100 protein-coding genes and 1 pseudogene (1 of these 101 running past the window's edge) are annotated in these 115,343 nt (G+C 64.5%); 28 read left to right on the top strand and 73 right to left on the bottom strand.

Annotated elements, in window-relative coordinates; genetic code table 11:
- The 4 genes from G7A98_RS10165 to G7A98_RS10150 all read left to right on the top strand — a co-directional run.
- Positions 1-630: the 3' portion of a lysine exporter LysO family protein gene (locus G7A98_RS10165; protein WP_163649550.1), read on the top strand. 297 nt of this gene lie to the left of the window's left edge; only the last 630 of its 927 coding nucleotides appear in the window; its start codon lies beyond the left edge, outside the window; the stop codon is at positions 628-630.
- 125 nt (positions 631-755) lie between these two features.
- Complete coding sequence (locus G7A98_RS10160) at positions 756-2,018, top strand: efflux RND transporter periplasmic adaptor subunit (RefSeq protein WP_163649549.1); 1,263 nt, start codon at positions 756-758, stop codon at positions 2,016-2,018.
- On the top strand, positions 2,015-5,122 hold the full coding sequence (locus G7A98_RS10155; protein ID WP_163649548.1) for an efflux RND transporter permease subunit: 3,108 nt from the start codon (positions 2,015-2,017) through the stop codon (positions 5,120-5,122). Before G7A98_RS10160 ends, G7A98_RS10155 begins: the two co-directional genes overlap by 4 nt.
- Positions 5,123-5,618: 496 nt before the next feature.
- On the top strand, positions 5,619-7,673 hold the full coding sequence (locus G7A98_RS10150) for a choline transporter (protein ID WP_163649547.1): 2,055 nt from the start codon (positions 5,619-5,621) through the stop codon (positions 7,671-7,673).
- Between the two features lie 84 nt (positions 7,674-7,757).
- Here G7A98_RS10150 and G7A98_RS10145 read toward each other — a convergent pair whose 3' ends face one another.
- Positions 7,758-9,092 (bottom strand): D-alanyl-D-alanine carboxypeptidase family protein, encoded by a 1,335-nt coding sequence (locus G7A98_RS10145; protein WP_163649546.1) that lies wholly within the window; start codon positions 9,090-9,092, stop codon positions 7,758-7,760.
- A 338-nt stretch (positions 9,093-9,430) separates the two neighbouring features.
- Here G7A98_RS10145 and G7A98_RS10140 point away from each other — a divergent pair, with 338 nt between their 5' ends.
- Positions 9,431-9,640 carry a DUF2061 domain-containing protein gene (locus G7A98_RS10140; RefSeq protein ID WP_163649545.1) on the top strand — a complete coding sequence of 70 codons (210 nt, stop codon included), beginning with the start codon at positions 9,431-9,433 and terminating at the stop codon, positions 9,638-9,640.
- Between the two features lie 17 nt (positions 9,641-9,657).
- Here G7A98_RS10140 and G7A98_RS10135 read toward each other — a convergent pair whose 3' ends face one another.
- The 4 genes from G7A98_RS10135 to G7A98_RS10120 are packed head-to-tail and all read right to left on the bottom strand — an operon-like array spanning position 9,658 to position 12,890.
- Positions 9,658-10,500, bottom strand: coding sequence for an alpha/beta hydrolase fold domain-containing protein (locus tag G7A98_RS10135; RefSeq protein WP_163649544.1), 843 nt, complete (start codon positions 10,498-10,500; stop codon positions 9,658-9,660).
- Positions 10,501-10,543: 43 nt separating this feature from the next.
- The gene (locus G7A98_RS10130) at positions 10,544-11,035 is read right to left on the bottom strand and encodes a thioesterase family protein (protein ID WP_224421525.1); all 492 of its coding nucleotides are present in this window, start codon (positions 11,033-11,035) and stop codon (positions 10,544-10,546) included.
- A complete protein-coding gene (locus G7A98_RS10125; RefSeq protein WP_163649543.1) occupies positions 11,032-11,985 on the bottom strand; it encodes an L-carnitine dehydrogenase in 954 nt (317 codons plus the stop codon). The genes G7A98_RS10130 and G7A98_RS10125 overlap by 4 nt, the downstream gene beginning before the upstream one ends.
- Positions 11,982-12,890, bottom strand: a complete 909-nt coding sequence (locus G7A98_RS10120; RefSeq protein ID WP_163649542.1) for a 3-keto-5-aminohexanoate cleavage protein — start codon at positions 12,888-12,890, stop codon at positions 11,982-11,984. The genes G7A98_RS10125 and G7A98_RS10120 overlap by 4 nt, the downstream gene beginning before the upstream one ends.
- A 179-nt stretch (positions 12,891-13,069) precedes the next feature.
- Between G7A98_RS10120 and dsbD the strand changes: the two genes are divergently transcribed.
- Both dsbD and dsbG read left to right on the top strand, forming a co-directional pair.
- On the top strand, positions 13,070-15,079 hold the full coding sequence (gene dsbD, locus G7A98_RS10115) for a protein-disulfide reductase DsbD (RefSeq protein WP_163649541.1): 2,010 nt from the start codon (positions 13,070-13,072) through the stop codon (positions 15,077-15,079).
- 15 nt (positions 15,080-15,094) lie between these two features.
- Complete coding sequence (gene dsbG / locus G7A98_RS10110; protein WP_205596253.1) at positions 15,095-15,877, top strand: thiol:disulfide interchange protein DsbG; 783 nt, start codon at positions 15,095-15,097, stop codon at positions 15,875-15,877.
- Positions 15,878-15,910: 33 nt separating this feature from the next.
- Here dsbG and G7A98_RS10105 read toward each other — a convergent pair whose 3' ends face one another.
- From G7A98_RS10105 to G7A98_RS10075, 7 genes are all read right to left on the bottom strand, one after another.
- Positions 15,911-17,218, bottom strand: a complete 1,308-nt coding sequence (locus G7A98_RS10105) for an ATP-binding protein (protein ID WP_163649540.1) — start codon at positions 17,216-17,218, stop codon at positions 15,911-15,913.
- Positions 17,215-17,892, bottom strand: a complete 678-nt coding sequence (locus G7A98_RS10100) for a response regulator (RefSeq protein ID WP_163649539.1) — start codon at positions 17,890-17,892, stop codon at positions 17,215-17,217. The genes G7A98_RS10105 and G7A98_RS10100 overlap by 4 nt, the downstream gene beginning before the upstream one ends.
- Positions 17,893-18,103: 211 nt before the next feature.
- The gene (locus tag G7A98_RS10095; RefSeq protein WP_163649538.1) at positions 18,104-18,517 is read right to left on the bottom strand and encodes a DUF6691 family protein; all 414 of its coding nucleotides are present in this window, start codon (positions 18,515-18,517) and stop codon (positions 18,104-18,106) included.
- Positions 18,514-18,975 (bottom strand): YeeE/YedE family protein, encoded by a 462-nt coding sequence (locus G7A98_RS10090; RefSeq protein WP_163649537.1) that lies wholly within the window; start codon positions 18,973-18,975, stop codon positions 18,514-18,516. Before G7A98_RS10090 ends, G7A98_RS10095 begins: the two co-directional genes overlap by 4 nt.
- Before the next feature lie 63 nt (positions 18,976-19,038).
- A complete protein-coding gene (locus G7A98_RS10085) occupies positions 19,039-20,292 on the bottom strand; it encodes an FAD/NAD(P)-binding oxidoreductase (RefSeq protein WP_163649536.1) in 1,254 nt (417 codons plus the stop codon).
- An 87-nt stretch (positions 20,293-20,379) separates the two neighbouring features.
- Entirely contained in the window at positions 20,380-21,246 is an 867-nt protein-coding gene (locus G7A98_RS10080; protein ID WP_163649535.1) for an MBL fold metallo-hydrolase, read from the bottom strand.
- Positions 21,247-21,482: 236 nt separating this feature from the next.
- Positions 21,483-22,361: an HAD-IIB family hydrolase gene (locus G7A98_RS10075; protein ID WP_163649534.1), complete on the bottom strand. Its 879-nt coding sequence runs from the start codon at positions 22,359-22,361 to the stop codon at positions 21,483-21,485.
- Between the two features lie 336 nt (positions 22,362-22,697).
- Between G7A98_RS10075 and G7A98_RS10070 the strand changes: the two genes are divergently transcribed.
- Positions 22,698-23,210: a gluconokinase gene (locus G7A98_RS10070; RefSeq protein WP_163649533.1), complete on the top strand. Its 513-nt coding sequence runs from the start codon at positions 22,698-22,700 to the stop codon at positions 23,208-23,210.
- Between the two features lie 320 nt (positions 23,211-23,530).
- Here G7A98_RS10070 and G7A98_RS10065 read toward each other — a convergent pair whose 3' ends face one another.
- The 15 genes from G7A98_RS10065 to G7A98_RS09995 form a co-directional block, all read right to left on the bottom strand.
- Positions 23,531-24,442 (bottom strand): 2-dehydro-3-deoxygalactonokinase, encoded by a 912-nt coding sequence (locus tag G7A98_RS10065; RefSeq protein WP_163649532.1) that lies wholly within the window; start codon positions 24,440-24,442, stop codon positions 23,531-23,533.
- The gene (locus G7A98_RS10060; RefSeq protein WP_163649531.1) at positions 24,439-25,125 is read right to left on the bottom strand and encodes a 2-dehydro-3-deoxy-6-phosphogalactonate aldolase; all 687 of its coding nucleotides are present in this window, start codon (positions 25,123-25,125) and stop codon (positions 24,439-24,441) included. The genes G7A98_RS10065 and G7A98_RS10060 overlap by 4 nt, the downstream gene beginning before the upstream one ends.
- A gap of 178 nt (positions 25,126-25,303) precedes the next feature.
- Positions 25,304-26,452, bottom strand: coding sequence for a galactonate dehydratase (gene dgoD / locus G7A98_RS10055; protein WP_163649530.1), 1,149 nt, complete (start codon positions 26,450-26,452; stop codon positions 25,304-25,306).
- Between the two features lie 11 nt (positions 26,453-26,463).
- Entirely contained in the window at positions 26,464-27,765 is a 1,302-nt protein-coding gene (locus G7A98_RS10050) for a TRAP transporter large permease subunit (protein WP_163649529.1), read from the bottom strand.
- Positions 27,765-28,370, bottom strand: coding sequence for a TRAP transporter small permease subunit (locus G7A98_RS10045; protein WP_163649528.1), 606 nt, complete (start codon positions 28,368-28,370; stop codon positions 27,765-27,767). The genes G7A98_RS10050 and G7A98_RS10045 overlap by 1 nt, the downstream gene beginning before the upstream one ends.
- A 97-nt stretch (positions 28,371-28,467) precedes the next feature.
- Positions 28,468-29,535: a TRAP transporter substrate-binding protein gene (locus G7A98_RS10040; protein WP_163649527.1), complete on the bottom strand. Its 1,068-nt coding sequence runs from the start codon at positions 29,533-29,535 to the stop codon at positions 28,468-28,470.
- Positions 29,532-30,323, bottom strand: coding sequence for an FCD domain-containing protein (locus G7A98_RS10035; protein ID WP_163649526.1), 792 nt, complete (start codon positions 30,321-30,323; stop codon positions 29,532-29,534). Before G7A98_RS10035 ends, G7A98_RS10040 begins: the two co-directional genes overlap by 4 nt.
- A 219-nt stretch (positions 30,324-30,542) precedes the next feature.
- Complete coding sequence (locus G7A98_RS10030) at positions 30,543-30,815, bottom strand: DUF6506 family protein (RefSeq protein ID WP_163649525.1); 273 nt, start codon at positions 30,813-30,815, stop codon at positions 30,543-30,545.
- A gap of 91 nt (positions 30,816-30,906) precedes the next feature.
- Positions 30,907-32,316, bottom strand: a complete 1,410-nt coding sequence (locus tag G7A98_RS10025) for a mannose-1-phosphate guanylyltransferase/mannose-6-phosphate isomerase (RefSeq protein ID WP_163649524.1) — start codon at positions 32,314-32,316, stop codon at positions 30,907-30,909.
- A gap of 112 nt (positions 32,317-32,428) precedes the next feature.
- Positions 32,429-32,815, bottom strand: a complete 387-nt coding sequence (locus G7A98_RS10020; protein ID WP_163649523.1) for a RidA family protein — start codon at positions 32,813-32,815, stop codon at positions 32,429-32,431.
- Between the two features lie 17 nt (positions 32,816-32,832).
- Complete coding sequence (locus tag G7A98_RS10015) at positions 32,833-33,600, bottom strand: DUF3726 domain-containing protein (protein ID WP_163649522.1); 768 nt, start codon at positions 33,598-33,600, stop codon at positions 32,833-32,835.
- Positions 33,597-35,351, bottom strand: coding sequence for a hypothetical protein (locus G7A98_RS10010; RefSeq protein WP_163649521.1), 1,755 nt, complete (start codon positions 35,349-35,351; stop codon positions 33,597-33,599). The genes G7A98_RS10015 and G7A98_RS10010 overlap by 4 nt, the downstream gene beginning before the upstream one ends.
- Positions 35,344-36,927, bottom strand: coding sequence for a BCCT family transporter (locus G7A98_RS10005; protein ID WP_163649520.1), 1,584 nt, complete (start codon positions 36,925-36,927; stop codon positions 35,344-35,346). The genes G7A98_RS10010 and G7A98_RS10005 overlap by 8 nt, the downstream gene beginning before the upstream one ends.
- Before the next feature lie 63 nt (positions 36,928-36,990).
- On the bottom strand, positions 36,991-37,977 hold the full coding sequence (locus G7A98_RS10000; protein ID WP_205596252.1) for a dipeptidase: 987 nt from the start codon (positions 37,975-37,977) through the stop codon (positions 36,991-36,993).
- Between the two features lie 24 nt (positions 37,978-38,001).
- The gene (locus G7A98_RS09995; RefSeq protein ID WP_163649519.1) at positions 38,002-39,444 is read right to left on the bottom strand and encodes an aldehyde dehydrogenase family protein; all 1,443 of its coding nucleotides are present in this window, start codon (positions 39,442-39,444) and stop codon (positions 38,002-38,004) included.
- A gap of 123 nt (positions 39,445-39,567) precedes the next feature.
- On the opposite strand from G7A98_RS09995, the gene G7A98_RS09990 reads away from it, so the two are divergent.
- Positions 39,568-40,446, top strand: coding sequence for a LysR family transcriptional regulator (locus G7A98_RS09990; protein ID WP_163649518.1), 879 nt, complete (start codon positions 39,568-39,570; stop codon positions 40,444-40,446).
- Between the two features lie 47 nt (positions 40,447-40,493).
- On the opposite strand, the gene G7A98_RS09985 is transcribed toward G7A98_RS09990, so the two are convergent.
- The 3 genes from G7A98_RS09985 to G7A98_RS09975 all read right to left on the bottom strand — a co-directional run bounded on the left by G7A98_RS09985 (position 40,494) and on the right by G7A98_RS09975 (position 42,961).
- Positions 40,494-40,793, bottom strand: a complete 300-nt coding sequence (locus tag G7A98_RS09985) for an addiction module antidote protein (protein WP_163649517.1) — start codon at positions 40,791-40,793, stop codon at positions 40,494-40,496.
- On the bottom strand, positions 40,790-41,089 hold the full coding sequence (locus G7A98_RS09980) for a type II toxin-antitoxin system RelE/ParE family toxin (RefSeq protein ID WP_163649516.1): 300 nt from the start codon (positions 41,087-41,089) through the stop codon (positions 40,790-40,792). The genes G7A98_RS09985 and G7A98_RS09980 overlap by 4 nt, the downstream gene beginning before the upstream one ends.
- Positions 41,090-41,233: 144 nt before the next feature.
- Positions 41,234-42,961 (bottom strand): SLC13 family permease, encoded by a 1,728-nt coding sequence (locus G7A98_RS09975; RefSeq protein WP_163649515.1) that lies wholly within the window; start codon positions 42,959-42,961, stop codon positions 41,234-41,236.
- A 133-nt stretch (positions 42,962-43,094) separates the two neighbouring features.
- Here G7A98_RS09975 and G7A98_RS09970 point away from each other — a divergent pair, with 133 nt between their 5' ends.
- The 7 genes from G7A98_RS09970 to G7A98_RS09940 all read left to right on the top strand — a co-directional run bounded on the left by G7A98_RS09970 (position 43,095) and on the right by G7A98_RS09940 (position 50,775).
- The gene (locus G7A98_RS09970; protein ID WP_163649514.1) at positions 43,095-43,949 is read left to right on the top strand and encodes a helix-turn-helix domain-containing protein; all 855 of its coding nucleotides are present in this window, start codon (positions 43,095-43,097) and stop codon (positions 43,947-43,949) included.
- Positions 43,946-44,848 (top strand): sulfate adenylyltransferase subunit CysD, encoded by a 903-nt coding sequence (gene cysD / locus G7A98_RS09965; protein ID WP_163649513.1) that lies wholly within the window; start codon positions 43,946-43,948, stop codon positions 44,846-44,848. Before G7A98_RS09970 ends, cysD begins: the two co-directional genes overlap by 4 nt.
- Before the next feature lie 92 nt (positions 44,849-44,940).
- A complete protein-coding gene (locus tag G7A98_RS09960) occupies positions 44,941-45,294 on the top strand; it encodes a four helix bundle protein (RefSeq protein ID WP_163649512.1) in 354 nt (117 codons plus the stop codon).
- Between the two features lie 82 nt (positions 45,295-45,376).
- Positions 45,377-47,281: a sulfate adenylyltransferase subunit CysN gene (gene cysN, locus G7A98_RS09955; RefSeq protein ID WP_276207493.1), complete on the top strand. Its 1,905-nt coding sequence runs from the start codon at positions 45,377-45,379 to the stop codon at positions 47,279-47,281.
- 130 nt (positions 47,282-47,411) lie between these two features.
- On the top strand, positions 47,412-48,185 hold the full coding sequence (gene cysQ, locus G7A98_RS09950) for a 3'(2'),5'-bisphosphate nucleotidase CysQ (protein WP_163649510.1): 774 nt from the start codon (positions 47,412-47,414) through the stop codon (positions 48,183-48,185).
- Positions 48,186-48,293: 108 nt separating this feature from the next.
- Positions 48,294-49,505 (top strand): glycosyltransferase, encoded by a 1,212-nt coding sequence (locus G7A98_RS09945; RefSeq protein WP_163649509.1) that lies wholly within the window; start codon positions 48,294-48,296, stop codon positions 49,503-49,505.
- A complete protein-coding gene (locus G7A98_RS09940) occupies positions 49,492-50,775 on the top strand; it encodes a PIG-L family deacetylase (RefSeq protein ID WP_163649508.1) in 1,284 nt (427 codons plus the stop codon). The genes G7A98_RS09945 and G7A98_RS09940 overlap by 14 nt, the downstream gene beginning before the upstream one ends.
- Here G7A98_RS09940 and G7A98_RS09935 read toward each other — a convergent pair.
- From G7A98_RS09935 to G7A98_RS09920, 4 genes are all read right to left on the bottom strand, one after another.
- Positions 50,754-52,079, bottom strand: coding sequence for an O-antigen ligase family protein (locus G7A98_RS09935; RefSeq protein WP_163649507.1), 1,326 nt, complete (start codon positions 52,077-52,079; stop codon positions 50,754-50,756). The genes G7A98_RS09940 and G7A98_RS09935 overlap by 22 nt on opposite strands.
- 90 nt (positions 52,080-52,169) lie before the next feature.
- Positions 52,170-52,376 carry a DUF6447 family protein gene (locus tag G7A98_RS09930; RefSeq protein WP_163649506.1) on the bottom strand — a complete coding sequence of 69 codons (207 nt, stop codon included), beginning with the start codon at positions 52,374-52,376 and terminating at the stop codon, positions 52,170-52,172.
- A 106-nt stretch (positions 52,377-52,482) separates the two neighbouring features.
- The gene (locus G7A98_RS09925) at positions 52,483-53,682 is read right to left on the bottom strand and encodes a Calx-beta domain-containing protein (RefSeq protein WP_205596251.1); all 1,200 of its coding nucleotides are present in this window, start codon (positions 53,680-53,682) and stop codon (positions 52,483-52,485) included.
- An 81-nt stretch (positions 53,683-53,763) separates the two neighbouring features.
- Positions 53,764-54,552 (bottom strand): SapC family protein, encoded by a 789-nt coding sequence (locus G7A98_RS09920; RefSeq protein WP_163649505.1) that lies wholly within the window; start codon positions 54,550-54,552, stop codon positions 53,764-53,766.
- A 218-nt stretch (positions 54,553-54,770) separates the two neighbouring features.
- On the opposite strand from G7A98_RS09920, the gene flgK reads away from it, so the two are divergent.
- Positions 54,771-57,461, top strand: coding sequence for a flagellar hook-associated protein FlgK (gene flgK / locus G7A98_RS16720; RefSeq protein WP_240464727.1), 2,691 nt, complete (start codon positions 54,771-54,773; stop codon positions 57,459-57,461).
- Positions 57,462-57,546: 85 nt separating this feature from the next.
- Here the strand turns inward: flgK and G7A98_RS09905 are convergent, their stop codons facing one another.
- Positions 57,547-64,092: a DUF4347 domain-containing protein gene (locus tag G7A98_RS09905; RefSeq protein WP_163649504.1), complete on the bottom strand. Its 6,546-nt coding sequence runs from the start codon at positions 64,090-64,092 to the stop codon at positions 57,547-57,549.
- A gap of 598 nt (positions 64,093-64,690) precedes the next feature.
- Here G7A98_RS09905 and G7A98_RS09900 point away from each other — a divergent pair.
- Positions 64,691-65,329 (top strand): hypothetical protein, encoded by a 639-nt coding sequence (locus G7A98_RS09900; RefSeq protein WP_163649503.1) that lies wholly within the window; start codon positions 64,691-64,693, stop codon positions 65,327-65,329.
- A 17-nt stretch (positions 65,330-65,346) separates the two neighbouring features.
- On the opposite strand, the gene G7A98_RS09895 is transcribed toward G7A98_RS09900, so the two are convergent.
- The 4 genes from G7A98_RS09895 to G7A98_RS16815 all read right to left on the bottom strand — a co-directional run bounded on the left by G7A98_RS09895 (position 65,347) and on the right by G7A98_RS16815 (position 69,178).
- Complete coding sequence (locus G7A98_RS09895) at positions 65,347-65,859, bottom strand: opioid growth factor receptor-related protein (RefSeq protein WP_240464726.1); 513 nt, start codon at positions 65,857-65,859, stop codon at positions 65,347-65,349.
- Between the two features lie 13 nt (positions 65,860-65,872).
- Entirely contained in the window at positions 65,873-66,154 is a 282-nt protein-coding gene (locus tag G7A98_RS09890; RefSeq protein ID WP_163649501.1) for a hypothetical protein, read from the bottom strand.
- A 171-nt stretch (positions 66,155-66,325) separates the two neighbouring features.
- On the bottom strand, positions 66,326-67,111 hold the full coding sequence (locus G7A98_RS09885) for a SapC family protein (RefSeq protein WP_163649500.1): 786 nt from the start codon (positions 67,109-67,111) through the stop codon (positions 66,326-66,328).
- 153 nt (positions 67,112-67,264) lie between these two features.
- On the bottom strand, positions 67,265-69,178 hold the full coding sequence (locus G7A98_RS16815; RefSeq protein WP_163649499.1) for a calcium-binding protein: 1,914 nt from the start codon (positions 69,176-69,178) through the stop codon (positions 67,265-67,267).
- Between G7A98_RS16815 and G7A98_RS09875 the strand changes: the two genes are divergently transcribed.
- The 3 genes from G7A98_RS09875 (at position 69,177) to G7A98_RS09865 (ending at position 71,495) form a co-directional block, all read left to right on the top strand.
- Positions 69,177-69,545, top strand: coding sequence for a transposase (locus G7A98_RS09875; protein WP_163649498.1), 369 nt, complete (start codon positions 69,177-69,179; stop codon positions 69,543-69,545). The genes G7A98_RS16815 and G7A98_RS09875 overlap by 2 nt on opposite strands.
- Complete coding sequence (tnpB, locus tag G7A98_RS09870; RefSeq protein ID WP_163649497.1) at positions 69,542-69,877, top strand: IS66 family insertion sequence element accessory protein TnpB; 336 nt, start codon at positions 69,542-69,544, stop codon at positions 69,875-69,877. The genes G7A98_RS09875 and tnpB overlap by 4 nt, the downstream gene beginning before the upstream one ends.
- Before the next feature lie 91 nt (positions 69,878-69,968).
- Positions 69,969-71,495 (top strand): IS66 family transposase, encoded by a 1,527-nt coding sequence (locus tag G7A98_RS09865; protein WP_163649496.1) that lies wholly within the window; start codon positions 69,969-69,971, stop codon positions 71,493-71,495.
- Between the two features lie 127 nt (positions 71,496-71,622).
- Here G7A98_RS09865 and G7A98_RS09860 read toward each other — a convergent pair whose 3' ends face one another.
- The 11 genes and pseudogenes from G7A98_RS09860 to G7A98_RS09810 form a co-directional block, all read right to left on the bottom strand.
- Positions 71,623-71,892 carry a hypothetical protein gene (locus G7A98_RS09860; RefSeq protein WP_205596250.1) on the bottom strand — a complete coding sequence of 90 codons (270 nt, stop codon included), beginning with the start codon at positions 71,890-71,892 and terminating at the stop codon, positions 71,623-71,625.
- Positions 71,873-72,532 carry a PD-(D/E)XK nuclease family transposase gene (locus tag G7A98_RS09855; protein ID WP_205596249.1) on the bottom strand — a complete coding sequence of 220 codons (660 nt, stop codon included), beginning with the start codon at positions 72,530-72,532 and terminating at the stop codon, positions 71,873-71,875. Before G7A98_RS09855 ends, G7A98_RS09860 begins: the two co-directional genes overlap by 20 nt.
- Before the next feature lie 49 nt (positions 72,533-72,581).
- Positions 72,582-73,717, bottom strand: a protein-coding gene (locus G7A98_RS09850) for an IS3 family transposase (RefSeq protein WP_163649495.1) whose coding sequence is annotated in 2 segments (ribosomal slippage) — positions 72,582-73,444 and positions 73,444-73,717 — 1,137 coding nt in all. Because the reading frame shifts where the segments join, the coding sequence is not laid out codon by codon here.
- 24 nt (positions 73,718-73,741) lie between these two features.
- Positions 73,742-74,026: an Rpn family recombination-promoting nuclease/putative transposase gene (locus G7A98_RS09845; protein ID WP_240464725.1), complete on the bottom strand. Its 285-nt coding sequence runs from the start codon at positions 74,024-74,026 to the stop codon at positions 73,742-73,744.
- A 222-nt stretch (positions 74,027-74,248) separates the two neighbouring features.
- A pseudogene (locus G7A98_RS09840) lies at positions 74,249-74,502 on the bottom strand (JAB domain-containing protein); the annotation flags it as partial.
- Positions 74,503-74,538: 36 nt separating this feature from the next.
- On the bottom strand, positions 74,539-74,733 hold the full coding sequence (locus G7A98_RS09835) for a hypothetical protein (RefSeq protein WP_163649494.1): 195 nt from the start codon (positions 74,731-74,733) through the stop codon (positions 74,539-74,541).
- A gap of 265 nt (positions 74,734-74,998) precedes the next feature.
- Entirely contained in the window at positions 74,999-75,946 is a 948-nt protein-coding gene (locus tag G7A98_RS09830) for an Rpn family recombination-promoting nuclease/putative transposase (protein ID WP_163649493.1), read from the bottom strand.
- A gap of 180 nt (positions 75,947-76,126) precedes the next feature.
- A complete protein-coding gene (gene radC, locus G7A98_RS09825; RefSeq protein WP_163649492.1) occupies positions 76,127-76,651 on the bottom strand; it encodes a DNA repair protein RadC in 525 nt (174 codons plus the stop codon).
- Between the two features lie 41 nt (positions 76,652-76,692).
- Positions 76,693-77,502: a DUF932 domain-containing protein gene (locus G7A98_RS09820; protein WP_163649491.1), complete on the bottom strand. Its 810-nt coding sequence runs from the start codon at positions 77,500-77,502 to the stop codon at positions 76,693-76,695.
- Between the two features lie 154 nt (positions 77,503-77,656).
- Entirely contained in the window at positions 77,657-78,646 is a 990-nt protein-coding gene (locus G7A98_RS09815; protein ID WP_240464724.1) for a hydrolase or metal-binding protein, read from the bottom strand.
- A gap of 125 nt (positions 78,647-78,771) precedes the next feature.
- Positions 78,772-80,034 (bottom strand): lambda-exonuclease family protein, encoded by a 1,263-nt coding sequence (locus tag G7A98_RS09810; protein WP_240464723.1) that lies wholly within the window; start codon positions 80,032-80,034, stop codon positions 78,772-78,774.
- A gap of 209 nt (positions 80,035-80,243) precedes the next feature.
- Between G7A98_RS09810 and G7A98_RS09805 the strand changes: the two genes are divergently transcribed.
- Positions 80,244-80,570, top strand: a complete 327-nt coding sequence (locus tag G7A98_RS09805) for a type II toxin-antitoxin system RelE/ParE family toxin (protein WP_205596255.1) — start codon at positions 80,244-80,246, stop codon at positions 80,568-80,570.
- On the top strand, positions 80,567-80,851 hold the full coding sequence (nadS, locus tag G7A98_RS09800; protein ID WP_163649489.1) for a NadS family protein: 285 nt from the start codon (positions 80,567-80,569) through the stop codon (positions 80,849-80,851). Before G7A98_RS09805 ends, nadS begins: the two co-directional genes overlap by 4 nt.
- Here nadS and G7A98_RS09795 read toward each other — a convergent pair.
- On the bottom strand, positions 80,848-81,210 hold the full coding sequence (locus G7A98_RS09795) for a hypothetical protein (RefSeq protein ID WP_163649488.1): 363 nt from the start codon (positions 81,208-81,210) through the stop codon (positions 80,848-80,850). The two genes, nadS and G7A98_RS09795, sit on opposite strands and share 4 nt — an antisense overlap.
- A 596-nt stretch (positions 81,211-81,806) precedes the next feature.
- On the opposite strand from G7A98_RS09795, the gene G7A98_RS09790 reads away from it, so the two are divergent.
- The 3 genes from G7A98_RS09790 to G7A98_RS09780 all read left to right on the top strand — a co-directional run bounded on the left by G7A98_RS09790 (position 81,807) and on the right by G7A98_RS09780 (position 84,709).
- On the top strand, positions 81,807-82,493 hold the full coding sequence (locus G7A98_RS09790; protein WP_163649487.1) for an inovirus-type Gp2 protein: 687 nt from the start codon (positions 81,807-81,809) through the stop codon (positions 82,491-82,493).
- A gap of 252 nt (positions 82,494-82,745) precedes the next feature.
- Entirely contained in the window at positions 82,746-82,940 is a 195-nt protein-coding gene (locus G7A98_RS09785) for a helix-turn-helix domain-containing protein (protein WP_163649587.1), read from the top strand.
- 149 nt (positions 82,941-83,089) lie between these two features.
- On the top strand, positions 83,090-84,709 hold the full coding sequence (locus G7A98_RS09780; protein ID WP_163649486.1) for a YfjI family protein: 1,620 nt from the start codon (positions 83,090-83,092) through the stop codon (positions 84,707-84,709).
- 41 nt (positions 84,710-84,750) lie between these two features.
- On the opposite strand, the gene G7A98_RS09775 is transcribed toward G7A98_RS09780, so the two are convergent.
- From G7A98_RS09775 to G7A98_RS09750, 6 genes are all read right to left on the bottom strand, one after another.
- Complete coding sequence (locus tag G7A98_RS09775) at positions 84,751-85,050, bottom strand: hypothetical protein (protein ID WP_163649485.1); 300 nt, start codon at positions 85,048-85,050, stop codon at positions 84,751-84,753.
- A gap of 169 nt (positions 85,051-85,219) precedes the next feature.
- Positions 85,220-85,582, bottom strand: coding sequence for a SapC family protein (locus tag G7A98_RS09770; protein WP_163649484.1), 363 nt, complete (start codon positions 85,580-85,582; stop codon positions 85,220-85,222).
- Positions 85,583-85,621: 39 nt separating this feature from the next.
- Positions 85,622-85,927: a hypothetical protein gene (locus G7A98_RS09765; protein WP_163649483.1), complete on the bottom strand. Its 306-nt coding sequence runs from the start codon at positions 85,925-85,927 to the stop codon at positions 85,622-85,624.
- 39 nt (positions 85,928-85,966) lie between these two features.
- On the bottom strand, positions 85,967-86,170 hold the full coding sequence (locus G7A98_RS09760; protein WP_163649482.1) for a DUF6447 family protein: 204 nt from the start codon (positions 86,168-86,170) through the stop codon (positions 85,967-85,969).
- Between the two features lie 575 nt (positions 86,171-86,745).
- The gene (locus tag G7A98_RS09755; RefSeq protein ID WP_163649481.1) at positions 86,746-89,235 is read right to left on the bottom strand and encodes a DUF4214 domain-containing protein; all 2,490 of its coding nucleotides are present in this window, start codon (positions 89,233-89,235) and stop codon (positions 86,746-86,748) included.
- Positions 89,236-89,472: 237 nt separating this feature from the next.
- Positions 89,473-90,801 carry a tetratricopeptide repeat protein gene (locus G7A98_RS09750; protein WP_163649480.1) on the bottom strand — a complete coding sequence of 443 codons (1,329 nt, stop codon included), beginning with the start codon at positions 90,799-90,801 and terminating at the stop codon, positions 89,473-89,475.
- Between the two features lie 138 nt (positions 90,802-90,939).
- On the opposite strand from G7A98_RS09750, the gene G7A98_RS09745 reads away from it, so the two are divergent.
- Together G7A98_RS09745 and G7A98_RS09740 are read left to right on the top strand one after the other, a co-directional pair.
- A complete protein-coding gene (locus G7A98_RS09745; protein WP_163649479.1) occupies positions 90,940-92,364 on the top strand; it encodes a FecR family protein in 1,425 nt (474 codons plus the stop codon).
- An 8-nt stretch (positions 92,365-92,372) separates the two neighbouring features.
- Positions 92,373-93,017: a cyclic nucleotide-binding domain-containing protein gene (locus tag G7A98_RS09740; protein ID WP_163649478.1), complete on the top strand. Its 645-nt coding sequence runs from the start codon at positions 92,373-92,375 to the stop codon at positions 93,015-93,017.
- 44 nt (positions 93,018-93,061) lie between these two features.
- On the opposite strand, the gene G7A98_RS09735 is transcribed toward G7A98_RS09740, so the two are convergent.
- The 16 genes from G7A98_RS09735 to G7A98_RS09660 form a co-directional block, all read right to left on the bottom strand.
- The gene (locus G7A98_RS09735; RefSeq protein WP_163649477.1) at positions 93,062-94,888 is read right to left on the bottom strand and encodes a CHASE2 domain-containing protein; all 1,827 of its coding nucleotides are present in this window, start codon (positions 94,886-94,888) and stop codon (positions 93,062-93,064) included.
- Positions 94,885-98,304, bottom strand: coding sequence for a glycosyltransferase (locus G7A98_RS09730; protein ID WP_163649476.1), 3,420 nt, complete (start codon positions 98,302-98,304; stop codon positions 94,885-94,887). Before G7A98_RS09730 ends, G7A98_RS09735 begins: the two co-directional genes overlap by 4 nt.
- Positions 98,305-98,324: 20 nt before the next feature.
- Complete coding sequence (locus tag G7A98_RS09725; RefSeq protein WP_163649475.1) at positions 98,325-99,470, bottom strand: glycosyltransferase family 4 protein; 1,146 nt, start codon at positions 99,468-99,470, stop codon at positions 98,325-98,327.
- Positions 99,467-100,855, bottom strand: a complete 1,389-nt coding sequence (locus G7A98_RS09720) for a methyltransferase domain-containing protein (protein WP_163649474.1) — start codon at positions 100,853-100,855, stop codon at positions 99,467-99,469. Before G7A98_RS09720 ends, G7A98_RS09725 begins: the two co-directional genes overlap by 4 nt.
- The gene (locus tag G7A98_RS09715; RefSeq protein WP_163649473.1) at positions 100,842-102,068 is read right to left on the bottom strand and encodes an ABC transporter ATP-binding protein; all 1,227 of its coding nucleotides are present in this window, start codon (positions 102,066-102,068) and stop codon (positions 100,842-100,844) included. Before G7A98_RS09715 ends, G7A98_RS09720 begins: the two co-directional genes overlap by 14 nt.
- 8 nt (positions 102,069-102,076) lie before the next feature.
- Positions 102,077-102,853 carry an ABC transporter permease gene (locus G7A98_RS09710; RefSeq protein ID WP_163649472.1) on the bottom strand — a complete coding sequence of 259 codons (777 nt, stop codon included), beginning with the start codon at positions 102,851-102,853 and terminating at the stop codon, positions 102,077-102,079.
- Positions 102,854-102,857: 4 nt separating this feature from the next.
- On the bottom strand, positions 102,858-103,856 hold the full coding sequence (locus tag G7A98_RS09705) for a GDP-mannose 4,6-dehydratase (RefSeq protein WP_163649471.1): 999 nt from the start codon (positions 103,854-103,856) through the stop codon (positions 102,858-102,860).
- On the bottom strand, positions 103,853-104,833 hold the full coding sequence (gene gmd / locus G7A98_RS09700) for a GDP-mannose 4,6-dehydratase (protein WP_163649470.1): 981 nt from the start codon (positions 104,831-104,833) through the stop codon (positions 103,853-103,855). The genes G7A98_RS09705 and gmd overlap by 4 nt, the downstream gene beginning before the upstream one ends.
- A gap of 109 nt (positions 104,834-104,942) precedes the next feature.
- Complete coding sequence (locus tag G7A98_RS09695) at positions 104,943-105,230, bottom strand: hypothetical protein (RefSeq protein ID WP_163649469.1); 288 nt, start codon at positions 105,228-105,230, stop codon at positions 104,943-104,945.
- Positions 105,231-105,299: 69 nt separating this feature from the next.
- Positions 105,300-106,151, bottom strand: coding sequence for a WecB/TagA/CpsF family glycosyltransferase (locus G7A98_RS09690; protein WP_163649468.1), 852 nt, complete (start codon positions 106,149-106,151; stop codon positions 105,300-105,302).
- Positions 106,152-106,167: 16 nt separating this feature from the next.
- A complete protein-coding gene (locus G7A98_RS09685; protein ID WP_163649467.1) occupies positions 106,168-107,337 on the bottom strand; it encodes a glycosyltransferase family 1 protein in 1,170 nt (389 codons plus the stop codon).
- Complete coding sequence (locus G7A98_RS09680; protein WP_163649466.1) at positions 107,334-108,773, bottom strand: mannose-1-phosphate guanylyltransferase/mannose-6-phosphate isomerase; 1,440 nt, start codon at positions 108,771-108,773, stop codon at positions 107,334-107,336. Before G7A98_RS09680 ends, G7A98_RS09685 begins: the two co-directional genes overlap by 4 nt.
- 14 nt (positions 108,774-108,787) lie before the next feature.
- Positions 108,788-110,128, bottom strand: coding sequence for an undecaprenyl-phosphate glucose phosphotransferase (locus tag G7A98_RS09675; RefSeq protein WP_240464722.1), 1,341 nt, complete (start codon positions 110,126-110,128; stop codon positions 108,788-108,790).
- Between the two features lie 40 nt (positions 110,129-110,168).
- Positions 110,169-111,713 carry a TolC family outer membrane protein gene (locus G7A98_RS09670; RefSeq protein WP_240464721.1) on the bottom strand — a complete coding sequence of 515 codons (1,545 nt, stop codon included), beginning with the start codon at positions 111,711-111,713 and terminating at the stop codon, positions 110,169-110,171.
- 2 nt (positions 111,714-111,715) lie between these two features.
- Complete coding sequence (locus G7A98_RS09665) at positions 111,716-113,092, bottom strand: HlyD family type I secretion periplasmic adaptor subunit (protein ID WP_163649465.1); 1,377 nt, start codon at positions 113,090-113,092, stop codon at positions 111,716-111,718.
- 2 nt (positions 113,093-113,094) lie between these two features.
- A complete protein-coding gene (locus tag G7A98_RS09660; protein ID WP_163649464.1) occupies positions 113,095-114,873 on the bottom strand; it encodes a type I secretion system permease/ATPase in 1,779 nt (592 codons plus the stop codon).
- Positions 114,874-115,343: the final 470 nt, after the last annotated feature.

Below are 115,343 nucleotides of genomic sequence, written 5' to 3'. Positions count from 1 at the left end.
GCCCCGACCAGCAAGCTGGCGGCCATGGCCGGCTCGCTGGCGCTGGCCGGCGTGGTGATCGCGGGCATCCTCGCCGGGCTGGTACTCGCCCGGCTGGGCGTCGAGGGCACGGCGCAGCACGCCGAGATGCTGGCCGAATGGGTTCTCTACGCGCTGCTGGCGCTGATCGGCTGCCAGCTGCGCAACTCCGGCATGCCGCTGCGCCAGATCCTGCTCAACCGCCACGGCCTGGCCATCGCCCTGACCGTCGCCGCCAGTTCGCTGGCCGCCGGGCTGCTGGCCGCGCCGCTGCTCGACCTGCACTGGAACGAAGGACTGGCGATGGCGGCCGGCTTCGGCTGGTATTCGCTCTCCGGCATCCTCATCGGCGACCAGCTGGGCCCGGTGCTGGGCGGCGCGGCCTTCTTCAACGACCTGGCCCGCGAACTGACGGCCTTCCTGCTGATTCCGCTGGTGATTCACCGCGCCACCCCGCTGGCCATCGGCTACGGCGGCGCCACCTCCATGGACTTCACCCTGCCGGTCATCCAGCAGCACGGCGGCGTGGCCTGCGTGCCCATCGCCGTGGTCAGCGGCTTCCTGCTCTCGCTGCTCTCACCGCCGCTGATCCTGTTCCTGCTGTCGTTGTAGGGCGCGCCGGCAGGCTCTGGAGACGAATACCTGCCCCTCGCCTGCGCATTTCCACGCAACACCCTGCGCGACGATGCGCAAAGATGGCAGGATAGCCGAGTCACCATCGCCATCCTGAGCCCTTCATGAAGCCCGAGTTCCCTTCGCCCGGATGCGCCCCGGCGCGTCAGGACGGCCGCCTTGCGCCCGGCGCCCTGCTGTCCCTGGGTGTCCTGCTGCTGGCGGGCGCCGTCGCCTACTGGCTGCTGAGCCATCCGCCGCGCACCGGCCAGCGTGCCGCCCCGCCCGAGCCCGCACCGCCCACGGTCAGTGTCGCAAGCATCCAGCGCCGAAACGTGGCGCCGACCCTCGTCGCCTACGGCCGGGTCATCGCCGCCCGCGAGACTCGGGTGGCCAGCCGTGTCGCGGGGCAGCTCGAGCGTTTCGCCCCCGGGGTCGAGCCGGGGCGTGTGGTCGAGACCGGCGCGACGCTGGCCATCCTCGATGATGCCGACTATCGGCTGGCGGTCCAGCGCGCCGAGGCGGCACTGACCCGGGCCCGGGCCGACCTGGCGATCGAACGCGGCCAGCAGCTCCAGGCCCAGGCCGACTACCGCACCTACGGCCGCGAGCTGCCCGCCGAGCGCCGCGCCCTGGTCCTGCGCGAGCCGCAGCTCAAGGCCGCCCGGGCCGCCGTCTCGAGCGCCGAGGCCGACCTCGAGCAGGCGCGTCTCGAGCTGGCGCGGACCACCATCGCCGCGCCCTTCCGCGGCATGGTGCAGGAGCGCCTGGTGGGCGCCGGCAGCGCCGTGGCGGCCAACACCGCCCTGCTCGGTCTGGTGGATGTCTCGCACTTCTGGGTGCGGGTCTCGCTGGAGAGCGACGCCCTGGACTGGCTGGAAACCGGCGACGGCATCGACAGCGGCTCGCTCGCCACCCTGGTGAGCGATGCCTGGCCAGCGGACCGGCAGCGCCGGGGGCGTGCCTTCTCGATCCTGCCCGGCCTGGCCGAGAACGGCCTGATGAGCCAGCTGCTGGTGCGGGTCGAGGACCCGCTGGCGCTCGACACGAAGGCGCCGGCCCTGCGTCTGGGCGACGTCGTCGAGGCTCGCTTCACCCCGCCCGGGCGTGACGACCTGATCGGCCTGCCGGTCGCCGCGTTGCACGAGGACGACCGGGTGTGGACGCTGGACGCCGGCAACCGGCTGCACATCGTCTCCGTCACGCCGTTCTATCGTGACCAGCGCCAGGTGCTGATCCGTGCCGACGGCGCCCCGCTCGGTGGTGCCGAGCGCGTGGTGGTCAGCCCGCTCGTCCGGCCCCGCGAGGGCATGGCGCTGCGCGTGGCCCCGACACCGGACGACACGTCGCCCGGCGGCGATGCCGACGACGGGGAGACGCCGCCATGACCCGGCACGGCCCCATCGCCTGGATGACCCGCCACGGCGTGGCTCCCAACCTGCTGATGCTGATCCTGCTGCTCGGCGGCCTGATGGCCAGCCTGACGATCAAGAAGGAAGTCTTTCCCGACTTCACCCTGGAAGCGGTCGACATCGAGGTGGCCTACCCGGGCGCCACGCCCGAGGAGGTCGAGCAGAGCCTGCTGCTGGCCATCGAGTCGGCGCTGGCGGATATCGACGGCATCGACGAGGTCACCGCCACCGCCAGCGAAGGCAGCGCCAGCGTGACCGCCGAGCTGCGCCCCGGGGCCGAGACCATGCGGGTCTATCAGGAGATCCAGCAGGCGGTGGACCGCATCCGCACCTTCCCCGAGGCCGCCGAGGCGCCCACCTTCAGCCTCGCCGGGCGCTCGCGGCAGGTGCTCGAGCTCAACCTGCACGGCCCCACCGATGCCCTGACCCTCCAGCGGCTGGCCGAACGCCTGCGCGAGCAACTGCTCGGCGAGACCGCGCTGGGCAAGATCGAGCTCGAGGGCAGTCGCGACCGCGAGATCCAGGTGCTGCTCGACCCGGCGGCGATGCGCCGCTACGGGCTCAGCCATGCCCAGCTGGCCGAGCGCATCGGCGCGGAGGCCCTCGACCTCGCCGGCGGCCGCCTGGACACCCGCGACGGCGAGTGGCTGGTCCGCTACCAGGGACGGCGCCGGAGTGCCGCGGACTTCGCCGAGCTGCCGGTGCTGTCGACGGCCGACGGCGGCGTGGTTCGCCTGGGCGACATCGCCCGCGTGCAGCCCGGGCTCGCCGAGGGCGATCGCGAGGTGCTGTTCAACGGCGAGCCGGGCATCTCGCTGCAGGTCTACCAGGTCGGCGACCAGACGCCGCTGGGCGTCTCGGCGATCGTGCGCGGCGAGCTCGACCGCCTGCGTGACGACCTGCCCGAGGGCCTCTCGCTGACCCCGGGCTGGGACAGCTCCACGATCTACCGCCAGCGCCTCGACCTGCTGCTCGGCAACGCCTGGCTGGGCCTCGCCATGGTGCTGGTGCTGATGGGGCTGTTCCTCGAGGCCCGCCTGGCGATGTGGGTGACGCTCGGCATCCCCACCGCCTTCCTCGGCGCCATGCTGTTCCTGCCCGGGCTCGGCGTGTCGATCAACATGATCTCGATGTTCGCCTTCATCATCGCCCTGGGCATCGTCGTCGACGACGCCATCATGGTCGGCGAGAACATCTACGCCCATCGCGAGAAGGGCCATTCGGTCTTCGAGGCGGCCATCCACGGCGCCCGCGAGATCGCCGTGCCGATCAGTTTCGCCGTCCTCTCCAACATGGTCGCCTTCCTGCCGCTGCTGTTCCTGCCCGGCTTCCTGGGCATGATCATGGGCGTGATTCCGCTGGTGGTGATCACGGTCTTCGCCGTGTCGTGGATCGAGGCGCTGTTCATCCTGCCCACCCACCTGGCCCACAGCCAGCCGCGCCAGCGCCTGCCCGCCTGGCAGCGGCCCATCGAGCGGGTCCGTCAGGCGATGCAGCAGGGGCTCGACCGTTTCACCCAGTACCGCTTCGCCCCCTTCCTCGAGCGCGCCCTCGACCGGCGCCTGCTCGCCGTGGCGATCGGCGTCGCGGTGCTGATCCTCGCCCTGGCCTACGCCGCCAGTGGGCGGCTGGGCTTCTCGCTGATGCCGCGCGTCGAGGCCGACCGGGTGCAGGCCACCGTCAGCCTGCCGCCGGGCAGCCCGCTCGCCGCGGATCACGCCGTCCGCGATGCCCTGCTGGCCGGCGCCCGGCGTCTCGCCGACGCCCATGCCGACCTGGTCTACGACAGCACCCGCGCCCGCCAGCGCGGCGACACCCTCGAGGTACGCCTGTCGATCGCCGCCGATAGCCTGCGCGCCTGGCCGCCTTCGCGGCTGGCCCGGGCCTGGCGCGAGGCCACCGGCGATCTGCCCGGCGTCGAGGCGATCCGCTTCGCCAGCGATGCCGGCGGTCCCGGCGGTGGCGCCGACCTGACCCTGCGCCTGTCGCATCCCGACGGCGCCACGCTCGATGCTGCCGCCGAGGCGCTGGCCGCACGGCTCGTCGACTACCAGGGGGTGGAAAGCGTCGACAGCGGCGTCGGCAACGGCAAGCCGCAGCTGTCGATTCGCCTGTCGCCGGAAGGGCGCGCCCTGGGGCTGACCGGCCAGTCGCTGGCGCGGCAGCTGCGCGGGCCGCTGCAGGGCGCCACCGCCCTCAAGCAGCAGCAGGGCCGCACCGAGATCAGCGTCGAGGTGCGCCTGCCCCCGGCCTCGCGCGACAGCCTCGCCGAACTGGGCCGCCTGCCGATCCTCACGCCGGACGGCGGCGAGGTGGCACTGGCCCGCGTGGCCCGCATCGAACGCAGCCGGGCCAGCGCCAGCCTGACCCGCATCAACGGCCGCCGGGTCGTCGAGGTCACCGCCGATCTCGCCGCCACGGACTCGACCCAGGCGCTGCTCACCACTCTGGAGGACTCGCTGTTCCCCCAGCTGCGCCAGCGCTTCCCGGGGCTCGAGATCGGCCCGGGCGGGCGTCAGGAGGAAACCGCGGACAACCTGGCCGTGCTGCGGACGGCGCTGTGGGCGACGCTGGCCGCCCTCTATGGCCTGCTGGCGATCCCCTTTCGCAGCTACACGCAGCCGCTGCTGGTGATGACGGCCATCCCCTTCGGGGTGATCGGCGCGGTGCTCGGCCATCTGATCATGGGCTTCGGGCTGTCGATCATCAGCCTGCTGGGCATGCTGGCGCTGTCCGGGGTGGTGATCAACGACGCCCTGGTGCTGATCGACTACGCCAATCATCGCCGCCGCGAGGGCTTCAACGCCCGCGAGGCGATCATGGCCGCCGCCACGCGCCGTCTGCGGCCGATCATGATGACCACCCTGACCACCTTCCTGGGGCTGGCACCGATGATCTTCGAGACCTCGCGGCAGGCGCGCTTCATCATCCCCATGGCCGTCTCGCTGGGCTTCGGCATCCTGTTCGCCACGCTGATCCTGCTGGTGCTGATCCCCTGCCTGTACCTGATCCTCGAGGACCTGCGCGAGCGCCTGGGCGCCTCGTCACCCGAACCGGCCCGCTCGCCGCACGGCGACTGAGCGGCTGGCTGCACCGCCAACAGACCGCCGCTGTCGGGGATGAACCCCCTCCCACAAGACCACGGCGGCGGCCCCGGACATGAAGCCTCCTGTGGGAGCGACTTCAGTCGCGAGGAATCCGCCATCGGGCCACCGCTGTCGGGGATGAACCCCCTCCCACAAGACCACGGCGGCGGCCCCGGGAATGCAGCTCCTTGCGGGTGCGACTTCAGTCGCGATGAGCCTGCCCCCGGCCCAGCCTCGAGCGCATCGACCACCGCCAGAGACATTCCCGGGACTTGCAAGGCCGCCAGGAGATGCGTATTTTAATTGAACGATCAATCAATAAAAACTCGCCGGGAGGGCGACTTGCAACGCCATCGGGCATCGCTTGCTCGTCAGCCACGCTTGGCAGCGGGATCCGCGTCCTGCTACCAAGCGTGCCTGCATCCGGCAGCCCGCCCGGGTGCCTCGAGCGATGTCGCGATCACCGTTCCACACGACAACAGGACCCGACATGCACCCACGACACACTGACGCCGAGCCGCGGGATCGCCTCAATCCCGTGGTGTTCTACGGCTCCGCGATCGGCATCGTCATCTTCGCCGTATGGACGATGTTCTTCACCGACTCCTCCAGCCGCATCATCAATACCGCCCTGGGCTGGATTTCCGACACCTTCGGCTGGTACTACGTGCTCGCCGTGGTGGTCTACCTGGCCTTCGTGATCGGCATCGGCCTGTCGCGCTTCGGCAAGATCCGCCTGGGGCCGGAGCACTCCCGCCCCGACTTCAACATGGCCTCCTGGGCGGCCATGCTGTTCTCGGCGGGGATCGGCATCGACCTGCTGTTCTTCTGCATCGCCGAACCGGTCACCCAGTACCTGGCGCCCCCGGACGGCAACGCCGAGACCATCGCCGCGGCACGCCGCGCCATGGAGCTGACCTTCCTGCACTGGGGGCTCTCCGGCTGGGGGATCTACACCCTGGTCGGCATGTCGCTGGCCTTCTTCAGCTACCGCCACAACCTGCCGCTGACCATCCGCAGCGCCCTGTACCCGATCTTCGGCCAGCGCATCCACGGCCCGATCGGCCACACCGTGGACATCGCCGCCGTGCTCGGCACGGTGTTCGGCATCGCCACCAGCCTCGGCATCGGCGTCATCCAGCTCAACTTCGGCCTCAACTACATGTTCGCCGTGCCGGAGAACACCCTGATCCAGGCCGCGCTGGTGATCATGATCGTGTTCTTCGCCACGGTGTCGGCGGTCACCGGCGTCGAGAAGGGCATCCGCCGGCTCTCCGAGTTCAACATGCTGCTGGCGCTGGCGCTGCTGCTGTTCGTGCTGTTCACCGGCAAGACGCTGTTCCTGCTCAACGCCCTGGTGATGAACGTCGGCGACTACCTCACCCACTTCGTCGACCTGTCGATGAACACCTACGCCTTCGAGCCGCCCACCGACTGGCTCAACGGCTGGACGCTGTTCTTCTGGGCCTGGTGGATCGCCTGGGGCCCGTTCGTCGGCCTGTTCCTGGCGCGCATCTCGCGCGGGCGCACCATCCGCGAGTTCGTCGCCGGCACGTTGCTCCTGCCGCTGGCCTTCATGATGGCGTGGATGTCGATCATGGGTAACAGCGCCATCGACATGCTGATGAACGGCGCCGCGGCCTTCGGCCAGGAAGCCATGAACAACCCGGCCTCCTCCATCTACCTGTTTCTGGAGTCGTTCCCCTGGACCGGCGCGACCACCATCGTGGTCACCATCCTGGCGATCGTGTTCTTCGTTACCTCCGGCGACTCCGGCGCCCTGGTGCTGTCGAACTTCACCTCGATTCTGCATGACGTGAACAGCGACGCGCCGATCTGGATGCGCATCCTGTGGGCGGCGGTGATCGGCGTGCTGACCCTGGCCCTGTTGATGGCCGGCGGCCTCTCCGCCCTGCAGAGCGCCGTGGTGGTCACCGGGCTGCCGTTCTCGATCGTGCTGTTCTTCATGATGGCCGGCCTGCTCAAGGCGCTGAAGGTCGAGGGCCGCAAGGAGGACAGCCATCGCGCCAGCCTGGCCGGCAGCCTGTCGAGCCGCACCGGCGGGGAACGCGGCCACAAGAGCTGGCGTCAGCGCCTGGCGCGTGCCGTGAGCTTTCCCGGTCGTCGCAGTGCCCAGCGCTTCCTGAGCGAAATCGCTCACCCGGCCATGGAAGAGGTCGCCGGGGAACTCAAGGCCCAGGGCGTGGAAGCCCGCATCGTCGAGGGTGACGGCGACGAGGCCTGCCTGGCGCTCAACGTCACCCACGGCAGCGAGCAGGACTTCAGCTACCAGATCCGGCCGCGGCGCTTCGCCACGCCCTCGTTCGCGATGCGCGCCCAGCACGCCAACGCCGACTACTACCGCCTGGAGGTGTACCTGCTGGAGGGCAGCCAGGGCTACGACCTGATGGGCTACAGCAAGGAGCAGGTCATCGAGGACATCCTCGATCAGTACGAACGCCACCTGCACTTCCTGCACCTCAACCGCGAGGCGCCCGGCAACACGGCCTCGCTGCCCGACGATGCCACGCAGTCGCCCGCCTGAGGCAGTGTCGGCAGGCGCTACCGTCAATGAAAACGCCCCCGGACGGGGGCGTTTTCATGTCGTGCCAAGAGCGGCGAGACCGCCTCACCGCGTGCTGGCGACCACCACGCACTCCATGCCCTGCTGCTGCAGTTGCTGACAGGAACGACGCGCCTGCGACTCGCGCAGATCCACCACCCGGGCGCGGAAGACACTGGCGTCGCCCTCGGCGGCCATCACCGCCGGGCGAGCGCTGCGCAGGTCCGCGGCCAGCGCGGCGGCGGCCCGCGAGGCCAGCGACTGCGCCTGGTGCCGGGTACTGAAGGCGCCGACCTGAATCGCCCAGGCCGCACTCACCGCCGAGCCCCCCGGCGTGTCCCCCGCCTTGGCCTGCGCGATCAGCGCGCGGATCGGATCGCCCGCATCACCCTGGCCGACGACGGCCGAGTCAGCCCGGGCGGACGGCGCTTCGGCCATCGCCACCGTGGTGGCGGTCGCGGCACGGCGGGCCGCCTGTCCCGGCCCATCGAACAGCGCCGTCTTGGCGACCCAGTCGTTGCCGTCCATCAGGCTGGCCCGGACGAAACCGCGATCGAGCAGCCGGGCCATGTGGGCGTCGCGGGAGCGGGCGGTGAAGCCGCCCATCACCACCGAGACGATGCGCCGGCCGTCATGGACCGCCGAGGTCGCGACGTTGAAGCCGGAGGCATTGATGTAGCCGGTCTTCAGGCCATCGGTGCCCGGGTAGCTGTCGAGCAGGTTGTTGTGCCCGGGGATGGTCTTGCCGCGAAAGCGGAATTCCGTGCGGGCGAAATAGCCGTAGTACTGGGGAAAGTCGCGCATCAGGTGCATCGACAGCGTGGCCATGTCGCGGGCCGTGGTGACCTGGGCGTCGTCGGGCAGCCCCGAGGCGTTGCGGAACACCGTGTGATTCATGCCGAGCGCGCGCGCCCTGGCGGTCATGCGCCGGGCGAAGGCCGGTTCGCTGCGCGCCAGGTTCTCGGCCACCACCACCGCCACGTCGTTGGCCGAGCGCACGATCATCGCCAGGATGGCATCCTTGACCGCGATGCGCCCGCCGGTCTTGAGCCACAGCTTGGTGGGCGGCTGATCGGCGGCATGGGCCGATACCGCCAGCCGGTCGTTCAGCGACAGCCGGCCGGAATCCAGCGCCTCGAACAGCAGGTACAGCGTCATCATCTTGGTCAGCGAGGCCGGGTAGCGGGGTGCATCGGCATTGGCCGCGGACAGCACCTCGCCACTGGCGGCATCGATGACGATGGAGGCATAGCGCGGGTTGGGCTTGGCCTGGGCGGTCGTGGCGAGCAGCGTCAGCAGCAGTACGGCGAGCGACAGCGACACGAACCGGGCAGGCGGCAGGGGCGCGCGCGCGACGGGCCGGCAGGCACGCCGGGGCGAGCGAGGGGCGAGGATGGCCATGTGAATGTCCTTGCGTAATATCCTTGCGATTTCTTGTGACTACCGTCGGGCGCTACAGGGTGCGCACAGACTCTTCTCGAGTCTATGCCACTCCGGCGGTTCCTGCCGCCCGGCCTCCCGACGCAGGCAACCCCCTTCATGCAGTCAGTGACCCTTCACTCCGCAGCCGCCCCATTGTCCACGGCCAATACGCCACTGAACAGTCCCGAAGGCGCGAAACCATCCCGGGAATATCCTCGATAGCAGCGGGCTATTCACCCGATTGCGGAAATCGTCTTCAAGAATGATTCTCGTCTGCCTATAGTGATGACAGTCATTCCTCCCCGAGGCAGACCGCCATGCTCAAGACACTGACCTTTGCCTGCGTGCATTTCTCGGTGGCCTTCACGGTCACCTGGCTGCTGACCGGCAGCTGGGTGGTCGGCGGATTGATCGCGCTGGTCGAACCCGCCATCAACTCCGTGGCCTACTTCCTGCACGAGAAGGCCTGGGAACGACTGCGCCGCCGTCGTGACGCACGCGACCGGCGGCTGCCGCTGGCCGCCTGAGACGCTCCCCGACCCGTTCAGTCGCTGGATACCGGCGTGCGGGCCAAGCGCTCCTGCAACCCGGCGCAGAAGGCCTGCCAGGCCTCGCCCATGGGCGCCAGCCGGGCGTGCGCATGCAGGGCGCCATGCACCATCGCCGGTGCCCGGTGGTAGCGGATATCGGCACCGTTCGCGCGCCAGTGTTCGATCGCCGCCTCGAAGGGCTGCGTCAGGGGGTCGTGATCCACGGCCAGCGCCTCGATGTGCGGTGCCGGCGGATGGGCCTCGCACAGCGCCGGCACGGTGTCGGCGATATCCCGCCACATCTGCAGAATCTCCGCGCGGGCCAGCAGCGGCGCATCCGGCCCCAGGGAGTCGGCATCGGGGATGCCCACCGGCGGATAGATCAGGCCCAGCGGGCCCTGCCAGCCGACCCGGCGCGCCAGATCCAGCGCCAGCCGGGCGCCCGCGCTGTCGCCGGCCAGGGCCACCGGCCGGCAGTCCTCGAGCACGGCCTGGCAGTCGTCCAGCGCCTGACCGTAGTCGGCCTCGGGCGCGAGCCGATAGCCGACACTGGTCACCGGATGCCCCAGGCGCAGGGCCAAATCGGCGACGATGCCGTGGTGGCTGCGCACGGAACCCAGTGTCCAGCCGCCACCGTGCAGGTAGAGCACCTCGCCCGAGGCGGCATCCGGCGGCATGTAGCGGCGAATGCGCACGCCGTCCGCCTCGTCGTCGGTCCAGTTCAGCCCCGGCGGATCGGCCGGGGCGAAGGCCTCGCACAGGGCCTCGTAGCGACGCCGCGCGGTCAGCCAGTCGTCGGCGGCGCCCACGTCGCGCATGCCCTGCTCGAACTCGCGGATGAAATCCTCGACGGTCATGACAGCCTCCTCGCCGGCACCGCGCTCGTCGGTGCCGTCATGCTCACGATGTCGCGTCGTCCCGCCGCACGATGCCGATACGTCGACCGGCAAGCTCCGGCCAGTCGTCCCCCGCGCATCCCGGCAGCGCGGCCAGGCGTTCGGCCACCTCGGGCGGAAATGGCGCCGGGCGACCCCGGTCGATGGCCATGCCCATCAGCATCTGCTCGCTGGTCGCCAGACAGTGGCCTTGGTCGTCCTCCAGGGTGAAGAAGGCGTGCAGGCGCTTGGCATCGGCATCGAGCCGCACCACGCCCACCTGCAGCGGCTGTCCCTCATGGGCCTCCCGGCGATAGCACAGGTGCGTCTCCAGAGTATAGAGGGTGTAGGCGTGGCGCCGGCGGCCCTCCTCTCCCAGGCCGAGCCACTCCATCAGCGCATCGACCGCCAGCGAAAACACGCGGGCATAGGCAGCATCGTTCATGTGGCCGTTGTAGTCGACCCACTCGGACGCCACCCGGGTCTCCAGCACGCGCCGCGGTATCGTCTCGCTCACAGTCGCCCCTCCAGCCCCTCGGACTCGGGCCAGTACTCCTCGACCAGCGCCAGCAGGCGCACCAGGAACTCGTCGCGGCGCGACTCCAGGGCGTCGATGCTGCGCCCCGCCGCCTGATGTTCGCAGCCCTCGACCACACGATCGATCAACGTGTCGGTGAGCTCCGGTGCCTCGAGCTTGGTCCAGGGCAGCTTCAGTGCCGGGCCGAACTGCTCGAGCATGTGACGCATGCCCTGCTCGCCGCCGGCCAGATGGAAGGTCAGGAAGGTACCCATCAGCGACCAGCGCAGCCCGCAGCCGTAGACCACCGCGGCGTCGATCTCCTCGGTGGTCGCCACGCCGTCGTTGACCAGATGCAGTGCCTCGCGCCACAGCGCCTCCATCAGTCGGTCGGCGATGTGGCCCTCGATCTCGCGCCGTACCACCAGCGGACGCATCGCCAGCTCGCGATAGCGCGCCTCGGCGCGGGCGAGGTGATCCGCGGTGGTCGCCTCGCCGCCGACCAGTTCCACCAGCGGCAGCAGGTAGACGGGGTTGAAGGGGTGGGCGACGACGATCCGCCCCGGCTCCCGCGTGCAGTCGCGCTGCAGGTCGCTGGGCTTGAAGCCGGAGGTCGACGAGCCGATGATCACGCCGGCCGGCGCGGCGGCATCCAGTGCGGCGAGGATCTCGCGCTTGAGGTCGAGCCGCTCGGGCACATTCTCCTGGACCAGGTCGGCGTTCGCCACCGCGGCCTCGAGGCTGTCGGCGAAGGCGAGCCGCTCCGGGTCCGCGCCCTCGGCCAGCCCCAACCGTTCCAGCGACGGCCAGGCCCGGGCCACCGCCTCGCGGGTACGCGCCTCGGCGCCCGCCGCCGGATCGAAGGCGACCACGTCCCAGCCCTGCGCCAGGGCACGGGCGATCCAGCCGTTGCCGATCACCCCGGTGCCGATCACTGCCAGCCGACTCATGCCTCGCCCTCCACGATCTTGCCGGTACGCGGATCACGCAGCTTGAGGTGCGCGCGGGTCTCGGCCGGAGTCATCACCCGGGCGCCGAGGCTGTCGATCAGCCCGGCGGCCTTCTCGACCAGCTGGCCATTGCTGGCCTTCACGCCCTTGCGCAGGTACAGGTTGTCCTCCAGGCCGACCCGGGCGTGACCGCCGAGCAGCACGGCCTGGGCGACCATCGGCATCTGCGCGCGACCGATGCCGAACGCCGCCCAGTTGGCGTTCGCCGGCAGCTTGTTGCGCATGGCCAGCATGGTCTCGGTATCGGCCTCCGCCCCCCAGGGGATGCCCAGGCACAGCTGGAACAGCGGATCGCCCTCGAGCAGGCCTTCGGCCTGCAGCTGGCGGGCGAACCAGACATGCCCCAGGTCGAAGCACTCCAGCTCCGGCTTGACGCCGGCGGCCTGCACGAGTCGGGCGTGCTCGCGCAGCCAGTCGGCGGTGTTGATGTAGACGGCGTCGCCGAAGTTGAGGCTGCCGCAGTCCAGGGTGCACAGCTCGGGCAGCAGCGCGCCCACCGGGGCGTGGCGCTCGGCGGGCGTCTGCATGTCGCTGCCCGGGCCGCCGCGATACGGGTCGTCCGGATGCGGCACCCAGTCACCGCCGCCGCCGCCGGTCAGGTTGAGCACGATGTCGGTATCCGCCTCGCGAACCCGTTCGACCACCTCGCGGAAGTGCTCTGTGGAGTGACTGATGCCGCCGGTCTCGGGATCCCGCACGTGGATGTGCGCGACGCTTGCACCGGCACGGGCGGCCTCGACCGCCGCCTCGGCGATCTCGACCGGCGTGACCGGCACATGCGGATTCTTCGCGGTGGTATCGCCGGCGCCGGTCACGGCGCAGGTGAGAATGACTCGGGAATTCATGGTGTTCCTCCGATGACAGAATGTCCCCAGTCTGACGCCGGCATGGCACCACGACTTGACGATTCACGACACAGGATCGCCACGATACGCCACCCGGCGACCTGCCACATGGCGCGACTTCATCCTCGGCTCATCTCGATACGCGACCCTGCCTGCAAAGCGACTCGGGAGTGACGGGAATGCAGGCCGGGAAAGGTCATTGGTTCAACAGTCTGCGCGCCGTGCTGATGCTGGGGTGTCTGACACTGGCCTCGCTGGCCTCGGCACAGGGGCTCTTCGATCGGGAGGGCACCTTCCTGCCTCCCGAAGAGGCATTCCAGCCGACGCTATCGCGCGACGGCGACAGCCTGACGGTCGACTGGCAGATCACGCCGGGTTATTACCTCTACCGGCACCGCTTCGCCGCCGAGGCGGATGGGCGCCGGCTCTCGCTGACGCTCCCCGCCGGCGAGACGATCGAGGATGAGTACTTCGGTCGCTCCGAAGTGTATCGCGACACGCTGCACATGACGCTCGAGCCCGGCGATGCCGAGACCCTCACCCTGCACTGGCAGGGCTGTGCCGACGCCGGGCTCTGCTATCCGCCGCAGCAACGCACCTTCGCGCTGAACGACCTCGATACCGCCAGCGGCACCGCTGCCTCGTCGGTACCGGCCTCGACCACGTCCACCGCGTCGACGACCGCTTCCTCGGAAACCGGCTCTCCGGAGGCCGGCTATCCGGAGGCCGGCTCTCCGGAGGCCGGCTCGCCCTCTCCCGCCGCGACCAGCGGCGTCCCCGAGGCTCAGGACCAGCAGCTGGCGGCCCGGCTCGCCGGCGGTAGCACAATCTGGACGCTGCTGGCCTTCTTCGGCATGGGGCTGCTGCTGGCCTTCACCCCCTGCATGCTGCCGATGATCCCGATCATCTCCAGCCTGATCGTGGGGCAACAGCCGCAAGGCCGGCACCGTCGCACCACGGGATTCCTGCTGTCCAGCGTCTTCGTGCTGCCCATGGCCGCCACCTATGCGCTGCTCGGGGTGAGCGCCGCGATGGCCGGCGCCAACCTGCAGATACTGCTCCAGAATGCCTGGTTCATCGGCCTGTTCTCGGCCCTGTTCGGGGTGCTGGCACTGGCCATGTTCGGCCTTTTCGAGCTGGAACTGCCCCGTATCCTCCGGCAACGTCTGGACAGCGTCCTGTCGCGACAGCGTGGCGGCCGCTTCAAGGGGACCGCGCTCATGGGGGTGCTCTCGGCGCTGCTCGTCGGCCCCTGCTCGACCGCGCCGCTGGCCGGGGCCCTGCTGTTCATCGCCGAAAGCGGCAACCCCTGGCTGGGCGGCGCGGCCCTGCTGGCCCTCGGTCTGGGCATGGGCGCGCCGCTGGTGCTGATCGGCACCCTGGGCAGCCGCCTGCTGCCCCGGCCGGGCCCCTGGATGAACCGGGTACGCGGCATCTTCGGCTTCGTGCTGCTCGGCACGGCGATCGGGTTCCTGGACCGCCTGCTGCCCGAGGCCATCGTGCTGGGGCTGTGGGGCGCCCTGGGGCTGGGCTTCGCGGTGTCGCTGTACCACCTGGCGAGAGGCGAGTCGAGCGGTCGCACCCTGGGCCAGCTGGCGCAGGCCGGCGCCGGGGTGATCGGGCTGTGGAGTACCCTGGTGCTGGTCGGCGCCGCCGGCGGGGCCGAGGACCCCTGGCGCCCCCTGACGGTCTATGTCCCCACCGGCACGACCGCGCCCGCATCGAGCCAGCCGTTGACCTTCGACAGCATCGAGACATTCGACGCCCTGAAATCCCGTCTCGCGAGCCCGGCCGACCAGGCGAGGCTGACACTGGTCGAGTTCACCGCCGAGTGGTGTGTCTCCTGCGACGTGATCGAGGAAGAGGTCTTCGGCGACCCCGAGGTCAAGACTGCCCTGAAGGACGTACAGCGACTGCGCATCGACGTGACCGACAACGACGCGACCGACAAGGCGCTCATGCAACGCTTCGGGGTCTTCGGCCCGCCGGCCCTGATGTGGTTCGGCCCGGACGGCCACGAGCTGCGCGGCGCCCGCATCATCGGCGAGGTGGATGCCTCGGCCTTCCTCGACCGCTACGCCCGGGCCCGGAAGATCGCCCGCAACGGCGGGGACACACACTTAGTGGAATCTTCCCGAGCCACGCTCTCGCGCAGCCTCGAGCACCTGCCTCGAGCCGCCTCCCCCTGAACGGAGTTGACTGCCATGCAAGATCATCAACCCATCGCCAGTCCCGCTCGCCGGATGCTGGGCCTCGCCACCGGCCTGCTGCTGGCCACCAGCCTCACGGCCCAGGCCCGGGAGTGGCCGGCCCCCATCGAACAGCTCAAGCAGCAGGGGCTGACGATCCACGGCACGTTCGACGCCCCCGGTGGGCTCCAGGGCTACGCAGCCAGCCTGCGTGGCCGCGCCATCGCCGCCTACCTCACGCCCGATGGCGACCATGCCGTGATCGGCACGCTGATCGACGCCCAGGGACGCGATGTATCCGCGAAGCCCCTGGAGCGGCTGGTCAACGGCCCCAGGAATGCCAGGCTATGGCAGCAGATGGCCGACCATCACTGGGTGCGCGACGGCTCCGCCGATGCCGAGCGCGTGGTCTATACCCTCAGTGACCCCAACTGCCCCTACTGCCGAAAATTCTGGCAGGAGGCCCGCCCCTGGGTCGAAAACGGCGACGTCCAGCTGCGCCACCTGATGGTCGGCGTCCTCAAGGCCGACAGCGCCGCCAAGGCCGCGACCCTGCTGAGCGCCGACGATCCGAGCGCCGCCATCGGCAGGCACTACCGCGACGGCAGCATGCCGGACAATCGCATCAGCGACGCGAGCCGGCGCTGGGTGTCGGAGAATACCCGGTTGATGCGCAACGCCCGGCTCAACGCGACGCCGGTCATCTTCTACCGCGACGAGGACGGCGTGCATCGCGTGATGGGGGCGCCCAGCCCGGAAAAGCTGCGCGAGATCATGGGCGGGCCCGTCGACGACTAACCCGGCCTGATCATCCTGCCGGCATGGCTCGCTTCACCCTTGCCCTTCCGGCAGCCACAGGCGCACCCGAAAGGGCGTTTCCCGGCTGGAAGCGAGCGTCAGGGCGCCCCCGAAGCGCTCGACCAGCGCCTTGACGATGGACAGCCCCAGGCCGCTGCCTCGGGGATGGTTGCCGCGATAGAAGCGATCGGTCAGGTTGGCCAGCCGCTCCGGGGGGATGATGGCCCCCTGGTTGACGATCTCGATCACGATACCGGCGTCGCGCCGCCTCGCCGCGACCTCGATCGGTTGGTGGGGATCCCCATGATGCCGGGCATTCCCGATCAGGTTGCGCAGGACCGTTACCAGCAACGTGACGGGCATGGCGATGCACAGCGAGGCATCCACCCCGTCCAGCCGACAGCGGCCGTGGCTGCCGGTCTCGGTCAGGGCGGTCTCCAGGGCCTCGTCGAGCCGGGCCGGCTCGAGGTCGTCATGCCCGGCGTCATTGTCCATCCGCGCCAGCAGCAACAACTGCTCGAGAGTGCGGGTCAAGCGCACCACCCCCGCCTCGGCCTGCCGCATGGCTTCCCGACGGCGGTCGCCGTCGACCCGCCGCGCCACCTGCAGATGGGTGCGCACCGCCGTCAGCGGCGTGCGCAGCTCGTGGGCCGCGTCATCGGTGAAACGCTGCTCGCGTTCCAGGGTGCGCCGGGTACGCGCCAGCAGGGTGTTGAAACCGTCGATCAGCGGGCGGATCTCGCCGGGCAGGCCTCGCATGGGCAGCGCCGAAAGGTCGTCGTGATCACGCTGTGCCAGCCGCCGCTGGAGCCGAGCCAGTGGCGTCAGGCCCCGCGTCACCCCCCACCACAGGGCGACGAGACTGCCGCTCAGGGCGAGCAGGAAGGGGTAGGAGGCGGCACGCCGCACCTGGCCGAGCAGCGACTCCCGTTCGCGCATGCGATCCGCCACGGTGATGCGCCGGTTCTCGTCGGTCAGGGTGTAGACGCGCCAGCGCTGGCCGTCGTGCCGGCGGTACCCGTAGCCCGCGGCACGCGTCGACAGCACATCATTCAATTCAGGATGGGTGCCCGCCACCACCTGTCCTCGCAGCGACGAGACGCGACAGGCCACGCCTTCCAGAGCGGGAATGACCGGTATCTCGCCGGTGTCGCCGCGCCAGGCATCGGCCGGCACGCGCTCCATCAGGCCGGCGACCATGCGCGCCGACTGGGCCAGGCGCCGGTCCAGCGACTGCTCGAATTGCGTCGACAGGTCGCGAATCAGCCAGGCGGCGGTGATCCCCCACAGCGCCAGCAGCGTGACTCCCAGGGTCACCACGAGGCGCAGTCGCAGACTCACGCGTGTACCGCCCCATCGGCGTTCCCCAGCCGGTAGCCGACGCCGCGTACCGTCTCGATCACATCGCGCCCCAGCTTGCGACGCAGCTGGTAGATATGCACGTTGAGCGCGTTGCTCTCGACCTCGTCGTCGACCCCGTAGAGACGATCCTTCAACTGATCGGCACTCAGGAGGCGCCCGCGGGCTCGAATCAGGGCCTCCAGCAGCATCCGTTCACGGCGGATCAGCGCCACGGGGACGCCGTCGAGCATCACGCTGCGATCCACGGGATCGAAGGCGAGGCGTCCGTGATGCAGCAGGCGACCGGCCTGCCCCGCCGTGCGACGCAGCAGCGCCTGGAGCCGGGCAGTCAGTTCGTCGAGATCGAACGGCTTGACCAGATAATCGTCGGCGCCGCCCTGCAGGCCCTCGACGCGACTGGCGACGGCATCGCGTGCCGTGAGCATCAACACGGGGATGGCGACACCCTCGCGGCGCCACGCCTGCAACAATGCCAGCCCCTCGCCGTCCGGCAGGCGCCGATCGAGCACCACGAGGTCATAGTCGATCGCCTGTCGCGCGGCACGGGCAGCCGCCAGGGTGCCCACGGTATCGACGATAAATTCGGAAAGCCCCAGCCCCGCCTCGATGCCCGCGGCCACCGGGGCGTCATCCTCGACAAGCAATACTCTCATGCGACCGGTTCCTGCGGGTGATCGGGCGCTGCGACACTGACGGTGCCCGATTAAGAGGTCCTTTCACAACCGACAAACGAGATGGGCTTTCCCGGCGGAAAGACTTCGCGAGGGCGCTGTAAACCCTTCCTTGGGCGCTACCTTTGCCATCCATGGCAAAGGACCCTCGCTTCGCCTTGTCCCCCGGCGCCCATCATTCCGTGAGTTCGGGTCAGTGAGACCCGCTGAACCGTTTCGCCACCCACCAGCCGGCGGCCATGGCGATGAGCATCGCGGCCAGCGGCAGGCTCAGCCCGGCGATCGAGGCCACGGCCGGTCCCGGGCAGTAACCGGAAAGGCCCCAGCCGATGCCGAACAGCGCCGCGCCGCCCAGCAGCCGGGGGTCCAGATCGCGGCGGGTGGGCAGCGCGAAGCGCCCGGCAAACAGGGGCTGATCGCGCTTCCAGACCAGCCGGTAGCCGATGAAGGTGGTCACCACCGCCCCGCCGAGCACGAAGATCAGCGTCGGATCCCAGGCACCGGCGATGTCCAGAAACCCCACCACCCGCGCCGGGTCGGTCATGCCGCTGATGGCCAGCCCCAGGCTGAACAGCAGCCCGGCCACGAATCCCATGAGCGTCTTCATGCGCCACCTCCCGGCACGTGACGGACCACATAAACGGTGAGCATCGCCGCCGCCACGAAGACCAGCGTCGCCGCCAGCGAGCGCGGCGACAGGCGCGCCAGCCCGCAGACCCCGTGGCCGCTGGTGCAGCCACTGCCCAGGCCGGTGCCCAGCCCGACCAGCAGGCCGGCGATCAGCATCAGCCCCGTGCCGCCGATCGGCGCACCGATCACCGCCCCCGGCTCGCCGGCGACGTTGCCCAGCCCGCCGCCGGCGAGCACCAGCAGCAGCGGGCCGACGATCAGCCCGGCCAGAAACGCCAGGCGCCAGGCGCTGTCGCCCGCCGGACGCTCCCAGATCAGCCCCGAGAGAATCCCGCTGATGCCGGCGATACGGCCCAGGGTGGCCATCAGCCACACGGCCGACAGGCCGATCAGCACCCCGCCGGCAAGACCCTGCAGACTCGCTGCCATGTCCACACGCGTTCCTCCTGCTGACGACACGGTGTCACGCCACCGTGCCGAACGATGAATGATGGATCTTCAGCGCGACGCCGGCTCGACCAGCCACTCGCGCCCCTTGAGCATGGCGTCCCAGTACAGCCGCGGCATGACATGGGCCTTGAGCAGCCAGCCCAGTCGCGTGGCCCGGGTGCCCTCGAGCAGCCAGGTGGGCAGGGTCGGCTGCAGCTGGCCACCATAGCCGAACTCCGCCAGTACCACCCGGCCGTTCTCCACGGTCAGCGGGCAGGCCCCGTAGCCCAGATAGGCCGCCGCCAAGGGCCGGTCATCCAGCCAGGCCAGCAGGTTCTCGGCCACCACCGGGGCCTGCTTGCGAACCGCCGCGGCGGTCTTGGCGTTGGCGGTACCGCTGGCATCACCGAGCCCGAAGACGGACGGGTAGTGACGATGCTGCAGCGTGGCATCATCCAGATCCAGCCAGCCGGCGTCGTTGGCCAGCACCGAACGGCTCACCAGCTCCGGCGCCCGCTGTGGCGGCACGACGTGCAGCATGTCGAAGGCCACCTCGACCTCGTCTTCCCCGGCCTCGCTCTGAACGCGAAAGAGCGCCTTGCGCGCCGGGCCGTCCACGGCTTTCAAGGTCTGCTGGAAGCACAGATCGATGCCGTAGCGCGACACGTACTCCTGCAATGCCGGTACATAGTCGGCGACGCCGAACAGCGCACCGCCGGCGTTGTGGAAGCTCACGTCGATGTTGTCGAGCACGCCCCGGCGCCGCCAGGCGTCGCAGGCCAGGTACATCGCCTTCTGCGGCGCACCGGCGCACTTGATCGGCATCGGCGGCTGGGTGAACAGCGCCCGGCCGGAGGACAGCGATTCCACCAGCGACCAGGTGTAGGGCGCCAGATCGTAGCGGTAGTTGGACGTCACGCCGTTTTCGCCGAGCGTCGCTTCCAGCCCCTCGATGGCGCCCCAGTCGAGCACCAGACCGGGCGCCACGACCAGCGCGTGATAGTCCAGCGCGCGCCCGTCGTCGAGCATCACGCGGCGCGCCTCGGGGTCGATCGCCTCGGCGGCCTGGGCGTACCAGTGCACGAACGCGGGCATCACGTCGCCCATCGGCCGGCGGATCTGCGACGCCTGGAAGATACCCCCACCGACCATCGTCTGACCGGGCTGATAGTCATGATGGTCGGCGGGGTCGATGATGGCGATGTCCAGCTCGGCGCGACGCTTGTGCAGGCTGGCGGCCAGGGCGATCCCCCCGGCGCCGCCGCCGATGATCAGCACATCGTGACGGCCCGAGGAAGACGCAACGGATTCGTTGGCAGACATGAAAGGACTCCAAAATCGGTGGGCATGGCAAGCGGCCATCCTCGACCGCGGCCACGGTCGAGGGCGGCACCGGCAGGCAATGATCGCTCAGAAACGGTTGATCGGCACCTTCAGGTAGACCTGGCCGTTGTCCTCGGCCGGCGGGAGGTGCCCGGCGCGCATGTTGACCTGCACGGACGGCAGGATCAGGCGCGGCATGCCCAGGGTGGCATCACGCTCGGTGCGCATCTTGACGAACGCCTCCTCGGTGGTGCCCTCGTGCACATGGATGTTGTCGCGACGCTGCTCGGCCACGCTGGTCTGGTAGGCGTACTCGTCGCGTCCGGGCGCCTTGTAGTCATGACACAGGAACAGCCGGGTCTCCGGCGGCAGGGCCAGCACCTTCTGGATCGAGCGATACAGGGTCCGAGCATCGCCGCCCGGAAAGTCGCAGCGTGCAGTGCCGTAGTCGGGCATGAACAGCGTGTCGCCGACGAAGGCGGCATCGCCGATCACGTAGGTCAGACAGGCCGGCGTGTGGCCCGGCGTGTGCAGCACCCGGCCTTCCAGGTTGCCGATACGGAAGGTGTCGCCCTCGGCGAACAGCCGATCGAACTGGCTGCCGTCCCGGGCGAACTCGGTACCGGCATTGAAGGCCTTGCCGAAGATCGCCTGGACGTCGGTGATATGCGCACCGATCCCGGTCCTGCCGCCCAGCTTGTCGTGCAGATAGGGCGCGGCGGACAGGTGGTCGGCATGCACGTGGGTCTCGAGGATCCACTCGACCTCGAGCCCCTCGCGCTGAATGAAGTCGATGATGGCGTCCGCCGAACGCACGTCGGTGCGCCCCGCGGCATAATCGAAATCGAGCACGGAATCCAGAATCGCGCAGGCGTGGCTGTCGGGGTCACGCACCACGTAGCTGAAGGTGTTGGTGGGCTCGTCGAAGAAATGGGTCACGACGGGATTGCGCATGGGATGGCTCCTTTACGCTATCGAAATGCCCCCAGCATAACGCATATATTGTTCTAACGTTATTCTTTTTTTATCTATACGAGAGCAGGACTATACGTCCTGCTCACCGTCAGCCATCGCGCGGATTGTCGCGCTCCACCGCCTTGCGCATACGTTCGAGTCGACACCCGGATGCAATTCCTGCGGGGAATGAAGGGCCCGAAAGGCGGCAAGTATGCCATTCCGGAAGGCGGCGCTCATGATGACGCCTCTTCCAGGGAAGCCGGAGGCGCCGGCCCGCACGCGCCCAGCCAGTAGTCCAGCCCCTCGGCCCAGCCGCGCGGGCCGGTCTCCCGGGTTCGATACAGCGACGCATGGTGCACCTCGACAGGCTGGCGATGCTCGCCACGGATCAGCACCGGGGCCTCGACCGCCTCGAGCAGGGAGACATCGTTGGGGCCGTCCCCCAGGCCCAGCGTCTCCGGCGTGGTGCCCCGCAGCGCCCGGTAGCGCGCCACCAGCCAGCGCAGCGACCGCCCCTTGTCGACATCGCCCATCACGTGCCAGAACCGCCCGCCACGGGTCAGCATCAGGCCATCATTGGCCAGCGCACGACGAAGCCGTGCCAGCGCGGCCTCGTCGTCATCCCAGAGCAGGGGTTCGCTGCCTTCACGCAGGCGGGCGTGCTCGGCCCCCACCTCGCTCAACCCGGTCGCCTCGACGACCGCCGCGACGGAGAGCTCGGTGAGGATGCGAAACCGCACGCCCAGCCGCTCGCGCAGTACCGTCAGCCGGCTCCGCAGGAAGGCACTGTCGACACCGGGCGTCTTGATGCGCAACCCGCCGATGTCCTGCGGATCGCGATCGAGCCGCGCATGCTGCCAGTTCGACGGCAGCCCGATCACCGCGCCGTTCTCGGCGATGAACGGCGTCGCCTCCAGCGCCAGTTCGCGGCGCAGCGGCAACAGCTCGGCGCGCGTCTTGCTGGAGACGGGGATCACCGGCGTGCCGGCCTCGCGCAACCGCCGTAGCCAGTCCGCCGCCGGCGACCAGTCATAGCTGTAGTGATCGAGAAGCGAGCCATCCAGATCGGTGAAGACCAGCCATTCACGCGGTGAAACCCTGGAACCCGTCATGTCATTCCTCCCGGCAACCGGGGCGACGCATCGCCGTGTGTGTTGTCTGCCAAGCACGGAGCATGCCAGCTTCGTGCGGCCCGCCCTCGAGAAGCCACAGACCACACGCCGCGCCGGGCCATGCCCTGCTCTCACGATAGCGCATTCATCGGCATCGCCCCCAAGCGTCACCGGTACCCGTCTGCACCATGCCTGTGCACAGCGACTCGCCATGCGCCTTCGTTACACTCTCAAGCCTTCCCGGAGACGATCGGGACCGTAAATCGGCTCATTTTTTGGCGATGGGAGTGGTATCATTGTCAGCCATTGATGCCATTCGACCTCGGACGATCGCAAATGCAGACCACCTCACGAAGCATCCTCGTCATGGGGGTTTCCGGCTCGGGGAAATCACATATCGGGCGCGATGTGGCGGCGGCCATCGGCGCCGAATTCATCGATGCCGACGACCACCACAGCCCGACCAGCATTGCCAAGATGTCACGCGGCGAGCCGCTCACCGATGATGACCGGGAAGGCTGGCTGAAAACCCTCTCCGATCTCTATCACCACCACCGAGAAGCCGGCCACGACCTGGTGATCGGTTGCTCCGCCCTCAAGCACCATTATCGGGACGTTCTGCGACGCGGCGCCCCGGATCTGAAGATTCTCTACCTGCACGGCGAGCGCGATGTCCTGCTGTCGCGACTCAACAGCCGGGGCGGGCATTTCTTCGCCGGCGAACACATGCTGGACAGCCAGCTGGGCACCCTGGAAGTGCCGGGCGAGGACGAGGCCTTTCGCGTCGATATCCGCGAGGCACCCGACAGGATCGTGACCCAGTTTATCGACTATCTTGACCATGCCTGATCGCTCGGATCGACAGGATGACTCACGAAAAAGGCGGCGCTTTCTGCGCCGCCTTTTTCGTGATCGAGGGCCAGACCGGGCAAACGACTTGCGCCCAACATCAATCGAATTTGGGGGAGCGGACTTATTCACGATATCTCACCCAAAGCGGCACTACCGTCGGGGATAAATCCCCTCCCCCAGGAGCAGGGTTCGGCAACCAGGCCTCCTGGTGTTCTTGTGGCAAGATCAGGCTGCGGCAAAGCAGACTCTCGCCCCTTGCGGGAGCGACTTCAGTCGCGATCATCCGGCCACCAATCCCCCCTCCCCAAAACCGCCCATCAGGCCCTGTGCTGCTCGGCCAGCGCGCACAGCCCCGCCAGAGTCGCCGAGTCGCTGTCGACCTCGACGGGAGAGAAACCCTCGGCTTCCAGGGCGCGCCGGTACAGGCCGTTGAGCGTCGTCGAGCCGACCAGCAGCACCTCGCTCGCCTCGGGCGCCATCGCCCGCTGCGCGCGCACCTCGCTGCCGATGGTCACGCCGGACAGGAAACTGCCGACCTGCTCGGCCGCCAGCCCGGCATACAGATGGCGGCTGCGGGCCTCGAACAGGGCATGCAGCAATCCCCCCGGATGATGCGCCACCTTCAGCCCCTGCGCGAAGGCCTCGGCATCGAAATCCGCCGACGCCCGCGCCGGCTCGCCGGGCAGCGTGTGAAAGCGCACCGCATGATAGAGCTCGCCGGTCATCAGGGTGGTGAAGTCCACCAGCCGCCCGCCCTCCAGGCGCGCCCACTTGCTGTGGGTTCCCGGCAGGCAGCACAGCGCCGAGTCGCCGCCGCGCCGAGCCAGGGCACCGAAGGCCTGGATCTCCTCGCCGCGCATCACGTCGACGTGAGCCTCGCGAATCACCTTGACGCCGGGCACGATCCAGGCGTTGTCGAGCCCCGGCGCCGCCACCACGTGGGCGGCGAGATCCGCGGCGGTGACCGGCAGACCCAGCTGCGGCGCCTCGCTCCAGCCACGCCGCGAGCCCACCATCCCGGCCAGGTACACCGGCACTCGTTCAGCGCCGCCGTCCTCGCGCCAGTCATCGATCTGGGCGGCACAGTAGTGCGGGAACTCGGCGCTGGACAGGGCTCGCAGCCCGGCATCGGAGCGCCGCGACTCCAGGCACTCGCCACTGGCCCGGTCGACCAGAAAGGCGCGAAAATTGCTGGTGCCCCAGTCGATGGCGATCAGCCGCTCGCTCATGCATCGGCCTCGCGCTCGAGTTCCGAGGCCTGGTCCAGGCTCTCCTTGATCCGACGCCACTCGGCGACCAGCACCCGGGCGCGCGCACCGACCTCATCGGCCGTGCGCCCCGCCTTGTAGAGGCTGCCGCCGAAGCCGAAGCCGTCGATGCCGGCGCTGACCCACTCGTCCATGTTGTGCTCGTCGATGCCACCCACGGCGAGCACCGGCAGCTCGGCCGGCAGCACCGCCTTGACGTCCTTGAAGTAACCGGTGCCCAGCTTGCCCGCCGGGAACAGCTTGAGCGCACGTGCTCCCGAACGCGCCGCGCTCAGCGCTTCGGTCGGCGTCATGCAGCCGATCAGCGGCGCCAGGTCGAGGGCCTGAGCCTCGGCGATCACCGCCGGGTCGGTATTGGGGGTAATCACCAGCGGCGCCCCCAGGTCCGCCAGACGGCTGCAGTCCTGCGGATCGAGCACGGTGCCGGCACCGACCACCACATGGTCCGGACAACGTCTGGCGATCCGCTCGATGCTCTCCCAGGGGGTGGGCGAGTTGAGCGGAATCTCGATCAGCCGGAAGCCCTCCGCCACCAGCACATCGAAGATGGCCTCGACCTCCTCGGGGTGCACACCGCGCAGGATCGCCACCAGCGGCAGGTCATCGAGAGCCGCCTGAAGGGCGGCCCGGCGAGTCTCGTTCATCGTTGCCTCCTGTAACTCTTCAATGCCACGCCCATGAAGCGCTCAAGGCATTGCCGAGCGAGGTGAAGCGCAAGGCGCCCGGCGCGCAGAAACCGCAGCATACGAATGGGTATGTGAGGATTTTAAGCACCGGGCAACGCCGCGATTCACTCGCGCAGGCCATGAATTGAGTGTTTCATCACCATTCGGCGATCGAGCCGTCTTCATGCGTCCACACCGGATTGCGCCAGCGGTGGCCCACCTTGGCGCGCTCCTCCACGAAGGCCTCGTCGATCTCCACGCCCAGCCCGGGGCCGTCGGGAATCGCGCAGAAGCCGTCCTGAATGGTCAGCGCGGACTTGTCCACCAGGTAATCGAGCACGTCGTTGTCCCGATTGTAGTGGATGCCCATGCTCTGCTCCTGGATGAAGGCATTGTGGCTTACCGCATCCACATGCAGCGAGGCGGCCAGCGTCAACGGCCCCAGCGGGCAGTGCGGCGCCAGCGCCACATCGTGGCAGGAGGCCAGCGAGGCGATCTTCAGCCCCTCGCTGATGCCACCGCAGTGCGACAGGTCGGGCTGGATCACGTCGACCATGCCGTCGGCCAGCAGGTCACGGAACTGGAAGCGGGTGTGCAGCCGCTCGCCGGTGGCGATCGGGTAGCCCAGCCCGGTGGCGATATGCTTGAGACTCGGCAGATGCTCGGGCAGTACCGGCTCCTCGACGAACATCGGGTGATAGGGCTCGAGTTCGCGCAGCAGCGCCTTGGCCATCGGCCGGTGCACGCGACCATGGAAATCGATGCCGATGCCCACGTCCGGCCCTACCGCCTCGCGCGCCTCGGCGACCCGCGCCACGGCCTCGTCGACCTTGCGGTGGGAATCGACGATCTGCATTTCCGGGGTGCCGTTCATCTTGAACGCAGTGAAGCCCTGATCGACCAGCGCTTTGGCGCCGGCGCCCACGTCGCTCGGCCGGTCGCCGCCAGTCCAGGCGTACATGCGCATGCGATCGCGCACCTTGCCGCCCAGCAGCTGGTGCACGGGCACGCCCAGATCGCGACCCTTGAGGTCCCACAGCGCCTGGTCGATGCCGGCGATGGCACTCATCAGGATCGGGCCGCCGCGATAGAAGCCGGCGCGATACAGGGTGTTCCACAGATGCTCGATGCGATGCGGATCCTCGCCGATCAGGTAGTCCGCCAGTTCGTGCACCGCCGCCTCGACGGTCGCCGCCCGGCCTTCCACGACCGGCTCCCCCCAGCCGTAGCAGCCCTCATCGGTCTCGATCTTGAGGAACAGCCAGCGTGGCGGCACCTGCCAGGTCTTGAGTCGGGTAATTTTCATGATGGTCCTTTTTAGACTAACCACATGGCCAGGTCGGGGAAGAACAGCAGACCGAACAGCACCACCAGCTGGATGGCGATGAACGGCAGCAGCGACACGAAGATGTCCTTGAGGCTGATGCTCGGCGGCGCCACGCCCTTGAGGTAGAAGGCGGCCGGGCCGAACGGCGGCGACAGGAACGACACCTGCATGTTCACCGCGAACAGGATGCCGAACCAGATCGGGCTGTAGCCCAGCTGGTCGACGATCGGCACGAAGATCGGCAGCGTCAGCATCGCCACGCCGATCCAGTCGAGGAACATCCCCAGCACCAGCAGGATCGCCATCATCACCATCAGGATCGCCACCGGCGGCACGTCGAGCCCCAGGATCACCTGCGAGATGAAGCGGTTGCCGCCCATCAGGTTGTAAACCCCGACCAGCGCCGCGGCGCCGATGCCGATCCAGATGATCATGCCGCAGGTCATCAGCGTCTGGGTCAGGCTGGCATGCAGCATCTTCAGCGTCAGCTCGCGACGCGCGATCACCGCCACGAAGACCCCGAACACGCCCATCGCCGCGGCCTCGGTGACCGAGGCCACCCCGCCGTAGATCGAGCCCAGCACCACGAAGGCGATCAGCCCGGGCACGATGATGGCCTTGAGCGCCTCCCAGCGGTTGGCGAAGCCCTCGTCGCGGTCGGCGTCGGTCAGCGGCGGGCCCAGGCTGGGGTTCTTCAGGCAGCGGATCAGCACATAGCCGATGTAGCTGCCCATCAGCAGCAGTGCCGGGGTGATGGCGGCGGTGAACAGGTCGGCGATCGACTGGCTGGCGATCAGCCCGTAGATGATCAGCACGATCGACGGCGGCATCATGGTGCCCAGCGAGCCGCCGGCACACACCACGCCGATCGACAGGTGCTTGTCGTAGCCCAGGCGCAGCATCTGCGGCAGGGCGAGGATGCCCAGCAGCACGATCTCGCCGCCGATGATCCCGGACAGCGCGGCGAGGAAGAAGGCCACCACCACGGTCTGCACCGCCACGCCGCCGGGCAGGCGCCCGGCGAACACCCGCATGGCGTTGAACAGGTCCCGGGCGATCCCCGATCGGTCGAGCAGCGAGGCCATCAGCACGAACATCGGCACCGCTACCAGCGAATACTCGGTGACGAAGCCGTAGACCCGGGTGGTGACCAGCGGCAGGGCCATGGGGCCGAACCAGCCGAAGGTGAAGGCCAGCGCCACCAGGCCGGTGATGAAGGCCAGCGGCAGGCCGGTGACCAGCAGGGCGAAGATCGCCCCGACCATCAGCAGTGTTCCGTCGGCGATGCTCATCAGACGGTCCCCTCCTCGTCGGGCGGCGTCACCGGGGCGGGCTTGCCGCGCAGCGACTGGATCAGGTGGATGAAGGCCTGCAGGCACATGATGATCAGCGCGACCATGATCACGCCCTTGACCAGGGCCGGGAACGGCGGGTTCCAGGAGGTGCCGGAACGCTCCAGCGACCACTCGCCCATGGGGTTGTGGGAGGCGTCCCAGAACATGGTGTAGGCGGCGTAGCTCATCGCCAGGCAGAAGCCGAAGGTGACCAGGTCGTTGAAGCGATCGAGCCACAGCTTGAGATGCGGGCCGGCGGTGTCGTAGAGCACGCGCACGCGGATGTGGCGGTTGCTGGCCAGGGCCGCGGGGCCGCCGAGGGCGAAGGAGACCGCGACCAGCATGACCACCGACTCGTGGACCCAGGAGGTCGGCGAATCGAAGCCATAGCGCATGATGACCTCGTAGACGCTGATGACCATGGCGACGAACACCAGCCAGGCGGCGCCGCGGGCGCACCACAGCACGCCGCGGTCGAAGGCGCTGCGCGCCTCGTCCGGCGCCGATTCGGGCTCGGCGGGTGGTACCTCGGCCCGTTCGTCGTTACGGGATGGGGATGACATGGGATTTCCTCTGCACGATGAAAGCGTCAGGGTGCGTCATGACGAACGACGAGGCCCGCAGGCCCCGTCGCTATTGCACTGTCGCGGCAGGCCGCGATCAGGACTTGTCGGCGGTCTTCTCGGCGTCCGCCGCGCCGTCTTCCGCCTTCAGCAGGTTGTGGTTCTGCAGGTAGCCGACCACGGACTTGTAGAACTCCTTGGTGATGTCGTTCTTGTCCGCCCACTTCTGCCACTCTTCCTTGGCGATGCCGCGGAACTTGGCCCGCTCGTCGGCCGGCAGGTCGATGATGTGGATGTCCGGATCCTTGCGCGCTTCACGCACCGCCTCGAGATCACGCGTCTTCAGCTCGCCGACCATCTTGTAGGCCATGGCGTCCACGGAGGTGGAGAGGATCGCCTTGAGATCGTCCGGCAGGCCGTCCCAGATATCCTTGTTGATGGACACGGCGACCATCGGCAGCGAGTGGAAGCCCGGGTACAGCGGATAGTTGGCGAACTCGTGCAGCCCCTGCGCCTGGTTGGTGGCGAACACGGTGTAGTCCGCGGCGTCGATCACGCCCTTCTCGAGCGAGGTATAGACCTCGGAACCCGGCAGGTTGACCGGCGTGGCGCCCGCCTTCTCGAAGACGTTGTAGACCATGCCTTCCGGGGCACGCAGCTTGAGGCCCTTGAGGTCGTCGACCGAGTGGATCGGCTTCGAGGACGGCAGCGACTCCAGGCCGGTGGCCGCGGCGCCGATCAGGTGCAGGCCGTAGGGCTCGACCAGCTCGTTGTAGATCTTCTCCCCGCCACCGTTGTTCATGTAGTCGAGGAAGTTGTAGGGATCGCTCCAGGCGCCGACCAGGTTGCCGATCATGCCGAACGCCGGGTTCTGGCCGGTGAAGTAGCTGGGATCGGTCAGGTGGCCCTGGAGGATGCCGGACTTGACGGCCTGCAGCGTCTGGTTGGCCTGGACGACGGAGCCCACGGGCAGGATCTCGATGTGGATCCGGCCGTCGGACATCTGCTCGACGTTCTCGGCCCACTGCTTCTTCATTTCGAACTGCGGCTCGCCCGCGGTCTCGGAGGTCTGGAAGGTCCAGTCGTACTCGGCGGCCTGGGCGCTGACGGCGGTCGCCGCCAGGATCGCGGCGGTGAGGGTCTTGAGCGGAGTGCGTGACATCATGCGTGAGTATCCTCTTGATCGCTTGTTGTTTGAGGTTCGAGAACGGGGAATTCGCGGGTCAGGCCGTTCAGGCCCAGGTCCCGCCCGGTGCGGTCCAGGACCGCCAGCGCCGCCTGGGCGGCCTGTTCGGGTTGGCGCAGCCGGATCGCCTCCATCACGCGACGGTGGCGTTCCATGCTGTCGTTGAGCTCATGGGCGCTGTGGTTGGAGCGCTCGACCACCAGCGAGATGGCCGGCTTGAGCACATGACTCAGCTGCGCCCAGACCAGATTGTGCGAGGCATCGAAGATCGCCTCGTGGAAGGCCACGTCGTATTCGTTGTGGCTGTGGCCCTGCCAGTGCAGATCCTCGCTGGCCAGCGCACGAATCATGCCCTCGTAGGCCGTCTCGATCGCCAGCAGGTCGGCGGCCGTGGCGTTTTCCGCGGCCAGCCGGGCCACGAACGGCTCGACGGCGACACGAAAGGCGAAGATCTCGCGCTGGATGCGCGGATTGGGCTGGGCGAAACGCGCCATCCAGGCGCTCACCTGGGGGTCCAGCAGATGCCAGTCCTGCAGTTCGCGAACCCGGGTTCCCTGCCCCGAGATGCGCTTGAGCAGCCCGGCGGTGACCAGCGTCTGCAGGGCGCTGCGCACCGTGCTGCGGCTGACCCCGAACTGTGCGCAGAGATCCAGCTCCCTGGGCACGAAATCGCCCGGCGCGTACTCGCCGCCGAAGATCGCCTCGGCGAGGGCCTCGGCGATATCGGGGCGCGACGAACGGGTGGCACTGGCGCTGGCTTGGCTCATGTCGGACGGCCTGCGTTGTAGGACTCGGTTCGGGTTATGTCCGACATAGGATCAATCAAGAACAGACAAAACGCCTTTAGACTTTGGTCATAGTCCAAGGATCGCCGAGCCTCGGGTACCGAGGTGGCTCTTGTGGGAACGACTTCAGTCGCGATGACCTGACCACAGCGTCACCGCCATCGGGGATGAATCCCCTCCCACAAGACCATCGACCAGACCTCACGGCGTCGCGTAGTGCACCCGCCCCACCTTGACCGACGGCCCCACGGCCTCGCGCACCCGGGCCTCGCCCGCGTCGCCGAAGCTGGCACTGAGTTCGATGGCGGTGACCCCCTGGTCGGTCAGTTCGCGGGCGAGACGCACCGCCGCGTCCACACTGGACACCGTGGCCAGGCTCAGGCGGTAGTCGCGCCCTCCCTGGCTGGTCAGCGAGGTATTGCCGGGAGACGGCACAAGGATCAGGAAGGCGAGATGCGCGGGACGGGACGACATGGCGGGCTCCGGTGTAACGCTGCGTTACTCAAGCGTAGCGGGTCTGTCCGCCGACGCCATGACGCGGGAGGGGAAAAGCACGGAAAGAGGATCAGGCGCGTCCGTAAGGATCGTCCAGGCGGACGATGTCGTCCTCGCCCAGATAGGTCCCCGACTGGATCTCGATCAACTCGAGCGGGATGACGCCCGGGTTTTCCAGGCAGTGCACCCGGCCCTGGGGAATGTCGATGGACTGGTTCTCGCCGACCAGGAAGCTTTCCTCGCCCAGTGTCACACGGGCCGTGCCGCGCACCACCACCCAATGCTCGGCGCGATGGTGATGCATCTGCAGCGACAGTCGCCGGCCCGGCTTCACGGTCAGCCGCTTGACCTGATAGCGCTCGCCGCTGCCCACCGGTTCATAATGACCCCAGGGACGATGCACAACCCGGTGCTCGACCACCTCGCGACGCCCCTCGGCCTCCAGCGATTCGACGGACGCCTTGAGCAGCCCTGCCGCCTCGCGCGGCGCCACGAGCACCGCATCGGCGGTCTCGACCACGACCAGATCCTCGGCGCCCAGCACGGCCACCAGCCGGTGCTCCGCGCGCACATAACAGCCCCGGCTTTCGTGCAGCATGACATCACCGCATTGCACGTTGCCCGCGTCATCCTTGTCCTGCACCTGCCACAGCGCCGGCCAGCTGCCGATGTCGCTCCACCCCGCCGTCAGGGCCACCACCGCCGCGTGGTCGGTGTGCTCCATGACCGCATAGTCGATGGAGTCGGCCGGCGAGGCGCAAAACGCCGTGTCGTCGATGCGCAGGAAGTCGAGGTCCTGTCGCGCCTTGCCGTGCGCCTCGGTGCAGGCCGTCAGGATGGCCGGCGCCAGCCGCTCGAGCAGCGCCAGGTAATGACCGGCCCGCAGCACGAAGACGCCACTGTTCCACAGATAGTCGCCGCTGCGGCAGAAGGCCTCGGCAGTGGCGGCATCCGGCTTCTCGGTGAAGCGCGCCACCCGCCAGGCCTGGTCGGCCAGGCGCTCGCCGCGCTGGATGTAGCCGTAACCGGTCTCGGCACGCTCGGGCGTCACGCCCAGCGTCACCAGCCATCCCTCCCGCGCCAGCGCCACGGCACGTGCCACGCTGGCCTGAAACGCCGCCGTGTCGGCGATCCAGTGATCCGAGGGCATCACCAGCAGCACGGGGTCCTCCCCGGCCTGCACGGCCTGCAAGGCAGCCAGGGCGATGGCCGGGGCGGTGTTGCGCGCCGCCGGCTCGAGCAGGATGAGTCCCGTCCGCCCCGCCTGGCGCAGCTGCTCGGCCACCAGAAAACGGTGGGCTTCATTGCAGACCACCAGCGGCGCCATCGCCGCCTCCGGCAGGCGCGCCAGGGTCTCGGCGAACAGGGTCTCGCCGGACTTGAGCGACAGGAACGGCTTGGGAACGTGGCGCCGCGACAACGGCCAGAGGCGCGTGCCGCTGCCACCGGCCAGTATCACCGGCAGGACGGGGATATTCATGGATGTGGCCCCTTGGCGGGTCAGGCGGTGCCCGGCAAGTGTCTGCCTCCCGGGTCGCGGCCGGACGCTTGCCGGCTTCAGGGCCCCATGACAGCGCGGATCGGCCGGGGAATCAACTGCCGGTCGGTTCCAGCGCCGCATAGGCGACGATCTCGATACGCATCGCCTCCCGCGCGAATCCCGAGACGATGATCGCCGCGCGATTGGGATACGGCGGCTCGACATACTCCGCATACACCCGGTTGACCGTGGCCAGGTCGTCCCGTTCGGTGACGTAGATGAGCACCTGGGTCAGCGCCGCCATGCCGGCCCCGGCGCAGGCCAGCGTATGGCGCAGGTTGTCGAGGGTCTGGCGCGTCTGGGCCTCGATGCCACCTCCCACCACCTGGCCGTCGGCGCCGATGGGGATCTGGGCGGTGAACAGGATGCCGTTGCCGACGACGGCCCATTCCAGGGGCGCCTTCGAGGCGTAGAGGTCCGTGGCGACCGGTTGAATCATCGGTAGTTTCCCTTTTCTCAGTCGTTGTCGCGGGTGCCGGCCCCGGCGCCCTGACGCGAGGCGTCGGTGGCCTCCACCAGCATGCGCGTGGCCAGCGCCTTGAGGCGCTCCCAGAGCGTGTCGTCCACCTCGATGCCTTCCAGGTACGCCCGGTCGCGGCAGGCCAGCAGGTCCGATTCCTCGTGCCGCGCCAGCAGGTCGTAACGGTAGTTGGAGCGCATGGCCGGCAGCAGGTCGACGTGGTTGGCCATGACCAGGGTGATGCCGTCGTTGGGTTCGTTTTCCTCGGGCACGTCGGCGACGGTATAGATGCGGATCTCCGGTACCGTATGATTGGCCCGAAACCCCACCACCTGCTCGGTCAGCGGCTCGTGGGCATTGCGCCAGAAGGCGGTGACGTTCATGCCGCGTCCCGCCAGCCGGGCCAGATAGCCCATGATCAGCTGGCGGTTGTGGCAATGGCGGATCTTGATCACCGCCAGCCCCCGGGCCCGCGCCTTGGCAAACCCCAGCTCCAGGGCCAGCGACGAGCTGCGCAGCACGCTGCAGCCATGGCCATCCAGCACGGCCAGGTCGCCGTCCTGATACAGCACCGACGGCAGCGCATCCGAGGACTCGGCCAGCAGGTAGTCGAGCCCGCGGCTCAGGGCCGCCAGGCCACCGAGATCCAGGCACTGCATCCAGGCGACCATGTCGGCGGCATCCGCGGCATCGCCCTCCTCGAAGCCCATGCCCAGGAAGGCCTTGCGGCACAGCCCCTGCAGTTCGTTGTGGGATACCTTCATCGTTCGCCTCCAGCGACGTCGCGGCTGCCCTCGCCCTGGCAACCTGCCGGCTCCAGCGGGAAGCTCCAGTCATCGAAGGCCGCCAGGTCGTGCGGCTCGGCATTGAGTTCCTCGACCAGCGGCGCGCCCTGGAACAGGGTGATGCGCACCCAGCGGTCGGACTTGGGATCGAAGCGGCTGGCGCCGAAGAACGACAGCTTGGTGCGCAGCAGGTGCATGGGCTTCATGTCGCGATGCCACAGGTTGGCGCGAATCTCGCCGTAGGGCGTCTGGGCCATGGTCTGGATGCGCCGCACGATCGCCTTGTAGCGCGGCCGGGCGATCAGGAAATCCACCACCAGCGCGCGGGGATTGTCGGCGAGGAAGGCACACAGTGCTTCATGGGCCTCGCTGACCAGCGGCGCGATGGCCAGCGCCAGCTCCTTGTCGGCGCCGGGCTCGACGCCGCGCACGCCCAGTCGGGGCTCCTCCTTCTCCACCGAGCGATACCAGAACCAGTAGCGCGCCTCGGGTGAGGTGAAGTCCTCCGCCAGCGCCCAGCCGAAGTGGGTCTCGATCAGTTGCCGGAGCCGGACCAGCGGCATGTCAGGGGTCAGTTCCAGGCTCTCCTCGGCGCCCATCTCGTCCTCGAGCGGGTCCACGAGCAGCGGATAGAGCTCGATCAGCAGGGTGTTGATCAGCTCCTGGGCCTCCAGCGACAGGCTGCTGGCACTCCAGTCCGCCAGCTGCCGCCACAGGTCGGCTTCCAGCGGCATCTCCTCGAGCCAGGCGATCACCGCCGGCAAGGCCGCCACCGTGGCGGCGTTGCGCGCGCTCTGCTCGGCGTCCTCGGTCAGGGTCTGCGCCAGATGGGTCATGGCCCGACGCGTCAGGGCGATGAGCCGCCGGCGATCCGCCTCCTCCGGCCGCTGGGACAGCGCCAGCGCCAGGGCACGCTCCCGGCAGTACACCCACTGCTGGATCAGCTGCGGGTGATTGATCAGGAACGGCGCCATGCCCAGCCCGGTGGAATTGCCGATGCCCAGATAGCGGCTCAGCTCCCGGGACAGCGGCACCGCCGTCTCCGGTGCCCGGCAACGGGCGATGTGTTCCACCTGGTCGATCGAGAAGTGGCGCAGCAGATAGACCGCCAGCATCTGCGCCGAGAACGGCCGGCGAAAGTCCGGGTTGTCGCGCAGGCGCATGAAGTCGGCGATGCCGAACTTGCCGTTGCCGTAGACCGCCGTGGTCCGATAGAGGTAGCCGACCCGGGTCAGCCACGCCGGGTCCGGCTGCGCCCCGGCCGACAGCGCCTCGACGAACTGGGCGAAGTTGCGCAGGCTGCGATTGGCGCGGGACAGCACCAGCACCCGCGGGTGCTGGCGCCCGGCCTCCTGCAGCGGCACGTTCCTGGCCATCTGCTCGAGCAGTGCCTCGTCGACGTCGCCCTCGACCACGCCGAAGGTCACGTCCCAGGCGTCGGCGATCACCCGATCGGAGCGCCGCGCCGCGTCGAGATACTGCGAGAAGATCACCCCGTGGTAGCGTCCGTGGGGCGTCTGCAGCCGGTAGATCGCGACCCCGTAGCCCTGCGCGTCCAGGTCGAAGCGTACGCGACTGATCTGCCAGCGCTGCCGGGCCATCTGGCGCACCAGGCTGCGCACGAAGCTCAACCGGCTGGCGTGCAGGCTGCCCAGGCGCTCCAGATCCATGACCGTCGCGGCCGGCCGCAGCGCCGGGCTGTCGATCGTCGGATGGCGCAGCTCAGTCATGGCGCGGCTCCCGGGGGCCGTCGATCAACCCCTGCTCGCGGGCCATGGCATAGGCCGCCTTGGGGCCGGTCCACAGCGAGGGCAGCAGCACCAGCGACACCGGGATCGCGGTGATCACGATGAACTGCTGCAGCACGCTGATCTGCCCCGAGCCCATGTACAGCAGGATGGCCGCCATCAGCGCCATGGCGATGCCCCAGAAGGCGCGGATCAGCGGGTTGGGCTCGTCATGCCCGGAGCCCACCACGGCGATCGCGTAGCTCATCGAGTCGCCGGTGGTGGCGACGAAGATGGTGGTCAGCAGCAGGATCGCCATGGCCATCAGCGTGCCCCCGGGCAGTGCCTGGGCCACGGTCAGGGTGGCGACGTCGAACTGGAAGTTGTTGAGCGCCTCGGTGAGGTCGATCGCCCCGGTCAGCTGGTAGTGGATGCCCGAGCCGCCCAGCAGGGTGAACCACACGGTGGTGGCGATCGGCGCCAGCACCGCCACGGCGAGGATCATCTCGCGCACGCTGCGCCCGCGGGAGATGCGCGCCACGAAGATCGCCATCAGCGGGCCGTAGCCGATGAACCAGGCGAAGAAGAACACCGTCCACCACTGCATCCACCAGGCCGGGGCCGTCTCGGCGGTCATCGTCGCCATGCGGAAGAACGACGACAGGTACTCGCCGAAGCCCTGGGTGAAGGCATTGGTCAAAAACAGCGTGGGGCCGAAGACGAAGATCACCGCGGCGATGGCCAGCGCCAGCATCACGTTGAAGCGGCTGAGCAGCTGGATGCCGCGCTCGATGCCGCTCACCGCCGAGGTCACGTAGATCGCCCCCAGCGCCGCGAGGATCACCAGCTGGGTGCCGTAGCCCTGCGACCAGCCCAGCAGCTCGTGCAGGCCGAAGCTCACCTGGGTGGCCAGGAAGCCGATCGGCCCCACGGTGCCGGCGACCACCGCGATCACGCACAGCGCGTCCACCACGCCGCCGAAGGCGCCGCGCATCACCCGCTCGCCGAACACCGGATAGAGCAGGGTGCGCGGCTGCAGCGGCTGGCCCTTGACGTAGTGGGCATGGGCCAGCACCACCGCGGTCAGCGTCCCCAGCACCGCCCAGGCGAGAAAGCCCCAGTGCATGAAGGCCTGGGCCAGCGCGCCGGGCACCGCCGCGGCGGTACCCGCCTCGGTGTCGAAGGCCGGCGGGGTGACCACGAAGTGGTAGACCGGCTCGCCGGCGGCGAAGAACACCCCGCCGCCGGCGAGCAGCGTGCAGAGGATGATCGACAGCCACTTGAAGGTGCTCATCTCGGGGACGGCGAGATCGCCGATGCGCGCCTTGGCGGCGGGAGTGGCCGCCAGGCCGATGGCGATGAAGAAGGTCAGCAGCAGCAACAGCTGGAAGTAGGCGCCGAGGGTGCGGGCCGTCCAGGCGAAGCCGGCGCCGATGGCGCCGGCGACCATGTCGACATCGATCAGCGACAGGATGCAGAAGACCAGGATGAACCCGACGGTGAGACTCAGGACCAGCGGGTCCCCCCAGCGGGCGCCGGCCGTGGAGGCCGGCGCGGTGGAGAGCTTGGCGTCAGACATGACATACCCCGTTGTGGTTTGTTGGAAGGGGATGATGCTTCGGGACACTCGGATTCGGGACTCTCAGCGCGGCGTGGCCGCCCGCTCCAGCACGTCCACCCAGTTGCGCCCCATGATGCGCGCCACGGCGTCATCGTCGAAGCCGCGCCGGCGCAGTCCCTCGACCAGCCGCGGGAAGTCGCGGTTGTCGCGCAGCCACGGCAGCGGTCGCGGCCAGCCGGCGTTGGCCTGGCTGCCCTCGCCGTAGTCCATGGTCTTCGACCAGCGGCCGTTGCGCATCCACTCGAGCACCGAGGTCGGCTGCGCCTGGCACAGATCGGTGCCGATGCCGACGTGCTCGATGCCCATCAGGTCGACGGTGCGGGCCACCATGTCGCAGAACATTTCCAGGGTGCAGTCGGCGCCGTCCTTGAGATGAAAGGGGTAGACCGAGAAGCCGAGCAGCCCGCCCGACTCGGCGATCGCCGACAGCACCCGGTCCGACTTGTTGCGCTTGGCGGGATAAAAGCTGCTGGGATTGGCGTGCGAGATGATCACCGGGCGCTCGGAGAGCTCGACCGCTTCCAGGGTCGAGCGCTCGGCGCTGTGCGACATGTCGATCACCATGCCGACGCGGTTCATCTCGTGGATCACCTGGCGCCCGAAGCGGGTGATGCCGCTGTCCTCGGCCTCATAGCAGCCGCAGGCCAGCAGGCTCTGGTTATTGTAGGTGAGCTGCATGATCAGCAGCCCCAGGTCGCGCATCACCGCGACCATGTCGATGTCGTCCTCGATCGGCGAGCAGTTCTGCGCGCCCAGCAGGATGCCCACCTTGCCGGCCTCGCGAGCGCGCTGGATATCGGCGGGCTCGCGCACCGGCATGATCAGGTCATGATGCGCCTCGAAACGCCGGTTCCACTCGCCGAAGCGCGACAGCGTATCGCGCGTGGTCTCGTGGTACGCCAGGGTGGCGTGGACGGCATCGACGCCGCCCTCGTGCATCTGCTCGAAGATCTCGCGCGACCAGTTGGAATACTGCAGGCCGTCGACGATCAGCATCTCTTGAGACATGACGCGCTCTCCTCGGGCCTTGGCTCAGTGGGCCTTGACATAGCAGGTCTTGACCACGGTGTAGAACTCGCGGGCATAGCGCCCCTGCTCGCGCGGGCCGAAGCTGGAGTCCTTGCGACCGCCGAACGGCACGTGATAGTCGGTGCCCGCGGTGGCCAGGTTGACCATCACGCAGCCGGTCTCGGCGCGCGCCTTGAAGTCGCTGGCCAGACGCAGCGAGTCGGTGATGATGCCGGCGGTCAGCCCGTAGCGGGTGTCGTTGAGGGTGGCGAGCGCCTCCTCGTAGTCGCGGACCTTGATCACGCAGGCGATCGGCCCGAACACCTCCTCGCGGTTGATCGCCATGTCGTTGCGGGTATCGACGAACAGCGTCGGCGCCAGGTAGTAGCCGTCGGTCTCGGCGCTCAGGCGTTCGCCGCCGAAGGCCAGCGTCGCGCCGTCCGCCTTGCCCCGCTCGATCCAGGCCAGGTTGGACTCGAGCTGGCGGGCATCCACCACCGGGCCGATCTGGGTGTTCGCGTCCAGCGCATGGCCGACCCGCGCCTCGCGCAGGCGGGCGACCAGCTTCTCGACGAAGGCATCGTGCACCGCCTCGGTGACGATCAGCCGCGACGACGCCGTGCACTTCTGGCCGGTGCCGGAATAGGCCCCGGCGAACGCCGCCTCGACGGCCAGGTCCAGGTCGGCATCGTCGGCGACGATCAGGGCGTTCTTGGAGCCCATCTCGAGCTGGCACTTGACCAGGTTGCCGGCGGTCGCCGCGGCGACCCGGCGCCCCACCTCCAGCGAGCCGGTGAAGCTCACCGCATCCACCTCGGGGCTGGCGATCAGCGCGTCGCCGACGCTCGAGCCGCTGCCCATCAGCAGGTTGAAGGTGCCCGCCGGCAGCGCCTGGCGGCTGATGATCTCGGTCAGCGCCCAGGCGCTGGCCGGCACCAGGTTGGCCGGCTTGAAGATCACGGCATTGCCGAACGCCAGCGCCGGGGCGATCTTCCACACCGCGGTGGCCATGGGGAAGTTCCACGGGCTGATGATGCCCACCACGCCGACCGGCTCGCGCCGGGTGTCGATCTCGATGCCCGGGCGCACGGAGGCCACCCGCTCGTCGATCTGGCGCAGCACCTCGGCGGCGTAGTAGTGGAAGAACTGGCCGGAGCGGTAGACCTCGCCCGCGCCCTCGGCCAGCGGCTTGCCCTCCTCGCGGGACAGCAGGCGGCCCAGCTCGTCCTTGCGCGCGATCAGCTCGTCGCCGATCGCCATCAGTATCCGGTAGCGGGTCTCGAGCTCGCTGGCGGCCCACGCGCGGGCACCGCGCCGGGCGGCCTGGATCGTCTGGCCCACCTGCTCGACGCTCGCCTGGGCGAACTCGCCGATCACGTCCGAGGTATCGGAAGGGCTGGTGTTGGTCAGGCGCGTGGCGCCCTCGACCCAGGCACCATCGATGTAGAGGGAATGAACGTCCGACATGGTCACCTCCTGGAAAACATGCCGTCAGCCTAGGCGAGCCATTTGGATAAAGATAATCAATAATAAAGATAAAATGGTAAAATAATCTTATCATCAGGAAGGGCAACCTGCCCGGAGATTCCCATGCTCCCCGAGCTCAAGATCCAGCCCCTGCGCTATGTGGTGGCCGTCGTCGACGAGGGCGGCTTTCATGCCGCGGCCCGCCGGCTTCACCGCAGTCAGCCGGCGCTGTCGATGGCCATCAAGGAACTCGAGCAGCGCCTCGGTGCGCCGCTGTTCGAGAAGGCCGGCAAGTCACGGCTCACCCCGTTCGGTGCCTACTGTGTGCCCCGCTTCCGCGAGCTTCTGACCCAGCACGACCGCCTGAGCCGCGACATCGTCAGCCGGGTCGAGCGCCGCGCCGGTCACGTCGACATCGCCGCCGTGCCCTCGGTGGCCAGCCGCCTGATGCCCGCCCTGCTCGCCGACTTCGCCGCCGCTCACCCCGGCCTGCACATCAGCCTGCACGACGGCAACGCCGATTTCGTTCGCGAACTGGTCAGCCGCGGCGAGGTGGACCTGGCACTGACCAGCCTGTGGCAGCACGACGACCGCCTGTCGTTCGCGCCGCTGATGCACGACGCCGTGGGCGTGGTCTGCCGCGACGATCACCGCCTTGCCGGGCGCGAGACCCTGAGCTGGCAGGAGCTGCAGGGCGAACGCCTGATCCGCAACGGCACCTCGCGCCTGCTCGAGGGCACCGAGGCCGCGCCACTGCTCGAACAGAGCGCCTTCTTCATTTCCAACATGATCTCCCTGACCGCCATGCTCGACGCCGGCATCGGCGTGACCACCCTGCCCCGGCTCGCCTTCCCGGAGGAGCACCAGCACCTGTGCTTCATCCCGCTGAGCGAGCCCCGCGTCGAGCGCGAGATCGGCCTGCTCCAGCCCGCCCGGCGCAGCCTGTCGCCAGCGGCGCAGGCCATGGCCGAGCTGATTTTCGAGAGATTGTTAAAATCTTGACTGATCGCGCATCCAAGGCAGGACAACCAGTCCACCCACTCCTGGCATCACGCCGCGGGCTCTTCGTGTCGACGTGCCGTCAAGTCCACGCCCAACGCACGCATCACCGCAAGCATGGTTTTCAGAGTTGGATTGCCTTGCTCACTGAATGAACGATAAAGCTGCTCACGGGAGAGGCCGGTTTCACGGGCTAATTCCGTCATGCCCTTGGCACGGGCCACTACGCCCATGGCCTTCGCGACGTAAGCGGAATCACCGGTTTCCAGCGCATCGGCGAGAAACACGGCAATGGCTTCTTCACTCTCCAGGGCCGCTGCTGGATCGTAGTCGTAAATCTTGTCGCTCATGACGCCTCCCACTCTGCTGCCAGACGCTGCGCGGTGGCGACATCTCCCTGCTGGGTGCTTTTATCGCCGCCGCACAGGAGGAGGATAATCTCGTCGCCACGCTGCTTGAAGTAGACACGATACCCAGGACCATGGTGAATACGTAGCTCGCTAACACCTTGACCCACGGGCTTCACGTCGCCCGCCAACCCATTGGCCAACCGAAAGACACGGGCCGCGATCAGTGCCTTGGCACGCTGATCACGAAGCTTGCGCTCCCACTTTCGGTAGACATCCGTCTGTTTGATCTCAAGCATGACCAAATAGTAGTTTTTAAACGACAAAAGCGCAAGACAATGCGCCCAGACGCTGACATGCCGCGATCACACCGCCCAGCGTTCACACAGCTCGCAGGTATGCCGCTGTCAAAGGCCATCGATATAGTCCTGCCCAATGTGATATCAGAACGGAAACACCCAGGGCGTCAGCACCAGCACCGCGACGGAATAGGTCAGACTGACCGGCAACCCGATGCGCAGGAAATCCTTGAGGCTATAGCGCCCGGGAGAGTAGACCATCAAGTGGGTCTGATAACCGTAAGGGATGAGAAAGCAGGCACTGGCCCCGTAGGCGACCACCATGATGAACGGCATGGGATCGGCGCCGAAGGCCTGCGCGGTGGACCAGGCCACCGGAAACGCCAGCGCGGCGGCGGCATTGTTGGTTACCGTCTCGGTAAGCACCAAGGCCAGCAAATAACAGCCGACAAGGGCCGCATAGGGGCCATGGCCATCGAAAACAGCCTGCATCCCCTGCGCCATCAAGCCGGCGGCGCCCGAGTGTTCCAGCGCCTGGGCGATCGCCAGCGCCGAGCCGATGATCAACCACAACTCGAACGGAAAACGCCGCCGCAGCTCCGCGGGGCTGAGTACACTCCCCACGAGCAGCGCCCCCAGCAACAGGAGAAGCCCCTGGAAAAGCGACAACACTCCCCACGTCGCCAGGGCGATCACCGTCGCGAAGCCGGCCAGGGTCAGGCCACTCTCGAGGCGGTTGAGTCGTGGCCGCGTGAGGCTGCCACTGAGCAAATGAAAGTTGCGGTCGAGGTTGCGATGCTGGCGGAAGTCGTTACCCACCGCCATCAGCAGGCAATCGCCGACACGCAGGGGAATCTTGCCCAACTGCCCCTCCAGCCGCTTTCCACCCCGACGAATCCCCACCACCCCGGCATTGAACATGCTGCGGAAATCGACCTCCTGCAGCGTGCGACCCGCCAATTCGGACTCGTGGGAAATCACTACCTCCACGAGATTGGTCGCCAGCAGATCGTCCGCCTGATGGCCGAACAGCCGCAACCCGGGAAAGCGCTGCAACGCCTGCACCTTGCCGACCTCCCCCGTGAATACCAGCGTATCGCCGGCCTGGAGCACCTCTTCGGGACCTACCGGGCTGATCAGGCGCCCATGGCGCTCGATCTCCAGCAGATATAACCCTTCGAGACTGCGCAGCCCGTTGGCCTCGATGCTACGACCGACCATCTCGGAGCCCGGGTGAAGGTCGGCCGCCAGAAAGTAGGAGAGCGCATCGGCGGCCGCCTCGGGCTGATGGTGCGGCAACCGCCGTGACTGCCACAGCAGTACAAGGAAGGTTATCAAGGCCACCGGCAACCCGACCCAGCTGAACTGGAACATGCTCAGCTCGAACCCGGCCGTGCTCATCGCGAAGGAGCTCACCACGAGGTTGGTGGAGGTACCGACCAGGGTCGTCATTCCGCCCAGGATCGATGCATAGGACAACGGAATCAGCAGCCTCGAGGGGGCGATCTGGCGCTGGCGCGAAATCGCTCCCAGAAAGGTGGCCACTACCGCCGTATTGTTGAGAAAGGCTGAGAGTACCGCGCTGGTACCCATAACCTTGAACGTCGCCCGTCCCGGATGGCCATCGACCAGACGATTCGACACCCGCTCCAGCAAGGGTGAACGCTCCAGCGCCAACGACACCAGCAACAGCAGCAACAAGGTGGCCAGGGCCGGGTTGGTGTATTGGCGCAACAATGTGGCCGTGTCCACCAGCCCCATCAGCAGGTAGGCCACGGCCAGGCTCACGAAGCCCACCGCCGGACGCACACGCCCGGAAATCAGTAACACCAGCAGACCGGCCAGAGACAGCAAAACCACCCACGTCGTCATCAGGGCATCCTTGATGGCTGAAATCACGCTTGAGCGATTCTACGTAGGCTTTTATGATTAGTCGAACAAGGCGAACTTTAAATTTGCTTATTTTCCATATTTTTTGTTTATTTTCAGATAGTTAAAAACCATATTGACCACTAAACATTTATCGCCCGAAATCATCAGCGAACGCCGCCTCCAGGCCGTGCGCCTGCGGCTCGACGGTATGACCGTCGCCGAGACGGCACGCCGTACCGGGCTTTCGCCGCCCACCGTGTCCGCCGCCTGGAAAGCCTTCCGGGAAGGCGGCTGGGAGGCCGTCCCGGTGCGCCCCCGCGGGCGGCCCACCGGCCAGGGAGCCACGCTCGGCGACGCGCAACACCGGCACCTGGAGCAGCGGCTCGGCGAGTGGCCGGCCGGCAATCAGCCGGGCTGGAGCGCGCGCACTCTGGCGCAGTCGTTGAGTGCTGGGGCAACGGGCGACACCTCGCCGGGCGTCGCTTCGCCGGGCGACGTATCACCGCGTGCCGTCGAGCACTGGTTGGCCCAGCAGGATCTCAAGCCGGCACCGCTGGCTCTGGCCGGCTTCGAGCGTCGGCGTTCCGCGGCGGGACGCTGGTATCGCCAGCAGGTGCTGCCGGCCGTCGGCCACCGGAATGGGCACGTATGGCAGGCGGGTGCACGAGTCAGCGCCGGGACACAGCACCACCCTCGGCGTTACCAACTCTTCGTCCACGGCAAGCGGGACACGCTATATACCCGCTGTTTCACGGCGCCGCCCCGTGCCGACGATTATCTGCAGCTCTTTACTCGCTTGCTGGGCGAAGGCTGCAATGCGCTGCTCTTTCGCGGCGCCGACCTCACGGCAAGCCCGGAGATTCAAGCCTGGCTGCGCAAGCACCCGGACTTTCTGCTCATCTTCGCCCCGCCCGATGTATTGCCTGTCGCTTCGGCAGACAAGCGGCGTGGCGCCTCTTCACACTCACGCCCCATGGAACGCCAATGACGACGCTCACTCACCTGCAACGGCTCGAGGCCGAGAGCATTCAGATCATGCGCGAGGTGGTCGCCGAGACCGAAAACCCCGTGATGCTCTACTCCGTCGGCAAGGACAGTGCCGTGATGCTGCACCTGGCGCGCAAGGCCTTCGCGCCGGCACCGCCGCCCTTCCCGCTACTGCACGTGGATACCCGCTGGAAGTTCCGCGCCATGTACGAGTTCCGCGACCAGATGGCCAAGGAAACCGGCATGGAACTGCTGGTCCACATCAACCCGGAAGGCGTCGAGAAGAACATCAACCCCTTCACGCATGGCTCGGCGATCCACACCGACGTGATGAAGACCGAAGGGCTCAAGCAGGCACTCGACCAGCACGACTTCGATGCCGCCTTCGGCGGCGCCCGGCGCGACGAGGAGAAATCCCGCGCGAAGGAGCGCGTCTTCTCCTTCCGTACCGCCCAGCACCGCTGGGACCCGAAGAATCAACGCCCGGAACTGTGGAAGCTCTACAACACCCGCAAGCACAAGCGTGAATCGATCCGGGTCTTCCCGCTCTCCAACTGGACCGAGCTGGATATCTGGCAGTACATCTACCTGCAGGACATCCCCATCGTGCCGCTCTACTACGCTGCCGAACGCCCGGTGGTCGAGCGCGACGGCGCCCTGATCATGGTCGACGACGAGCGCATGCCGCTGGAGCCCGGCGAAGTGCCGATGATGCGCAAGGTGCGCTTCCGCACCCTGGGTTGCTACCCGCTGACCGGCGCCATCGAGTCCGAGGCCGACACCCTGCCGGCCATCATTCAGGAAATGCTGCTGACCCGCACCTCAGAGCGTCAGGGTCGCGTGATCGACCACGACAGCGCCGCCTCGATGGAGAAGAAGAAGGTCGAAGGGTACTTCTAGGCTGCGGGCTGCGGGCTGCGGGCTGCGGGCTGCGGGCTGCGGGCTGCGGGCTGCGGGCTGCGGGCTGCGGGCTGCGGGCAACAGGAGAGTCTATGCGATATGAACAGATGGAAGTCTGGCAACGCAGCAAGCAGCTGAGCGCTGCGGTCTACCGCGAGCTCAAGGAGCTACGTGATTTTGGCTTCAAGGATCAGATCACGCGTTCGGCACTGTCGATTCCCAGCAATATCGCCGAAGGCTTCGAGCGTTACAGCGAGCGAGAAAAATTTCGCTTTGCCTCCATTGCCAAGGGCTCCTGCGGCGAGTTCGCGACCCAGACACTGATCGGTATCGAAGTCGGCTACATCCCTGAGCCAGTGGGCCAGCACTGGCGCAGCGAAGCCATGGTGATTTCTCGAATGCTCGGTTCGCTGCTCAAGGCTCTTGCTGCACGACCACGGAACTAGCCATCAAACATGCAGGGTGGGCTCGAAGCGCGATGCCCGGAGCTCGCAGCGCTCGTGCTCTACCACCCCGGGGAGAAAAACTGTGTCACACGCATCACCGATGATATCGGAAAACATCGAGAGCTACCTGAAAGAGCACGAGCATAAAGGCCTGCTACGCTTCATCACCTGCGGCAGCGTGGATGACGGCAAGAGCACGCTGATCGGCCGGCTGCTGTTCGAGTCCAAGCTGTTGTTCGAGGACCAGCTGGCCGCCATCGAGGCGGACTCGAAGAAGTACGGCACCCAGGGCAGCGAGATGGACTTCGCCCTGCTGGTCGACGGCCTGGCCGCCGAGCGCGAACAGGGCATCACCATCGACGTGGCATACCGTTTCTTCTCCACCGACAAGCGCAAGTTCATCGTCGCCGACACCCCGGGGCACGAGCAGTACACGCGCAACATGGTCACCGGCGCCTCCACCGCCGATGCCGCCATCCTGATGGTCGACGCCCGCTACGGCATCCTGACCCAGACCCGCCGCCACAGCTTCCTGATGTCGCTGATCGGCATCCGCCACCTCGTGGTGGCCATCAACAAGATGGACCTGGTGGACTACGCCCGGGAGCGCTTCGAGGCCATCGTCGAGGAATACCGTGAGTTCGCCCGGCAGCTGGGCCTGACCGACATCACCTTCATCCCCATGTCGGCGCTCAAGGGCGACAACGTCATCGAACACGGCCATCACATGCCGTGGTATCACGGCCCGACCCTGATGGCCTATCTGGAAACCGTCGCGGTCGACGACCAGCGCCACCAGCAGGCGCCGTTCCGCCTGCCGGTCCAGTGGGTCAACCGCCCCGACCTGGACTTCCGCGGCTTTGCCGGCCACATCGCCAGCGGCCGCGTGCGCCCCGGCGATGCCATCCGCGTGCAGCCCTCCGGCAAGGCCAGCACGGTCTCGCGCATCTACACCTTCGACGGCGATCTGGACGAGGCCGTGGCCGGCCAGTCCGTCACCCTGCTGCTCGACGACGAGATCGACATCTCGCGCGGCGACGTGATTTCCGGCGCGGACTCGCCGGCCCAGACCGCCGACCAGTTCGAGACCACGCTGGTCTGGATGCACGAGCAGCCGCTGCTGCCCGGGCGCCCCTATCAGATGAAGCTCGGCACCCAGACCGTCACGGCGACCGTGAGCGACATCAAGTACCAGATCAACGTCAACACCCTGGAACACGCGGCCGCCAAGCAGCTGGAGCTCAACGGCATCGCCGTCTGCACCCTGAGCCTGTCGCGCCCGGTGGCCTTCGACCCCTACCGGGAGGTACCGGATACCGGCGGCTTCATCCTCATCGACCGCATGACCCACAACACCGTCGGTGCCGGCATGCTGCACTTCGCCCTGCGGCGCAGCCAGAACATTCACCGCCAGCCGGTGGATGTCGACAAGCCGGCCCGGGCGCTGGCCAAGGGCCAGAAGCCGGCCGTGCTGTGGTTCACCGGGCTCTCGGGGGCCGGCAAGTCGACCATCGCCAACCTCGTCGAGAAGAAACTTCATGCCGGCGGCCGGCACACCTACCTGCTGGACGGCGACAACGTGCGCCACGGCCTCAACCGCGATCTGGGCTTCACCAATGCCGACCGGGTGGAGAACATCCGTCGTGTCGGCGAAGTCGCCCGGCTGATGGTGGACGCCGGACTGATCGTGCTGACGGCCTTCATCTCACCCTTCCGCAGCGAGCGCCAGATGGCGAGCGACCTGGTCGAGGCCGACGAGTTCCTCGAGATCTTCATCGACACGCCGCTGGACGTCGCCGAGGACCGCGATCCCAAGGGGCTGTACAGGAAGGCCCGGCGCGGCGAGCTGAAGAACTTCACCGGCATCGACTCCGCCTACGAGGCCCCGGAGGCGCCCGACCTGCACATCCGCACCACCGAGATGAGCAGCGACGAGGCCGCCGAGACCATCATCGAACTGCTGCGCGAGCGGCGGCTGATCGACTGAAGCGGCGAGCCACGAGCTTCGGGCCACGAGCCGCTTGGTGGCCGAAGCCCGAAGCCCGAAGCCCGAAGCCCGAAGCCCGAAGCCCGAAGCCCGAAGCCCGAAGCCCGAAGCCCAGAGGATACCCTGACCGATGGATCTTGCCGATCTGCTGAACCACGCCGAACGCATCGCCCTCGATGCCGGCCGCGCCATCATGGCCGTCTACGCCCGCGGATTCACCGTCGAGGAGAAGGACGACCAGAGCCCGCTGACCGAAGCCGACCAGGCCGCCCACGACCTCATCGTCGCCGGCCTCGAGGCCCTGCCCGATGACATTCCCGTGCTGTCCGAGGAGGACGTCGAGGGCTTTCCCGGCAGCGATTCCCGGGGGCGCTACTGGCTGGTGGACCCGCTGGACGGCACCAGGGAGTTCATCAAGCGCAACGGCGAGTTTACCGTCAACATCGCGCTGATCGAGCAGGGCCGTCCGGTGCTCGGCGTGGTCGTCGCCCCCGCGCTTGGTGTCAGCTACCTGGCCGCCGAGGGCGTCGGTGCCGTCAAGGTGGGCGAGGATGGTAAGCGCCGCGCCATTCGCGTGTCGGACACCCCGGCATCGGGCACGCCGTGGCGGGTGGTGGGCAGCCGCTCGCACCCGAGCGCCGAGACGGCCGCCTGGCTGGACGCGCTCGGCCCCCACGAGCTGGTGACGATGGGCAGCTCGCTGAAGCTCTGTCTGGTCGCCGAAGGGGCCGCCGACGTCTACCCGCGGCTGGGGCCCACCTGCCTGTGGGACACCGGCGCCGCCCAGGCGGTGGTCGAGCAGGCCGGCGGCCGCGTGGAAACCCTGCAGGGCGAACCGCTGAGCTATGCCACCCCCGGCGAGACGCGTAACCCCCACTTCATCGTGTGGGGCAACCGGGAATGACGCGCCCGGTTGTGGGGCCGGAGGCGTTCACGCTACCCTTTCGACCCCGGCATTCCCGGTGCCGCCATCTCGAGCATCGTCATTCATGACCTCGGCAGGCCCTCGACCATGACGCTTCCCCGCGACGCCGGAAGGCGCGTTCTCATCATCGTGCGCCGGCTCAACATGGGCGGCATCCAGAAGGCCTCGCTGAGCCTGGCCAGCGGCCTGCTGGCCGGCGGCCACGAGGTTCACCTGCTGGTGCTCAAGGGCACCCCGGAGCTGACGGTGCCCGACGGCGTGCACCTGCACTGCGTCGACTTCGAGCGGGCCTCGCGGCGCACCCCGGCCGGCCTGGCCCGGCACCTGGCCTCGCGGGTGCTGCTCAAGCCGCTGCTGCCGGGTTCGGGGTTCGTGTGGACGGGGCGCACGGTCAGCCGCGGCTTCCGGCGCCACCTGGCCGAGCTGGAGGCCACGCACGGCGCCTTCGACCTGATCGTCATCCGCGGCCAGGGCGCCTTCGAGCTGCTCTGGGACGTTCGCGACCCGCGCTGCTGGCAGGTGGTGGAAGGCCCGGTCTCCGGCCCCGGGAAAAGCCCGCTGGCCGGCTGGCTGTATCGCAAGCTCTACGCGGGCAAGCGTGTGATCAGCGTCTCCGAGGGCATCGGCGCCGTGCTCGACGCCACGCTCGCGCGCCACGGGGTCGCCCCGGCTCAGCGGCGGACCCTCACCAACCCCGTGCCGCTGGGACGCATCCGCGAACTGGCGCAGGCGCCGTTGCCGGACGCACCGCCGACCCCCTACCTGATCCACGTCGGCCGGCTGTCCTCGGTCAAGAACCAGGCGCTGCTGCTCCGGGCGTTCGCCGCGGCCGACCTGCCGCTGTCGCTGGTCATCATCGGCGACGGCGACCGGCGTCAGTCATTGACCCGGCTTTGCGAGACCCTCGGCATCGCCGAACGCGTGCATTTTCTCGGCCAGCAGACCAACCCCTACCCGTGGGTCGCCCGGGCGCAGGCCTTCGTGCTCAGCTCGCGCATGGAGGGGCTGGGGCTGGTGCTGATCGAGGCGCTGGCGCTGGGCACGCAGTGCGTCGCCACCGATGTGCCGGGCGGCATCCGCGAGGTGCTGACCGGCGAGCAGGCCCGGCTGATCGCCGAGCCCAGCGTCGAGGGGCTGGCCGAGAAGCTGCGCGAGGCGTGGACGCACCCGGTGACGGTGGACCCGGCCTGGGCGGAACGCTTCGACGAGCCCCGGGTCGCCGAGGCCTTTCTCGGCCTGCTCGGCGATGCCCGCCTCGAGAATCCCGCCGACGACGGCCCTACCCATGCGCCGGCGTGACGACGTCTACCCGTTCGAGGCCGACCGCCGCGTCGAGATCAGCCTGGCGGCCGACGGCAGCCTGACGCTGCCGGCCGGGCTCCCCGATGCCCCCGCCGAATGGAGCTGGCTGCTGGAGGTCGACTACCGGCCGCGCCGGGGCCTGCGCCAGCCCCGGGTGACGCTCGCTTCCCCGGCGGGTCAGGCGGTCACGCATTACCTGGAGCGCAAGGTCGCGGGGCGCCGCTGGCTGAACCTGACCGGCATCACGACCTGGGACGCGCTGCGCGTGATCGCCGCCCACTGCCGACTCGGCGAGCGGGCCGTGCTGCACGGCTTCGCCAAGCCCGATTTGACCCGTGGCCCGGTGCTGTTCGTCGCACCGCATCCGGACGACGCCGAACTCGCCGGCTACGGCCTCTATCGCCGCCTGGCCGCCCACACCTGGATCGTCACCCTCAGCGCCGGCGAGACCCTGAAACGCCTCGATCGGCAGTACATCGCCGGGCTGGACGCGTCGCTGGCCGCGGCTCGCCGGCGCAAGGGTCGGATCCGCGCCTGGAACAGCGCCACCACCCCGCAGCTGGCCGGCATTCCCCAGGAACGCCTGATCATGCTGGGCTACTTCAACGACACACTCGACTCCCTGGCCGATCCCGGACGCGCGGCAGTCCCGTCGAATGAGGACACGCTGTCGCCGCGGGCCTTCCGGCACTGGAACCGACTGGCCCTGCCCAGCGACGCCGACGCCACCAACCACGGCGACCACCTGCTGGCCGACCTCGCCTTCCTGGTCGAGCACATCCGGCCTGCCACGGTGGTCGTGACCCACCCGGAAATCGACCCCCACCGGGACCACATCGCAGCGGCCCAGGGCATTGCCCGGGCGCTGCAGCAAACCGGCCACACCCCGCAACGGATACTGCTCTACGCCAACCACCTGCGCGGCCTCAAGGGCTTTCCCCCGGGGCCGGCGCACGCCGGCGCCACGCTGTGGCCTCACGCCGGCGCGCACTCGGCCCTCGGTCGCTGGCGCTTTCACGGCGAGGTACTCTCGCCGGAAATCCAGCGCGAAAAGGCCCTGAGCCTGGATACCATGCACGACCTGCGTGGCAGCCCGGGACTCATGAAACGCTTGAAACGCCGGTGGCGGGAAACCCTCGCCGGCACGCACGGCCCCCGCTACGGCGGACACGACTACTTCCGCAGCCATGTCCGCGCGCAGGAGGTCTTCATCGAGGTGTCCGGAGAGGCGTTCGTGGCCGGGCTTCAGGCGCCGCGAGGACCGTAGCGCCAGCGCCAGTAGTGGGTCACCAGGCCCCCGACGACCAGGTTGTGCACATAGACGCCGGTCCAGAAGGAGTCATAGGACTCGAACTGGTTGACGATCACCCAGTAGACGAAGAAAGCCGCGCCGAACAGCGCGACATCGCCCGGCATGGCGCCACCGCGCCAGGCCTGCCAGGTACCGCGACCGATCCACGCCGCCAGGGCGGCAATCGCGGCGACACCCAGCAGGCCATAGGCCACCCAGACTTCCAGGAAGAAATTGTGCAGGTGGCCGAAGTCGGCCTTGACGAAGTCCGGCAGCCACGGCGTGTGATCGATCACCAGGCTGCGCCCCTCGCCACCCCAGCCGACCAGCGGACGCTCGGCGATCCACTGCAGGGCGGCCACCCAGCTGTGAATGCGGATGCCGATGCTGGTGTAGGGGACCTGCTCAAGGTGGCCCTGCATCAGCTGCGTGATCACCCCGGACTCGGTGGTGACCCGCGCGGCCAGGGTATCGCCGAACAGCACGACGGCCAGGCCGACCAGCAGCACGCCGGCGCCCAGGGTCAGCAGCAACGGCCGGCGCAGGGAGCGGCCGGCCCCGTAACGGCGCACCACCGCCAGGGCCACCAGCCCCGCCAGCGGCAGCGACACGGCCAGCGCCAGCCAGATGGCACGGGTCTGGCCGATGGCGATGCCGGTCAGGCACATCGCCAGCACCAGCCCCCACAGCCCGATCCGCCAGGCCACCCAGACCTCCCGCGGGCGCATCACGCGGCGCGCGAAGACCACCCAGCCCAGCAGCGCCACGCCGAACAGCATGGAACCGTGCTGATTGTTGCGGATGCCGAAGCCGATGCGCTGGCCGTGCAGGCCGTGCCACCACTCCTGCGGGCCGCCGAGCACCAGCGTGGCGACCAGAAAGCCCGCCAGCGCCAGCGCCCAGAGCCGCAGCGTGTTGCGCGTGCTGCCGCCGAGCCACCAGGCCACGGCGATGAAGATGAACAGCTTGGCCAGCCGATCCACCTCCGGATTGCGCGTCACCCACTGCGGGTGATGGAAATAGCCCAGCGTCCAGGACAGCACCTGCACGCCGATCGCGGCCAGCAGCAGCCACAGTGCCGCGGAGCGGCGCATGGCACCGCCATAAGTCAAGACGGCGATCAACCCCAGCGCCGCGGTCAGCGTGCCGGCATCGCCGCCCACGTCGCTCCACAGCACGCCCAGGCCCGCGTACAACACCAGCGCGAGACAGCCGGCGATCCATAATCCGCGCGGGCAGCGCCAGGCCGTCGGGGCTTCCCAGCCCGGATATCGATTCATCAGTGGTAGCAACCGGTAGGAAACATTCATGCGGCAGGGGCCGCGCTCCGGCCAGGCTACCCACGAGGCGGCCCGGCCTGTTCAGGCACCTCAGTGCTTCTGCGGCAGCTCCGACTTCAGCGCATTGGCATAGGCAGTACGAGCCGTCTGGGCGATCGCCAGCTGCTGTTGCAGACGGGCAATCTCCTGGTCGGTCACGCGCAGGTTGACCACCTGGTTGCGCGCATTCTCGGACAGGTCGGCCAGGTTGTAGTCGGCACCGTCGATGGTGATAGTCTGATCTTGCGTATCCGCCATGCCGTGATTGCTCCTCATGGACAAATTGAAAAACGGAAATAAAAGTCGCCCGGAGATGATAAGCGCTCTCGAGGCGAAAATCGAAGGGGCCCCAGGACGGGGGGCATCAGGCCAGCGTGCCGTCATCGTTCACGACCGTGCGCACGGCGGTGAGTGTCGTTACCCCCTCCCCAAAACTGCCGCCCACCGGGTGGGTCACATCGAGATAGAACGACTCGTCGGGCTCGGGGACCGAGTCGCCGATCACCTCGACGGCAATGGCGGCCTGATCCTCTCCCGGGTACAGCGTGAGCGTGTCGGCCACCGGCAGATAATCCTCGAAGGCGTGGGCCGTGCCATCGCGGGTGGCGTAATCGACACTGACCGCCAGGGCGGGATCATCCCGCTGGCCGTGAAACTCGACCAGGAAGTAGGCCAGCGTGGTTCCCGAGTCGCCCTCGACGACCGAGCGTGCCACCTCGGCCGGCGTGGACGGCGCCAGGTCATCGGCAGCCCGCAAGGTTTGATCGATCCAGCCCTGGTAGTGGCTGACCCGCTGCCAGGCCGCCAGCTCGCCGAAACTGCTGTCCAGCGTCGCGTCGACATCGGGGTGAACGCCCGGCTTGCTCAGGCTTGCCGTGTACGTGGCCACTCCCGCCACCTTGCCGTCGATGAATGCCGGCCCGCCGCTGTCGCCCGGCGCAATCAGGCCTTCCGCATCTCCCAGGCCGGTGTCGGGCAATCCCGCCAAACGCCCCAGCGCATCGTGCAGCTCACTGCCATCATCGAAGTCGGCGATCAACTGCGCCCCCGGCGCCGGCGACCAGGAAAGCGTGCCGTCCAGGGCTGCACCGAGATCCTCGCCGAGCACATCCACCCGGTTGGCCGCCCAGTGACGTGAGGGAGCGACACTGCCGCTCGCCACATGGCCATCCTGTCCGTCGCCGGGCAGACCGTAACCCACCAGCGATACCGGCTGACCCACCTCATCGGTCTCGCGGTAGAGGCCATAGCGCTCCACGGTGACCGGTGCCGGGGTTTCCAGCCACAACAGCGCCAGATCCCCATTGGCGTTAGCAGCATCATGGTTCGGATAGATGGCCTTCTCGACCACGGGTATCGATACCCGGCCGGCCACGGTATCCAGATTCACACTCAGCGCGCCCTGGGCATCCTCGATCACATGCGCCGCCGTCAGCACGGCGCGCCCGCCCTGCAGCAACGTGCCCGAGCCGTAATGGCCGCCTGCCATCACCTGCGCCACGCCGTCATAGCCCTCGCCGGGCATGACACGATAACGATCCGTCGTACGTGTCGTCGTGACCACTCACGTCTCTCCTTGGCGTATCCTGCCGGTAACTGCCACCAGCGCCACACCGTTGCGGGCTCGAATCCAGATCCGGAGCGGTCAGTCCCCGAAATCGAATGTCAGTTCGTCATCATCCCCGCCGAAGAGTGACTCCACCGGTTCCCGGGGCGCCTGACGGGCCTGCAGCTGTTGATGAAACCCGGCACGCTCCGTGAGCTGGTTGAGCTGCCCCATGGAGAACAGCTGGGCATAGGCCAGCGGCAGCGCACCATGACCGCGCAAGGCGGCGAATGCCTCGGCCTCGAGCGCGTTCAGCGCCGTCTCGCTGATGCGATACAGCCCCTGCACCTCGAGCGGCGCCTGTCCGTCGCCACGCTCGACCTTCAAGGGCCAGGGCTCGATCAGGCCACTGTCGCCCAGCAGTCTCGCGGCTGCCTGGGTCACCTGGCGATTGCGCTCGCATTGCTGCAGAAAGGTCAGCGTCTGTTGCACGCGCTCGGCGAGCTGGCCGTCATCGCCGAACAGCGGCTCGCCCGCGGTTTCGTCCTCCAGCAGATGCGCCCGGTCGATGCACAGCACCTGCTGCCGGTCCTCGGCGTTGGCCAGCGTGAACGGATAGCCGCGCAGCCCGGCGGGCACATAGCCCCCCAGCCAGCGCCCGTCGGGATGCACATAGAGGTTGTCCCGGCCATTCAGCCCCAGCAGGGCCACCGGCTGGTAGCGCGCCTCCTGCTTGATGAAGCCCAGCGCGTAATGCGGCAACAGCTTGTTCAGCTCCGCCAGCAGGATCGAGGCCACCGGCTGCTCGGCGGCGAAGGCATAGCCCTGGCGGGGCAGGTAATGATGCGCCGCGTGCTGCGTGCGCGACAGGGCAACCCATTCCGGCATGATACCTCCTATTTGGCGAGTCGAGACGTTCAAGGATGCCAGCCGATTGTACCAGCACTGAATCAGCCGGCGCGCCATGCCTATCAACCCCATGGCAGTCGGAACACGCAAAAAACTGACTGACTAATAGCGTTCGCCTACTTCCCTATCAATTCAACGCCAAAGTATAATTTGTCGACTTGCTTGATTAGCTACAATCGTAATAGGGACATCCACCGATGGGCATCTTCTCCACGGGGTTGAGCGGGTTGAATGCGGCACAGAACGCCCTTGCCACTACCAGCAACAATATCAGCAACGTCTACACCCCCGGCTTCAACCGCGAAGTCACTGTCCTCGGGGAACAGTCAGCGGGAACCGGCGGCGTACAGGTCAACGATATCGAGCGCCAGTTCGACCGTTACGTGGCCGACCAGCTGAACAATGCCCGGACGCAGTCCAGCGCGCTCGAAACATACACGCAACAGATCGATCAGATCGACAATCTGCTGGCCGATCAGGATGCCGGCCTGGCGCCACTGATGCAGGAGTTCTTTTCCTCAGTGGAAGACCTCGCCGCCGCCCCGTCGGACCCGGCCGCGCGCCAGGGCCTGATCGGCACGGCCCAGACGCTGAGCGCCCAGTTTCGTGCCTTTGACGGCTACCTGCAGGACATGCAGCACGGCATCAACGACGGCATCAAGGACGAGATCACCCAGATCAACAACACTACCCGCCAGATTGCCGGGCTGAACCGCACCATTGCGCTGGCCCGCGCACGTAACGGCGAGGCCCCCAATGGCCTGCTCAACCAGCGGGATCACCTGGTCAGCACGTTAAGCGAACGCCTGGACTCGCGACTGAGCATCCAGGACGGCAAGACCTACAACATCACCCTCCCCAACGGCCAGCCACTGGTCGCGGGCACCGAGGCCTCGAGGCTGAGCCCGGTCCAGGCCGAGACGGATCCACAACGCACCATCGTTGGCTACCGTGACGGCGCCGGCAACCTGGTGGCACTGGATGAGGGAACGATCACCGGGGGCAGGCTGGGCGGGCTCCTGCGCTTCCGCCAGGAGTCACTGGACAGAACCCAGGATCAGATCGGCCAGCTGGCCGTGTCGCTGACCACCGCCTTCAACGAACGACACAAGCAGGGACTCGACCTGAATGGCGACCAGGGCGCGGACTTCTTCACGATTCGCGGCCCTCAGGGCTACGGTGCGCCGGCCAACAGCGCCACGATAGATACCATCGCGTTCGAGCCTGCACACGTCGACGAGATTCGCGCAACCGACTATCAGGTGCGCTACGAGAGCGGCGCCTTCAAAGTAATCCGCCAGGACAGTGGCCAGGAGATCGAGACACAGTGGGACGGCTCGCGACTCGCCTTCGGGGGTGTCTCGATGACCTTCGCGAAGGCGCTGGCCGACGGCGACACCTTCGAGGTTCAGCCCGTGCGACGTGCCGCCGCGGGGATGGATGTACAGGTTCACGATACCGACCGGATCGCGGCCGCGCTCGGTCCCGTGCGCCCCATGCCCTACTCGAAGATCGACTTTCAGGTGCAGAGCCCCGCCCGACTGGGCGAGACCGAAAGCCTGGCGACCAGGCTTCCCGTACAGGGGCAGTCCTCCATGGAGACCTCGGGCATAAAACCGTTCGGTTTCATTCCTGCCGGCACCAAAAACATCACCATTGAAACAAACCATTCCTATGCGGATGATGATATTCAGCTATTCACCCGGGATGGCCAGCATCTTGTCGGCACCCCCGTCACGGGAAGCAACCCTGACGTGACCTGGTCTGAAGGTACCAACGGTATCAACTCCGCTGCCGACCTCGAGTCACGGGTTTTCACCCTAAAGAACGGGTTTGCCGAAGGCACGCGTTACAGTGCCGATAACCTGCTGGACGGAACCCAACATTATTCAGTGACCCCGGCCGATGTCGCCACCAGCACCTACAATGACATGGCCATTACCTATACCGGCGATGGCGACTGGTTCGATGGCTCGAAAAATGACGGCATGTCAGTAAAAAATATTGAAAGAGTTCATATTGACCAAGTCAACGAACCCTTGTTTGTGGTGATTTCAGGCAGCGGCATCTTCGAGATCAAGGCAACCTGGGACAGCATGCCCGGCGAGGCCACCGCGCCTGGCTCCGGCGGCGTGACTGCCGATACGGCCCCTGCCAGCCCCCTGCAGAGCCAGCTTGCCGTCAGCCATGTCACGACTGGTAGCGGCTTCGACGCGCTGGATGCCGCTTACCGCCCACCCGGGTTCGCCGTCCAGGCGGCGGACGATGGCTCATTGCGCCTGGGCTTTTATGGCGCGGACAACGGCAACAACCTGTTCGTCTCTCCGGATGCCGGGTCGGTCCCCAGCTCTCCGCCACCGGACGGCCTTTTCAGCGTCTACAAGCAGGACGGCACCAAAATCAACGATGTGCTCTCGGTCAACGACGGCAGCGGAAACACGCTGGCGGTCGGCGACCGGCTGACCATAAGGGATGACGCCACCGGCAAGACCGTGGTGAGCTTCACCATCGATGAGTTGCCCGACAAGGGCACCAGCGGCGTGACATTCACCGGCATCACGGAAACCGGACCCGGCGACAACCGCAATGCCCTGGCGCTTCAGGCACTGCAGAACGAGCATACCGTCGGGCCCGATGCGACATTCAGCGGGGCCTACGGCGTGATGGTCAGCGATGTCGGCAATCGCGCTCACGTTGCCCAGGCCAACCTGGACGCTCAACAAGGCATCGAGGACCAGCTGCGCGCCGTCCAGCAATCGGAGTCCGGCGTCAACCTGGATGAGGAAGCGGCGAACCTCATCCGCTATCAGCAGTACTACCAGGCCAACGCCAGGGTCATCGATGCGGCCACCAAGGTGATCGACACCCTCCTTGGCCTGCACGGCTGACATCCTCACGGCCCATCGGGCCACAACCTTGCCAAGGCCGGTGCATCTTGCGTCAAGCGCGATGTACCGGCCTCGCCCCGGACCATCAGCCCATGAAGTTCCACTCGGTTGCGGTCAGGTCGTGGGTGCTCATCTCCGCCGAGTCCATGAAGCCCCCTGCCACATCACGCAGCGAGCTGTCGGACTCCAGCTGCTCAAGCCAATAGACCTTGCCCGCAGCGTCTGAACTGCGTCCGAGCAGTGACTGGTAGAGAGTCTCCACCACTTGGGAGCGCGCCGCGGCGTCCGCCGTATCCAGCGACAGGTTAGCCTCGCTCGAGGTCAAAAAGCCCATGGCGATGTCCGCTGCCTGTAGCCCCGCATCGTGCTGCCGGGCCCAGTACTGGATACCGCCGACATCGGCCTGGCGCCCCAGCACCTGCTGATAGAGACCGGCCAGCCAGTTCAGGTCGCCGGCGTAGTCGACCGCCTGGTCACCGTCGGCGAAGGACAGCTTCTCGACGTTGATCAACGTATCGACGTCGCCGGGGTCGGCTTTCGACTGGACGGTGATCACCCCGTGATCCTGGGTAACGAGATAGTCGGCGCGGTTGCCGTCATACTGCGCCGTATCCGTATCGGTCCCGCCGTGCAGGCGATCGGCTCCGGCGCCACCGAACAGCGTATCGTTGCCGGCCTCGCCATAGATCCGGTCGTCACCGCCCTTCGAGCCCACGGTGTCGTCGCCGCCGCCACCATGCAGCTCGTCGTCGTCGGCACCCAGCACGATGGTCTGCGCGGCATCATCGGCGATCACCACATTGGCCCCGTCGCCACCGCTGAGCGTGGTGGCGCCGATGACGCTGGCGAAGTCGATATTGTCGAGCTGGAGCTGATTGCCGGTGGGCAAGGCGCGGGTATCGATGACGAACGCTTCCTGATGGCCGCCACTCGCGGTGCCGCCATCGGCAATTCCGGTGATCTGGATGGGCGTACTTGCCGAGGCACTGCCGCTATCATTGAGAGTCAGCGTACGGATATCCAGCAGCGTGCCATCGGGACGATGGGCGAGCCACTGGCTGGCCACGCCGGTCTGGTCGCTCAGGTTGCCGGGCTGCTGGGCATTGATGTTGCCGATCAGGTCGGCCTGCGCCTGTTGGATGCTGACGGCGCTACGCGCGCCCTGGTTGACCAGGCTGACACCGCCCGGCAGCGTGGCGGTCACCTCGTTGGCGTTGCCGCTATTCTCGACCAGCCTGGCACTGCCCGGCGTACGACCAGTGTTGGTGATCGTCTCGCTCACCGAAGGCTGGCCGGAGGGGGTGTCCGGCTGCGGCGAGGGCGATGTCACCTGAATGGGGTCCGGCGCCGGCGGCGATGACTCATTGATGTTGGTCACCGTCACCGCCAGCGTCAGCGGCGTGGTGCCGCCCCGACCGTCGGCGGCCGTCACCTGAACGTCGTAGACGTTGTCGCCATTGCTGTCCGCCGGCACCTCGAAGTTCGGCGCACTCCGGAAGCTCAGCGCCCCGCTGCCGGCATCCAGCGTGAACAGCGTCTGGTCCGCCCCGCCGGCGAGTGCGTAGGTCAGCGAATCGCCCTCGGCATCGGTGGCGGCCAGCGTGGTCACCGCCGTGATGTTCTCGGCCATGCTCACGGCCGACGCGCTGGTAAAAACCGGCGCCTCGTTGGCGTCGGTCACGCTGATCGCCAGCGCCTGGGCACGGCTGCTCAGGTTGCCGTCGGTGGCGGTGAGCGTCACGTCATAGACGTTGTCGCTGCCGGTATCCGCCGGTGCCTCGAAGTCGGGTGCCGTGTTGAAGTGCAACGCACCACTGTTGGTGTCGAGGGTGAACAGCGCGGCATCCGTGCCACCCAGCGTATAGGTCAGCGGGTCGCTTTCCGGGTCGCTGCCCGATGCGGTGTAGACCGTACCGGTGGTGTTCTCGGCCACGCTCAGCGTGGCGGCGCCGCCCAGTGTCGGTGCCTCGTTGACGTCGGTCACCGTCACCGCCAGCGTCAGCGGCGTGGTGCCGCCCTGACCGTCGGCAGCCGTCACCTGAACGTCATAGACGTTGTCGCCATTGCTGTCCGCCGGCACCTCGACGTTCGGCGCACTCCGGAAGCTCAGCGCCCCGCTGCCGGCATCCAGCGTGAACAGCGTCTGGTCCGCCCCGCCGGCGAGCGCGTAGGTCAGCGGGTCGCCGTCGGCATCGGTGGCGGCCAGCGTGGTCACCGCGGTGGTGTTCTCGGTCACGCTCAACGCCGCCGGGCTGGTGAACACCGGTGCATCATTGACCGCGTTGAGGGTCACGGTCGAGCCAATGGCCAGGACGGTGGTGTCGGTCCCCCCACTGGCGGCCCCCCCATCATCCGTCACGCGGGTGAGCGTTACCGTGCGACCGCCGGTCGTGGCGGGGACATGGCTGGTGTTGCGATAGCTCAGCCCGTCGATCAGGGCATTGGCAGCCGCCGTGGACAGGTTTCCATCAAGCGAAACCGTTGCCGTGGTACCGGTAAGCGAGACCGCATAGCCGATTCCGCTGGCCGCGGTGGTGCCCGAGGTACCGTCCATCAGCGCGATCTCGGTACCATCGACGCTCAGCCGCTCATCGGCCCCGTCAGCCAGGTTGCTCACGGTCAGCGTCAGGCCGCTCACGCTCTGCCCGGCCTCGACCGTGGAAGTAGACGCGCCGGTGAACAGCGTCGCCGCCGTGCCATCTTCGGTAAAGGTCGGGTCGGCGCCGGTGGCCGTCAGGGTCGGCGCATCGTTGACGGATGCCACGGCGACCGAGACCCGGGAAGCCGCGCTGGTCAGGCCGTCATTGTCCGTTACGGTGACCTGGACGCTGCGGGTGGCGGCCGTCGGCGCGGCACTGTCGTTGCCGTAGGCCACCGACTGCAGAAGGGTCTGGGTCCGCGCCAGAGTGGCATTGGCACCGAGGTTCACGACCAGGCCATTGCCCGCCGCGATATTGTTGCCCAACGTCCCCACGACCGTACCGCCGACCGCCACGCTGGAACCTGCCGTCGTCCCGGACAGGGTGACACCGCCCGTGGTGTCGAAGGTCAGCACGTCCTCGCCGGCCATCGCGTTGGCAACGACCGTGGCGGTCAGCTTGCCGCCGCCGAGGCTGGCCGGAGCGTCCGGGTCGGACAGCATCGCATTCCCGCCCGCATCCAGCACGACCGGTGTGTCGCCTTCCTTGAAGTTGATGCTGTCGCCGTCCAGATTGCCGACCACCGGCAAGTTGCCGACCTTCATGGTGAAGTTCGCCGTCGTGTCCTGATCGCCTCCATTGGCGATGCCGTCGCCGTCGTTCAGGGTCGCGGTGAACGTCTGTACACCGGAACCGGCCGCCGCCGACCAGGTAAGGTTCTGCAACAGCGTCTGGACCCGGGCATTGGTCGCGTCCGCGCTGTTGAAGTCAATCGTCAGCGTATTGCCGCCCTGGCCATCGCTTGTCGCGTCTACCGTACCCATGGCGATACCACCCACGCTGATCGTCTCACCGGCCGCGAGGGTTGCGTCGCCACCCGAGGTGATGTTGATGCCGTCGACGGCGAAGTTGCCACTGGCGGTGTTGTTGCCGCCAGTATCGACGATGGTCAGCGAGCCGCCGTTGTAATCGGCCGAATCCACGTTGCTGACGGTCGCATTGCCGCCGGCATCGATCGTCACCGCCCTGCCGCCGCCCTGAACGGCGCCATTGTCGCCATCCAGATCGCCGATCACCGGGGCATCATTCACGGGCGTCAGGCTGATCGTGCTTTGCAGGTTGAGCGTGGCGGTGTCCACGCCACCATTGGCAGTGCCACCATCGTCCACGACCTCGGTGATGGCGACCACACGATTCGCGCCCGTCGTCGGGTTGTCGGACGTGTTGCGATAGGCGATCTCGTCCACCAGCGTCTGCATCCGAGCCTCGGTGAGGCTGGCCCCGCTGATGCTGACCGTCGCGGTGCCGCCGGACAGCGAGACATTCACCGTCAGCCCATTGGTCGCCGTCCCGACCACCGAATTGCCGTCCGTGAGCGCCACATCCGAGCCATCGAACCGCAGGATTTCGTTCGCGCCGTCAGACACGTTCGTGACAGTCAGCGTCAGCGCGGTGAAGTGGTCCGTCGTGTTGCTGGCTTCGGTCGTACTGGCCGTCACCGCGCTGAACAGATCCGCCGCCGCACTACCTTCCACATAGGTAGGATCGCTGCCGGTGGCGCTCAGACTGGGGGCATCATTGATGTTGGTCAGCGACACCCTTGTGGACCCGGTTGCAACCTGCGCCCCGCCGCTTCCCTGGGCACCGGTGTTGCCGTCGGAGAAGGTCCAGTCCAGCTGCACCGATGCCGCCGGGTCGTCGCTGGTGTTCTGGTACTGGATGTGCTGCAGCACGTCGTTCACCAGGGCCTGCGTCGCCGCGGTGCCGCTGGAGGTGGAATCGACCGTCAGCGTACCGCCACTGTTGGCAAACGTTGCGAAGGTCAGCCCGCCGAACTGCAGATCGCCGCCCGATACAGTGAACACTGCGCCCGTGGTGTCGAAGGAGAAGCTGTCCGCCGCGCTGGCTCCCCCGTTGCGCGCGATCGTCAGGCTAGACCCGGCATAGTTGGACGCAACGGACAGCTCGAAATCACTGATCGTTACATTCGCATCCAGCGTGACCGCCGGATCGCCCTCGGTATAGCTCGGCGCACCATCGAGCCCTGAAAAGGCCGGTGCATCATTGACGGCAGTGATGTCGATATTGCCGCTGCCGACTTGCGGGTTCACCGTGCCGTCGTTGGCGTTGATCGTAAAGGTGGCGGCATTGTCACCGCTGGCGTTGCTGGCGCCCGTGTACTGGACGTTCGAGAGCGTATCCAGGAACGTATTGATGTTCGCTGCAGTACCGGCCAGCGTCAGGCTCCCCGTACCGGAGCCGCCAACCGTAACACCACCACCGCTGGCCGCCGTGAAGGCCCCGGCCGAGGCCGCAAGCGTTACCGTCAGGTTGTCGCCATCAACATCCGTCAGGGTCACCCCCGAGAGATCGAAATTGCTGGCTGCGTCCTCGGTGACCGTCACATCGGTTGGCACGGCGCTGGCAACCGGCGCATCGTTGACCGCGGTAATGTCGATATTGGCGCTGCCGACCTGCGGGTTCACTGTCCCATCATTGGCGTTGATCGTCAGTGTGGCCTGGTTATCGCCACTGGCGTTCGAGGCCCCGGTATACTGGAGGTTGGAGGCGGAATCGAGATAATTGTTGATGTCGGCGGCCGTGCCGGCAAGCGTGATCGTGGTGCTGTTCACGAGCGTCTCGGCAACGCCCGCGCCAACCCCCGAACCGTCCGCCGGCGTGCCGAAGGTACCGGCGTCGACCGCCAGGGTGACTGTCAGGTTGTCACCATCGGCGTCCGCCAGGGTCAGTGCCGATAGGTCGAAATTGCTGGCTGTATCCTCGACAACCGAAATATCACTGGGTACTCCGGAGACCGTGGGGGCGTTGTTGGCGACTGCGGCGGAAACATTCAGGTCATCCATGATGGGAGCGACGCCATTTGCAAAGGCCAATTCGACTCGGTCGACGTTCTGATATGTCGAATCGAACATCAATGTCCCATAAGGGTTACCAAAACCGTTGGTGCCACTGAGAATGTAACTAATACCATTAGACGAATAACTAGATGCCAAGTCCAAGGTCGTTGAAAATGATACTGGTGTACCATCCTTGTACACTGTAAGTGTCAGTTTCGGATTACCAGGGCCCGCTTGCTGCCGAATATCCAGCGAAAATGAGTTTAACTTGAACTCAGACCCGTCTGTAGATTGGAAACCATAATTTTGGACGACATCCCCCTGATAGTTCCAATCAAGAACTCTATCGCTGGGATTCGCAGAATTTAACAATGAGCTATAACCAGGGTATGTTTCGGCCTCACTCAGCGTATACATTGTGACTGGGCTAGCAGCCGTGAATGTCCAGCCATTCACCGCCAATGAAGTAGAGGATATGGCCTGTTGTAAACCAGCGTCGTCAAAGGTTTCTGTCGAAGCCAGAAGCCCCGCAAAGCGGTTATTCGAATCGATCCCCTCACTCGAGGCGTCAATCGTGCCACTGGCCACTTCCAGATCCCAGTCACCGCCCAGTGCGGCGGCACCGGTCACGCCATCGGACGCCGCTACGTCGGCACCGGTCAGGCTGGCAAACCGGTCGACGAATGCCCGGCCACGCTCATCGGCCCCCACGTCACACCCATAAAGCAGAATATCGCCATCGGCACTCAATGCATTGCCAATGCCGGTCAGCGCCGATGCATTGGCCTCCAACCCCTCGCTATCGATCGGCACGCCGCCCAGCGTGATGGCGCCCGTGCTGCCGTGCGAGACGAGATGGACAGCCTGTAAGCCGCGATAAGTATGAAGGATGTCAGAAATTTGAGACAGGGTGCCATCAGAGTGGAAAGGGATGACTTCAACATCCGATGAAAATCCCGCGGCAATAACTTCGTAATTGTCGACCGACGTATCGATCAGAGCGACCTGACGTACTGATGAAAGGTTTTCAGCTATGTCTGGCTCACCGATAGAATCTAGATCAGCCAGGCCACTATTCAAACCAGTTTCCCAACCAACCCCACCTCCACTGTTAAAGCGATCCTGCTCATTCATGCCCCCAACCCCCATCTCATCAAATGAAAACGCATATAACCATACATTTATCGGCAGAGGGCTGTTCTTTCTGAATAAGACCTTTGTCGATAGAAAAACAGGTAGTCATGACCAGCCTCCAGAGTGGCCCGGAGGCTCGTTAGAGTGGAAACAGAAAAGGGCCGGCGGTCTCAATGCCCAGGCGTGTGGTCCCGCGTGATTAAGCATCCGCTTGATCAACAATTCTGGTCGCTTTTCCTGCCATTCCTTCATCACCACAATCGGTGATTGATGGTGCTGACCTTCCCCCTTTTCTTGGGGTGATCCTCAGGCGAGCACTGGGCACAGGACAGCTATCACCAGGTTCATTCGCAGGGGCGGCCTACGCTTCATCTCACGCCGCACAAGGCAATACCGGATGGCTGGTGAGGTCATTCATGCCCACCGGCTATCTGCCATTCTGTTGGGCTCAAGTGTCGACGTTACCTGCCGATCTATAGAGCCATTACCATCCCCACCTTCACCGGGAAGCTTGAGATGCCGATCGTGTCGATTTTCGCCTGCCTGCTCAGCAGCCCGTGATGATCACGATTCCAGTTACTGACCAGGGAGGTCACGAGTGAGGTCTTCACCCAACAACCGCATCAACGCCATCATGGACGCCCTGTTGGACGCACATGAGGACGCTCAACGGCTGTCGCGCTCCTCGTTGCATCGTATGCCCGAGTTCTTCATGGCCGTGCGCGTGGCCGACTACTTCGCCGAGCACTTCGACAACTTCGGCTACCGGCTGGAAGCACAAGTCAGGCGCACCTTCGAGGCCTCCGATATGCAGACCGGGGACATCACCGTGCTGCTCCAGGAACCCGACCTTCGCCCCGACGGCCGGTTCGATCTCGTGCTGCACACGGGTAAGCTGGGACGCACGGCGCATATCCTGGAGTTCAAGCGGGGCGATGCCATGCGGGGGTTGATCAGCGATATCCGCCGCCTGGCCAAGGTCAGCCGCCATGCCGGCCGGCACAGCCTGAAGACCAACTACCTGGTGCTGACGCGCCGCTGTCCGCCAGAGCGGGATACTACCGATCGCTTGGTCGAACGACTCGGCATCGCGTTGCACACGGCCGGTCTGGACGACCTCGACGTGAACCTCATCCCCTCTGAGCCACTGGACCCGTTCCTCAATCATGACCACCAGCCGATGGCGAATCGGGCCTTCCAGATCGTGGTCCTCGAAATCCAGAACCAGGGAGAGTGAACCACTGCCAGCCGCCCTCAGGGCTGATTGGCCGCTTGCCAGTAGCTGATGGACTGTTCGGACACTACGCCCTGCGTGGTGCCGATCTCGATCACCGCGTGCTGGAAGGCCGCTGCCAGCTCGGGCTGATGGCAGAAATGCAGGCTGCGGATGAGCCGCGAGATGCGCAGGTGGTTGTGGCCACCGCGCTTGAGCCAGATGTGCTCGCGTATGTTGAGCTCGGGCAGCGCCTCGATGGCGAGCTCCCGACGTGTAAGGCCAAAGAACGCCAGCATCACGTCCAGCGACTGGCACTGGTTGGCCCGCAGCGTCTCGTCTGCGGCGAAGGCCGCTTGCTCCGCTTCGCCCAACAGCGGGGCGAAGCCGTTGAAACGCCCCGCCTCGGGAATCGGGAACAGCCACTGGATATAATCGTGGGTGTGCTCCAGCCAGAACGAGGGCAATGCCCAGAGATCCTGCAAGGTTCGGCCCTGGTGGTCAGAACCGTCGCCTCGGTAGAAGGCGATCAAGGGATGAGCTGACGGGCTCACGCTCCTCCCTCGTTCACCGTACCCACAAGGCCAAACAGGCCCGCTCGGCGTCGCCCTCCTCGACGTTGGCATCGATGAAGTCGTCCAAGGCGTCACAGATGGCGATGGCTTCCGGTGAATCGCCCAGCCGCTCGACCCAGTCGGCGTAAAGGGCACGCAGGCCGTCGTAATCCGCCTGCCCCATCGACTCGAACAGCAGGTGCTCATAGCCTGCCAGCGTGGCCAGCAGCGCCTCGCGGGTCTCGGGAGGGATCGGGGCCGCATCGGGGCCCTGGACATCGGGGAAATCGGTCATTGGGCCATGATAGCAGCCTACAGCGGCCCGTGGGCCGCGTTTATGCCGTAAGGTAGGGAAATGGCAGGTCGCGGCATAAAGCGCCGCACGGGGCGGTCAGGGAGCGACAGTAGCGCTCAATGATCGACACGCGGGCCCACAGCGTCCCAAAAAGGGTAGCCCAGGTCGTAATCACTCCCCGAAATCGAAGGTCAGTTCCTCGTCGTCACCGTCGAAGAACGCATCCAGATTCTCGTCAGTGGCCTTGCCCGCCGGCTGCTGGGCATGGAACTTCGCCCGCTCGGTCAGCTGCGAGAGCTGGTTCATCGAGAACAACTGACCATAGGCCAATGCCAAGGCGCCGTGGCTACGCAGACTGGCGAAAGCCTCGGCAGAGAGTTCGTTCAGGGCGGTCTCGTTGATGCGATACAGCCCCTGCACCTTGAGCGGTTCCTGCCCGTCGCCACGCTCGATTTGCAATGGCCATGGCTCGATCACGCCGCTATCGCCCAGTGCCTTGGTGGCCTGCTGGGTCAACTGGCGGTTCTTCTCGCACTCCTGCAGGAACTTCAGGGTCTGCTGCACACGCTCGTTGAGCTGGCCTTCCGCGTCGAACAGCGGCTCACCCTGCTCGCTTTCCAGCAGGTGATCTTCGGCAATGCACAGCACCTGTTGCTGATCTTGGGTGTTGGCGAGGGTAAACGGGTAACCCCGCAGGCTGGCGGGCACGTAGTTACCCAGCCAGCGACCATCCGGGTGCACATAGAGATTGTGCTGGCCATTCAGGCCCAGCAGCGCCACCGGCTGGTACTGTTCGCCCTGCTGGATAAAGCCCAGTGCATAGTGCGGCAGCAGCTTGCCCAGCTCGGCAAGCAGGATCGAGGCAACCGGCTGTTCGGCGGCGAAACGATAGGCCTGACGCGGTTGGTAATGGTGTTCAGCATGCTGTGTGCGGGAGATGGGTATCCATTGCGGCATAACGGCTCCGGTTGGAGGATGGTATCGAGAGCATTTTATCAGTCCTCGAGATGTGGCCAATCATGACTGTCTGAAATAAAAAACCCCCAGCCGAAGCCGGGGGTTTCGTACCTTGACCTATCGGAAGATAGGCATCCTTCTCAGGGAGAGGGATTAAGCGATGGTGAAGTCACCAGAAGCGAAGCTACCAGCTTCGACATCATTGAAGACACCTGCGAGGGTGATGTCACCAGCAACCGCTTCGGTATCACTATTGCCTTCCGCGATGTTGAACAGATAAGCATTGCCGTTCTGGTAGACCGCCAGCATAGAGGCATCGTTGGCTGCACCGACGGTGATACCACTAGCAGCAGTACCGTCGGAGGACAGCGCCTGCAGCAGATCAGCACCGGTGGAAGATGCGCTCAGAGTAACGTCGTCATCGAGCGTAGTGGTCAGTTCGATGACATCGTTGGTAGCGGTATCGCTATCGAGTGCGAAAGCACCACCACCGGTCACCAGGGCAGTGTCTTCGCTGGCAAACACTGCATCAGCACCGGAAGTGGTACCAGCGGTGGTGTCAGCAGCTGCGAATGCCACTGTATCGCCAGAGGCGAAATCAGTCACAGTATCAACACCAGCGGTGCCAGCAGCGGCGAGATTGAACTCGTCGTTGCCTGCGTTACCAGTCAGGATATCGTCGGAACCACCACCTGTGATGGTATCGTTGCCGCTACCACCCTGGATATTGATGCCGTTAGTGGTTGACGCAGAGAAGTTCAGCGTCAGATCACCGGTGGCAGAGGAGCCATCGACTTTGCTGTTGACATTAGCAGCACCAGCGGCACTAGTGATACTGACATCAGAGCCACCATCGATATTCAGTGCGGTCCAGTCCTGATGACCAAGAGCATTGATTGTGGTAGTAGCTGAACCAGTATCTGCAGTCAGATTCAGCGTTTCGACACCATCAGCAACAATGTTATCAGCAGTCACAGCAGCATCATCGCCAGAGGCAGTGATGGAAACGGTATCCAACTGACCAACAGTGGTTGCACCCTTGACACCAGTAGTCACGTTAGTCGCGACACCAGTAGTTGCACCTGCAAACAGGGTAATATTGCCGGCTTGCTCGGCAGTGAGGTTGGTAGCACCAACTACAACACTGTTATCGGCTTCCAGACGAATGGAATCGATAGAGTTATTTGCCGCCAACTGATCCAGGTTGACGCTAGCACTATCACCAACCTGCAGCTCTTCAAAGTTCGAGTACTTAGCACCAGCAGCAGCAGTGATGTTCGCACTAGTGTTGACGACCAAGCGGTCAGCAGAGCCTTCACCTGCATCAATAGATGCTGTATCGGCTGCTACATATGCTGCGCCAGTGGTCACCATGTCATCACCTGAACCACCAGTGAACTTGGTGTTAGCTTCTGCATCCAGAGTCAGCGTAACGCCACCGCTATTACCAGAAGCGTCAACGGTGTCGACGTTGGTGGCTTGCGTACCCAGAGAAGCACTGCCTGAACCAGTAACAGTCAGGGTTGCGTCGGCAGCGAAACCAGTGATGTTGCCAGTCATCAGATTAGACTGAGCATCGACGGTTGCCGCATCGACAGTGTTACCACCAGACAACTGAACAGCACCCACGACGTTGCTACCGCCCTTAGAGGTCAGAGTAGCGGCAGTCGGGCCATTGGAAGTGTTGGTAATGGCGCTGCCACCCTTCACACCACCATCGATCAGGATGTTAACCGCGTCAGTCGCGGTCTCCATGCTGAAGGTGGTAGTGCCGAGCTGGGTGTTGCCATCACCTTTGATCCCCAGAACGGCATCGGTACCAAGGTCGTTGAAAATGACGTTGGATGTGGAGCGATCGTTCCAGACCTGCTCTTCGCCAACAATAGTGGAGAAGTCGGTGGTGTCAGCTGCACCGATATCACGGATGTAGAAGTTTTCGATGTTGGAAACACCAGCGGTCGCGAAGTCGCCACCTGCATCGTAACCGTCCGCTGAACACACCTTACGCGGAAAGCCCTGGCCGGCGACATTAGGTACCCATCTATTAATAAGTGGGCACCTATTCATGACTACACCAACCACCGAACGTGAGGTCCGTCGTCGCCGTCGCTACGCCCCGTCGTTCAAGGCCAAGATCGTCGCGGCCTGCCTCCAGGGTGATGCCTCGATTGCCCAGGTCGCCCTGCAGCACGGGCTGAATACCAACCTTGTCCAGACCTGGATCCGCAAGGCCAAACGCCAGAGCCAACTGCCGACCGTGCCGGCGTTCGTGCCACTGCCGGCCCCGGCAGCAACGGCTGATTGCCCGACGCTTTCCACTTCCGACGCGGCAATCCGCATCGAGGTGCCCTCGGCGCACGGCACGATCACCGTGCATTGGCCGGTGGCCAAGGCGGCTCAGTGCGCGCAGTGGATGAAGGGGCTGCTGGGATGATCCGTATCGACGAGATCTGGCTGGCCACCGAGCCGCTGGACATGCGCGCCGGCCCCGACACGGCGCTGGCCCGGGTGGTGAAGGTATTCGGTACCGCCCGGCCGCACTGCGCCTATCTGTTCGCCAACCGGCGCGGCAACCGTATGAAGGTGCTGATCCACGACGGCCTCGGCATCTGGCTGTGTGCCCGGCGCCTGAATCAGGGCAAGTTTCACTGGGCCGGCAGCTGGCATGGCGATCGTGTCGAACTCTGTCCCGAGCAGGTCAAGGCACTGGTAACAGGTCTTCCCTGGCAGTGTCTCGGCGCCGGCGGTGTGATCTCGGTGGTCTGAGGCCTCCGCCATGAACGGCACAGACGCGACGGCCAGGCTATTCGCTGATGCGCTAATCCCACTGCTCCCGGCAGGCTGGCATACTCGCCGGATGAACACGCCACCCGACCTGTCTCAGCTCTCCCCCGATCAGCTCCGCCACCTGGCGGCGACCCTGATGTCGCAGGTGGAGGAAAAGGATAAGGCGCTGCGTCACAGCGAGCAGGTCAACCAGAAGCTGACCCATGAACTGGCGCTGCTCAAGCGCCACGCCTTCGGCAAACGCAGCGAGCAGCTCAACGTCCTGCAGATCCGCCTGCTGGAGGAGGTGGTGGATGCTGACATCGCCGCTATCGAGGCCGAGCTGGAGGCATTGACGCCTGCCGCACCACCGCCGTCCAAGAAGAAGCCCACACGCAGGCCCTTGCCCGCCGACCTGCCACGCGTCGAGATCCGGCACGACCCTGATAGCGAACACTGCGCCTGTGGCTGCCAGCTTCGACGAATCGGCGAAGAGATCAGCGAGAAGCTCGACTACACGCCGGGCGTGTTCCACGTCGAGCGCCATATCCGCGGCAAGTGGGTCTGCGATCACTGCGAGACGCTGACCCAGGCGCCGATGCCGGTGCAGATCATCGACAAGGGCATCCCCACCGCCGGCCTGCTGGCCCAGGTACTGATCGCCAAATACAGCGATCATCTGCCGCTGTATCGGCAGGAGCAGATCTTTGACCGTGCCGGGGTGGCGATTCCGCGTTCCACCCTGGCCGAGTGGGTCGGCATCTGCGGCGTCCGGCTCCAGCCGCTGATCGATGCCCTACGTGACCTGCTGCTCAATGAACCCGTGCTGCATGCCGACGAGACGCCGGTGCCGATGCTGGCTCCAGGCAAGAAGAAGACCCACAGGGCCTACCTCTGGGCCTATGCCACCACGCCCTATGCCGGGTTGAAGGCGGTGATCTACGACTTCAGCGAGGGGCGCGGCGGCCAGCATGCCCGCGACTTCCTGGGGAAGTGGCAGGGCAAGCTGGTCTGCGACGACTACAGCGGCTACAAGCAGAGCTTTGCCAACGGCGTCACCGAGATCGGTTGCATGGCCCACGCGCGGCGCAAGTTCGTCGACCTGCACGTGGCCGGCAAGAGCCAGATCGCCGAGCAGGCCATCGACCTCATCGGTCAGCTCTACCAGGTGGAGCGTGAGGCCCAATCGCTCACCGCGGAAGAACGCCAACGACTACGCGACACAAGAGCAAGGCCCCTTGCCGATGCCCTGCACCGCTGGATGCTGGCTCACCGCGAAAAAATCCCGAACGGCTCGGCCACGGCCAAGGCGCTGGACTACAGCCTGAAACGCTGGGCGGCACTGACGCGCTACCTGGATGACGGCCGACTGCCGATCGACAACAACCGGGTGGAGAACCTGATTCGCCCCTGGGCGCTGGGCCGCGCCAACTGGCTGTTCGCTGGGTCACTGCGTAGTGGCCAGCGCGCCGCCACCATCATGAGCTTGATCCAGTCAGCCAAGCTGAATGGTCACGAGCCCTACGCCTATCTGAAGGACGTGCTGGAACGGCTGCCGACGCACAAGGCCAGCCAAATCCACGAACTCCTGCCCCACCACTGGCAGCACAACGCCTGATCACCGACAAGCGGTGATGCCCGGGCGCTTACGAACCACCGGACGGAGAGCCCTCACAATAAAAAGAAATCAGACAGATAGCATCAGGGCAGCCGCGAGGGCTGCCCTTTTTGTGCGTCAGGTGGAGTCAGTGCTTATCTTCAGTACGAAGAGACTTAACTTCGGATTCTGTTAACCCAGAGGCAACAGCGATTTGAGCATCAGCCAATACGTTCATTGAAATCAGATTTCTCGCCACTTCTTCACGTCCTTCCCGCCGGGCATCGTTAAGAAATGACACCTCATCCCGCAGCGCCCGCTCTCGTACGAACGCCAGACGGCGGGTCTCTTCATCGGCGCTGAGCTCGCGGATACGGCCCATGGCGCTATTGGTCATTTTAATGTTTGAACAGCTCATCAAGACTGTCCGCTACCAAGATTTCATCCGTCCAGTCTTCCAGCTGCTGGGCATTAGCCGCTTCCAGTCTTTGAATAACCCACTCCGGCAAATCGCCGAAGCGCCTACTAAGTAGACGCTGCAGAACACGACGTTCACCTGTCATCTCTCCTTCACGCTTCGCGTCGTTCAGCAGAGACACTTCATCCCGCAGCGCCCGCTCACGCACAAAGGCCAGGCGACGGGTCTCTTCATCGGCGCTGAGCTCGCGGATACGGCTCATCGCCTTCTTGACCGGTTCATGGGCAACATTGGCCATGGTGAGTTCCTCCTGCCAGTGCTTGAAGAAGGTGATCCAGGCGCGTAGCGGGCCTTCCGGCAAGCCCAGGTGATCCGCCTTGTTGAGTTCGATCAGGTTCATCTGCAGGATGTTCCCCAGCGAGATATCGGGCTGACGTTCGTCGCGCATCTCGAAGCGCCAGACCGCTTGCTCACGCTCGGCCTCCGTCCCCGTGAACAGATCGAAGTCCAGCAGGTGCAATCCCACCGAGGCACGCAGCTCCTGATAGTCCTCGCCCCCGCTCAGCTGAGTCCCCAGCGTGCGTGCCAGATAAAACAATCCCCGCTTGTGCCAGGCACCGTTGAAGTGGACCCCATTCACTGGACCACCTGACAGGCGAGCTAAGCTCTGACCGGGTTGTCATCAGGCGTCAGGCCGCCTGGATCAGTGGTTGATCGAAGTACACCTCATCGGGTGTTGCATCGTCCAGGCCCTGATGGGGCCGCTCCTTGTTGAACCAAGTGAAGTAACGCTTCAGCTCCTCACGCAGGTGAGCGCCATCTTCGAAGGCCTTCAGGTAGACGCACTCGTACTTCACGCTGCGCCAGAGTCGCTCCACGAAGATGTTGTCCTGGTAACAGCCCTTGCCGTCCATGCTGATCCGAACGTCATGGGCCTCCAGCACCTCGGTGAAGGCCTGGCTGGTGAACTGGCAGCCTTGATCGGAGTTGAAGATCTCGGGCGGCCCGTGGCGTGCCAGGGCATCCTCCAGGGCGTCGATGCAGAAGTCCGCATCCAGGGTGTTCGATACTCGCCAGGCCAGCACACGACGGCTGCACCAGTCCATGATGGCCACCAGGTACATGAACCCGCGTGCCAGGGGGATGTAGGTCACATCGGTCGCCCACACCTGGTTGGGGCGGTCGATGACACGCCCCCGCAGCAGGTAGGGATAGATCCGATGCCCCTCCCGGGGGCGACTGGTGCACGGCTTGGGATACACCGCTTGTAGCCCCATCTGGCGCATCAGTCGCTGGACGCGCTTGCGGTTCACCGGGTGGCCCAGACGGTTGAGATGAACCGTCATCCGCCGAGAACCATAGACCGGCGTACGCAGGTGTTCCTCGTCGATCAGGCGCATCAGCTCCAGATCGTAGACCCGCAGGGCCTTGCGCCGGTAGTACACCGAGGAGCGACTGATGCCGAGCAACTGGCACTGGCGTCGGAGGCTGATATCGGGCGCCTGCGGCTCAACCATTGCCAGGCGCTGGGCCCGGCTCAACGATCGAGCCTGCGTGATAAAAAATCGCGTTCCACCGTCAGCTTGCCGATCTCACGGTAGAGCGTGTCGATCTCCTCCTGGGTCTTCTGGGCCGCCTTGCCGTCGCCCTTGCCTTCGAAGATCCCGGTGGCATTGTCCAGCAACTCGCGCTTCCACTGGCTCACCATGGTCGGATGGATCTCGAAGCGGGCAGCGATTTCCGACGTGGTCTCTTCGCCCTTGAGGGCGGCGAGGGCCACCTTGGCCTTGAAGTCGGCGCTGTATTGCCTGCGTTTCCTGCTCATGATCAGGTTCTCCTGTCGGAATGATCAGAGCTTAGCGCCTGGTCCGAATTTCGGGGTCCACTTCACGTAGCGGCGTACCTGCACCTCGACATTGTAGCAATGGCCGTCGCCATCACGGGCCAGCACGTCGAGGATAATGTACTTGCCGGTCAGCTCGTTCGGCTCGATGTTGGGGTTGAGAATCTCTACCGCAGCGATGTCGGGCAGGTCCGGGCGCAGATCGTTGATCAGATCGACCAGAAGATCCGGGGCTTCAGCAAACAACCGCTTGAACACGTAGTCGTTGGTGGGATCGAGTAGCTCGCTCATGGAAACTCCTATCGTCAGGGCAACATTCTACCACGGCACCATTTGTCAAGCGCTATCACCCACGGCTCCCCTTTTAAGCTATTTGCCCACTACATCAAAAAAATACGTCCTCGACACCCCACCCCACGGCGCCCAGTCAGGCGGCCGTGAGGTGGGACGGGAGTTGAGCGGGCCAGGGGCCCAGGTGGGTGGCGGCGATTGCCGTGGGCGATGCGGATGGCCCTACAGCCACCCACGTTCGGCGAACGACACATAGCCCTCGTGGCCGACCACCACATGGTCCAGCACGCGGATGTCGACCAGCCCCAGCGCTTCCTGAAGTCGCTGGGTGATGCGCCGATCGGCATCGCTGGGCTCGGGATCGCCACTGGGATGGTTGTGGACCAGGATCACCGCGGCGGCGTTGTGCTCGATGGCCTGCTTGATCACCTCGCGGGGATAGACGCAGGCGGCAGGCAGCCCTGGCGGCTGCCCTTTTTGTGCGTCAGACGGGATATGGAGAGAAGGCTGGATCAGTGCTTATCGTCGAGGTGCAGTGCCTGGACCTTAGCCAGCGGCAGAGCAGTGGCTTCAGCGATCTGCTCGTCGCTGAGCACGCCCAGCTTGATCAGGTTTTGAGCGGTCGCGCGCTTGGTCTTTTCAACCCCCACCTGCTCACCTTCTTGGCGCTCTTTCTGCGCCCAGTTCTCCAGGTTCTCTGCCAGCATGTAGGTATGACTGCCTCAGTGCTGCGATTCTCGCCGGAGTCGGACAACATCCTGAATGGGCAACCCAGTGATCTCTGAGATCATCGGGTCATCCATCTCTGTCCGCCTAATCAGGTTATGAGCCGTTTCGCGCTGAGTTTCCACGCGACCCTCAGCTCGCTCTTTCTGTGCCCAACTCTCTAGATTCTCTGCCAACATGTCTCTATCTTCCACCAAATGATGGTGTTGCCCTTTATGTTGTTCGTCAGAGGGAGACAAGGCTGGACTAATGTTTATCTGCGATGCGCAACGCCTGAACGTCAGCCACCGCTAGACCGGTGGCCTCGGCAATCTGCTCGTCACTGAGCACACCAAAGGCCAGCAGGTGACGGACAGTAGTACGCTTTTCTTCCAAAGCACGCTTCTCAGCTTCCTCGCGTCCTACCTGACGCTCTTTCTGTGCCCAATTTTCAAGATTCTCTGCCAACATATCTCTATCCTCCACCAAACTGTTGAGCTGCTCCAGGTTGACCTCGGCCCCCAGCCGCTGCAGGTGACGCTTGAGCCAGCGAGTGAGGATCGCGTCGATGCGGTCCTTCTGGGGATCGGCCTGGATGATCGCCACCACCCGGTTAACGGCCTGTTGCAGGGCCTCGCGGCTCGCGGACGCATTCTCGATGCTGAACACGCCGCTCAACGGGGTCTGGCGTAGGCCCAGCTCTTCGTCAGTGTAGCGCCCTTCATCGATCAGATAGTACCGCAGGTGTGGCTGATAGACCCGCAGGAACGTCGGGGGTTCCGGCTGCACCATGTCGTACACGTCCTGCTGGGCGGTCCAGCGTTCCGAGCCATTGTAGAGCACGATGGGCAGCACGGGCGGCAAGCCATTGCCCGGCGTGGTGACCTGGGTCTTGAGCAGGTGGTCGTAGAAGCAGGCCACGTAGTGCATCAGCCGAATCGGCATGGTGCGATCCACCGACGACTGGAACTCGAGCAGGATGTACAAGAACACCCGCTGGGTGACGCCCTGCCAGGTGACCTCCACCGACCACACCACGTCCTCGAACTTCTCCTCGAACAGCGGGGTGATGTAGTTGCCGCTGTGATTCTTCAGCGTCGAAAAGTCCATCAGCTCGGCGATCTCGGTCGGGGCGAAGCCCTCGACCAGCTGCTGAACGAACTCGGGATAGCTGAACAGCTCCTTGTAGCCGGTATCGTGGTGATTGGTGGCCATGCGCCCTCCTGTCGCGGTCCTCGCAGTCTACCATGGACGCCTCTCTCCCTGACCTTGCCGCGTCACGCTATTCACCTGCTGCGTAAAGAAAAAAAGATCTCCCGCAGCCCCTTCCCGCCCCACGCTGCCGGTCAAGGCAAGCGTGAGGCAGGGAAGCGACGGTGGCTGATGACGGTGGCCTTACAGCCAGCCCCGTTCGGCGAACGAGGTATACCCCTCATGCCCCACCACGACATGATCCAGGACGCGAATGTCGACCAGCCCCAGGGCGTCCTTGAGGCGCTGGGTGATGCGCCGGTCGGCGTCGCTGGGCTCGGGATCACCGCTGGGGTGGTTGTGGACCAGGATTACGGCGGCGGCATTGTGCTCGATGGCGTGCCTGATCACTTCGCGAGGATAGACACTGGCCGCATCGATCGTGCCCCGGAACAGCTCGTCGAAGGTGATCAGCCGATGCTGGGCATCCAGGAGCAACGTGCCGAACACTTCGTAGGGGTAGTCGAGCATCAGTGTCTGGAGACAACGATGGACTTCATCGGGACGACCGAGGCGAGTGCCCTTGCTGAGCCGCTTTTGGGCGATCAGCTTGGCCAGATGCAGCAGCTGCGCGTCGGTGACATCGCCGCTGACGCGATAGGTGCCGGGCTCTTCGCCCAGCAGCCATGGGGCGGGAAGCGTGAAGGTGGGATGGTGCAGTGCGGTCATGGGAACTCCTGTAGAAAAATTGGTAGAAAAATGCCGGCCATTTAGGCTGCAAAAACATCACCTTTCAGCTCGGCGAAGCGTTCGGTGAGGGTCCACAGCGCGCGATTGAGGCGGACGTCCTCGGTCACGCTGTTGATGGCTCGGGTGCGGGTCCGTCGCCCGCTGGCGGTACGCCCGCGCAAGCCGCCCTTGAAGAGGTTTTCCTGGGTACGATTGAACACGCTCCACAGGCTGCCGTTGGCGTCCTCGCTGCGACGGGCTTCCAGCAGAGCACCCGGCTGGACGGGGCTGGAGTGCTGCCAGTCCTCGCCGTAGCGCAACGTCAGCGCGGCCTCGGCGAACACGCGGGCTTCACGCTGGCTGACCAGCGTGGACTGAAAGATCTCGACACTCTCGGCAATGCGGGGCACTTGATGACTGAGCTGGATCGAGCCGTCGAGAATCTCGTCGACCACGTGCTTGCCGTGACGCACGCGGATACCGCCCACGTCACCCACCGGGGTGACCATGCCGTTGAGGCACACCAGCCGGAACAGCCCCAGGTCGAGCTGAAACGCCGCGCTGCGGTCGTGGCTGTTGGTCAGCACCAGTTCGGTGACGCTGTCGCCCACGGTGATCTGGCGATCGGGGTCCTGGCGGAAGCGGATCAGGTGGCGGGCGACCTCGCGGCGCTCTATCTGGCGAACATGGGTCTGCTGGGCCCGCACCGGGTACCAGCCCTCGCGTTGCAGGGCATCGACCACGTTGATGGTGGGCACGAAGCCATAACGCTCGGAGACGGCTTCATCGGGTTGCTGGGCAAAGATGGCGGGGGCGGCGCGATGCAGTTGATCGTGAGTGAGAATGCGCATGGGGGTGCTCCTTGGATGTGTGAGTCATGACGTACCGATAACCGCCCGCGCCAGACCGGCAGCGGGCGTCGTCAGTGCGTGGCGTTGGATGAATCGAAAGCGGCGGTGAGCCAAGAACGGCTGAGAACAGAGCCGCCGTGCGCGGGCCTGGGGGTCAGGCGCGCTTGGCCTGGCGTGTTGCGGGTTGCTGGCTATCGTCAGTGGTCGGTGCGGGGGATTCCGCTTTGTCGGTGGCTTCGGCCTTGCCTGACTGTTGGCTCCTGGCCTGCAGCTTGTCGGCCAGGGTCACGGGCTGGCCTGAGCTACCCTGCCCGTCTCGGTGTGCCGTCTTCTCGGTGGCAGTGAGGTCGGGATAGAACTCCTCCACCACGTCGATGGATTCCTCGGCACTGTCCTCGAAGGCCCCGTTGGCAAACCCGGCCTTGGCGGCCCGATCCAGGGCCTTCTGGTCGAAGCCGGTGGCCTCTCGCTCCTGATCCAGGCGTTGCGCCTCCGAGAGGGTGTCTTCCAGGGTCCACCCTTCACGCAGGGTGATGTCGACGTAGAAGATCGGGGTGCCGCGACTCTGGCGGGTCGACTTGCCGCGCAGCCTGAGTTCCAGCGGCAGGCAGGCCAGGCGATTGCCGGAGACCGCCTTGAAGTAGGCGAGTCGTGCGGCGAGCGTGCGAATCGAGTTGAACCCGGTGGTGCGGAAGATGAAGCTGCCCAGCGGATCGTCGTCCCCGATCAGCACGTTGAGCCGTCCGTAGGGCTTGCAGGCCCCGCCCTGGGCCAGCGGGCAGGCGTCGGGGGCTGGACACGGCAGCGTCTCCATGCCCTCGCGGGTGCGTCGCTTGCACTGCTCGCCGTCGCCCACGCACAGCGGGCGTGCGGTCTGGCGGTCGAACAGCGCGTACTCGGCACGCAGGTTGAGATCGGGATCGTTGAACAGCAACCGGATGGGGATGCGCCGCAGCTTGCCCTCCTGCTCGCTGCGCAGTGCCTCATCCAGAGGGTGGCGCAACCAGCCGTCGCGGGTCTGCAACTGCGAGGTAATGGTGAACTGATCGTCCTTCTGCGGCAGGCGCTTGCCGTGATTCTCCACCACCTTGCCGATGGTGATCCGCCCGAGAATCGGCGGGGTAATGGCGAGTCCCTTGAGCATGGGAACCTCCTGTCTCTTCAAGTGGTTGCCCCCCAACGCAAAACGCCCCAGAACGGCCGGAGAGCCGCGCTGAGGCGTTTCGGTGGATGAGGGATGTCAGGTGTCGAGTGGGACGGGGAAAGTACTCAGCGGCGCACCACGAAGCGCCGTGAGCCGGGGTGAGTCGTGAGGTAGTCGGCACACAGGCCGGGGTGGTCTTTCTGCAGGGCCCTGGTGTCGAGTCGCTTCACCGGGGCGGTCTGCTTCCAGCTCAGGCTGCCCGAGGGAAACGTCGCCAGGGTCGCGGTGCCCATGGCCTGCTGCAGGCGGTGCTTGAGGCGCAGCTCCTCCTTCTTGGCGTCCTCCAGGGTCTGGCGCACCCGTTGCAGGTCGACAAACGCCTGGCTGAGCCCCACGTCATGGCTGAAGTCGACGGTCTCGCCGTCATCCTGGGGGAACAGGCTTCGCAGGGCCTGATCCGCCGACTCGCTGCCATCCGACGGGGGTGGCGTGTCACGCTCGACACAGTCCCAGAACTGGCGTTCCAGGGCGATCAGCTGCGCGATCATCGCCTCGTCACGCTCGATGCGGTGGATCTGCAGCTCGTGGCCCCCGAGCAGGACCGCCACATCGGCGGCCTGCTGGCCGGTGACCGCCAACTGGTGCATCACCTGCAGCTGCACGTACTCGGGCACCCCACTCTTCCACAGCCGGGCGCCGTGAAGCCCGGCCGTCTTGCACTCGAGGATCTGCACGGCGTCGTTGCCGACGATCTCACGATCCAGGTTGGCGAGCATCCAGGGGTGCTCGACGTGCTGGAGGATGGCGTTGACCCGCTGCACCCGGTGGCCGGTGTGTCGGGCGTAGTGCTCGGCGACCAGCGGTTCGAGGACCTGGCCCCAATGCAGCGGGCTGGTCAGTTGCGCCTCGGGGGCCGGGTCGGTGGATGCCGGCTGACGACCGGTCTTCTCCAGCCACAGCTCGAGCGGGGACTTGTAGGGGTTGAGGCCCACGGCTGCGGCGGCGTCACTACTGCCGATCCCGCTCTGGCGAATCGACAGCCAGGCCTTGCGATCCAGGGCGCGGGTATCGACCAGGCGCCGGGCCTGATCACGATAGCGGCGCTGGGGGCCGTCAGGGCGACGCGGACGCGGAGCTCGCCCCAGCGGCATCGAGAACGGCGACGGCACCCCGCTCTGCTCGATGACCGCGAGGACCGAGGCGGTGACACTGCCCGGCTGGGCTCGGGCGGACAACGAGGCCTTGGGCGACTCGGTTACCTCGGGGGTGGGCTCGGCAGTATTGGCGTGCCCTTCTGGATCGGCACTGTCCGGCAGCCGGGCGGAACGGGCCGCTTCATCCGCGACAACCGGGGACAGCGTAGTAGGACGTGACGTGGGCTGGGTCATGATCTCTCTCCTGAGACACAAACACGGCATAACGGCCCGCTCCCCGAAGGCAGCGGGCTGGGCCGTGACGAATGATGAGTGGATGGGTTATGGACGCGCGGAATGCGCGGGGAAGACGGCGTGTCCTGATCGACAGCCCCTGCCGCAAGATGTACTATGTACACCAAGCAAGACACGACCCGAAGGACGCCCCTGACGTGAGTCATGCCATTGAATTTATTGAAACACCGACCTTTACTCGGCAGATCCAGAGCATCGCGACCGATGAGGAACTGAAGGAACTTCAGCGCATCCTGATCGCGCAACCCGACAAGGGGGATCTAATCCAGGGCACAGGCGGTCTACGCAAGATTCGCATGGCATTGCGGCAGCAAGGCAAACAGGGCGGTGCCCGGGCCATCTACTTTCTGGCCACCGCCGAGGTCATCTACCTGATCCTGGCCTATCCCAAAAGCGTGAAAGACAGCTTGACGTCGGCGGAAAAGGCCGCACTCAAGACCCTGACCCACCAGTTGAAGGGGGAGGTTTCCGAATGAGCATTTTTGACGACCTTCAGACATCGCTGCAGGAAGCCGTCGACATCAAGCAGGGCAAGACCCGCGCCGCGCGTGTCACACGCCACGAGGTCGCGGATGTGAAAGCCATCCGTGCCGCGCTGCATGTGTCACAGGCCGAATTTGCCAACGCCATGGGGACCAGCGTGGATACGATCAAGAGCTGGGAGAGCAAGCGTCGCAATCCGACCGGCCTGGCGGCCAAGGTGCTTGCGACCATTCAGGAAAACCCGGCGTTTTTCAACGAACTGGCGTCGCACTAAACACGCCTGCCCGCCTCCGCCAGGGACGGTTCGCCGTGAGGACGGAAGGTGTGCGCGCAGGCCAGGCACTGGTGGGAATCGAGCAGGCGGGCATCGAGTTGCTGGCCCAGACGGGCACCGGCGAGACCGCCTGCCGTGCCCCCCACCAGGCCACCAAAGATCGCCCCGGCCAGGCTACCCACGGTCAGGCCGACCGGCCCGGCCCAGGCACCCACCAGGGCCCCCGTCTCGGCGCCGCTGAGCGCACCGGCGGCCCCGCTGGCCGCCCCCGCCGTACCCCCGATCCCTCCGCCAACCTTGCGACCGCGGTGCCGCACACGCACCCGCGGCGAGCCACAGCTCGGACATGTGAGCGTCATGAAAACCTCCTGAGGTGGGAATGACGTGTCATCGAAGCCATCGCTTCCCGGCTTCAAGGAGGTAGTACGTGGCTGAAGATTTTTTGAATCGATATTGGATGCCGTCAGTGCCGTTACGTGGCTGACGGAAAATCCCGGGGTTATGCCCGGGCGGAAAGCGACTCCGGCGATGACGTATTATTTGACAGACCGTTGGCATCCCATGAGCGTCATGCAGCGTACCGCATTGCCAATGGAAAGTTTTTAGAGCTCGGGCCCGACAACGATCCCCGGTACGTCCGGGGCGTTGGCGTCATTATCCCCAGTCCTTCCGGGGCATGCGGATCGGCTGCCATGACGGTTCAGTAATATATCTAAATCTACTTATCTCTAATCCCTGAAGAGATAACCTGATAACTTAACCAACCCCCTTAACCACTCAATCCCTGAAAGCGGATTGATCCAGTCATTACAGGCTGTCATGGGCCATACCCCATGACGCATTCTCAAGATATTGCCCTCTCTTCTGAGGGCGTTAAGCAAATCCCCCCTGATCCATAATCGCGTCAATGCCAAAGGCTTGACGCTTCCTCCTGCGCGTCACAAGGAAAACATTCATGTTTCAATCACAGCCCAAGCGCCATCCCCTGTACACCAAACTGAACTGTTACTACGACTCGTACTATCGGGGCTTTGAAGTGAATCAACACGATAAGGCGCCCTTGGTCGAGAATTATCTGGAACGAAGTCTGTTGACACAAACCCGAGCGCTTGCGCATTACAATCGGGTGCTGGCCTTTCGTATTGATCTGCGCTTTCCAGACTGGATGACCGCCTTCGAGCTTACCAATGACAATGTCGTTCTCAGCGCCTTCTTCCGCCACTTGAATGCAGAGCTGGTCAAGGCCGGTACGAAATACACCACGGTATTGCGCTATGTATGGTGCCGGGAGCAGCACAATAGCGACAAGCCGCATTACCACCTCATGATGTACGTGAACTACGACGCCTACTATCAACTGGGCAGATTGAGGCCCTCGGAAGGCGGCGGATACGAAGGGCGAGGCCTGTATCATCAAATCGCACGCGCCTGGGCCAAGGCGCTGGGTTATCTGTCCTGCGACGTCGAAGGGCTGGTTCAGGTCGGCGAAAACCCCATCACGGGCTATCCCTACACGGCTTGCCTGCATCGCGACGACTTCATGGGCCAGGAGGAAGCGGTCTTCAATCTCAGCTACCTGTGCAAGGCGCACACCAAGCCCTTCCAGCAAGGCGTGCATGTGTTCGGCACGAGCCGCAGTTAACCCATGACAGGGCACGGTAGCGCCGTGCCTTTTTCCATTCCCAGGAGAGTCCCCATGGACAGTCTTGCCGATCGCTGGCTACGCAATTACGAAGCCGAAAACCCCCAAACCGTAGCCGCTTATCGCCAGCCTCCGCGTAATTCACCCCCTGCGGAAGCGCCGCTCTTTTCCAGCAGGCTGGCCACAGGCCCCGCGACACACGCGCCCATCCCGGCCTCGGCAACGCCGAGCGAGACGCACCACGCTCAGGACATTCACGCCCTGCTACAGGCCGCCATCCGCCTGCGACGATCACGGGGCGACACCCAGGCCGCCTTCGCCTATCGGCTGGGGGTCAATGTGCGCACCTGGCAGGAATGGGAGCAGGGGCGCCGATGCCCCTCGGGCCCCGCCCGGACCCTGCTGGAACGGGGACTCAAGGAGCTGGGCCCGGGTCGCCCGGTGTAACCCGCCGAGCCAGGAAGCGTCTCCAGCGAGGCCGCCGCCAACCCGGTCACTCCCCGTCAAAACCATGACGGACTGTTTTTTAATCAAAAACACTCTCTTAATCCCTGCTAGAATTGCTGTTTCTTGCAGAACTAGCATGGATAAAGACAGTGATAAATGATTTATCAGACGCGATTCTCGAAATAGAGGCCGCCAATAGCCTGCCCGACGAGCAGTACCCGATCCCGGCCATCGGCAGTGCCTGGCCAACTTTTCGTGAAGATTCCCGGTTCGAGTCAGCCGTGGTGGCCGTCAGTGATCACGTCCAGGTGGCTTATGAGATGGCGGCGTCGGTCGCACTGGGCGCGATGGCCACCGCATGCCAAGGGTTGGTGGACGTGGAATACCCCAACGGTCATCGTGTCCCCACATCGCTGATGCTGTTGGTCGCCGCCAGGAGCGGCGAGCGCAAAACGGCGCTGGAAGGCTGTTTTTTTGGCCCGATCCGGGAGCTTCAAGATGAAAAGACAATCGAGCTGAAGCAGCGGCAGCGAGACTATCAGCGAGAATTGAAAAATTGGCAGGACAAGCAGAAAGTCTTGCGCAAAAGGATGCTAAAGGCGTTCGAGGACGATCAGGCCACACTCACGTTCGAGCAACGTTTGGCCCACCACGACAAGGAAAAACCGGCCCCACCTACCGATTATCGCCTGATCTACGAGAATACCACACCCAGCGCCCTTACCTACGCGCTTCATGCCAACATTCCCAACGCCTGCCTGCTGTCGAGCGAGGCGGGCAGCCTTTTTACCGGCAAGGCATTTGAAGATCTTTACCTGTTCAACGCGTTGTGGAGCGGCTCTTCCATTTCCGTTGACAGGCGCACCAGTGAATCTTTCATTCTGAACGATGCTCGCCTGACAGCCTCGCTCATGATCCAGCCGGAAATCATTCAGCGATTTTTGGACAAGCGTGGCGACGATGCACATGGCAGCGGGTTTTTGGCCCGGTTTCTGTTTGTTTATCCAACCCCCATGGTGGGTCATCGCACAGAACTACCCAACGAGCTTGCCGATGCCGACATCCAGCCTTTCCAGGAACGCTTGCGTGAGCTTTTAATAGAATCCATTGAAAATCTCGACCAACAAAAGTCGCGCCGCGCCCTTACCTTCTCGGCAGGCGCTAAACTTTTATGGAAAAAAATGTATCGCCGCATCGAGCAAGAAACACGTCCCGACCAGATTTATTACCATGCCGAGGGCCATGCCTCGAAGCTCATGGACAACATCTCACGCATGGCGGGCGTACTGCATACCTTCGAAGGCTATGAAGGCGAGATAGGAACCAAAACGCTGGCCTATGCTTATCGCCTGGGCCGCCACTATTCCCGCCATTATCTAGACTACATAGCCGGCGAGCCTGAAATTGTGACCCTTGGCAATCGCTTGGTCCAGGATATACGAAAGCTATCGAACTACTCCCACGGGGTTTATCAGTTTGTGATTTCCGACATCACCCAAAAGACCCACCCCAAACTGCGCAGAAAAGACAAGATGAAAGCTGCACTCACCCTCTTGAAGCGCCTGGGGCATCTCCAAGAAAAAACCCATAGCAAGCAACTGACTTTCAAGGATACGGTCTTTGGCCCTCAAGAGCCGGAGCTCAAGAACGGGGAAGTGTACTATCTGGAGGAGCTACCCTTGTTTGATGAACAATACCCAGAGAAAGGCAAACACCTGATCCAGACAGGCTACCGTTCTAAATCTACCTTTGATGAGGATTTTCGCTAGACCGAGGGAGATCCGACAAGATCAAGCTGACATGCGGGCGCTCAGCCGCCCGCTTGTTGCACAGTCGCCACGAGGTCGAAGTAGGCCCGTTCGGCATCGCCCTCCTCGACATTGGCATCGATGAAGTCGTCCAGGGCATCACAGATCGCGATGGCTTCCGGGGAATCACCCAGCCGTTCGACCCAGTCGGCGTACAGGGCCCGCAGCGCGTCGTAGTCGGCCTGCCCCATCGATTCGAACAGCAGGTGCTCGTAGCCCGCCAGCGTGGCCAGCAGTGCCTCGCGGGTCTCGGGAGGGATCGGGGCCGCATCAAGGCCCTGGGCATCGAGGGAGTCGGTCATGGCGCCATGATAGCAGCCTACAGCGGCCCGTGGGCCGCTTTTATGCCGTAAGGGGAAACAGGCAGGTAGCAGCATAAAGCGCCGCATGGGGCGGCCAGGGAGCGACAGTAACGCTCAATGATCGGCACGCAGGCCCACAGCGTCCCAAAAAGGGTAGCCCAGGTCGTAATCACTCCCCGAAATCGAAGGTCAGTTCTTCGTCGTCACCGTCGAAGAACGCATCCAGATTCTCGTCGGCAGCCTTGCCTGACTGCTGCTGGGCATGAAACTTCGCCCGCTCGGTGAGCTGCGAGAGCTGGTTCATCGAGAACAGCTGGCCATAGGCCAATGCCAAGGCACCGTGGCTGCGCAAACTGGCGAATGCCTCGGCGGAGAGTTCGTTCAAGGCCTTCTCGTTGATGCGATGCAGCCCCTGCACCTTGAGCGGTTCCTGCCCGTCGCCACGCTCGATCTGCAACGGCCATGGCTCGATCACGCCGCTATCGCCCAATACCTTGGCGGCATGCTGGGTCAGCTGCGCTTCTTCTCGCACTCCTGCAGGAACGTGAAGGTCTGTTAGACGCCCCCAACATCACCAGTCTTCGTCATCTACAGTATATTCTTCGATCAATTCATCGGGCAGAGACTGGAGCTGCTTGGCCAGAGAACGCCCACCCACCATGAATACATAACCTTCGGTGTCGGCGTAGTCGAGTAAGCGATACCCTCTGCCAGCCAACGTGATGTCCAGATTGGTCAACAAACGGGAATCAAAGTTTTTTCTTCCTGCCACCGCCTTGAACTCGTCCTTGCTCAGCTTGTAAGCGCCTTTGCGCTTATCGTCTCCCGACGCATAGAGTTCAATCAGCGTCTCGACGATCTCTGCTTCTTTTAACATGTTCTGCCCACCAACGGCTTTTACTGTGACAAGTTACGCTCAGTGCTGCTGCTTGGGCAAGGCTGCCTGCAGCGCGTCGGCATAGGCCTGACGGGCGGTCTGCGTCATGGCGAGACGCTGTTTCAGGCGGGCGATTTCCTCATCGGTGCGACGCAGATTGATCAGGTGGGCATTCGCTCGATCAGAGAGGTCCCTGAGCGTGTATTGCGTGCCATCGATGGTCACGGTTTGTGAATCGGCCATGGTCTACTCCTGAGAATGAGGGGTGGCAGGAACGATGACAGCCAGCGAGGGCGTCATCACTTTCGATACAGATTGGTACCGCAATGATTACAGGTAAAGGTCCGTCGGGTACGGGTGCCCCAATGGCGAATGCTACGGGAGTTGCACACCCGGCACTTAACGCCCCGATCGGTGCGGCAATGCGGGTAGCGCTTCAGGTAGCCCTTGAATGTGGGCAGGCTCTCCCAGTAGGTCCACCGACACAGCCGTATCAACAGGGACACGACAAGGCAGGTCAAAGCCCCAACCCAGCCAATAACAAATATCAAGACCTAGTTCCCTGCGTAGTATTTTTTGAAGTGATCGCGTCGCTGAGCGAGAAATCGGTGCCTATCGGATAGGCCGATTCCTGCCTTCTGCAATGTTAACAAACTCTGATAAACGACCGCCAGCACGGAATAGCGACGGTGAGTTTCGGCCATTCTGGCGCTGTAATCGGTATTTTTTTGATCCCTAAAAGCAAGAAACCCCCGGCCGAAGCCGGGGGTTCTGTAGCCAACCTATCGGGCGATAGGCATCCGTCTCAGGGAGAGGGATTAGGCGAAGGTGAAGTCGCCAACAGAGGCAACAGCGCCAGCAGTGTCGGTACCGCCAGCCAGCTGGATAACCATGTCACCGTCAGCGTTGAAGTCGCCATTGCCATCAGTATCAACGAAGACGTAGGAGTCAGTACCATCCGAGGCGACAGCCACACCACGGTCGATACCCGCATCGTTGAAGAAGTTGCCAGCCACTGCATCGGTAACTTCAACATCACCAGAAGCGTTCAGGGAGACACCTGCACCCCAAGCAGCAGACTTGTCCAGTACGGCGTCATCAGCTTGACCGGAAATCCCAAAGGCACTCAGGTCAACCGAGTCTTCGTTTGCAGCGAAGTTAGCAATGCTGTCGAAGTCGGTCGCAGTGGAGTCGGACTGAGCAGCATACACCACCTGGTCTACACCAGTACCAGCGGCAGCAAGAGTGATAGCATCAGCACCGCCGTTGCCCTGCACAACAAAGTCAAGGTCGGTTGCAGCTGCAGCAGCAGTATCAGCACCAGTCAGATTGATGGTGTCATCCCCTTCACCACCTTTGAACGATACACCTGAGGTGGCAGTAAAGGCGTCAGTCGTGGTGATGCTGACATCTTCGGCGGAAGCAGAAGCATCAACCAGCACAGCGGACTCGGCCACGAGATCACCAATGGTCGCGTTGGCATCGCTCGCATCGATGGTGATCTTGGTCGCTTCGTCAGCGGTCAGGGTGGTGATGGTCTGGGTCTGGGTCGTGGTGGAACCAGTACCCTTCACCGACAGGTTGACGGTCTCGATATCATTGATGTCGAGGTTGCCACCCGTAGTGATACCAGCACGCGCATCGACGGTGACGTCCAGAGAGTCGTCCGGGGAACCGGCGCCTGCGTCTTTCTGGTTGATGACCAGAGCACCAGTCAGAGCCGCACCGATCTCGACGTCAGCGCCTTCTGCGAGGTTAGTAACGGTAGTACCACCAACAAGTGCTTGGCTGACGACCAGAGAGTCGATGGAGTTGTTGGCTTCCAGCGTGCTCAGGTCGTAGGTGCCAGTGCCGTTTGCAAGGTCAACAGTCTCAAAGCCGCTGAACAGGGCACCACGAGTCGCATCCAGCACTGCACCGTTATGGATATTCAGGGTATCAGTACCCTCACCACCGGCGAAGGAGGCGCCGTCCTGAATGTTGGCAGCAGCATTCAGGTTGGTGATGCTCAGAGTGTCGTCACCGGCAGCCAGATCGACGCTGGTGTTGTTGGTCAGAGCATTTGCCCCGGCACCTTGTGCCAGAGTGACAGAGTCGTCACCTTCAGCCATGGCGACGGACAGACCGGCAGCAGTGTTGGTGGCAACGTTCGTGGTCAGGGTAACGCCCGCAGTGTTAGTGCTGGTGATGCTAGTGGCGTTAGGGATCGTGCCGCTAAACTGAACAGCGCTATCACCAGAGACATTCAGGGTATCGAGCGAGTTACCTGTATTGCGAAGAGCAACGTTGCTATCTTTACCTGTTGCTTCGACATTCAGGGTTTCAACACCTGCACCATTGATGTTGAAGCCAGCTTCGTTGCCAGCCGGAGCGGTATCACCAACACCGTTCAGCGTAACGTCTTGAGAGGTAACAGAAGCGGCTGAATTGATCTGAAGGAAGTCATCGGTGCCGCCAGCATCGGTTACACCTTCCAGAGCAACCGTCTGGCCATCAGCGACGGTGTAGGTAGAAGCCGCAGCAGCCGGACCAACTACTCCATCAGTGAGATCGGTGTTCTTCAGTGTCAGAGTGGTAACATCCGCATTGTTCGCGACGTTTACCGTACCATTGCTGCCATTGATGACGACATTTTCAATACCAGAAATGTTACCCAGAGCCGTAGTGTTGAACAGCTTGAGGGTGTCAGTACCCGCTTTGCCGTCAATCGTATCGCCAGCGTTGGCTGAGGTATCGTCACCAATGAAGGTGTCGTCAGTGGCAGTGCCACTCAGATTATCGATACCGTCAGTGAGCGTGAAGGTCTGGCCATTGGAAACGCTGCCGGAATCGATCTCGGCCTTGGCGTCCTGAACGGACTGCAGGCTGCCGTCGACGTTGGCGATGGCGGCTTCGGCGGCGTCGGCGGAGAAGTTGTCACCGGCGTTGGCGGTGTAGTACTGGGCGACTTCCACCTTGTTGTCCAGCGCCAGGGTGTCCTGGGCGACTGCACCGTTCACCAGAGCCAGCACCAGCTGGTCGGCGTTGACACCGGAGCCGCCACCGTTGACCCAGTAGTCCAGGCCGTCGCTGTCCGGCGCGCGGTCGAACAGGTTCTCGTACAGGCTGGCAACCACCTGGGCACGGCTCATGGTGCCCAGGCCGTTGGCGTATTCCGGCTGCTCGTTGACGATGTTGGCGCGCAGCTGCTCGAGCGTCAGGGCACCGCTATCGATTTCATTGGTCCAGTAGTCGAGACCGCTCTGGTCAGCAGCGCGGCCGAGCAGGCCGATGTAGATCTGCTGGATCTGTGCAGCAACAGTTGCCATGGATCAAACTCCATTTGTTGATTTGTCGAATCGACGCGCAGGTGGCTGACACGTGCGTCAGTCGTTCCCGGGCCCGTCGGCCCCCCTGCGTTGCCGTACCCCTTTCGGGGCACGTTCCCCGGTTGGGTATCGTGCATTGTGGGACTTCGTTCCTGCAAAAGTGTGAACCACTTCACACTTTGGCGAAAAAAAAGTCTGACTCTTTCAGCACATAAGTAATAATTCGGCTGCGACAGACTAGAAGCGCCATTCCAGCCGGGCCTCGGCCTGCAGGCGGCGGGTGTCGTACAGGGCGATGGTGGAGTCGGTGCGCTCCCAGGAGACGTCCATCTCGGTCACCCAGTGCGTGCCCAGCGGCAGCCGGCCGCGTGCCCCCAGCCGGCGGACACGATCGCTGCGGGTCTCGCGACCGAAGAACTGCGGACTATAGGCCTCGGTGTCGCGGCGGTATTCGCCGCTGGCGAAGGCGCTGAGCGCCAGATCATGGAAACGCCAGGGAGGCGACTCCATCCCGGCTTCCAGCCGCCAGGTGCCCCCTGCCGCGCGCCGGGGGCGCCATTGCCGGCTGCCCTGCCACCAGAACAGGGTGCCCTGCCATTCCCGCCACAGCGACAGCCGCAGGGTGCGGCTGGCAGGCAATTCCGGCTCCTGCTGCCACTGTGCGCCCAGCCCAGCCAGCCAGCCGTCACCCAGCAACTGGCGCATGCCCGCTTCCAGGCTGGTGCGTGACTCGTATCCGTCGATCTGCTGCCGATAGCTCAGCAGGGTGAACTGGCGCCGCCGCCGCGGGCCGGTCCATTGCAGGCCCAGGTGCATGCCGCGCCGATGCAGGGAATCCAGGTCGTGATAACGACGCAGGTCGGCGCCGGCGAGCAGCCCCCACCTCCCCTGCCCGTTATCGCCTTGTACCAGCGGTACTCGCACACGGGCATCCAGCTGACTGTAGGCGCTGCCCCGGGCACGGCTGGGCTCGGCCAGTTGCAGGCGCAGCGGCAACTCGCCCCACAGGTTTACCGCCAGGCTGTCATGGCGCGAGCCGAGGTTGGCGTTGCTGTCGTAGCCGCCGGCAATGCCGAGACTGCCGGTGGCATCCTCGAACCAGGCCCAGCGCGGGGTGGCCGAGGCGCGCGACAGGCGCTGCTCCAGCTCGGCGATGCGCTCGGCAGCCCCGGGCGGTGGCGGAGCATCGCCCAGGCGATGATGCAACGCCGCCAGACTGGCTCGGGCGGCGGGCAGGTTGCCCTGTTCCGCATAGGCAATGGTGAGGTCCAGGCGTGTGCCCATGTCGTTGGGAGCCATGACCACCACTTGCTCGAAATGCCTCGCGGCACTTGTATACCGGCCCATCTCCAGGGCGATCTGACCCAGCCAGCGCTGGCGCTCTATTTGCTTGTCCCCGCTGGCCGACACACCGCCCAGCCAGTCGTAGACTTGCGCCAGTGGCTGGCTTTTCAGGTGCCGAGCCAGGGCCTCCTGCAGAGCATCCGCGCGACAAGAAGGGCTCACCATCAGCAGGCCGGCCAGCATCAGGGCGAGCCCGATGAGCCGGACTGGCGCCTCGACCAAGGGTGTACGACATTGAGGTGATCGAAGGGTTAACAATATGCGAATCTTTGTTGAGAAGCCGATGCGGCGTATCATACCGAAAAATTAGCAGGCGCCGATCCGTAAGAATGAGGCGTCATAATAGCAGGGACATCGTGGATGAAAGACGCGCATTACGACATTCGCCATGCGGTGCGTACGCTCCCGGCAGCCCCCGCGCTGGTGGCCTGGCTGCTGTGGCTGGCCTGGTTACTGGCCGTACCGGCATTCGCTGCCGAACCGGCCGGCAAGGTGGCATTCGTGACCGGGAAGGTGTCGCTTTTTCGAGACGATGCCGAACACACACCACAGACGGGCGATTCGGTCTATCCGGGGGATCGTTTCGAGACGGCGGCGGGGAGCCATATTCACCTGCGCATGGTGGATGGCGCCTTCATCAGCCTGCGCAGCAACAGCGCCCTGCGCCTGGATGCCTATCGTTACACGCCGGACTACCCTTCCCGCTCCAGGGCCCACGTAACGCTACTTCACGGGGTGGCCCGCTCGGTCACCGGCGAGATCGGGGCACGCGACAAGGCGCACTTCCGCTTCAATACGCCGGTGGCGGCCATCGGCATTCGCGGCACCGACTTCAGCGTACTGACCACCCAGGATGACAGCCGCTTGAGCGTGCGGCGCGGTGGCGTGGTCATGGCACCCTTGTCGGATTCCTGCGACAGCGCGGGGCTGGGCCCCTGCCAGGCGGGCGCACGGGATCTCTACGCGAAACAGAAAGGCGCACTACTGGAAGCGCGCCGTGGCGAGCGCCAGGCGCATATTACCTACGAGGGCGTCACGCCCGATGAATATGCGCCTCCCCATCCGCGTGAAGATGCCCTGGTACCGCTGAGCTATGAACAGGCGCGTGCCAGCACCTCGCTGGCACGCGGAGAGTCGGCCCCCGGCGTGGAAAGCTACGAAGAGGGGCTGCAGCAGGTGGACCGCTATCTAGCTTCCCCCGGTCTTGCCACCGAGGCCTATGCCCTGGGCGAGGCGGTCGGCCCTGAATGGCAGCCCGCCGACCGGGGGCTGGTGGCCGAGCGTGCCGTCACCTGGGGGCGCTGGAGCGACTATCGCGACGGCGGCAGCGACACGCCGAGCATTGCCCAGCTGATCTACCGCAACCACCAGTACGCCGGGCTCAACAGCGTGTTCGCGCTGCTCGAGACGGTGCCCGATGGCCCGCGCGCACCGACCAGCGGACGTGCCCACTTCCGTCTGAATGCCTACGAGGCCTATATCAAGCGGGGTGCCACCCTTGAAGGGGCGGCGATCAGCCATCCCGGGCTGGTGGTGGACTTCGACACCCAGCGCTTCGCCACGCGTCTGGACGTGCATGCCGACTCGCTGCCCGGTCCAGTGCACGTGGTGGGTGGCGGTGACGTCTCGGCCGGCGGGCTGCTGCGCAGCGATGCTGAATCCCCAAGCCGCCTGGAAGGTACGCTTGCCCGTGAAGGCAAGGAGGCCGGCCTGCTGTTCGAGTATCAGGTCAGTCCCGGCGTCGATGCCGTCGGCGCCACGCACTGGGTGAACGAACCGGAGTGAGTCGCGACATGTCCTCTCCCTTCATGAGCGATGCGCTGGAAGACACCCTGCTGGCGCACTGCCACCGCCGCCGCGTCGCCGCCAAGGAAATGATCCTGCGCGGCGGCGACCAGGCCGACATGCTGTTGTACCTGTTGCAGGGTGTGGCCAAGGTGGCGGTAATCAACGAGCAGGGGCAGGAGATGGTGGTCAACTACCTGGGCTCGGGGGAGTTCGCCGGCGAGGTAGGAGTCTTCTACCCGCAATCGCGCCGATCGGCCTGGGTGGCGGCGCATACCGAATGTGAAGTTGCCAGCCTCAGCTATACCGCCTTTCACGAACTGGCCGCGACACATCCGGAACTGCTCTATGCGCTCGGCCGCCAGCTGTCGTTGCGCCTGATGAAGACGACCCAGCGGGCCAGCGATTTCGCCTTCCGCGATGTGGTCGGGCGCATTCATCGCTGCCTGCAGGAGCTGTCACAACTGGCCTCCCGAGCACGCAGTGACGGCGTGACGATCCATTACACACGCCAGGAACTGGCGATGATGGCGGGCTGCACCCGGGAGATGGCGGGGCGTGCCCTCAAGGCGCTGGAAAAATCCGGCCTGATCCGGGTGCACGGCAAGCAGATTCAGGTCTCCAACAAGCTGCTGGAATCCGAACTGGCCTAGGATCGGCTTGCCCTACGGCCGGCCTCGGGCATCGCCCGCGAGGGTCAAGAGTTCGCCTTCTTCGCCGGCACGCCGATAGCCAGTGGCTGCGCGACACCTCGCAGCTGAACCCGATCCAGGTAACATGCCTGCGAGGGGTCGAGCCGTGCCATCAACCCAGGCCCCAGCAGGATGGGTTCGTTGCGTCGTCCGGCCAGTTCCTCGAGCCGCGAGGCAACATTCACCGCGGGCCCCAGGGCAGTGTAGGCGCGGCGCTGCCGCGAGCCGAGATTGCCCACCGTGACCTCACCACATTCCAGGCCGATGTTCATGCGCACGGCAGGCAGACCGCGCTCGCGACTCCAGTCGTTGACGACCTCGAGCCGCTGCAGGAGCTCCCGGGCACAGTCCAGCGCACGCTGTGGGTCGTCGTCGTGAGCCAGCGGCGCGCCCCAGAAGGCCATCAGCGAATCGCCGATGTACTTGTCCAGGGTGCCGCCATGCTCGTGCACCACCTCGGTCAGCTCGCTGAACAGATGACTGGTCAGGGTGGTCAGCTGCTCCGGGGTGAGACGCTCGCTGATGGCGGTGAAGCCGCGGATATCGGTGAACAGCAGCGTCAGTTCTCGGCGCTGGGCATCATAGCGCTGGGGATCGCCCTCCCCCAGTGCCAGCTGGCGCAGGACACCGCGCGGCACGTAGCTCCCGAAGGCGCGATAGAGCTGGCGATGGCGGCGCCAGAGCCGCCATCGGTCGTTGAACAGCCACAGTATCGCCAGCCCGAGGGCCGTACTCCACCAGGGCCATGGGTCCAGCCATGCGCCTCGGGCCAGCCATACCAGTGGCAGCACGGCAACCCCGAGCAATGTAGTGGCCACCAGCAGGGTACGCGGCGCTGGTCGCGCCGGTCGCTGGGCAAGCGCCAGCCCCACGATCAGGGTCATCAGCGCCAGCCCGCCCCACTGCCAATAGCGCGCATGCGGCAGCAGGCGCCAGTGCAGGCTATCCAGCCAGCTCGCCAACAGCACGGCGTGCAGTTCCACGCCGGGCGTCAGCGGCCCGCGTGGCGTGGCGACGATGTCCCCCAACCCGGCCGCGGATGTGCCGATCAGCACCAGCGCCCCATCGAGCACATCTCGATGGTCACCTCGCATCACCGCATCGGCGCCGAGATAGGCGAAGCGGCTGGGGTGCTGGTAGGGGATCAGCAATCGGCCCTGGGCATCCGTTCGACGACAGAAGACGGCCAAGCACGCCTCGCCGCCGGCACCGGCCTGCAACGAACCCAGACGCAGTGGCAAGCCGGTAAGCTGTTCGAGCATCGCCAAGGCCAGTGTGTCGCGGCATCCCTTGGGGCCGCACAGGCGCGGATACAGCCAGCGTATACGGCCGTCGGCGTCGAGATGCGGGGTAATATGCCCCGTGGCAGGACTCTCGCCCAGCGTGGCCGCCGGGGCCAGTTCGCGCCCGGCCCGGGGCCATGCGTCCGGACGCGGCCGAATATCGCCGAATGCCGTGGCCATGACGACATTGTCGGTGTCAAGTTGCCGAGCCAGCGCGGCGTCGCCTGCGGGAGAACCGGGCTCGGGCAGCAGGATATCCAGGCCGATCTCGGCTGCCCCGGCCTGTTGAATGGCCTCGACCAGCTCGGCAAGCCGCCGGCGGGGCCAGGGCCAACGCCCTTGTGCCTGAAGCGCCGCATCGTCGATATCGACGATGACGATGCGTGGGTCGGGGCGCGGCACGGGGCGCAGCATTTCCAGCGCGGAGTCGTAGGTCATCCACGAGAGCCGCCCTGCCGTGGCCAGGGGGTCGGCCACGGCGATCCAGAGGGCGGCAGCAAGGCTCAGGGCCGCCAGCACCAGATGGCTGCGCCCGAGACGGGGACTCATGCGTCGTCGTCAAGCGCCGGCCAGGCCAGCCCGGTGAGCAGCCCCTTCAGGCGTTGCGACAGACGCGGCCAGTCGTGGGCGACAAGCCAGCGTTCGGCGGCATCCTGCAGCTGTCGGCGGCGCGGCGCGTCATCGAGCCATTCGGCGATTCCCGCCTGCATCGCGGCGGGATGCGTGTCCGGCAGAAAGCCCACGGCATCGGCCACATCATCGAAGATACCCAGCGGGGTGCACAGTACCGGGCGGCCGCTTGCCAGCCCCCAGCGCACCGCGGCGGAAGAGGATTCCTGGGTCTGCTGGTAGGGAAATACCAGCAGGTCGGCGGCCTGCAGCCAACCCAGGGTCTCGTCATCCGGCAGGAAGTCATTGAGCATGGTGACACGGGACTCAAGGCCGAGTCGGGTGATGGTCGCCCGACAGCGCGCCTGCTCGGCCTCGGAGACGGGCGCAGGATACAGGGCATTGAGCAGCAGCAGGTGCAGGTCGTTGCGCGTTTCGGCCAGTGCAGCGAAGGCTTCGATCAGCTCGTGCACGCCCTTGTGCGGCAGCAGGAAACCGTAACTGGCGACAACGGTCTTGTCGCGCAGCGCTCGAAAGGTATCGCTTTCGGGCGGCGTGATCGCGGGTGATGCCATGACGCCATGGGGAAACAGCGTGGCATTGGCGTCGAGCCCCATGGCCTTGAGCCGGTTGAGATCATCGACGCCATGCACCATGAGACGCGTACAGCCGCGCAGGGCCTCGGCCATGTGCGCCAGACTCTTGTGCAGCTCGCCCCAGTGGACGTCCGCGGTGGAGTGAAAGAAGACCAGGGTGCGCACCCCGTCCGCCTGGAGCCGTTCGAGCAGCCGTGACAACGGCGTCAGGCCGAAGAAGCCGAAGTTGAACTGGACGACGACGGTGTCCAGCTCCGCTTCGCGGATCGTGGTGTACAGCTCGTCCAGCGAGTCTTCCATGTGCCCGCCCTGGCCGTCGGGTTCTATGGTTCGCCAGCAGCGGGTAACGGCATCATGGTCGGCGACGATCCTTTCGGCATCGCTATTGGCGAGCATGTGAACCTGCTGGCTCAACGCGGGCTCCACCAGCAGGCGCGAGTAGGTGGCAATGCCGCACTTGCTGCCCCAGGAGCTCACCCAGCCGATACGCGGACGTGGCGTCAGCACGGGCAGGCGGCCGTCGTCGAGCGCACTCAGTGCATTGCGGGTGCGCTCGGCCACGGCGTCCCAAGTATGCGCTTGCGAGATACGCCGGTAAGCCGCCTCGCAGCGCTCGGCGGTCCAGCTGCCCAGGGTGCCGTCGCGGTGATGTGCGGCGAAGGTACGCAGATGGTCGATCAGGTCGTCCACGCTGGGCTCGGCCCAGACCGAGGCGAACTGCTGCATGTGGGTTCGCGCTCGGGCGTAGTCGAAGTCGATCGGCCAGCTGGTCTCGGAAGTGCAGAAGTCAGCTTGGCCGCCATGCCCGGTAGTGATGACCGGCAAATGGCACCACATGGCTTCGGCCATGGGCAGGCCGAAGCCTTCGCCTCGACTCGGGGCGACCAGTGCATGGGCCTCAGCATAGAGTGCGCGTAACGCACCGGCGGAAAGGTCCTCGTTGATCAGCACGACCGGTGCCCCCTGCGGGTGCTGTCGGCGGCACTCGGCGAGCATTTCCTCGATCCGGTGGTGCGGATTGGGGAACGTCTTGATGACCAGACGCACACCGTCATCCTGGTCGAACGCCCGATACCAGGCTTCCAGCAGCACATCGACGCCCTTGCGCGGAAAACACGAAGAGATGTGCAGAAAGGTCATCGTGCCGTCGGCCGCGGGTAGACGTCCGGCGAGCGCCTCGGGCTCCGGCACCAGTTCGCGGTAATGATCGGTGCCCACGCCGGTTACCGGCATTGGCAGTCCGACTCCACTGTCGAGCAGTACACGCGAGACATAGCGCGACATGGTGGTCACCATCGACAGGCGGGCGTTGAAAGCCTGGCCATGCTCGTAGGGGAAGACGGATTCTTCCCAGCCATAGGTGTGGATGAGACGGTGACGACCGGCCATTTCGGTGGTGCGTGGCGGGTAGCAAAGCCGCAAAGTGGCGTCGTGCCAGGCAGGCTCATGGGCGCGGGCATGAAGAGCCGCGATTTCCGGGTCATCATCGAGAAAACGAGCGTCGACGGGAATGTCGCCGCCGCCCTCGGTGGCATGCAGGGCGACCGACTGCCCTTGTCTTGCCAGGGCGCGGGAAAGTTCGCGATTGACCAGCGCCAGGCTGTAGCTGCTGTCGAACGGCCCTTCGATCCGCCACTGGCAATGGCTCGGTAACGCCGGGGCGCTGGCGGGAAGCTCGGGGATCGCCATGCCTTGCTGGGCGAGAAAGTCACGGAAGCCGGCAAACAGCGTGGCGGGTTCGAAATCCTCGAGCCGTTGGCGCTGGGCGTCGATCAGGCGAGCGCGCAGGCCGGGGTTGCGCAGTACCAGTAACGCGGTGGCGGCGGCGACCGAGGGCTCGGAGCTGCCCAGCAGCAGGCCGCCCTGCCCCAGCGTCGCGGCCACACTACTGTCGGGCGCTGCGTAGGCCAGCACCGGAAGATCGTAGCTCATGGCCTCGATGAGCGGCATGCCGAAACCTTCATGCTCGCTGAGACTGACGTAGAGATCGGCCTGCTGGTAGAGCCGGGCCAGTTGCGCGTCGTCGATCTTGCCGGGCAGTTCCACGTTATCCGCGAGGCCGTGCTGTTCGATCAGCGCTTCGAGATGGCGGAGCATTTCCGGAGTGCCCCCGCCCGCCAGCGTCAACGTCACCGGCCAGGCGCTACGGCGGCGCATCTCGGCCAGCATGGCGACGAGACCGGCCTGGTTCTTGTTGGGTGCCAGACGCCCGACGAACAGGATCCGCCAGGCATCCGAGTCACGCGGGGTCTGCTGCGGCAGCGGCGCGCCGGTCTGCAGCCGTTGCAGGTCAACGAGCAGCGGCAGGGTCACCGTGTCTGCCGCACTGAAGCCGGCGGCAAGCAGCTCGTCACGGTTATGATCGGAATCGGCGATAGCCCCGTCCAGCCATTCGTGCCAAGTCTTCAGTTGCTCGCGGCCATGGCGCAACACAGGGATAGCCGGATCGTGCGGATCATAGAAACGTTCAGGCGTGATGTTGTGATACACCATCAACTTGCGGCAGGACAGCGCCTGCAGCCAGTGCTCCTGGCCGTTGCCACTGCCATGATGTATCAACAGCAATTCGTCTTCCTGCGCCTGATACGCCTGGAAGTCATTCACCCGTTCGCGCATGTCATCAGGCACATCGATCACGTAGATCTCCGAGGGCAGCCCGCAGGCCCGGATCAGGCGCTGGGTGAAAAGCATGCCGTTGGTGATGCCGTCGCCTCGGGCGCAGGCGACAGCGAACTGGTGAATGGCCTTGAGAGTCTGCATGGGCGGTGGCGTGCTATCCGTCATGTGAAAGAAGGGGCAGCAGGATGCGGCGGCCGGAGGTCGAGCTCAGTATCTAGCCAATCACGCAGCTCATCGCGCAACCGCTCGGAGGTGTAACGGGTCAGGGCATGACGCTGTCCTTCCTGTACGGCATGTCGCAGGGGCTCGTCTTGCAACAACAGTGCCACGGCAGCCGCCATGCCGGCCGGATCGTCTTCGCCAAGAATCAGCCCGCCTTCGCCAAGAGTATGCGAGACGTTGGCCTTGTCGATGGCCACGACAGGGCAGTCAGCGGCCATGGCCTCGACCAGCGGCATTCCAAAGCCTTCATGAGCACTGGCACAGACGAAAGCGGCGCTCTGTCGATAAAGCACCTGGCGTGTCGCGTCATCGATCTTGCCGCAGATCACCACACTGTCATCAAGATGCAACTGATGCAGCCGCTGCCAGAGGAACCGGCCATAGGGCGACGTCTCGCCGCCGCCGGCCAGCACCAGCATGGGCTTTTCGTCGTCGGGCAAATCGAGCATTCGATGCAGATACCAGAGCATTTCCAGCAGCAGGTGTTGGCGCTTGTTCTCGACGATGCGGCCGACAAAGGCTAGCGCGGGACGAAACTCGAGCGCGGGATGCACCAGCGTGGCCAGCGAACCGAGGGTTGTGGTTTCGTCGAGAAGATTGTCGCTGTCGACCAGCAGGGGAATGACACGAATGGCGTCGCGGGCATAGCCGAGCGAGACGAGATCGTCGGCGTTGTATTCCGAGACGGCGAGGACGGCGGCGAAGGTGTCACGCCACTGTTTCAGCTGTTCGCGGCCCAGCTCGGCATAATGACGATTGTCACTTCCCGGCGCGAAGAACTCGGCCGGCGTGATGTTGTGATAGACCAGAGCACGACGCAACGACAGGCTTTCCAGCCAAGCGCCTATATCATGCCCCATCGAGTGGTGGTGCAACAGCAAGGTTCGCTCAGCGTCGCACTTTTCCAGTGCCTGGTAGGGCCGAATCCTGTCGCTGAGTGAACGAGGAGCGTTGACCGCAAAGATATCAGACTCGAAACCCAGCGAACGCAGGAGCTTCTGAATAAAGAACAGGCTGTTGGTAACGCCGTCACCGACATCGACGCCATGGTGAAACTGGTGGACGGCAATTGCGCCTTTGCTCATGCCTCTGACTCCTGGAGTGCTGGTGCCGGCTTGCCGGCCATCAACGCGTAATCCTGCGGGCCGTACAGGTAATGATTCAAACGCAGCGTGGTTTCTTCGGTACCTGGCAATCGTTCTGCCTCAGCAACCGGATGCAGTGGCAGGATTTGAACGTCGACAAATCCGCTGAACTCGGCCAGGAAGGCCAACAGGTCGGGCGGAATCGGACGCACATGCGTGGGGTCAAGATAAAAGTTGCAGCTCCCGACAATCAGGTTCTGCGGATTGGGCGTCTCGAGCAGCAGCCTTCCACCCGGCGCCAGCGCTCGCCAGGCTTCAGCAAACAGCCGACGTAGCGTATCCATCGGGAGATGCTCGATCAGATGAAATGAAGTCACCATGCCGAGACTGTCATCATTCTGCTCATGCAGGGCCTCGATGGCATCCTGATAATGGACCTGCAGTCCTTCACCGGCAGCGGCGCGGACATTGGCTGCGTTCAGGTCGACTCCCAGAGCATCGATACCCTCTTCCTGCAACAGCTTTAACCATTCTCCTCGGCCACAACCAAGATCCAGCAGGGGCTTGCCAGCTTCGAGCGGCGTAACGCCGCGGACCCGTTCCAGGTGTTCCTTCTTCAATGCCAGAATACTTTGTGGCGAGCCGCGAAAACGCGCTTCCAGAGCCCGATAGAAATCGGTTTCACCGGCAAGTCGTCCCTCTGGAGGCGGACCCGAGGCGTCCGAAACGACAGGACGCCGAGCCTGCTGGCGATGCAAGGTGTCATTGTCGGCTTCCAACTCCGTCACACGTCGCTGCAATGTATTAATCCCTCGCGACTGATGGCGCAACTGGTCAAGTAGCATCCGATAGCGAGCATCCTGCAGATGCGCCAGTCGCTCCTGCCATTCGCGCAAACGGTCCAGTCGCAACAGGGCAAACGACCAGCGCACCAGTCGACCGACCTTGCGCAACCTGCTCATTCGAGCCAGCAAAAGAACGCGACGCATACCGGGAATGGACTTGATGCCCACCGCTGCCGGTTCGGCCTCAGATTTGCGAGCCAGAGCTTCTAGCGTCAGCAGAAGAGACTCTCGTGGCTCGCCGGCATTGAGATGACTCAGCGCCCCATAGTATTCGATCTGGTTCGGCAGTCTCCCAAGCAGCGCCTGATAGGCCGCATCCACGAAATCACTATCCCGGAGTTGCAGCAAGGTATTGGCATCGCTTGGTACAGGGGCACGACGGTGATGCGTGGCACCCAGCGCGACGCTGGCTCCCTCCAGACTTTCTACCCAGCGGCGTTCACCCGGCCAGTCGGGCGGCGAGCCCATCCCTTCCCTGAGCCGCTGGATCCGGGCCGAAAGGGCTGCGGTATCGATCCGCGGGTTGTTAGCGCGCAGCATGCGTCTCGGCTCCGGGAGAATCAGCAGGGATATCCACGAAATCGCATTGCAACGGCAAGCGGCAGATGCCGCCGAACTGAGTGCCGCGAATGCCGGAGACATCGAAACGTATCAGGTTGTCGCACCATTGATAACAGCGCCGGGTATGATCACTGCTCTCGTGAAGCGCTAGTGTCAGGGTGTACTTTCCGGGCGCGAGATTCATTTCCAGAGTCAGGCGACATTGCTTGCGCTCGCCGGCCCGCATGGCAAGCGGTTGATTCAGATACCAGGTGTTGGTGCCGAAGATATCCTGACCGAAGCGATCCCGAACCATCAGCCCGACGGTAATCTCCTCCAGATTCTCGTAGGCTTCGATATCCAGTAGAACATCTACCGTTTCTCCACTGGCGACACTGCTGGTGTCCGACTGGCGTCCTCGTAGCTCATAATCGATGATCCTAGCTTCCCCTGTGCCGTAGTAGGCGGTTTCAACATCCTCGTCGGGAAACTCGGTATCTTCAGCAAGCAGTCGATTATAATAGTTGGCTCCCTCTTCCGCTTCACCCTCGAAGACGACATGGCCACCATTGAGCACAATAACCTTGTCACAGAGCATCTTCACTGCGTTCAGATCATGCGAAACAAAGATAATCGACCCACCCTGAGCACGAAATTCGCGTATCCGACGCATGCATTTCTGTTGAAAGTGAGCGTCACCAACCGAGAGAGCCTCATCAATCACGAAGCAGCTGGGGTCGGCATGAATACCGATGGAGAAAGCCAGGCGCATTACCATACCCGACGAATAGGTGCGCAGTGGCTCATCAATAAAACTGCCCAGCTCACTGAACTCGATAATGGCTTGGCGACGTTCCTCAATCTGCTGAGCATTCATGCCCAGAAACAGACCATTGGCACGAATATTCTGCGCGCCAGTTAGATTGGCATCAAAGCCGGTCCCCAGTTCCAGAAGACCGGTAATTCGGCCGGTAATATTGAACTCGCCCGCATCCGGCAGCAAAACTCCTATCAAAATCTTCAACAGCGTTGACTTGCCTGCCCCATTGCGACCAAGGATCCCCAAAGTCTCGCTGTCACCCACCTGAAAGGAAACATCATCAAGCGCAGTGTGCAGATGATGCCTGGGCTTGCGCAGCATAATTTCTTTCAAGCGGTCTACCGGCTTATGGTAGAAGCGGAAATGTTTGGAGAGATGACGAACTTCGATCATGATGCGCCTTAAATAAAGTCTCGAATGTCGCGCTCCAGCCTGTGGCCAAGCCATAGTCCGAAACCCAGCATCGCCGTGGCAAGGAACAGAATACATGCCAGCGGAAAAATTGCCGGGGCGCTGTGCAACATCAGAACATCACGCAGCGAATTAACGATATGGTAGAAGGGGTTGAGCAAAAACAGCGGTTTCCAGCCTTCCGGAAGAATGTCTACCACATACACAATCGGCGTCATCCAGAACCATAATTGTGTCAATACTCCGACAAACTGCTTTATGTCCTGAATAAAAACGCTCAGTATCGCGAAAATCAGGCCGAGGGCATAGGCCAACATCTGCTGAGCCAGAAGGACGACCGGCCACCAGAGCCAGTATCGAGAAAAATCGAAATCTATGATAACGAGAAAAATAATGAAAAAAACGTTGGATATGAAATATATGATCAGCTCGCTCACCAACACATAAAGCGGCAGGAAGAAAAGGGGTAAGCTGACCTTGCCGATGATAGGCGCTTTTTCATGGAAGACATTGGTGACTCGGGTCAAGGTACTGGCAAAAAGATTCCAGGCAAGAACACCGATAACCAGATAGACACTGTAGCTATACTGGCCAAGATCAAGCCCCAGTGAAGACAATTTCATCCCCATTATTCGGGAAAACACCAGGGTAAATATCAGGATATTCACAAGCGGCATGATAAAAGTCCAGGCCGCACCAAGGATTGAGCCAGTATAGCGGTCGACCAGATCCTGCTTCGTGAGATGTAAAAGTAGTGAAAAATTCATTTACTTACCCAGCCAAGCGCTGCCGCCAATCATCAAGTAGGCGTAGCAGCATGTCGTCCATGGATCGGGTTGGCCGCCAACCGGCAGCACGCTGAATCGCAGAGGTGTCAGCGGCGACTCGTGAAATATCGACGGGACGCTGACGCGCCGGATCAAGCCGCGTCTCGATACGCCGTGTCGAAAGCGCCACCAACCGCTCCAGCAGAGCCCGGATGGGCACTGAAGTCCCCGAGGCGATATTGTAGGCTTGTCCCTGGTATTGCTCTCGAGGAAGCGACATCAGGGCCAGGTAGGCCTCGATTACGTCATCAACATCGAGAAAGTCGCGCTCAGCCTCCAGATTGCCGGTTTCCAGAACAGGAGGCTGAGCGCCCCGTTCGATTCTGGCAATCTGACTGGCAAAGGCCGGCAATACGAATCGTTCGTTCTGACCCGGCCCTGTGTGGTTGAAAGAGCGCGCCCGAATAACTGCCAGCCCGGCACTTTGCGAATACTGGTAAGCGGCCAGGTCGGCAGCTGCCTTGCTTGCGGCATAGGGGTTGAGCGGTAGCAACGGCGAATCCTCCGTCACGGCCTTGCCTGAACGAAAGGAACCACCGTACATGTCGGAAGAGCCGACTATCAGCAATCGCGTCAAGGGGCTATGCTGCTGCACGGCCTCCAGAAGATTCAGCGTACCATTCAAGTTGATCCGCCAAGTTTCTACTGGATGCTCAAAGCTCGTGGGTACATGCGACTGAGCAGCCAGATGCACAATGACAGAAGGCTTCAAAACTTCAATAATTTCAGCAACATGACTGGCCTCCGCAACATCAAGCCGATCCCATTGGCAACCTGTCGGGCCGTCGTCCGGCAGGTTGCTGTGGGCAGTTGCATGAAGGCTGGCTTCAGGCCAGCGCAAGGCCAAGGCATTGATAAGGTGCCGACCAACAAAGCCACTACCTCCGGTGACCAGCAGGACCGGAGACGACACACCAGCGGTTTCCGGCTGCGGAGTCATCATGCATTCCCCAAGCGCTTCAGGTCAGCCTCAAGCATTTCCACAATCATGTCCTGAAGGCTCGTTTCCGCACTCCAGCCAAGTTTTTGCTGAGCCTTGGCAGGATTGCCGAGCAGCACATCCACTTCGGCGGGGCGATAGAACCTAGGATCAATGACTACATGCTTCTCCATGTCGAGACCAACATGCTCAAAAGCAATGCGGCACATATCACGTACACTTGTGGTCACACCAGTAGCGATCACATAATCGTCAGGTTCGTCCTGCTGCAGCATGAGCCACATGGCTTTTACGTAATCGCGAGCATGTCCCCAGTCACGTTTTGCATCAATATTGCCAAGCCGCATCTCTTGAGTCATTCCCAACTTGATTCGCGCCACACCGTCGGTGACCTTTCGCGTCACAAATTCAAGTCCGCGCAGAGGCGACTCATGATTGAAAAGAATGCCACTGCAGGAATAAAGGTCAAAGCTTTCTCGATAATTCACCGTCATCCAGTGAGCATATAGCTTTGCTGCAGCATAGGGAGAACGAGGATAGAACGGAGTGCTCTCGCTTTGTTTAGGCTCCTGGATAAGGCCATACATTTCTGAAGTAGATGCTTGGTAAAACCTGGCACCGGGCTTGACAATCCTTACAGCCTCCAGAAGATTAACAGCACCAATGCCAGTCACTTGCCCCGTCAACAGAGGTTGATTCCAGGAAGTCTGTACGAAAGATTGAGCACCAAGGTTATAGACTTCATCTGGCTGACATTTCTGAACTATACGAACCAGACTTGAAAGGTCGGCAAGATCTCCATCAACCAGTTTAACCTTGTCGGTAACTCCCAGCCATTCAAGCCTCGAAAGGTTGACATCAGAGGTGCTCCGGCGGGGTGACACCCCATAGACTGTGTAGCCTTTTTCCAACAGCAGCTGAGATAGATAAGCCCCATCCTGCCCGGTAATTCCCGTAATCAGTGCCGTTTTGCTATGCATTCCATGGTTTCCTAGATAAACAATACTATTTTTGACACCTAACAACCGATTTCCAGTTTCTTAACTGAAATATCGGCATCAAGCTACCTTGACCTACTTCTGAGCCTGATCACACTCTTGCCTTTTTCAGGCTGCGATAAATGGATCTTGCGATGCGGTAAAGCCTTGGATGCCTAGGCAGCCATTCCCTGACCAGGGCACTGGATCGCAACCGAATCGACAGCCTCTTCAGGTTACCAGAAGCTGGTGCCTGCTGGCTGGGAAGCGCCGCTGGGGAAGCGGGAACGGTTTCCTGCTCCATGAGAATCTCTGCAAGCCGAGATTCCAGAACCGAGAAGTCCAGGTTCGTATTGTTTCTAAGCAGATACGGAGCCTTTGAGCTTTCGTCTTCCGCCATGCAGAATCTCCTGATAATAAAAACGACAGCTTGCCCTTAAGCCGTTTTATCCGGGCTCGTACTGCCGAACTACCTCGCGTCGAACTCTCTGGCGACAGGGGTGGAGGCATCTTGGCCCAAGACCATACGCCACCAGGGTTCATCTGCCACTTTTTGGCCATCCGGATGACGCGCTAGCTCACGGATCACCAGTGGGATAGAGCGAGGATACGTCAACAGGTATCGTTTTCCGAGACGACGTGGCGAGCATGAAAATCGCCACAGCCACTCCAGCCCAGCGTTCTGCATCCACATGGGAGCACGACGTTGATTACCGGCAAGAAAGTCCAGTGACGCGCCAACGCCTATCACGGCATTCGCATCCAGACGCGACAGGACCTTACGAATCCAGCACTCCTGGCGTGGGCACCCCATGGCAATAGCAAGCAGATGGGGTCGATAGGAGTTGATCGACTCGATAACCCTTTGTTCTTTACAGGGATCACGTTCGAAATTCATATCCGGCGCAAGCGTCTGCGGAGCTGGCAGATCCGGAACCATGTCCACCAGGCGCTCGGCAGCCTTTTCCGCCACTCCCGGCGCACCACCCAACAGCATGATACGCCATTGTCGCTGCCCCCCAAGCCGACACAAGGCAGGCAAAAGATCGGCACCAGTCACCCTCCCAGGCAACGGTTTTCGCTGACCTCCGGGCACTCTGGACAGCCAGACGAGAGGCATACCATCAGGAGTCACGATTTCCGCAGCATGCATCGCACTCCCCAGCTCGGGATTATGATGCTGCCAATAGATGTATTCCAGGTTGGGTGTCACAACCTGAAAACGGTACCTGCGATCAATGGCTTGCGCGACCAGCTCTGCAGTTTCCGATACATTAGCAATAGGAAAATCGAGGCCGAACAGGCGTGTACAGTCGGGCATATGACATCCAGTGTCCTTACTCATCATGCTCGTAAGCCGCGTTTTTCAGGCTATCCTTCAAGCGCATGGCTGAGGACGCCCAGCTGAAATGCTGTGCCCTCACTGGGCCTTCCTGGCTCAAGCGGGCTCGCAGCTCAGTATCATCCAGGAGAGTATGAAGGCCCTGACGGATGCTGTCGATAGAAGTTGGCTCGACATAGACAGCCGTATCGCCAGCCACTTCCGGAAGTGATGCTACGTCAGAAGTCAGAACCGGGGTTCCACATGCCAGCGATTCCAGCACAGGCATACCGAACCCTTCATACAAGGAGGGATAGGCCATAAGCGTCGCTCCGGCCATAAGCCCGGGCAACGCGGAGCCTGGTACATACCCCAGCCAGCGAACCTCACCACTCGCCTGCATGGTATCGACTTGTTTTCGCAGCTTTTCGTCCAGCCAGCCTCGGCGGCCAACGAGCAAAAGCGGACAACCCTGCCGCAGGCTACTCGGAAGGGCCTGGTACGCTCTCAGAAGACGTGACAGATTCTTGCGCGGCTCCAAAGTGGCGACACTTAAAATGTACCTTTCCGGCAACATGAAATGTTCTGCCAGCTGAGCCGTTAAAGCGCCTGGCTGAAACTCATGGCTCGCCGCAGGAGAGACAATATCTATTTTCTGTGGCTCGACTTCGAAGCGCTCGCACAGCTCTGTTCTTGTGAAAGCAGAAACCACATTGATTCGTGCCGCCTGGCGAACAACATTGGGTAAATAGCGTGCAAGCTGGCGACACATGACAGGATGTACATATTCTGGATGACGCCACCAGGCCATGTCATGTATTACCGGCACTACAGGGCGCCTCGTGGAAAAGTCAACGGGAAGATAGTCTGGTTCCCAGTAAACCTCCCACCTCTTCAATTTATTGAGCTGCCTTTTCAGTCGCATGCGGGCTAAAACGAAACGCCCAGGAAGCCGACGAAGCAAAGGATAACAACGTTGCACCCATCCATCATTCTTTCCGCCAGAAGTACCTGGCTCATGAAGCCAGGACGCTAGCGACTGGCTATCAGGCCAGAGATGCGCATGATCGAACGCTTTTATATCTAGCGAAAAATCGTTAATCAACTGGCTCAACAGGCCACGAGTATAGCGGCCAATCCCTGTCGCCTGACGTGTCATGCTGGAAGCATTGACAACCACCTTCATTGCAGGCGCCCATAATGGTCCTCGAAGCGGACAATGTCATCCTCGCCAAGGTAACGACCAGTTTGTACCTCTATCAGGCGTAGCGGAATCTTTCCGGGATTCTCCAGCCGATGAACAGTTCCCAGGGAGATATAGGTTGATTCGTCTTCTGACAGTAAAAAGCTTTTCAGATTATCGAAGTCGCCATGGCCTTGCCCTTGCGTTACTCGTGCCGTGCCTTGCACAACGATCCAGTGCTCGGCCCGATGATAATGCATCTGCAAGGAAAGAGTATGTCCGGGATTGACAACAATTTCCTTTACCTGAAACCCTTCACTGATAACCATCGTACGATAATGCCCCCAAGGGCGATACACACTTTTATGAGTATGGCACTCACTGCGCTGCTGGGCCTTCAGAGCGTTTACGATCTGCTTGGTATCCTGCGCGCGATTGCGATCCGCCACCAGCACCGCATCATCGGTTTCAACAATGATCAGATCGTCTACCCCAACTGCTGCGACCAGACGTGACTCACTGCGAATGTAGTTTCCATGTGCCTCATGAAGAAGTACATCGCCTTGTATCGCATTCCCTCCATTGGCTTCGCTGGCTTTCAACTCATAAAGCGCATCCCATGCACCGATATCATTCCACCCTGGGTTCATGGGAATCACTGCAGCACGCCGAGTCCTTTCCATGACAGCGTAATCGATTGAATCACTACGGCATTCTGCAAAGGACGCCTCATCGATACGTAGGAAATCGAGATCCTCACGACGCGCATGGTAAGCGGTTTCACAACATTGCAGAATATCATTGGCGTGTTCAGATAGCTCATCCAGATACTGGCTTGCGCGAAACAGGAAGATACCGCTATTCCACAAGTACTCACCCGAGGCCAGATAGGCCTGTGCACGCTCCTGATCAGGCTTTTCGACAAAAGCGTTTACCCCATAGCCGCCAGCTCTCGCGTCTCCCTTGTGAATATAGCCATATCCAGTATTGGGCGAATCGGGTTGAATCCCGAACGTAACGAGATCACCTCCATTCACGAGTTCCAGCCCCTGCTTCACGGCAATCTGAAATGCTGCTACATCGGTAATGACGTGGTCTGCCGGCATAACCAGAAGAACAGGATCCTCGACTGTCTCAAGCGCCGCCATGGCAGCCAACGCCAGTGCCGGCGCAGTATTTCGCCCTACCGGCTCCAGCAGGATGCGAGAGGACGAAATACCTAGGCTGTCGAGTTGCTCTGCTACCAGAAAGCGATGCTGGTCGTTACAGACGACGATTGGATCCCGACAGTCCGATAGGCCCTTTAGGCGAAGCGCGGTTTCCTGCAACAAGCTATGGGTATCTGAATTTAGCTTGAGAAATTGCTTGGGGTAGTGTTCACGGGAAACCGGCCACAGGCGCGAGCCGGAGCCTCCGGATAGAATGACGGGTATGATCATGTAAGCTCCTGAAATCAGGGTTTGTCGTTGACAAATCCCCGCGTAATCGTCAGCAACAGTATCTTCAGGTCCATCCCCAGCGACCAGTTATTGATATAATAGAGGTCATATTCGATACGTTGTTCCATGTCACTGACAGTCTCGGTATTCCCACGCAGACCATGAATCTGTGCCCAGCCGGTGATACCGGGCTTGACGCGATGACGCTGCATGTAAGCACCGATCAAGTCCTTGTACAAGGCGTTGTGATCCATCGCGTGAGGGCGGGGGCCGACCAGCGACATTCGCCCCTGCAACACGTTATACAACTGGGGCAGCTCGTCAAGGCTGGTCTTTCTCAGCCATCTTCCCAGAGGGGTGATGCGCATATCTCCAGCCTTCGCCTGGGCGGTGTGCCCGCCGGTGTCATGCGGGCGCATGGTGCGAAACTTGTAGATCTTGAAGCGCTTGCCATCCAGGCCGTGACGGTACTGTTTGAAAAGCACAGGCCCCCCCATTGTGGCTCTCACGGCAATCGCTATCATCACCATGACAGGAAGAAATCCGATGAAGAGCAAGGTGCCAAGCAGGCGATCTTCCACTGCCTTCACTACTCGAGCCGGCCCGCGCAGCGGACTGTAGTTGAGGTCCAGAGAAAACATGTCCGCCACCTTGGCAATGCGATGGTTCAACAACCTCACATCCGTCAGGTCGGGAAAGTAACGGACATCGACGGGAACAGCAATCAGATGATCAGCCAGATTCTTGACAGTAGTACCGTGGCTCAGCGGGTAGCTGAGCCATATTTCATGAAAATTACGCTGAAAGGCAGCATCTTTGGCCAATTGACACACTTCTGCCATGACTTGCGTTTCGTCATCATGGGCGATAACTTGCTCGATGCGATAGCCGGTATAAGGCATTTCAGCCAAATGTCGACGTACCAGTTCGACGTTGCCGGGCAGACCTATGAACAGTACACCCTTGAGATTATGGCCACTGGCGCGCAGCCTTCGTAAATATCCATACAGTATGCCGCGAGCTAGAAAACCACACAGCAGCACACCTAAAGCAGACAAGCCCATCCACAAGCGCGAGTAGATATGGCCACTCTGTGTGACCACCAGGAAGACACTTATCAGCAGAATAGTAGTCAGCCAACTAACAAAATAGGTGCCAAACATGCTGAATACGCTACGCCCGCGCCAGGGTTCGTAGAGGCCAAACATCTCGCCGACGGCGGGCAGCAGCAGCCCCCCCGCCACGATCAGCAGCGGGTATTCGATACCATAGGCATAGGCCAGGTTCGGCAGGCACCAGAAAAAAAAGCTGCCTACAGATATAGCGACGGCGGCGTCGAAGCCGCGCATCGCCATGCGAAGAAAGTCGCTACCATTCCTTGGCGCCATTCGGGAGTCATCCGCTCACTCGTTGCAGTAGCGTCATGGTATCGACTAGATCGCGCGTGTCCAGCGCGCCGACCGCCGCCTGCAGATTGAGCTGATCGAGCAGGTACTGGCGGATGACCTCGACGAGCTGGATGCGCTGGTCGTAGAGCTTGGCGCGGGCGTCGAGCACGTCGACCAGATCGCGCAGGCCGAGCTGCTGGCCCTTCTGTGCCGCCTGCAGGAACAGCCGGCTGGACTCGATGGAGCGCTGCAGCGCCTTGACCTGACGCACGTCGCCGTCGAGGCTGCGCAGCCGGGTGCGAACCTCCTGGCGCGCCAGCTTCAGGGCGTTGGTGTAGGAGGCGTGGCTGGCCCGGGCGGACAGCTCGCCCTGGCGCACGCTGGCGGAGGTGTAGCCGCCCTGGTAGATCGGCACGTCGAGCTGCACGCTGGCCGAGGCGTCGCGGCTCTCGCGGAAGGGGTCGTTGGAGGAACGGTCCGAGTAGGAGAGGTTGAGGTTGAGCTCGGGGTAGTGCCCGGCGGCGCGCACGCCGGTCTCGGCCTCGGCGACCTTCTGCTGCTGCTTGCCCAGCTTGACCTCGACGTTGTCCGCGGTGCGCGAAAGCCAGTCGTCCGCCGTTCCCCAGTCGCTGGGCAGGTCGACCGTGGCGAGATCGCCCAGGGCCGAGCCGTCGAAGCGCGGCAGCCGGCCGGTCAGGCGCTCCAGGGCGCTCAGGGCGTTGTCGAGCTCGTTTTCGGCCTGCAGCGTGTCGGACACCGCCTGGTCGAGCCGCGAGCGGGCCTCGAGCAGGTTGATGCGGTCCCCCACCCCCAGGTCGTAGGCGCGCTGGGCCTGCTTGACCTGCAGCTCGAGCGACTTCCGCTTGGCGTCCAGCAGCCCCAGCTTGCGCGAGGCGAGGAAGGCATCCAGATACGACTTGGCGACGTTCAGCGCCAGGTCGCGCTCGCCCACGGCGACCTTGAGCTCGGCGGCGGCGCTCTGCGCCTCGGCCTTGCCGACCTTGCGCCAGCGCTCGAGACTGAACAGCGGCTGGGAAAGCTGCAGCCGCCAGGTCTGGTCGCGGGTGGTGCCCTGGTAGCGGGCCTCGTAGTCGCTGCCGACGCGGCTAAGCTCGTTGTCGGGGTTGTAGGCCGGGTTGTTGGTGTAGTAGTTGTCCGACTGCTGGTAGATGTAACCGGCGCTGGCCTTGACCTGCGGCTTGAGCCCGGCCTCGGCCATCGGCACGTTCTGCTGGCTGGCCTCGGCCTCGTAGCGCTGGCTGGCGAGCTTGGCGTCGTTGTCCAGCGCGGCCTTGAACAGCGCCGGCAGCGACGGCAGGGGCTCGGCGGCCGAAGCGCCGTCCGGCGGCTCGGCCACCTGCGCGGCGGTGCCATCCGCCGCCGTCCCGGTCATGCCGGCGGAGGGCGCGGCGTCGGCAGCCGCCGCATCCGTGGTGCTGTCCAGCGCCGGCAGCCGGTCGGTCCAGTCGGCGCTCGCCGTCTGGGCCCAGGCCAGCTGTCCGCACAGCGGCAGGGCCAGCAGCAGCGTGCCGGTCGTCTTGCGCGTGGCCATCGTCACTCCTCCTGCATGGCGCGGGCCAGCATGTCGGTGATCGGCTTGACCACGTAGCTGGCGAAGGTGCGTTCGCCGGTGCGAATCATGACCTCGGCGGGCATGCCGGCGAGCAGCTGCATGTTCTCGGTCATCTCGCGCTTGCCCTCGGGGGTGACCTTGACCCGCGCCTTGTAGTAGCTGGCGCCGGTGGCCTCGTCCTGGAAGGTGTCGGCGCTGACGTTGACCACTTCCCCCTTGATGACGTTGGTCAGGCGCTGGTTGAAGGCGCTGAAGCGGATCTCGGCGTACTGCCCGGGGTAGATGTTGTCGATGTCCTTGCTGGGAATGCGTGCCTCGACGACGAAGTCGTCACCGGCGGGCACGATGTTCATGATCGGCTCGCCCGGCTTGATGACCGCGCCCACGGTGTGCACCTTCATGCCCACCACGGTGCCGGTGACCGGCGCGGTGACGGTGGTGCGCTTGACCTGGTCGGCGAGCGCGGTGATGCGCTCCTCGGCATCAGCGATGTTGGCCTGGGCCTGGCGCAGCTGCTCGCCGACTTCCTTCTGGAACTCCTGCTGCTTGACCTGCTTCTGCACCTTGTTCTCGCTGATCTGCGACTTGAGCTTGGCGATCTGCGCGTGATGCTGGGCGTTCTCGCCCTGGAACTGCAGCACCTGGCGCTCCAGCTCGCGCAGGCGCTGATTGTCGCCCAGCCCTTCCTTGAACAGCGAGCGGTAGTCGTCGGCCTCACCCTTCAGCGACGTGATGCGCGAGCGGTTGACGCCGATCAGGTTCTGCAGGCCATCGATCTGCTCGCGCATCTGCTGACTCTGTTCGTCGAGCGCGGCGAGGGTGCCGTCGAGCGACTCGCGGCGCGCCTGGAACAGCGCCCGCTGCACGGCGAGCACTTCCTTGACCCTTGGGGCGTCGCTGGCGAGCAGCTCGTCGGGGAAGCTCAGGCTGTCGGCGCCCTTCTGCTCGGCCAGCAGCCGCACCTCGGCGGCGCGGTTGATCAGGTACTGCGAGCGGGCGATCTCGAGCTGCGAGCGCGCCTGGGTCTTGTCGAGCACCAGCAGGGTGTCGCCGGCCTCGACGTGATCGCCGTCCTGCACCGGGATCTGCTGGACGATGCCGCCCTCCAGGTGCTGGACGGTCTTCTTGAAGGACTCGACCGACACCGAACCGGGCGCCACCACGGAGACGGCCAGGTCGGCGGTGGCCGCCCAGCCGCCGAAGCCGCCGAAGGCGACCAGCAGGATGATCAGCCCCAGCCGCTTGTAGAAGCGGTCGCTGGTGGGCAGTTTGGCCCCGGGAGCGGCGCTGTCGCCCGGGTAGGTCTGCGACTGCCGGGACGGCGTGATGTCGATGCTGCGTGAAATGTCGCCTGCCATGATCAGTCCTGCTCCCGGGATTGCGCGTCGTTGCCCTGCCCCTGGCCGCCCTGCACGGCGGCCAGCCGGCCGTTGCTTCTGGTGTTGGCGACCCGGCCCTTGCCGGGCTTGGCGAACTGGGCCAGCACCTGGTCGCGGGGGCCGAACATGCTGACCTGGCCTTCCTTGAGCACCAGCAGCTTGTCGACGTGCTTGAGCACGCTCTGGCGGTGGCTGATCACGAACAGGGTGACGCCCTCGGCCTTGAGCTGGGCGATGGCGTCGCCCAGCGCCCGTTCGCCGCTGTCGTCGAGGTTGGAATTGGGCTCGTCGAGCACCACCAGCACCGGGTCGCCGTAGAGGGCGCGGGCCAGGCCGACGCGCTGGCGCTGGCCGCCGGAGAGCGCGCCGCTGGCGGCGCCGATGGCGGTGTCGTAGCCGTTGGGCAGCTGCAGGATCATCTCGTGGACCCCGGCCTTGCGGGCGGCGGCGACCACCTTCTCGGCGTCGACCTCGCCGAAGCGGGCGATGTTCTCGCTGATGGTGCCGTCGAACAGCTCGATGTCCTGGGGCAGATAGCCGATGTGCGGGCCGAGCTCGTCGCGGTTCCACTGGGTGATGTCGGCGCCGTCGAGGCGCACGCTGCCGACCTGCGGCGGCCAGATGCCCAGCAGCACGCGGGCCAGGGTCGACTTGCCGGCGGCGCTGGGGCCGATGATGCCGATGTGCTCGCCGCTGGCCACCGTGAAGTTGATGCCGCGAATGGTCGCCATGCGCACCCCGGGCGGTGCCGCGGCGACGGTCTCGATGGCCACGTCGCCCCTGGGCGCGGGCAGCGACATGCGACGGTTCTCGTCGGGAATCTGGGTGAGCAGCTCGTTGAGCCGCTGGTAGGCGCCCCGCGAGCTGACGAAGCCCTTCCAGCTGCCGATCATCTGATCGATCGGCGCCAGCGCCCGGCCCATGAGGATCGAGCCGGCGATCATCATCCCGGGCGACATCTCGCCCTTGAGCACCAGCAGCGCGCCCAGCCCCAGGATCATCGACTGGAACAGCATGCGCAGCACCTTGGAGGCGTTGGTCAGGGCGCCGGCCCGGTCGCTGGCCCGCGACTGCTTGGCCAGGAACTCGTGGTGCTTCGCCGCCCAGCGGCCCATGATGCCGGGCAGCATGCCCATGGCGTGCAGGACTTCCGAGTTGCGCAGGTTGGAGTTGGCCAGGTTCTGGGCCTTGATGTGGTCGCTGTTGGCGTCGGCCAGAATCGACTTGGTGGCCTTCTCGTTGGCGATGGCCAGCGTCAGCAGGATGATGCCGGCCACGGTGGCGAAGGCCCCCAGCCAGGGGTGGAACAGGTAGAGCACGGCCAGGTAGATGGGCACCCAGGGGGCATCGAAGAAGGCGAACAGGCCGTTGCCGGTGAGGAACTGGCGCAGGTTGGTCAGGTCGCTGAGCGGCTGGGCGGTCTGCTGGCCCTGGGTGAGCACGCTGCGCCGGAACATGGCGCTGTAGAGGCGCTCGTTGACCAGGGTATCGAGCCGGTTGCCGACGCGGATCAGGATCCGCGAGCGAACCAGCTCCAGCAGGCCCATGACGGCGAACAGGAAGACCACCACCAGGGTCAGCATGAACAGGGTGTCCTCGCTGCGCGAGGCGATGACGCGGTCGTAGACCTGCAACATGTAGAGCGGGGGGACCAGCATCAGAAGATTGATGAACATGCTGAAGAACCCCACCGTGACAAACGAGCCCCGACAGGCCTTCAGGGCGCGCTGCAGGTCGGTGGCTTCTGGACGGCTGGCCATGCGTGCACTCACTCGATCGTTGGGTGACAGGGGTGAAGATCGCTCGGACGTCCGGTGTCGCTCGGCGAGGGCGCCAAGCATAACAGATCGTGACACGCGAGCATGAGAGGGAGCCCAAAATAGAACGAGGCGCCGCGGTGCGACGCCTCGATCAGATACGGAAAACGGCGCTTGTTCGCCGCTTGGGAACGACGTCAGTCGCGATGAATCGGCCAGCGGGCTGAGCCATCGGGGATGAATCCCCTTCCCACAAGACAGCCCAGCCACCGGCCCGCCTGAATAGCCGTGGGAGCGACTTCAGTCGCGATAAGCCAACTACCGGGTCGCCGCTGTCGGGGATGAATCCCCTCCCACAAGACAGCCCAGCCACCAGCCCGCCCGGCTTGCTGAATAGCCGTGGGAGATTCTATGTTGCCCGTCAAGCCTTGATGGGGCTTGGAGGGCGATATCCCGTCTCATGCTTCATCAGT

The organism is Modicisalibacter sp. 'Wilcox', assembly GCF_010993675.1.
Classification (GTDB): domain Bacteria; phylum Pseudomonadota; class Gammaproteobacteria; order Pseudomonadales; family Halomonadaceae; genus Modicisalibacter; species Modicisalibacter tunisiensis.
Note: the sequence above shows the minus strand (reverse complement) of the source record. Positions and strands in the feature narration are given on the sequence as shown.

Coding starts and splice junctions, on each gene's coding strand:
- G7A98_RS10160 (WP_163649549.1), top strand. CDS start 756: ATGAAGCCCGAGTTCCCTTCGCCCGGATGCGCCCCGGCGCGTCAGGAC.
- G7A98_RS10155 (WP_163649548.1), top strand. CDS start 2,015: ATGACCCGGCACGGCCCCATCGCCTGGATGACCCGCCACGGCGTGGCT.
- G7A98_RS10150 (WP_163649547.1), top strand. CDS start 5,619: ATGCACCCACGACACACTGACGCCGAGCCGCGGGATCGCCTCAATCCC.
- G7A98_RS10145 (WP_163649546.1), bottom strand. CDS start 9,092: ATGGCCATCCTCGCCCCTCGCTCGCCCCGGCGTGCCTGCCGGCCCGTC.
- G7A98_RS10140 (WP_163649545.1), top strand. CDS start 9,431: ATGCTCAAGACACTGACCTTTGCCTGCGTGCATTTCTCGGTGGCCTTC.
- G7A98_RS10135 (WP_163649544.1), bottom strand. CDS start 10,500: ATGACCGTCGAGGATTTCATCCGCGAGTTCGAGCAGGGCATGCGCGAC.
- G7A98_RS10125 (WP_163649543.1), bottom strand. CDS start 11,985: ATGAGTCGGCTGGCAGTGATCGGCACCGGGGTGATCGGCAACGGCTGG.
- G7A98_RS10120 (WP_163649542.1), bottom strand. CDS start 12,890: ATGAATTCCCGAGTCATTCTCACCTGCGCCGTGACCGGCGCCGGCGAT.
- dsbD (WP_163649541.1), top strand. CDS start 13,070: ATGCAGGCCGGGAAAGGTCATTGGTTCAACAGTCTGCGCGCCGTGCTG.
- dsbG (WP_205596253.1), top strand. CDS start 15,095: ATGCAAGATCATCAACCCATCGCCAGTCCCGCTCGCCGGATGCTGGGC.
- G7A98_RS10100 (WP_163649539.1), bottom strand. CDS start 17,892: ATGAGAGTATTGCTTGTCGAGGATGACGCCCCGGTGGCCGCGGGCATC.
- G7A98_RS10095 (WP_163649538.1), bottom strand. CDS start 18,517: ATGAAGACGCTCATGGGATTCGTGGCCGGGCTGCTGTTCAGCCTGGGG.
- G7A98_RS10085 (WP_163649536.1), bottom strand. CDS start 20,292: ATGTCTGCCAACGAATCCGTTGCGTCTTCCTCGGGCCGTCACGATGTG.
- G7A98_RS10080 (WP_163649535.1), bottom strand. CDS start 21,246: ATGCGCAATCCCGTCGTGACCCATTTCTTCGACGAGCCCACCAACACC.
- G7A98_RS10075 (WP_163649534.1), bottom strand. CDS start 22,361: ATGACGGGTTCCAGGGTTTCACCGCGTGAATGGCTGGTCTTCACCGAT.
- G7A98_RS10070 (WP_163649533.1), top strand. CDS start 22,698: ATGCAGACCACCTCACGAAGCATCCTCGTCATGGGGGTTTCCGGCTCG.
- G7A98_RS10065 (WP_163649532.1), bottom strand. CDS start 24,442: ATGAGCGAGCGGCTGATCGCCATCGACTGGGGCACCAGCAATTTTCGC.
- G7A98_RS10060 (WP_163649531.1), bottom strand. CDS start 25,125: ATGAACGAGACTCGCCGGGCCGCCCTTCAGGCGGCTCTCGATGACCTG.
- dgoD (WP_163649530.1), bottom strand. CDS start 26,452: ATGAAAATTACCCGACTCAAGACCTGGCAGGTGCCGCCACGCTGGCTG.
- G7A98_RS10050 (WP_163649529.1), bottom strand. CDS start 27,765: ATGAGCATCGCCGACGGAACACTGCTGATGGTCGGGGCGATCTTCGCC.
- G7A98_RS10045 (WP_163649528.1), bottom strand. CDS start 28,370: ATGTCATCCCCATCCCGTAACGACGAACGGGCCGAGGTACCACCCGCC.
- G7A98_RS10040 (WP_163649527.1), bottom strand. CDS start 29,535: ATGATGTCACGCACTCCGCTCAAGACCCTCACCGCCGCGATCCTGGCG.
- G7A98_RS10035 (WP_163649526.1), bottom strand. CDS start 30,323: ATGAGCCAAGCCAGCGCCAGTGCCACCCGTTCGTCGCGCCCCGATATC.
- G7A98_RS10030 (WP_163649525.1), bottom strand. CDS start 30,815: ATGTCGTCCCGTCCCGCGCATCTCGCCTTCCTGATCCTTGTGCCGTCT.
- G7A98_RS10025 (WP_163649524.1), bottom strand. CDS start 32,316: ATGAATATCCCCGTCCTGCCGGTGATACTGGCCGGTGGCAGCGGCACG.
- G7A98_RS10020 (WP_163649523.1), bottom strand. CDS start 32,815: ATGATTCAACCGGTCGCCACGGACCTCTACGCCTCGAAGGCGCCCCTG.
- G7A98_RS10015 (WP_163649522.1), bottom strand. CDS start 33,600: ATGAAGGTATCCCACAACGAACTGCAGGGGCTGTGCCGCAAGGCCTTC.
- G7A98_RS10010 (WP_163649521.1), bottom strand. CDS start 35,351: ATGACTGAGCTGCGCCATCCGACGATCGACAGCCCGGCGCTGCGGCCG.
- G7A98_RS10005 (WP_163649520.1), bottom strand. CDS start 36,927: ATGTCTGACGCCAAGCTCTCCACCGCGCCGGCCTCCACGGCCGGCGCC.
- G7A98_RS10000 (WP_205596252.1), bottom strand. CDS start 37,977: ATGTCTCAAGAGATGCTGATCGTCGACGGCCTGCAGTATTCCAACTGG.
- G7A98_RS09995 (WP_163649519.1), bottom strand. CDS start 39,444: ATGTCGGACGTTCATTCCCTCTACATCGATGGTGCCTGGGTCGAGGGC.
- G7A98_RS09990 (WP_163649518.1), top strand. CDS start 39,568: ATGCTCCCCGAGCTCAAGATCCAGCCCCTGCGCTATGTGGTGGCCGTC.
- G7A98_RS09985 (WP_163649517.1), bottom strand. CDS start 40,793: ATGAGCGACAAGATTTACGACTACGATCCAGCAGCGGCCCTGGAGAGT.
- G7A98_RS09980 (WP_163649516.1), bottom strand. CDS start 41,089: ATGCTTGAGATCAAACAGACGGATGTCTACCGAAAGTGGGAGCGCAAG.
- G7A98_RS09975 (WP_163649515.1), bottom strand. CDS start 42,961: ATGACGACGTGGGTGGTTTTGCTGTCTCTGGCCGGTCTGCTGGTGTTA.
- cysD (WP_163649513.1), top strand. CDS start 43,946: ATGACGACGCTCACTCACCTGCAACGGCTCGAGGCCGAGAGCATTCAG.
- G7A98_RS09960 (WP_163649512.1), top strand. CDS start 44,941: ATGCGATATGAACAGATGGAAGTCTGGCAACGCAGCAAGCAGCTGAGC.
- cysQ (WP_163649510.1), top strand. CDS start 47,412: ATGGATCTTGCCGATCTGCTGAACCACGCCGAACGCATCGCCCTCGAT.
- G7A98_RS09945 (WP_163649509.1), top strand. CDS start 48,294: ATGACGCTTCCCCGCGACGCCGGAAGGCGCGTTCTCATCATCGTGCGC.
- G7A98_RS09940 (WP_163649508.1), top strand. CDS start 49,492: ATGCGCCGGCGTGACGACGTCTACCCGTTCGAGGCCGACCGCCGCGTC.
- G7A98_RS09935 (WP_163649507.1), bottom strand. CDS start 52,079: ATGAATCGATATCCGGGCTGGGAAGCCCCGACGGCCTGGCGCTGCCCG.
- G7A98_RS09930 (WP_163649506.1), bottom strand. CDS start 52,376: ATGGCGGATACGCAAGATCAGACTATCACCATCGACGGTGCCGACTAC.
- G7A98_RS09920 (WP_163649505.1), bottom strand. CDS start 54,552: ATGCCGGAATGGGTTGCCCTGTCGCGCACGCAGCACGCGGCGCATCAT.
- flgK (WP_240464727.1), top strand. CDS start 54,771: ATGGGCATCTTCTCCACGGGGTTGAGCGGGTTGAATGCGGCACAGAAC.
- G7A98_RS09905 (WP_163649504.1), bottom strand. CDS start 64,092: ATGAATGAGCAGGATCGCTTTAACAGTGGAGGTGGGGTTGGTTGGGAA.
- G7A98_RS09890 (WP_163649501.1), bottom strand. CDS start 66,154: ATGACCGATTTCCCCGATGTCCAGGGCCCCGATGCGGCCCCGATCCCT.
- G7A98_RS09885 (WP_163649500.1), bottom strand. CDS start 67,111: ATGCCGCAATGGATACCCATCTCCCGCACACAGCATGCTGAACACCAT.
- G7A98_RS09875 (WP_163649498.1), top strand. CDS start 69,177: ATGACTACACCAACCACCGAACGTGAGGTCCGTCGTCGCCGTCGCTAC.
- G7A98_RS16815 (WP_163649499.1), bottom strand. CDS start 69,178: ATGAATAGGTGCCCACTTATTAATAGATGGGTACCTAATGTCGCCGGC.
- tnpB (WP_163649497.1), top strand. CDS start 69,542: ATGATCCGTATCGACGAGATCTGGCTGGCCACCGAGCCGCTGGACATG.
- G7A98_RS09865 (WP_163649496.1), top strand. CDS start 69,969: ATGAACACGCCACCCGACCTGTCTCAGCTCTCCCCCGATCAGCTCCGC.
- G7A98_RS09860 (WP_205596250.1), bottom strand. CDS start 71,892: ATGAGCTGTTCAAACATTAAAATGACCAATAGCGCCATGGGCCGTATC.
- G7A98_RS09845 (WP_240464725.1), bottom strand. CDS start 74,026: ATGAGCGAGCTACTCGATCCCACCAACGACTACGTGTTCAAGCGGTTG.
- G7A98_RS09835 (WP_163649494.1), bottom strand. CDS start 74,733: ATGCTGGCAGAGAACCTGGAGAACTGGGCGCAGAAAGAGCGCCAAGAA.
- G7A98_RS09830 (WP_163649493.1), bottom strand. CDS start 75,946: ATGGCCACCAATCACCACGATACCGGCTACAAGGAGCTGTTCAGCTAT.
- radC (WP_163649492.1), bottom strand. CDS start 76,651: ATGACCGCACTGCACCATCCCACCTTCACGCTTCCCGCCCCATGGCTG.
- G7A98_RS09820 (WP_163649491.1), bottom strand. CDS start 77,502: ATGCGCATTCTCACTCACGATCAACTGCATCGCGCCGCCCCCGCCATC.
- G7A98_RS09815 (WP_240464724.1), bottom strand. CDS start 78,646: ATGCTCAAGGGACTCGCCATTACCCCGCCGATTCTCGGGCGGATCACC.
- G7A98_RS09810 (WP_240464723.1), bottom strand. CDS start 80,034: ATGACCCAGCCCACGTCACGTCCTACTACGCTGTCCCCGGTTGTCGCG.
- nadS (WP_163649489.1), top strand. CDS start 80,567: ATGAGCATTTTTGACGACCTTCAGACATCGCTGCAGGAAGCCGTCGAC.
- G7A98_RS09795 (WP_163649488.1), bottom strand. CDS start 81,210: ATGACGCTCACATGTCCGAGCTGTGGCTCGCCGCGGGTGCGTGTGCGG.
- G7A98_RS09790 (WP_163649487.1), top strand. CDS start 81,807: ATGTTTCAATCACAGCCCAAGCGCCATCCCCTGTACACCAAACTGAAC.
- G7A98_RS09775 (WP_163649485.1), bottom strand. CDS start 85,050: ATGACCGACTCCCTCGATGCCCAGGGCCTTGATGCGGCCCCGATCCCT.
- G7A98_RS09765 (WP_163649483.1), bottom strand. CDS start 85,927: ATGTTAAAAGAAGCAGAGATCGTCGAGACGCTGATTGAACTCTATGCG.
- G7A98_RS09760 (WP_163649482.1), bottom strand. CDS start 86,170: ATGGCCGATTCACAAACCGTGACCATCGATGGCACGCAATACACGCTC.
- G7A98_RS09755 (WP_163649481.1), bottom strand. CDS start 89,235: ATGGCAACTGTTGCTGCACAGATCCAGCAGATCTACATCGGCCTGCTC.
- G7A98_RS09745 (WP_163649479.1), top strand. CDS start 90,940: ATGAAAGACGCGCATTACGACATTCGCCATGCGGTGCGTACGCTCCCG.
- G7A98_RS09740 (WP_163649478.1), top strand. CDS start 92,373: ATGTCCTCTCCCTTCATGAGCGATGCGCTGGAAGACACCCTGCTGGCG.
- G7A98_RS09735 (WP_163649477.1), bottom strand. CDS start 94,888: ATGAGTCCCCGTCTCGGGCGCAGCCATCTGGTGCTGGCGGCCCTGAGC.
- G7A98_RS09730 (WP_163649476.1), bottom strand. CDS start 98,304: ATGCAGACTCTCAAGGCCATTCACCAGTTCGCTGTCGCCTGCGCCCGA.
- G7A98_RS09725 (WP_163649475.1), bottom strand. CDS start 99,470: ATGAGCAAAGGCGCAATTGCCGTCCACCAGTTTCACCATGGCGTCGAT.
- G7A98_RS09720 (WP_163649474.1), bottom strand. CDS start 100,855: ATGCTGCGCGCTAACAACCCGCGGATCGATACCGCAGCCCTTTCGGCC.
- G7A98_RS09715 (WP_163649473.1), bottom strand. CDS start 102,068: ATGATCGAAGTTCGTCATCTCTCCAAACATTTCCGCTTCTACCATAAG.
- G7A98_RS09710 (WP_163649472.1), bottom strand. CDS start 102,853: ATGAATTTTTCACTACTTTTACATCTCACGAAGCAGGATCTGGTCGAC.
- G7A98_RS09705 (WP_163649471.1), bottom strand. CDS start 103,856: ATGATGACTCCGCAGCCGGAAACCGCTGGTGTGTCGTCTCCGGTCCTG.
- gmd (WP_163649470.1), bottom strand. CDS start 104,833: ATGCATAGCAAAACGGCACTGATTACGGGAATTACCGGGCAGGATGGG.
- G7A98_RS09695 (WP_163649469.1), bottom strand. CDS start 105,230: ATGGCGGAAGACGAAAGCTCAAAGGCTCCGTATCTGCTTAGAAACAAT.
- G7A98_RS09690 (WP_163649468.1), bottom strand. CDS start 106,151: ATGCCCGACTGTACACGCCTGTTCGGCCTCGATTTTCCTATTGCTAAT.
- G7A98_RS09685 (WP_163649467.1), bottom strand. CDS start 107,337: ATGAAGGTGGTTGTCAATGCTTCCAGCATGACACGTCAGGCGACAGGG.
- G7A98_RS09680 (WP_163649466.1), bottom strand. CDS start 108,773: ATGATCATACCCGTCATTCTATCCGGAGGCTCCGGCTCGCGCCTGTGG.
- G7A98_RS09675 (WP_240464722.1), bottom strand. CDS start 110,128: ATGGCGATGCGCGGCTTCGACGCCGCCGTCGCTATATCTGTAGGCAGC.
- G7A98_RS09670 (WP_240464721.1), bottom strand. CDS start 111,713: ATGGCCACGCGCAAGACGACCGGCACGCTGCTGCTGGCCCTGCCGCTG.
- G7A98_RS09665 (WP_163649465.1), bottom strand. CDS start 113,092: ATGGCAGGCGACATTTCACGCAGCATCGACATCACGCCGTCCCGGCAG.
- G7A98_RS09660 (WP_163649464.1), bottom strand. CDS start 114,873: ATGGCCAGCCGTCCAGAAGCCACCGACCTGCAGCGCGCCCTGAAGGCC.